General features: G+C 64.0%; 95 protein-coding genes and 3 pseudogenes (1 of these 98 running past the window's edge). 57 read left to right on the top strand and 41 right to left on the bottom strand.

The window, feature by feature from the left end; translation table 11 throughout:
• Positions 1–708 precede the first annotated feature (708 nt).
• From recF to AC5P5V_RS05905, 13 genes and pseudogenes are all read left to right on the top strand, one after another.
• The gene (gene recF / locus AC5P5V_RS05965; RefSeq protein ID WP_134968173.1) at positions 709–1,803 is read left to right on the top strand and encodes a DNA replication/repair protein RecF; all 1,095 of its coding nucleotides are present in this window, start codon (positions 709–711) and stop codon (positions 1,801–1,803) included.
• 112 nt (positions 1,804–1,915) lie between these two features.
• A complete protein-coding gene (gyrB, locus tag AC5P5V_RS05960) occupies positions 1,916–4,375 on the top strand; it encodes a DNA topoisomerase (ATP-hydrolyzing) subunit B (RefSeq protein WP_061480434.1) in 2,460 nt (819 codons plus the stop codon).
• Positions 4,376–4,442: 67 nt separating this feature from the next.
• Positions 4,443–5,291 carry a CPBP family intramembrane glutamic endopeptidase gene (locus AC5P5V_RS05955; RefSeq protein ID WP_134968172.1) on the top strand — a complete coding sequence of 283 codons (849 nt, stop codon included), beginning with the start codon at positions 4,443–4,445 and terminating at the stop codon, positions 5,289–5,291.
• A gap of 71 nt (positions 5,292–5,362) precedes the next feature.
• Positions 5,363–6,169 (top strand): M48 family metallopeptidase, encoded by an 807-nt coding sequence (locus tag AC5P5V_RS05950; RefSeq protein ID WP_061480435.1) that lies wholly within the window; start codon positions 5,363–5,365, stop codon positions 6,167–6,169.
• A gap of 132 nt (positions 6,170–6,301) precedes the next feature.
• Positions 6,302–7,495, top strand: a complete 1,194-nt coding sequence (locus tag AC5P5V_RS05945) for a tetratricopeptide repeat protein (RefSeq protein WP_061480436.1) — start codon at positions 6,302–6,304, stop codon at positions 7,493–7,495.
• 143 nt (positions 7,496–7,638) lie between these two features.
• Positions 7,639–8,307, top strand: coding sequence for an energy transducer TonB (locus tag AC5P5V_RS05940; RefSeq protein ID WP_005421199.1), 669 nt, complete (start codon positions 7,639–7,641; stop codon positions 8,305–8,307).
• A gap of 94 nt (positions 8,308–8,401) precedes the next feature.
• Positions 8,402–9,163: a TonB-system energizer ExbB gene (exbB, locus tag AC5P5V_RS05935; protein ID WP_005411738.1), complete on the top strand. Its 762-nt coding sequence runs from the start codon at positions 8,402–8,404 to the stop codon at positions 9,161–9,163.
• Between the two features lie 61 nt (positions 9,164–9,224).
• Positions 9,225–9,650: an ExbD/TolR family protein gene (locus tag AC5P5V_RS05930; protein ID WP_005421196.1), complete on the top strand. Its 426-nt coding sequence runs from the start codon at positions 9,225–9,227 to the stop codon at positions 9,648–9,650.
• A gap of 3 nt (positions 9,651–9,653) precedes the next feature.
• Positions 9,654–10,067 carry an ExbD/TolR family protein gene (locus AC5P5V_RS05925; protein ID WP_005411740.1) on the top strand — a complete coding sequence of 138 codons (414 nt, stop codon included), beginning with the start codon at positions 9,654–9,656 and terminating at the stop codon, positions 10,065–10,067.
• Positions 10,068–10,222: 155 nt separating this feature from the next.
• On the top strand, positions 10,223–11,683 hold the full coding sequence (cls, locus tag AC5P5V_RS05920; protein WP_049413411.1) for a cardiolipin synthase: 1,461 nt from the start codon (positions 10,223–10,225) through the stop codon (positions 11,681–11,683).
• Between the two features lie 40 nt (positions 11,684–11,723).
• Complete coding sequence (locus AC5P5V_RS05915) at positions 11,724–11,993, top strand: hypothetical protein (protein WP_061480714.1); 270 nt, start codon at positions 11,724–11,726, stop codon at positions 11,991–11,993.
• A 9-nt stretch (positions 11,994–12,002) separates the two neighbouring features.
• Entirely contained in the window at positions 12,003–12,746 is a 744-nt protein-coding gene (locus AC5P5V_RS05910) for a pyridoxine 5'-phosphate synthase (RefSeq protein WP_134968144.1), read from the top strand.
• A 145-nt stretch (positions 12,747–12,891) separates the two neighbouring features.
• Positions 12,892–13,128: pseudogene (locus AC5P5V_RS05905) on the top strand (radical SAM protein); the annotation flags it as partial.
• Between the two features lie 159 nt (positions 13,129–13,287).
• Here the strand turns inward: AC5P5V_RS05905 and AC5P5V_RS05900 are convergent.
• Entirely contained in the window at positions 13,288–13,512 is a 225-nt protein-coding gene (locus AC5P5V_RS05900) for a helix-turn-helix domain-containing protein (protein WP_012478633.1), read from the bottom strand.
• 80 nt (positions 13,513–13,592) lie between these two features.
• Here AC5P5V_RS05900 and AC5P5V_RS05895 point away from each other — a divergent pair, with 80 nt between their 5' ends.
• From AC5P5V_RS05895 to AC5P5V_RS05865, 7 genes are all read left to right on the top strand, one after another.
• Complete coding sequence (locus AC5P5V_RS05895; protein ID WP_012478634.1) at positions 13,593–13,928, top strand: hypothetical protein; 336 nt, start codon at positions 13,593–13,595, stop codon at positions 13,926–13,928.
• A gap of 150 nt (positions 13,929–14,078) precedes the next feature.
• Entirely contained in the window at positions 14,079–15,170 is a 1,092-nt protein-coding gene (locus AC5P5V_RS05890; RefSeq protein WP_021204599.1) for a PA0069 family radical SAM protein, read from the top strand.
• A 413-nt stretch (positions 15,171–15,583) separates the two neighbouring features.
• Entirely contained in the window at positions 15,584–16,258 is a 675-nt protein-coding gene (locus AC5P5V_RS05885; RefSeq protein ID WP_229298499.1) for a hypothetical protein, read from the top strand.
• Between the two features lie 118 nt (positions 16,259–16,376).
• Positions 16,377–16,850, top strand: coding sequence for an NIF family HAD-type phosphatase (locus AC5P5V_RS05880; RefSeq protein WP_021204601.1), 474 nt, complete (start codon positions 16,377–16,379; stop codon positions 16,848–16,850).
• 619 nt (positions 16,851–17,469) lie between these two features.
• The gene (locus AC5P5V_RS05875) at positions 17,470–18,771 is read left to right on the top strand and encodes a tyrosine-type recombinase/integrase (RefSeq protein WP_495215827.1); all 1,302 of its coding nucleotides are present in this window, start codon (positions 17,470–17,472) and stop codon (positions 18,769–18,771) included.
• A 90-nt stretch (positions 18,772–18,861) separates the two neighbouring features.
• Positions 18,862–20,703: a hypothetical protein gene (locus AC5P5V_RS05870; protein ID WP_021204602.1), complete on the top strand. Its 1,842-nt coding sequence runs from the start codon at positions 18,862–18,864 to the stop codon at positions 20,701–20,703.
• A gap of 38 nt (positions 20,704–20,741) precedes the next feature.
• Positions 20,742–22,814: a hypothetical protein gene (locus AC5P5V_RS05865; RefSeq protein ID WP_005414981.1), complete on the top strand. Its 2,073-nt coding sequence runs from the start codon at positions 20,742–20,744 to the stop codon at positions 22,812–22,814.
• Here AC5P5V_RS05865 and AC5P5V_RS05860 read toward each other — a convergent pair.
• From AC5P5V_RS05860 to AC5P5V_RS05810, 11 genes are all read right to left on the bottom strand, one after another.
• Entirely contained in the window at positions 22,777–23,202 is a 426-nt protein-coding gene (locus AC5P5V_RS05860) for a hypothetical protein (protein ID WP_125892599.1), read from the bottom strand. The two genes, AC5P5V_RS05865 and AC5P5V_RS05860, sit on opposite strands and share 38 nt — an antisense overlap.
• A 244-nt stretch (positions 23,203–23,446) precedes the next feature.
• Positions 23,447–24,868, bottom strand: coding sequence for a UvrD-helicase domain-containing protein (locus AC5P5V_RS05855; RefSeq protein ID WP_012478642.1), 1,422 nt, complete (start codon positions 24,866–24,868; stop codon positions 23,447–23,449).
• Positions 24,858–26,585 carry an ATP-dependent nuclease gene (locus AC5P5V_RS05850; protein WP_005414983.1) on the bottom strand — a complete coding sequence of 576 codons (1,728 nt, stop codon included), beginning with the start codon at positions 26,583–26,585 and terminating at the stop codon, positions 24,858–24,860. The genes AC5P5V_RS05855 and AC5P5V_RS05850 overlap by 11 nt, the downstream gene beginning before the upstream one ends.
• 686 nt (positions 26,586–27,271) lie before the next feature.
• Positions 27,272–28,606, bottom strand: a complete 1,335-nt coding sequence (locus AC5P5V_RS05845; protein ID WP_005414984.1) for an MFS transporter — start codon at positions 28,604–28,606, stop codon at positions 27,272–27,274.
• A gap of 165 nt (positions 28,607–28,771) precedes the next feature.
• The gene (locus tag AC5P5V_RS05840) at positions 28,772–29,011 is read right to left on the bottom strand and encodes a hypothetical protein (protein ID WP_005414985.1); all 240 of its coding nucleotides are present in this window, start codon (positions 29,009–29,011) and stop codon (positions 28,772–28,774) included.
• Between the two features lie 39 nt (positions 29,012–29,050).
• Positions 29,051–29,689 carry a hypothetical protein gene (locus AC5P5V_RS05835; RefSeq protein ID WP_012478643.1) on the bottom strand — a complete coding sequence of 213 codons (639 nt, stop codon included), beginning with the start codon at positions 29,687–29,689 and terminating at the stop codon, positions 29,051–29,053.
• Positions 29,690–29,708: 19 nt separating this feature from the next.
• The gene (locus tag AC5P5V_RS05830) at positions 29,709–30,440 is read right to left on the bottom strand and encodes a HupE/UreJ family protein (RefSeq protein WP_012478644.1); all 732 of its coding nucleotides are present in this window, start codon (positions 30,438–30,440) and stop codon (positions 29,709–29,711) included.
• Entirely contained in the window at positions 30,437–33,574 is a 3,138-nt protein-coding gene (locus AC5P5V_RS05825) for an efflux RND transporter permease subunit (protein WP_012478645.1), read from the bottom strand. The genes AC5P5V_RS05830 and AC5P5V_RS05825 overlap by 4 nt, the downstream gene beginning before the upstream one ends.
• 9 nt (positions 33,575–33,583) lie before the next feature.
• The gene (locus AC5P5V_RS05820; RefSeq protein WP_005411786.1) at positions 33,584–34,819 is read right to left on the bottom strand and encodes an efflux RND transporter periplasmic adaptor subunit; all 1,236 of its coding nucleotides are present in this window, start codon (positions 34,817–34,819) and stop codon (positions 33,584–33,586) included.
• Positions 34,816–36,066 carry a TolC family protein gene (locus tag AC5P5V_RS05815; protein ID WP_012478646.1) on the bottom strand — a complete coding sequence of 417 codons (1,251 nt, stop codon included), beginning with the start codon at positions 36,064–36,066 and terminating at the stop codon, positions 34,816–34,818. Before AC5P5V_RS05815 ends, AC5P5V_RS05820 begins: the two co-directional genes overlap by 4 nt.
• Positions 36,067–36,156: 90 nt before the next feature.
• Positions 36,157–36,525 (bottom strand): hypothetical protein, encoded by a 369-nt coding sequence (locus AC5P5V_RS05810; RefSeq protein WP_012478647.1) that lies wholly within the window; start codon positions 36,523–36,525, stop codon positions 36,157–36,159.
• Positions 36,526–36,946: 421 nt separating this feature from the next.
• Between AC5P5V_RS05810 and AC5P5V_RS05805 the strand changes: the two genes are divergently transcribed.
• A complete protein-coding gene (locus AC5P5V_RS05805) occupies positions 36,947–37,534 on the top strand; it encodes a cyclin-dependent kinase inhibitor 3 family protein (protein WP_012478648.1) in 588 nt (195 codons plus the stop codon).
• A gap of 120 nt (positions 37,535–37,654) precedes the next feature.
• Positions 37,655–38,509: pseudogene (locus AC5P5V_RS05800) on the top strand (PA0069 family radical SAM protein); the annotation flags it as partial.
• A gap of 55 nt (positions 38,510–38,564) precedes the next feature.
• Here AC5P5V_RS05800 and AC5P5V_RS05795 read toward each other — a convergent pair.
• The 3 genes from AC5P5V_RS05795 to AC5P5V_RS05785 all read right to left on the bottom strand — a co-directional run bounded on the left by AC5P5V_RS05795 (position 38,565) and on the right by AC5P5V_RS05785 (position 41,857).
• Complete coding sequence (locus AC5P5V_RS05795) at positions 38,565–39,272, bottom strand: 2OG-Fe(II) oxygenase (protein WP_032957940.1); 708 nt, start codon at positions 39,270–39,272, stop codon at positions 38,565–38,567.
• A 108-nt stretch (positions 39,273–39,380) separates the two neighbouring features.
• Entirely contained in the window at positions 39,381–40,397 is a 1,017-nt protein-coding gene (locus AC5P5V_RS05790; protein ID WP_134968146.1) for a class 1 fructose-bisphosphatase, read from the bottom strand.
• Between the two features lie 257 nt (positions 40,398–40,654).
• Positions 40,655–41,857: an amino acid aminotransferase gene (locus tag AC5P5V_RS05785; protein WP_134968147.1), complete on the bottom strand. Its 1,203-nt coding sequence runs from the start codon at positions 41,855–41,857 to the stop codon at positions 40,655–40,657.
• Between the two features lie 171 nt (positions 41,858–42,028).
• Here AC5P5V_RS05785 and AC5P5V_RS05780 point away from each other — a divergent pair, with 171 nt between their 5' ends.
• Positions 42,029–44,122, top strand: a complete 2,094-nt coding sequence (locus AC5P5V_RS05780) for a TonB-dependent receptor family protein (RefSeq protein ID WP_231352423.1) — start codon at positions 42,029–42,031, stop codon at positions 44,120–44,122.
• Between the two features lie 80 nt (positions 44,123–44,202).
• On the opposite strand, the gene AC5P5V_RS05775 is transcribed toward AC5P5V_RS05780, so the two are convergent.
• The gene (locus AC5P5V_RS05775; protein ID WP_053496719.1) at positions 44,203–44,547 is read right to left on the bottom strand and encodes a hypothetical protein; all 345 of its coding nucleotides are present in this window, start codon (positions 44,545–44,547) and stop codon (positions 44,203–44,205) included.
• 146 nt (positions 44,548–44,693) lie between these two features.
• On the opposite strand from AC5P5V_RS05775, the gene AC5P5V_RS05770 reads away from it, so the two are divergent.
• The 3 genes from AC5P5V_RS05770 to ligD all read left to right on the top strand — a co-directional run bounded on the left by AC5P5V_RS05770 (position 44,694) and on the right by ligD (position 48,666).
• On the top strand, positions 44,694–45,092 hold the full coding sequence (locus tag AC5P5V_RS05770) for a hypothetical protein (RefSeq protein ID WP_049413394.1): 399 nt from the start codon (positions 44,694–44,696) through the stop codon (positions 45,090–45,092).
• Between the two features lie 163 nt (positions 45,093–45,255).
• Complete coding sequence (ku, locus tag AC5P5V_RS05765) at positions 45,256–46,176, top strand: non-homologous end joining protein Ku (protein ID WP_154349999.1); 921 nt, start codon at positions 45,256–45,258, stop codon at positions 46,174–46,176.
• 3 nt (positions 46,177–46,179) lie between these two features.
• Positions 46,180–48,666: a DNA ligase D gene (gene ligD / locus AC5P5V_RS05760; protein ID WP_134968988.1), complete on the top strand. Its 2,487-nt coding sequence runs from the start codon at positions 46,180–46,182 to the stop codon at positions 48,664–48,666.
• Between the two features lie 75 nt (positions 48,667–48,741).
• Here ligD and AC5P5V_RS05755 read toward each other — a convergent pair whose 3' ends face one another.
• The 4 genes from AC5P5V_RS05755 to AC5P5V_RS05740 form a co-directional block, all read right to left on the bottom strand.
• On the bottom strand, positions 48,742–49,134 hold the full coding sequence (locus AC5P5V_RS05755) for a hypothetical protein (protein WP_134968989.1): 393 nt from the start codon (positions 49,132–49,134) through the stop codon (positions 48,742–48,744).
• Positions 49,135–49,261: 127 nt separating this feature from the next.
• Positions 49,262–50,290: an alcohol dehydrogenase AdhP gene (gene adhP / locus AC5P5V_RS05750; RefSeq protein ID WP_061480462.1), complete on the bottom strand. Its 1,029-nt coding sequence runs from the start codon at positions 50,288–50,290 to the stop codon at positions 49,262–49,264.
• 96 nt (positions 50,291–50,386) lie between these two features.
• Positions 50,387–51,025 (bottom strand): bifunctional 4-hydroxy-2-oxoglutarate aldolase/2-dehydro-3-deoxy-phosphogluconate aldolase, encoded by a 639-nt coding sequence (gene eda, locus AC5P5V_RS05745; protein ID WP_065186797.1) that lies wholly within the window; start codon positions 51,023–51,025, stop codon positions 50,387–50,389.
• A gap of 111 nt (positions 51,026–51,136) precedes the next feature.
• Positions 51,137–51,727, bottom strand: coding sequence for a cysteine dioxygenase family protein (locus tag AC5P5V_RS05740; RefSeq protein ID WP_061480460.1), 591 nt, complete (start codon positions 51,725–51,727; stop codon positions 51,137–51,139).
• A 239-nt stretch (positions 51,728–51,966) separates the two neighbouring features.
• On the opposite strand from AC5P5V_RS05740, the gene AC5P5V_RS05735 reads away from it, so the two are divergent.
• A complete protein-coding gene (locus AC5P5V_RS05735; RefSeq protein ID WP_061480459.1) occupies positions 51,967–53,022 on the top strand; it encodes a LacI family DNA-binding transcriptional regulator in 1,056 nt (351 codons plus the stop codon).
• Positions 53,023–53,127: 105 nt separating this feature from the next.
• On the opposite strand, the gene phhA is transcribed toward AC5P5V_RS05735, so the two are convergent.
• Positions 53,128–54,021 (bottom strand): phenylalanine 4-monooxygenase, encoded by an 894-nt coding sequence (phhA, locus tag AC5P5V_RS05730; RefSeq protein ID WP_053496712.1) that lies wholly within the window; start codon positions 54,019–54,021, stop codon positions 53,128–53,130.
• 125 nt (positions 54,022–54,146) lie between these two features.
• Here phhA and AC5P5V_RS05725 point away from each other — a divergent pair, with 125 nt between their 5' ends.
• Positions 54,147–54,632 carry an Lrp/AsnC family transcriptional regulator gene (locus AC5P5V_RS05725; RefSeq protein ID WP_005411782.1) on the top strand — a complete coding sequence of 162 codons (486 nt, stop codon included), beginning with the start codon at positions 54,147–54,149 and terminating at the stop codon, positions 54,630–54,632.
• Positions 54,633–54,671: 39 nt separating this feature from the next.
• On the opposite strand, the gene AC5P5V_RS05720 is transcribed toward AC5P5V_RS05725, so the two are convergent.
• Positions 54,672–55,664, bottom strand: coding sequence for a patatin-like phospholipase family protein (locus tag AC5P5V_RS05720; RefSeq protein WP_061480471.1), 993 nt, complete (start codon positions 55,662–55,664; stop codon positions 54,672–54,674).
• Between the two features lie 235 nt (positions 55,665–55,899).
• A complete protein-coding gene (locus AC5P5V_RS05715) occupies positions 55,900–56,916 on the bottom strand; it encodes a TIGR00266 family protein (RefSeq protein ID WP_061480458.1) in 1,017 nt (338 codons plus the stop codon).
• A gap of 160 nt (positions 56,917–57,076) precedes the next feature.
• Between AC5P5V_RS05715 and AC5P5V_RS05710 the strand changes: the two genes are divergently transcribed.
• Positions 57,077–59,347 carry a TonB-dependent receptor gene (locus tag AC5P5V_RS05710; RefSeq protein WP_061480457.1) on the top strand — a complete coding sequence of 757 codons (2,271 nt, stop codon included), beginning with the start codon at positions 57,077–57,079 and terminating at the stop codon, positions 59,345–59,347.
• Between the two features lie 131 nt (positions 59,348–59,478).
• On the opposite strand, the gene AC5P5V_RS05705 is transcribed toward AC5P5V_RS05710, so the two are convergent.
• Positions 59,479–60,318: an acid phosphatase gene (locus AC5P5V_RS05705; protein ID WP_134969335.1), complete on the bottom strand. Its 840-nt coding sequence runs from the start codon at positions 60,316–60,318 to the stop codon at positions 59,479–59,481.
• A gap of 263 nt (positions 60,319–60,581) precedes the next feature.
• Between AC5P5V_RS05705 and AC5P5V_RS05700 the strand changes: the two genes are divergently transcribed.
• Both AC5P5V_RS05700 and AC5P5V_RS05695 read left to right on the top strand, forming a co-directional pair.
• On the top strand, positions 60,582–61,460 hold the full coding sequence (locus tag AC5P5V_RS05700) for a hypothetical protein (protein WP_134969334.1): 879 nt from the start codon (positions 60,582–60,584) through the stop codon (positions 61,458–61,460).
• 11 nt (positions 61,461–61,471) lie between these two features.
• On the top strand, positions 61,472–62,674 hold the full coding sequence (locus AC5P5V_RS05695) for a DUF4785 domain-containing protein (RefSeq protein WP_061480470.1): 1,203 nt from the start codon (positions 61,472–61,474) through the stop codon (positions 62,672–62,674).
• Positions 62,675–62,804: 130 nt separating this feature from the next.
• On the opposite strand, the gene AC5P5V_RS05690 is transcribed toward AC5P5V_RS05695, so the two are convergent.
• The gene (locus tag AC5P5V_RS05690; RefSeq protein ID WP_053496707.1) at positions 62,805–63,626 is read right to left on the bottom strand and encodes an ABC transporter ATP-binding protein; all 822 of its coding nucleotides are present in this window, start codon (positions 63,624–63,626) and stop codon (positions 62,805–62,807) included.
• Positions 63,627–63,777: 151 nt separating this feature from the next.
• Here AC5P5V_RS05690 and AC5P5V_RS05685 point away from each other — a divergent pair, with 151 nt between their 5' ends.
• The 4 genes from AC5P5V_RS05685 to AC5P5V_RS05670 all read left to right on the top strand — a co-directional run bounded on the left by AC5P5V_RS05685 (position 63,778) and on the right by AC5P5V_RS05670 (position 67,850).
• Positions 63,778–64,980, top strand: coding sequence for a DesA family fatty acid desaturase (locus AC5P5V_RS05685; protein WP_061480455.1), 1,203 nt, complete (start codon positions 63,778–63,780; stop codon positions 64,978–64,980).
• Entirely contained in the window at positions 64,977–65,309 is a 333-nt protein-coding gene (locus AC5P5V_RS05680; RefSeq protein ID WP_005421108.1) for an EF-hand domain-containing protein, read from the top strand. Before AC5P5V_RS05685 ends, AC5P5V_RS05680 begins: the two co-directional genes overlap by 4 nt.
• A 19-nt stretch (positions 65,310–65,328) precedes the next feature.
• Entirely contained in the window at positions 65,329–66,141 is an 813-nt protein-coding gene (gene mutM, locus AC5P5V_RS05675) for a bifunctional DNA-formamidopyrimidine glycosylase/DNA-(apurinic or apyrimidinic site) lyase (RefSeq protein ID WP_061480453.1), read from the top strand.
• Positions 66,142–66,245: 104 nt separating this feature from the next.
• Positions 66,246–67,850: an OpgD/OpgG family glucan biosynthesis protein gene (locus AC5P5V_RS05670; protein ID WP_134969404.1), complete on the top strand. Its 1,605-nt coding sequence runs from the start codon at positions 66,246–66,248 to the stop codon at positions 67,848–67,850.
• Between the two features lie 523 nt (positions 67,851–68,373).
• Here the strand turns inward: AC5P5V_RS05670 and AC5P5V_RS05665 are convergent.
• Both AC5P5V_RS05665 and AC5P5V_RS05660 read right to left on the bottom strand, forming a co-directional pair.
• Positions 68,374–68,994 carry a thymidine kinase gene (locus tag AC5P5V_RS05665; protein ID WP_008264720.1) on the bottom strand — a complete coding sequence of 207 codons (621 nt, stop codon included), beginning with the start codon at positions 68,992–68,994 and terminating at the stop codon, positions 68,374–68,376.
• A gap of 124 nt (positions 68,995–69,118) precedes the next feature.
• Entirely contained in the window at positions 69,119–69,790 is a 672-nt protein-coding gene (locus AC5P5V_RS05660; protein WP_061479934.1) for an SEL1-like repeat protein, read from the bottom strand.
• A gap of 99 nt (positions 69,791–69,889) precedes the next feature.
• Here AC5P5V_RS05660 and rep point away from each other — a divergent pair, with 99 nt between their 5' ends.
• The 4 genes from rep to AC5P5V_RS05640 all read left to right on the top strand — a co-directional run bounded on the left by rep (position 69,890) and on the right by AC5P5V_RS05640 (position 73,837).
• Complete coding sequence (gene rep, locus AC5P5V_RS05655; protein ID WP_134967867.1) at positions 69,890–71,866, top strand: DNA helicase Rep; 1,977 nt, start codon at positions 69,890–69,892, stop codon at positions 71,864–71,866.
• Between the two features lie 107 nt (positions 71,867–71,973).
• Positions 71,974–72,714 carry a DUF3592 domain-containing protein gene (locus tag AC5P5V_RS05650; RefSeq protein ID WP_181357849.1) on the top strand — a complete coding sequence of 247 codons (741 nt, stop codon included), beginning with the start codon at positions 71,974–71,976 and terminating at the stop codon, positions 72,712–72,714.
• Between the two features lie 45 nt (positions 72,715–72,759).
• Positions 72,760–73,221 (top strand): DUF3592 domain-containing protein, encoded by a 462-nt coding sequence (locus AC5P5V_RS05645; protein WP_181357850.1) that lies wholly within the window; start codon positions 72,760–72,762, stop codon positions 73,219–73,221.
• A gap of 91 nt (positions 73,222–73,312) precedes the next feature.
• Positions 73,313–73,837, top strand: coding sequence for a GNAT family N-acetyltransferase (locus AC5P5V_RS05640; RefSeq protein WP_134967870.1), 525 nt, complete (start codon positions 73,313–73,315; stop codon positions 73,835–73,837).
• Between the two features lie 78 nt (positions 73,838–73,915).
• Here AC5P5V_RS05640 and AC5P5V_RS05635 read toward each other — a convergent pair whose 3' ends face one another.
• Entirely contained in the window at positions 73,916–74,569 is a 654-nt protein-coding gene (locus AC5P5V_RS05635; protein WP_061479929.1) for a YceH family protein, read from the bottom strand.
• A 101-nt stretch (positions 74,570–74,670) separates the two neighbouring features.
• On the opposite strand from AC5P5V_RS05635, the gene AC5P5V_RS05630 reads away from it, so the two are divergent.
• The 5 genes from AC5P5V_RS05630 to plsB all read left to right on the top strand — a co-directional run bounded on the left by AC5P5V_RS05630 (position 74,671) and on the right by plsB (position 81,262).
• Complete coding sequence (locus AC5P5V_RS05630) at positions 74,671–75,594, top strand: 5'-nucleotidase, lipoprotein e(P4) family (RefSeq protein ID WP_134967871.1); 924 nt, start codon at positions 74,671–74,673, stop codon at positions 75,592–75,594.
• Positions 75,591–76,316: an orotidine-5'-phosphate decarboxylase gene (gene pyrF, locus AC5P5V_RS05625; RefSeq protein ID WP_134967872.1), complete on the top strand. Its 726-nt coding sequence runs from the start codon at positions 75,591–75,593 to the stop codon at positions 76,314–76,316. The genes AC5P5V_RS05630 and pyrF overlap by 4 nt, the downstream gene beginning before the upstream one ends.
• Before the next feature lie 218 nt (positions 76,317–76,534).
• A complete protein-coding gene (locus tag AC5P5V_RS05620) occupies positions 76,535–77,356 on the top strand; it encodes a S1 family peptidase (RefSeq protein WP_061479926.1) in 822 nt (273 codons plus the stop codon).
• Between the two features lie 316 nt (positions 77,357–77,672).
• A complete protein-coding gene (locus tag AC5P5V_RS05615) occupies positions 77,673–78,626 on the top strand; it encodes a hypothetical protein (RefSeq protein WP_061479925.1) in 954 nt (317 codons plus the stop codon).
• On the top strand, positions 78,626–81,262 hold the full coding sequence (gene plsB / locus AC5P5V_RS05610; RefSeq protein ID WP_061479924.1) for a glycerol-3-phosphate 1-O-acyltransferase PlsB: 2,637 nt from the start codon (positions 78,626–78,628) through the stop codon (positions 81,260–81,262). Before AC5P5V_RS05615 ends, plsB begins: the two co-directional genes overlap by 1 nt.
• 88 nt (positions 81,263–81,350) lie before the next feature.
• Here the strand turns inward: plsB and AC5P5V_RS05605 are convergent, their stop codons facing one another.
• Positions 81,351–81,554: a YdcH family protein gene (locus AC5P5V_RS05605; protein WP_005421068.1), complete on the bottom strand. Its 204-nt coding sequence runs from the start codon at positions 81,552–81,554 to the stop codon at positions 81,351–81,353.
• 91 nt (positions 81,555–81,645) lie between these two features.
• Between AC5P5V_RS05605 and ttcA the strand changes: the two genes are divergently transcribed.
• Genes ttcA through AC5P5V_RS05590 form a run of 3 tightly spaced genes read left to right on the top strand, consistent with a single transcriptional unit; the run spans position 81,646 to position 84,347 of the window.
• Positions 81,646–82,566: a tRNA 2-thiocytidine(32) synthetase TtcA gene (gene ttcA / locus AC5P5V_RS05600; RefSeq protein WP_172412120.1), complete on the top strand. Its 921-nt coding sequence runs from the start codon at positions 81,646–81,648 to the stop codon at positions 82,564–82,566.
• A 36-nt stretch (positions 82,567–82,602) separates the two neighbouring features.
• A complete protein-coding gene (locus AC5P5V_RS05595) occupies positions 82,603–83,508 on the top strand; it encodes a recombination-associated protein RdgC (RefSeq protein WP_005421064.1) in 906 nt (301 codons plus the stop codon).
• Between the two features lie 59 nt (positions 83,509–83,567).
• On the top strand, positions 83,568–84,347 hold the full coding sequence (locus AC5P5V_RS05590) for a M48 family metallopeptidase (RefSeq protein WP_061479922.1): 780 nt from the start codon (positions 83,568–83,570) through the stop codon (positions 84,345–84,347).
• A 163-nt stretch (positions 84,348–84,510) separates the two neighbouring features.
• Here the strand turns inward: AC5P5V_RS05590 and AC5P5V_RS05585 are convergent, their stop codons facing one another.
• Positions 84,511–85,377 carry a methylglyoxal synthase gene (locus AC5P5V_RS05585; RefSeq protein WP_061479921.1) on the bottom strand — a complete coding sequence of 289 codons (867 nt, stop codon included), beginning with the start codon at positions 85,375–85,377 and terminating at the stop codon, positions 84,511–84,513.
• A gap of 167 nt (positions 85,378–85,544) precedes the next feature.
• Here AC5P5V_RS05585 and AC5P5V_RS05580 point away from each other — a divergent pair, with 167 nt between their 5' ends.
• Entirely contained in the window at positions 85,545–87,953 is a 2,409-nt protein-coding gene (locus tag AC5P5V_RS05580) for a response regulator (protein ID WP_134967899.1), read from the top strand.
• Here AC5P5V_RS05580 and AC5P5V_RS05575 read toward each other — a convergent pair.
• The 3 genes from AC5P5V_RS05575 to AC5P5V_RS05565 all read right to left on the bottom strand — a co-directional run bounded on the left by AC5P5V_RS05575 (position 87,939) and on the right by AC5P5V_RS05565 (position 94,488).
• Positions 87,939–89,384 (bottom strand): FAD-dependent oxidoreductase, encoded by a 1,446-nt coding sequence (locus AC5P5V_RS05575; RefSeq protein WP_061479919.1) that lies wholly within the window; start codon positions 89,382–89,384, stop codon positions 87,939–87,941. The two genes, AC5P5V_RS05580 and AC5P5V_RS05575, sit on opposite strands and share 15 nt — an antisense overlap.
• Positions 89,385–89,469: 85 nt before the next feature.
• Entirely contained in the window at positions 89,470–93,924 is a 4,455-nt protein-coding gene (gene gltB, locus AC5P5V_RS05570; RefSeq protein WP_495215826.1) for a glutamate synthase large subunit, read from the bottom strand.
• Between the two features lie 174 nt (positions 93,925–94,098).
• Positions 94,099–94,488 carry an I78 family peptidase inhibitor gene (locus AC5P5V_RS05565; RefSeq protein ID WP_032954733.1) on the bottom strand — a complete coding sequence of 130 codons (390 nt, stop codon included), beginning with the start codon at positions 94,486–94,488 and terminating at the stop codon, positions 94,099–94,101.
• A 111-nt stretch (positions 94,489–94,599) separates the two neighbouring features.
• Between AC5P5V_RS05565 and AC5P5V_RS05560 the strand changes: the two genes are divergently transcribed.
• Positions 94,600–95,658 (top strand): DNA topoisomerase IB, encoded by a 1,059-nt coding sequence (locus tag AC5P5V_RS05560; RefSeq protein ID WP_180868573.1) that lies wholly within the window; start codon positions 94,600–94,602, stop codon positions 95,656–95,658.
• Here the strand turns inward: AC5P5V_RS05560 and AC5P5V_RS05555 are convergent.
• Positions 95,646–95,954 (bottom strand): hypothetical protein, encoded by a 309-nt coding sequence (locus AC5P5V_RS05555; protein ID WP_134967874.1) that lies wholly within the window; start codon positions 95,952–95,954, stop codon positions 95,646–95,648. The genes AC5P5V_RS05560 and AC5P5V_RS05555 overlap by 13 nt on opposite strands.
• A 196-nt stretch (positions 95,955–96,150) precedes the next feature.
• On the opposite strand from AC5P5V_RS05555, the gene AC5P5V_RS05550 reads away from it, so the two are divergent.
• Positions 96,151–97,257, top strand: coding sequence for an SDR family oxidoreductase (locus tag AC5P5V_RS05550; RefSeq protein ID WP_134967875.1), 1,107 nt, complete (start codon positions 96,151–96,153; stop codon positions 97,255–97,257).
• Between the two features lie 33 nt (positions 97,258–97,290).
• Here the strand turns inward: AC5P5V_RS05550 and AC5P5V_RS05545 are convergent, their stop codons facing one another.
• The gene (locus AC5P5V_RS05545; RefSeq protein ID WP_495215825.1) at positions 97,291–98,358 is read right to left on the bottom strand and encodes a serine hydrolase domain-containing protein; all 1,068 of its coding nucleotides are present in this window, start codon (positions 98,356–98,358) and stop codon (positions 97,291–97,293) included.
• Positions 98,359–99,236: 878 nt separating this feature from the next.
• On the opposite strand from AC5P5V_RS05545, the pseudogene AC5P5V_RS05540 reads away from it, so the two are divergent.
• Positions 99,237–99,443: pseudogene (locus tag AC5P5V_RS05540) on the top strand (RidA family protein); the annotation flags it as partial.
• 800 nt (positions 99,444–100,243) lie between these two features.
• Here the strand turns inward: AC5P5V_RS05540 and AC5P5V_RS05535 are convergent.
• The 5 genes from AC5P5V_RS05535 to AC5P5V_RS05515 all read right to left on the bottom strand — a co-directional run bounded on the left by AC5P5V_RS05535 (position 100,244) and on the right by AC5P5V_RS05515 (position 106,864).
• A complete protein-coding gene (locus tag AC5P5V_RS05535; protein ID WP_134967877.1) occupies positions 100,244–101,353 on the bottom strand; it encodes a TniQ family protein in 1,110 nt (369 codons plus the stop codon).
• Complete coding sequence (locus AC5P5V_RS05530; protein WP_134967878.1) at positions 101,350–102,375, bottom strand: ATP-binding protein; 1,026 nt, start codon at positions 102,373–102,375, stop codon at positions 101,350–101,352. The genes AC5P5V_RS05535 and AC5P5V_RS05530 overlap by 4 nt, the downstream gene beginning before the upstream one ends.
• Before the next feature lie 71 nt (positions 102,376–102,446).
• Positions 102,447–105,119, bottom strand: a complete 2,673-nt coding sequence (locus tag AC5P5V_RS05525) for a hypothetical protein (protein WP_495215824.1) — start codon at positions 105,117–105,119, stop codon at positions 102,447–102,449.
• A 775-nt stretch (positions 105,120–105,894) separates the two neighbouring features.
• Entirely contained in the window at positions 105,895–106,305 is a 411-nt protein-coding gene (locus AC5P5V_RS05520) for a helix-turn-helix transcriptional regulator (RefSeq protein ID WP_231352426.1), read from the bottom strand.
• 88 nt (positions 106,306–106,393) lie between these two features.
• A complete protein-coding gene (locus AC5P5V_RS05515) occupies positions 106,394–106,864 on the bottom strand; it encodes an NIF family HAD-type phosphatase (RefSeq protein ID WP_134967880.1) in 471 nt (156 codons plus the stop codon).
• 284 nt (positions 106,865–107,148) lie between these two features.
• Here AC5P5V_RS05515 and AC5P5V_RS05510 point away from each other — a divergent pair, with 284 nt between their 5' ends.
• Together AC5P5V_RS05510 and AC5P5V_RS05505 are read left to right on the top strand one after the other, a co-directional pair.
• The gene (locus tag AC5P5V_RS05510; protein WP_134967881.1) at positions 107,149–107,541 is read left to right on the top strand and encodes an antitoxin Xre/MbcA/ParS toxin-binding domain-containing protein; all 393 of its coding nucleotides are present in this window, start codon (positions 107,149–107,151) and stop codon (positions 107,539–107,541) included.
• Positions 107,542–108,930: 1,389 nt separating this feature from the next.
• Positions 108,931–112,758: a hypothetical protein gene (locus AC5P5V_RS05505; protein ID WP_134967882.1), complete on the top strand. Its 3,828-nt coding sequence runs from the start codon at positions 108,931–108,933 to the stop codon at positions 112,756–112,758.
• A 295-nt stretch (positions 112,759–113,053) separates the two neighbouring features.
• On the opposite strand, the gene AC5P5V_RS05500 is transcribed toward AC5P5V_RS05505, so the two are convergent.
• Positions 113,054–113,347, bottom strand: coding sequence for an ArsR/SmtB family transcription factor (locus AC5P5V_RS05500; RefSeq protein ID WP_021202108.1), 294 nt, complete (start codon positions 113,345–113,347; stop codon positions 113,054–113,056).
• Between the two features lie 243 nt (positions 113,348–113,590).
• On the opposite strand from AC5P5V_RS05500, the gene AC5P5V_RS05495 reads away from it, so the two are divergent.
• The 4 genes in view from AC5P5V_RS05495 to AC5P5V_RS05480 are tightly spaced (each overlapping or abutting the next) and all read left to right on the top strand, a layout consistent with a single transcriptional unit that may run on beyond the window.
• The gene (locus tag AC5P5V_RS05495) at positions 113,591–114,460 is read left to right on the top strand and encodes an MBL fold metallo-hydrolase (RefSeq protein ID WP_231352771.1); all 870 of its coding nucleotides are present in this window, start codon (positions 113,591–113,593) and stop codon (positions 114,458–114,460) included.
• Positions 114,457–114,897, top strand: a complete 441-nt coding sequence (locus AC5P5V_RS05490; RefSeq protein WP_005420838.1) for a YeeE/YedE family protein — start codon at positions 114,457–114,459, stop codon at positions 114,895–114,897. Before AC5P5V_RS05495 ends, AC5P5V_RS05490 begins: the two co-directional genes overlap by 4 nt.
• Positions 114,894–115,325 carry a DUF6691 family protein gene (locus AC5P5V_RS05485; RefSeq protein ID WP_005420840.1) on the top strand — a complete coding sequence of 144 codons (432 nt, stop codon included), beginning with the start codon at positions 114,894–114,896 and terminating at the stop codon, positions 115,323–115,325. The genes AC5P5V_RS05490 and AC5P5V_RS05485 overlap by 4 nt, the downstream gene beginning before the upstream one ends.
• Positions 115,322–115,343, top strand: partial view of a protein tyrosine phosphatase family protein gene (locus tag AC5P5V_RS05480; protein ID WP_005420843.1) — the beginning only. It continues 416 nt past the right edge of the window; only the first 22 of its 438 coding nucleotides appear in the window; the start codon lies at positions 115,322–115,324; its stop codon lies beyond the right edge, outside the window. Before AC5P5V_RS05485 ends, AC5P5V_RS05480 begins: the two co-directional genes overlap by 4 nt.

The raw sequence follows: 115,343 nt of genomic DNA, 5'->3' as shown, positions 1-115,343 counted from the left end.
AGCGCATCCACGCTGCGGCGACGGTGCTCGCTGTTTCTGAAATCCTCTCTGTCCACAGGACTCATTCGGGGCAGATCGAGCCAAGCCTAGCTTCTAAATCTGGGTATAAATCTAAAGCATGGTGGTGATGGTAGAGCCAGATTTCGTGGAGAAATGTGTTATCTACATGATTTAAAAGGAATTTATGTGGGTGAAACCCCCTGTATAGAGGCGCCTCAGGCTGGGGGGGAACCTGTGGATAGTTTCCAGACCCAAGCAAAATGGCTTTTTTATCCACAGATTGCCCATACCTTGTGTATAAGTCATACAGTCCCGCTGTGGACAGCGTGAAACGAATGGGCCGGATTCTTTGAAATCTGTGGAACCTCCCATGGCATCGGATCGCAGATTTGGAGGAACCCGGGCCCCCGCCCGCTCACCTGGCCGGGCAAGCGTTCAGCAAACACCTGCGGCAGTGGTCCTGAAATCCTTGAAATCTGGCGGGCCACGCCCCGCAACCCTGTGCAGAATTAAAGGAATTTCAGCTGCGTCCGGAGCTGGAAACGGGCATGCCGGTGAACCGGCGCCACGTGGAACCCGCGATCAGTTGGTGTGCGGGAGCTTCTGCTACGCATCGATGCGGGTGCAGCGCGTCCGGCTTGACCGATGCAGTAAGCTGATGGATTCCCTGCCCCTCTACCGCCTCGAGCGGATGGTCGTTCGCGCCCCATGCTTATCCGCCGCCTCGCCTTGCACCAACTGCGTCGCTTCAGTGCGGTGGATCTCTTGCCCCAGCCGGGGCTGAACCTGCTCACTGGCGACAATGGTGCCGGCAAGACCAGCGTGCTGGAGGCCCTGCATCTGATGGCCTATGGCCGCAGCTTCCGCGGCCGGGTCCGCGATGGACTGGTACGCCAGGGCCAGGAGGCGCTGGAGATCTTCGTGGAATGGGACGAGCAACGTGCCGACCACGCGCCGCATCGCCGAAAGGCCGGCCTGCGCCACAGTGGCCAGGACTGGAAGGGACGATTGGACGGTGAAGATGTGGCTCAGCTCGGCAACCTCTGCGCAGCGCTGGCGGTGGTGACGTTCGAGCCCGGCAGCCATGCGCTGGTCAGCGGCGGTGGCGAGCCCCGCCGTCGCTTCCTGGATTGGGGCTTGTTCCACGTGGAACCTGATTTCCTGTCCTTGTGGCGCCGCTATTCAAGGGCGCTGAAGCAGCGCAATGCCCTGCTCAAGCAGGGCGGCCCGTCGCGGATGCTGGACACCTGGGATCACGAGTTGGCTGAGGCCGGAGAGCCCCTTACCAGCCGGCGTCAGCACTACCTTGAGCGGCTGCAGCAGCGTGCCGTGGCGCTGGCTGCCAGTTTGGCGCCGCAACTCGGCATCCAGGCACTGCAACTCAGTCCGGGCTGGCGTCGGCATGAGCTTCCCCTGGCAGATGCTCTGCTTCTGGCCCGGGATCGTGACCGCCAGGCCGGCTACACCTCGGTTGGGCCGCACCGGGCGGACTGGAGTGTGGATTTCCATAGCATTCCTGGTCGCGATGCACTGTCACGCGGTCAGGCCAAGCTCACCGCATTGGCGTGCCTGATAGCGCAGGCTGAGGACTATGCAGAACAGCGCGGCGAATGGCCGGTGATCGCACTGGACGATCTGGCCTCCGAACTGGATCGTACCCACCAGGCGCGGGTATTGGAGCGCCTGCTCACCGGCCCGGCGCAGATCTTCGTCACCGCTACTGAACCTCCGGCGGCCCTGCAGGGCCTGACCCAGATCGCCCGGTTCCACGTGGAACATGCACAGATCGTGGCTGTGCCATAGTGGGCACATCAGGGCCACTCGACCCCGGCTGGTATAATTCGGGTTGGAATCCTTTCATTCTCGGCACATCGCCCCAAGCGGTGTCCGACCTGCGGAGCCTACGGCAAGCGCAATGAGCGACGAACAGAACACCCCGGCAAACAACGGCAATTACGACGCCAACAGCATTACCGCCCTGGAAGGCCTGGAGGCTGTCCGCAAGCGACCCGGCATGTACATCGGTGACGTGCATGACGGCACCGGTCTGCACCACATGGTGTTCGAGGTTGTCGACAACTCGATCGACGAAGCGCTGGCCGGCCACGCCGACCATGTCGCGGTGACGATCCACGCTGACGGTTCGGTCTCGGTGTCCGACAACGGTCGCGGCATCCCGACCGGCAAGCACGAGCAGATGAGCGCCAAGCTCGGTCGCGAAGTGTCCGCCGCCGAAGTCGTCATGACCGTCCTGCACGCAGGCGGCAAGTTCGACGACAACAGCTACAAGGTTTCCGGCGGCCTGCACGGCGTCGGCGTCAGCGTGGTCAACGCGCTGTCGCAGAAGCTGCTGGTGGACGTGTTCCAGAACGGCTCCCACTACCAGCAGGAATTCAGCAACGGCGCGGCCGTGACCCCGCTCGCCAAGCTGGAAGCCACCACCAAGCGTGGCACCACCGTGCGCTTCTGGCCGTCCACCGTCGCCTTCCACGACAACGTGGAATTCCACTACGACATCCTGGCCCGCCGTCTGCGCGAGTTGTCGTTCCTGAACTCCGGCGTCAAGATCGTCCTTGCCGACGAGCGCGGCGACGGCCGTCGCGATGACTTCCACTACGAAGGCGGCATCCGCAGCTTCGTGGAGCATCTGGCCCAGCTGAAGACCCCGCTGCACCCGAATGTCATCTCCGTCACCGGCGAGCACAACGGCATCGTCGTGGAGGTGGCGCTGCAGTGGACCGACTCCTACCAGGAGACGATGTACTGCTTCACCAACAACATCCCGCAGAAGGACGGCGGTACTCACCTCGCCGGTTTCCGCGGTGCGTTGACCCGCGTGCTCAACAACTACATCGAGCAGAACGGCATCGCCAAGCAGGCCAAGATCAACCTGACCGGCGACGACATGCGCGAAGGCATGATCGCGGTGCTGTCGGTGAAGGTGCCGGACCCGAGCTTCTCCAGCCAGACCAAGGAGAAGCTGGTCAGCTCCGACGTGCGTCCGGCGGTGGAAAACGCCTTCGGTGCGCGCCTGGAAGAGTTCCTGCAGGAAAACCCGAACGAAGCCAAGGCGATCGCCGGCAAGATCGTCGATGCCGCGCGTGCGCGTGAAGCTGCGCGCAAGGCCCGCGACCTGACCCGCCGCAAGGGCGCGCTGGACATCGCCGGCCTGCCGGGCAAGCTGGCCGACTGCCAGGAAAAGGACCCGGCGCTGTCCGAACTGTTCATCGTCGAGGGTGACTCGGCAGGTGGCTCGGCCAAGCAGGGCCGCAACCGCAAGAACCAGGCGGTGCTGCCGCTGCGCGGCAAGATTCTCAACGTGGAACGCGCGCGCTTCGACCGCATGCTGTCCTCCGACCAGGTCGGTACGCTGATCACCGCACTGGGTACCGGCATCGGCCGCGACGAGTACAACCCGGACAAGCTGCGCTACCACAAGATCATCATCATGACCGACGCCGACGTCGACGGCGCCCACATCCGCACCCTGCTGCTGACGTTCTTCTACCGTCAGATGCCGGAGCTGATCGAGCGCGGTTACGTCTACATCGGCCTGCCGCCGCTGTACAAGATCAAGCAGGGCAAGCAGGAGCTGTACTTAAAGGATGACCCGGCGCTGGACAGCTACCTGGCCAGCAGCGCAGTGGAAAACGCTTCACTGGTGCCGGCCACCGGCGAGCCCGGCATCGAAGGCCTGGCGCTGGAGAAGCTGCTGCTGGCCTACGCCGCCGCGCTCGATTCCATCGAACGCAACGCGCACCGTTATGACCGCAACCTGCTCGAAGCGCTGGTCGATTTCGTGCCGATGGACATGGACAGCCTGCGCAATGCCGGCGAAGGCGAAGGCTTGGATGCGCTGGCCAAGCGCCTCAACCAGGGCAGCCTGGGCAGCCCGCGTTTCAGCCTGGAACTGCAGGAAGCCAACGACGAGCGCCCGGCCGCCGTGCTGGTGACCCGTCGCCACATGGGCGAGGAGCACATCCAGGTGCTGCCGATGTCGGCGTTCGAGAGTGGCGAACTGCGTGCGATCCACCAGGCCTCCAAGCTGCTGCACGGCCTGGTGCGCGAAGGTGCAACGATTTCCCGCGGCGCCAAGTCGATCGAAGTCGACAGCTTCGCGAAGGCGCAGAACTGGCTGCTCGAGGAGGCCAAGCGCGGCCGCCAGATCCAGCGATTCAAGGGTCTGGGTGAAATGAATCCGGAGCAGTTGTGGGATACCACGGTGAACCCGGAAACCCGTCGCCTGCTGCAGGTGCGCATCGAGGATGCGGTCGCTGCCGACCAGATCTTCAGCACCCTGATGGGCGATGTCGTCGAGCCGCGTCGCGACTTCATCGAAGACAATGCGCTGAAGGTCGCCAACCTGGATATCTGACACAATCGGGACCTGGCCGGTGCGCGGGGAGCTGCACCGGCCTTCGTCCCTTGAACACAGGTACCTGATGTCCGCATCCACCCCGGTCTCCGCCGCCCCGCCCCCGGTTCCGCCGGTGTCTGCCCCACCGCGCGCCGTGGCACCGTTGGCAGGCTTCTTCATCGACCTGGGCATCGCCGCCGTTACCCTGGTCGGCCTGAGCATGGTCACCGGCCTGTTCTGGGGCTTCTACCGTGCAATCGTGGTCAGCCGCGCCAACGCCGAGGCCAATGGCGGTGGACTGACACCTGACGCCGTCGGCGCGGCAGTGGGCCAGCCCGGTGCCCTGGCGCAGATCCTGATGGCCCTGATCGCCACCGGTGGCGCCGCGCTGCTGCTGTACTTCTGGCGACGCCCGGCAAACGCCGGCGAACGCATGGCGTCGCGACAGGCGTTGCTGCGGCCGTCCACCTGGGGCTGGACCCTGCTGGTGGCCACGCTGATCGTGCTCGGCAGCAACGGCATCGCCTTCCTTTCCAAGCAGTTCGGCATCGAGCCGGTGCCCACCAACGTGGAACTGATGCAGAGCGCAATCGCTCGCTTCCCGCTGTTCCTGGTGCTGTTTGCGGTCGTCCTCGCCCCCGCCTACGAAGAGCTGCTGTTCCGCCGCGTCCTGTTCGGGCGCCTGTGGCAGGCCGGCCGCCCCTGGCTGGGCCTGATCCTCAGCAGCCTGGCGTTCGCCCTGGTCCACGAAGTGCCCGGTGTCAGCAAGAACTCGGTGCTGGGCATGGCGCAGCTGTGGCTGGTGTACGGTGGCATGGGCGCCGCCTTCTGCTGGCTGTACCGCCGCACCGGCACCCTGTGGGCGGCGATTGCCGCGCATGCGCTGAACAACGCGGTCGCGCTCGCCGCAATGGTGTTCCTGGGGTCAACGTAACGCCGTGCCCGCTTGACGAAAGATTAAGCAGGTACGCTACACACTGCGCACATGAACACGGGGGCGGACCCATGAAACAACTGCTGCTGGCTCTAGTCATCACCACCGTGGTCAGTGCCTGTGCGACCACCACCTCGCCAACCGGACGACGGCAGATGGTGGGCGGCGTGTCGCAGGCGCAGCTTGACCAGCTCGGTGCGCAGGCGTTTGCCGAGACCAAGCAGAAAGAGAAGATCAGCACCGATGGCCGCCAGAACGGCTACGTGCAGTGCGTGGTCAATGCCCTGGTCGCGCAGTTGCCGCCTCAATACCGTGGCGTACGGTGGGAGACGGCGGTGTTCGTCGACAAGGAGCCCAACGCCTTCGCCCTGCCCGGCGGCAAGGTCGGCGTGAACACTGGCATCTTCACCGTTGCCAGGAACCAGGATCAGCTGGCTGCCGTAATCGGCCATGAAATCGGCCACGTCATCGCCCGCCACCACGAGGAGCGCATCACCCGGCAGATGGGCGCGCAGACCGGGCTGGCCGTGCTGGGCGCGCTGGCCGGTGCCGCCTATGGCGATGGTGCCGCCAGTACGGTCAACCAGTTGGGCGGCATGGGCGCGCAGGCGGCCTTCCTGTTGCCCGGCTCGCGGACCCAGGAAAGCGAGGCCGACGTGATCGGCCAGCGACTGATGGCCCAGGCCGGATTCAACCCGGCCCAGGCCGTGGATCTGTGGCAGAACATGATGGCCGCCAGCGGCGGTCGAAGCCCGCAATGGCTGTCCACCCACCCCGATCCGGCCAACCGGATCCAGGAGCTGCGACGTGACGCACCGGGCCTGGCGCCGGTCTATCAGCAGGCGCAGGCGGCCGGGCTGCGGCCAAAGTGCGGATGAGTGCGCAGTTCTATGCTGTATTGCAGCACATAAAACGATTTCTCACGCCATCTGTTTCTGATACGTTTGGCGGCTCAGATTTTTCTGACAGTCCGACTTTGCCGCTATCCGGCGGTTCGATCGAGGTGAACGATGATTTTCCGTAACCACAAAGCTGTGCTTTCCGTCCTCGTCGCGACCGCCCTGACCGGCGCCGTGGTCACCGATGCCTTCGCGCAGTCCTCGCGTTCCTCCGACCGTGGCAGCCGCGGCGGCAGCAGCAAGCAGGCCAAGGCCGAACCGCTGTACCCGAATGCGACCCGCCAGGAGCCGACCGTCAAGGCCTCGGCCAAGATGGGCAGCAAGCTGCAGAAAATGATCGACAGCTACAACAAGGAAAAGTTCCCGGAGACGCGTACGCAGGCTGACGCGATCCTGGCTGACAGCGCCTCCAACGAGTACGACAAGTCGCTGGCCGCGCAGCTGGCCTCGCAGGCCGCCTACCAGACCGACGACACCCCGGCCGCCATCGCCTACCTGAAGCAGGTCATCCAGTTCAACGGCCTGGACAACAACGGCCACTTCCAGTCGATGCTGATGCTGGGCCAGCTGCAGCTGCAGGAAGACCAGACTGCCGAAGGCCTGGCCACCCTGGACAAGTACTTCGCCGAGAGCAAGTCGACCAAGCCGGAAGAGCTGATTGCCAAGGGCCAGGCGCTGTACCAGCTGGAGCGCTACCAGGAAGCGATCCCGGTGCTGAAGCAGGCCATCGCGGGCGCTGCCGAGCCGAAGGACAACTGGAACCAGCTGCTGATGGCGGCCCTTTCCGAAGCCGGCCAGACCGGTGAGGCCGTGCAGGCCGCAGAAGCGCTGGCGGCCAAGAACCCGTCGGACAAGAAGGCCCAGCTGAATCTGGCCAACATGTACATGCAGGCTGACCAGATGCCGAAGGCCGCCGCGGTGATGGACAAGCTGCGCAGCAGCGGCCAGCTCACCGAAGAGCGCGAGTACAAGCAGCTGTACTCGATCTATGCCAACACCGAGAACAAGGAAAAGGACGTCATCGCGGTCATCAACGAAGGGTTGCAGAAGGGCATCCTGAAGCCGGATTACCAGGTCTACCTGGCGCTGGCCCAGTCCTACTACTACTCCGACCAGGTGCCGCAGGCGATCGATGCGTGGCAGAAGGCCGCCCCGCTCTCCAAGGACGGTGAGACCTACCTGAACCTGGCACGCGTCCTGCATGCCGAAGGTCGCGTCCCCGAGGCCAAGCAGGCCGCCCAGCAGGCGCTGGCGAAGGGCGTGAAGAACCAGGCTGATGCCAAAAAAATCATCAACCTGAAGTAAGTAGGAATAACGCCTGAATGCCTGCTCAGTTGATGCGCAGGCGCTCAGGATTGGTATAAGCTTGGAGGTTCCTGCGGTGTCATGCACCGCTGATCAGGGATCCCGCCCCCGGGATTCCGGCCCCACTATTGAGCTCTTGGCGCATGACGGAACAACTAGTCGTTCACCGGTACGAACAACCCGATGACAAGGGGCTGAGCTGGCCTCGCATCGTCGGCATCGCGTTTGTAATTGCCCTGCATCTGGCCGCCTTCATGATGCTCCTGATTCCCGCCGTGGCTCCCAAGGCCGTCGCGGAGAAGGAGCGCAACGTCATGGTGACCATCGTCGACGCGCCGCCGCCGCCCCCACCGCCGCCGCCGCCGCCGCCGCCGCAGGATACTCCGCCACCGCCGGTGAAGAATCTGTCGCCGCCGAAGCCGTCGCCCGTACCGCCGCCGCCGCAGGCGCCGGTTGTCGACGTGCCGGAGCCGCGCCCGAACGATATCGTCACCCCGCCGTCGCCTCCGGCGCCGCCGGCACCGCCGACCTCGATCGAGGCCAGCGTGGACATCTCGTCGAAGGCCATGAATCCGCCGCGCTACCCGCCGGCAGCCTTCCGCGCAGGTATCCAGGGCGAAGTGATCCTGATCATTGATGTCGATGCCAGCGGCAACGTCACCAATGTCACGGTGGAAAAGTCCAGCCGTAACCGCGACCTGGACCGTGCTGCGATGGAAGCGGCTCGCAAGTGGCGCTTCAACGCCGCTGAAGCAGGCGGTAAGAAGACGGCAGGTCGCGTTCGCGTCCCGGTCAACTTTGCGCTGAACTGATGCGCCCGGGTGGCCGCCTGGCCACCCCCGCTCCCGGTTCGATTGTTTAGCTTAGCTACACCCTTTATCACCACACACAACAAAGGTAAGCGTCATGCTGCAGGAAATTTTCATCGCCGCTGCTGCCGGGGGCAATCCGTCCAACGCCCTGTCGCAGATGGGCTTCGAGCACCTGATCCACGAAATGACCACCAAGCCGGGTGATTTCGCGGTTTCCTGGGTCGTGCTGCTGACCCTGATCGCCATGTCGGCCATGTCCTGGTACTGGACCGTCATCAACATCTTCCGTGCCACCCGCCTGAAGAGCGCCGCTGATCGCGTCGTCAGCCTGTTCTGGGACACCCCGAACGCTCAGGACGCCATCCGTGCGATGGAAGAGCAGCCGGCTTCGGAGCCGTTCTCGAAGATCGCCCTGGACGCTGCCCAGGCAGCTGCCCACCACCAGCGCGCTGAAGGCGGTGCTACCGGCGGCGTCGGTGAGAACCTGAGCCGTTCGGAGTTCGTCGACCGCGCTCTGCGTCAGGCCGTCACCCGCGAAAGCAACAAGCTGCAGTCGGGCATGACCCTGCTGGCCACCGTCGGCGCGACCGCTCCGTTCGTCGGTCTGCTGGGTACCGTGTGGGGCATCTACGGCGCGCTGATCAAGATCGGTGCCACCGGCTCCGCTTCGATCGACGCCGTTGCCGGCCCGGTGGGTGAAGCGCTGATCATGACCGCGATCGGTCTGTTCGTCGCAATCCCGGCCGTGTTCGCCTTCAACTTCTTCAGCAAGATCAACAGCGCGACCATCAGCAAGTTCGATACCTTCGCGCACGACCTGCACGACTTCTTCGCCACCGGTTCGCGCGTCCGCTGATTGCGGCGCGCGTCACCCAGCGACGAAGTAAGTAGTCACCAAGATCTAGACGGAGCCCGTTATGGCTTTCAGTAGTGGTAACAGCGGCGGCCCCATGGCCGACATCAACGTTACGCCCCTCGTGGACGTGATGCTGGTGCTGCTGATCATCTTCATCATCACGGCGCCCCTGATGTCCCACAAGGTCAAGGTGGATCTGCCGGAAGCCAACCTGATCCAGAAGCCGGAAGATGCTGAAAAGCGTCCCAACCCGATCACGCTGGCAGTCAAGGAAGACGGCTCGATCTACTGGAACGACGAAGAAATCAACAAGCAGACTCTCGAGTCCCGCTTGGCGACCGCCGCACAGCAGACCCCGCAGCCGCCGCTGAACCTGCGTGGTGACCGCACCACCAAGATGCGCGTCATCAACGACCTGACCAAGGTCGCGCAGGAACAGGGCATGCTGGACGTCGGCTTCGTTGCGACCAAAGAAAAGGGGCAATAAGCCATGGCATTCAGTAGTGGTGGTGGCAAGGGCCCCATGGCAGACATCAACGTCACGCCCCTCGTGGACGTGATGCTGGTTCTGCTGATCATCTTCATCGTGACCGCGCCGATCATGACGTACCCGATCGCCGTGGACCTGCCGCAGCGCGTGCTCAACCCACCGCCGCAGCTGGTCGAACCGCCGCCGCCGATCGAACTGAAGATCGACGCCAGCAACCAGGTCTCGTGGAACAACAGCCCGATCAATACCAGCGAGCTGCAGCAGCGGATGGAGCAGGAGGTCCAGCGTGACCCGACCAACCAGCCGGAACTGCGCATCGACGCCAGCCCGGATTCCGAGTACGACGTGATGGCCAAGGTTCTGGCCGCCGCGAAGAACGCTCAGATGAAGAAGATCGGTTTTGTGCAGCAGTAAACGCGACACCGCAACACAACAGTCATGACGCGACTGCAGACGCCCCTGGAGACAGGGGCGTTTTTTTTTGTGGGATGCAGTCGGGGTCAGAACCTTATTTGGCAGGAAAAGGGATCTGACCCCATCAGGGAGCACGCGCCCGCTATGATCGGCGCATGCTTGCCCTCTTCGATTCCCTGCGCCATTGGCTCGACGGTATCGCCCACCTCGGCACGATCCTGGCGGTGGCCTACCTGCTGTACCTGTTCGCGCTGGCGGGCTGGATCATGCTGCAGAAGCGCGAGCCGGTGGCCACGCTGAGCTGGATCCTTTCGCTGGCACTGCTCCCCTATCTCGGGCTCTTCATCTACTACCTGCTGGGCCCGCAGAAGGTGAAACGGCAACGGCTGCGTCGTGGCCGTGCACGCTCGGGCATGGAGCACTACAGCGATGTCTGCCCGCCCGATTCGGACTGCACCGAACTGGCCAAGGTGGCCCAGGCCACGACCGGACTGGCCCCAAGCAGTGCCACCGAAGTGACCTGGCTGGTGGACGGTGCGGCGACCTACGCGGCCTTGCTGGAAGCCGTTGCACAGGCGCACGATCACATCCATCTGGAGTACTACATCTTCAATCCGGATCACGCAGGCACCGCCCTGCGCGATGCCCTGGTCGAGCGCGCACGTGCCGGTGTGCAGGTGCGCCTGCTGCTGGATGCGGTGGGCTCATCCGCCCTGCCCCGCCGTTTCCTGCAGCCCCTGCTCGAGGCCGGCGGTGAAGCGATCTGGTTCCACCCACGGCAGCTGCTGAAACCGTTCAAGCGCCCGTGGCTGAACCTGCGCACGCACCGCAAGCTGGTGATTGTCGATGGCCGCCTGGCCTTCACTGGCGGGATCAACATCACCGACGAGGAAGACGAAAGCCGCAGGCCCGACGCCTATCGCGACCTGCACATGCGCATCCGCGGTCATGTGGTGCGCAGTCTGCAGCTGGTGTTCGCCGAGGACTGGCTCTACGCCAGTGGCCAGGAACCCTCGCGGATGGATATCGCCCGCTTGTGGCCGGCCGATATGCCGCTGCGCGGGGATGGCGCGATCAACGCGCAGGTACTGGTGTCCGGCCCGGATTCGGGCTGGGAGACGATCCACCGGCTGCACGTCGCCGCCATCCAGGAAGCGCACGAGCGGGTGTGGCTGGTGACGCCCTATTTCGTGCCGGGTGAAGCGGCGCGGATGGCGCTGACTTCGGCCGCGCTGGGCGGCCTGGACGTGCGCCTGCTGGTACCGAAAATGAGCGATTCGTGGTTCGTCACCCAGGCCGCGCGCTCGTACTTCGACGAGCTGTTGCATGCCGGCGTGAAGATCTACGAGTACGGCCCGCGCATGCTGCACACCAAGGCGTTCATCGCCGACGACGACGTCTGCATTGTCGGCAGTGCCAACTTCGACCACCGCAGCTTCCGCCTGAACTTCGAGCTGTCGATGATGATCAGCGACCGGGACCGCGTGGCGGCCCTGGCCGAGCTGCTGCAGGGTGAATTCGATCGCGCCACGCGGGTGCATGACCAGGCCGGGCGCTCGCTGTGGCTGCACCGCCTGCCCGAGGCCTTCGCCCGGCTGGCCTCGCCGCTGCTCTGACGCAGCGCTACACTGCGGCGATCATCCGGGGAGCCCGACTATGTACTGGTTGTACCTGCTGCTGGCGCTGGGCTGCTTTGCCTTCGCGCTGAAGACCCCAAGCGCGGGGTTGATGACCCTGTGCCTGCTGGCTGCGCTCGCCTTCCTGCTGGCCTGGGTACGCGGTCGTTACGTGGCCCGTTTCGGCGACCTGCAGCGCGACCCGGCCACCCTGATCGATGCCGAGGAACTGCGCCGCCTGCGCGAGCAGGCCCAGGCGCGCCGCAACGATGACGCCAACGGCAGCGATCCGTCCCCTCATTCCAAGTAGTTCCGTTCCATGACCCAGCTCAGCGTCAACGTCAACAAGATCGCCGTCCTGCGCAATTCGCGCGGCGGTGCCGAACCGGACGTGGTGCGCGCCGCCCAGGCCTGCCTGGATGCCGGCGCGCATGGCATCACCGTGCATCCGCGGCCGGACCGCCGCCACATCACCGCCGAGGACGTGCTGGCCCTGTCCACGTTGACCCGCGCGCGTGGCGTGGAATTCAACATCGAGGGCAATCCATTTGCGCCGCCGCGCGAGGGGTACCCGGGGCTGCTGCCGCTGTGCGAACAGACCCGTCCGGCGCAGGCCACCCTGGTGCCCGACGGCGATGGCCAGATCACCTCCGACCACGGTTTCGACTTCGAGCGCGACGCCGAGCGCTTGCGCCCGTTGATTGCCCAACTGAAGGCGATGGGCTGCCGGGTCAGCCTGTTCGTCGATGCGGGCAACCCGTCGCTGGAGCAGGCCGCCGAGGTCGGGGCCGACCGCATCGAGCTGTACACCGGCCCCTACGCAGAGGCGCATGCGGCGGGCGACGCTGCGGCAGTGCTCGAACTGTTCGCCACTGCGGCGCGGCGGGCGCAGGCAGTGGGGCTGGGAGTGAATGCCGGCCATGACCTGTCACAGGACAACCTCCGCGACTTCCTGGCCCAGGTGCCGGACGTGCTGGAGGTGTCGATTGGCCATGCGCTGATCGGCGAGGCACTGTATGACGGGCTGGATGCTACCGTGCGCGGGTACCTGACGCTGCTTTGACCGATGGATGCAGCCGAGCATGGGCTCGGCTCTACAAGGTACCCGTATCCACTGTAGAGCCGAGCCCACGCTCGGCTCAGACTTGCCCTGAACCCTTCAGACGGCCGTCGCAGCCATTGAGACAGCCCCGGCGTACGCTGCCGCAATGGGTATTGCGATCAAGGGCCGAGGTTCCACGTCCCACCTTGCTGGGCGCTTCGAAAGCACCGTCAGCGAGGCGGTGGACGACGGCTGGGCGGTCGATGAGAGCGAGGAGTTCCTCGCGCCGCGCCTGCGCACCGAGGTGCGCGCGGAGACCGCGCGCAGCATCATCACCCGCAACACTTCGCCAGACGTCGGCTTCAGCCAGTCGGTGAATCCGTACCGCGGTTGTGAGCATGGTATCAATACCCCCTGATTGTTCACTAGATAAATCCATATAGATCAACAGGTTAGAGAATAATCAGTAAACACATTGCTATCGGCACAATCCCCCGCGCAGTGCCGGCCAAACACGCCCATCCTGGAGAGGTTGGCCAACCTTCGTGGTCTGCAAAGAGTGTTAGAGCCCTGCGGCGCGCAGCAGGGCCGACATCGAGGTACCCATGCCTTTAGCAACTCGCTCCAAGGTAGCGAGAGTGAGGTTCTTTTCGCCACGCTCGATCTTGCTGTAGTAGGCGCGGTGCATCTGGATGTGGTCAGCAAAGGCTTCTTGGCTGACACCCAGATCAATGCGATGCGCGCGGATCACATCTGCAAGTTTCGCTTGGTTCGTATGCTCGACCATACGAAGCAGCTTGTGGTTCCAGTACTTTAAAGACTACGCCTCTAAAGGTAGTCTACTTATAAGTACTAATTGCATCTCCCATGAACTTTTACCTCGTATGTCCGGAACTGGAGTTCACTCTTGAGCTTCCCTTTTCTCCCATGGGCAGGGAGCAGGTCGCTATGCAGATGCGTCGAATGCAAGAAGAGGAAGGGCAAGCAAGAGGCTTTGAGTACCGCCTGGCAGAAGAGCTCTCAAAGCTCATCCCCCAGCTAACGGATTGGGACATCAAGCCGCCCACGGGTGCACAGATGGCATATGCGACTTCGCTCTGCGCACAGTTGGGCATTCCACTGCCTGCAGCAACACGTCGATCGCGGGCATTGATGCAGATCTTCTTGGCGGAAGCCAAAGCGCTCCATGGCCAACGCAGCTGATAAAGGCCTTGCCAGCCGAAGCTGTGGATAAGCCTGGGCAGAACCTACTCGCCAAACGACCGTATGGCCTACAGCTAGCTGAATTTCACGGTGTTGCGGCGCCTGTGGTTAGCAATAATACTAACGGCCCGACCTTCCCAAGTTGTCGCCATGGAACAGGATGCTCGAAAGGCCCAAGTTCCCCTCAAAGGCAGAGGGGCCGCATCGCGTGTCCCAAGCCGTTTCGATACCACTGCAACAGTGGGAGTCGACGACGGCTGGGAGTCGGTCTACCAGGAGATGGAAGACGCGCCACCGCTGAGAACTCAGGTGCAGGAAGAGCGAGCGCGCACAGTGATCAGCCACAACTCATCCCCTGACGTTGGCTTTAGCGCGTCGGTCAACCCGTACCGCGGCTGCGAGCATGGCTGTGTTTACTGTTTTGCTCGCCCTTCTCACTCCTACTTGAGCCTTTCACCAGGCTTAGACTTCGAGACGCGCCTGTTTGCAAAGACAAATGCCCCGGAGCGCCTCAGAGCAGAAATTAGCAAGTCGAACTACAAGTGCACCCCGATTGCGTTGGGGATAAACACAGACGGCTATCAGCCGATTGAAAGGAATTACCAAATTACACGCCAATGCCTTGAGGTGCTTGCTGATGCCAAGCATCCGGTGAGCTTCGTCACCAAGAGTGCCTTGATCACCAGGGACGTCGAACTGCTGGCGTCGATGGCCAAGGATCGGTTGGTTACGGTCTACTTCTCGGTCACCACGCTCGACAGGAAGCTATCTGCAAAACTGGAACCACGAGCTGCTGCTCCCCACGCAAGGCTGCGAGCAATGAATCAGCTGCACGAGGCAGGAGTACCGGTAGGGGTTTTGATCGCGCCGGTCATTCCCATGATCACCGACCATGACCTAGAAGCCATCCTTGAGGCTGCTCACGAACACGGCGCTCGGGCAGCAGGCTACGTGCTTCTCAGGCTACCCAACGAGATTAAGGACATTTGGAGAGAATGGCTCGAGCTGCACTATCCGGACCGCGCTGCGCACGTGCTTAGCTTGATGCGACAGATGCATGGTGGAAAGGAGTATGACGCCAGCTTTGGCACCAGGATGTCCGGAACTGGCCCTGTAGCGGACTTGATCCGGAAGCGCTTTGAAAAGAAGCATCGTGAACTCGGTTTCACTAGGCTGCCAGCGCTGGCCACTCATCTTTTTCAACCTCCCCAAGACAAGTCGCCACAGGGGCAACTTTTCTAGCCGAACGGAAAACGAGGCTAGCATCAGTACAAAGCTATGGATGCAGTCCGAGCGGCGCCTACAGGGACAGAGCGTCCTAGGTTTCTGAGTACTGATACCATCTCCCCGAAAAGGAAATAGCATCTCCTCCGCAGCAAGCTTAGACGGCTTTCCAAACATATTTGGTTATCCCGCTTCCTCATGAAAAGGACCAGCGTATGCCCAAGCAAGTGAGAGGTTTATCAGTCTACCGAAGCACGATTGAGCGGCTGCCACAGTTTCGCATTCTTAGCGGCCCACTCACAGAACACCAAGCGGCGATGCTGGGATTCGACGACCTTCCGCTCGCAGGCGCTTCCATTGTGCCAAGCGCCGAAGGACCCGCGACGTTATTCAATGCCCGAGGCAAAGAGATCATCCGAAAGGACCTTCCGATGGTCACCAAGTCTCGATCAATCAATACCTCGTGGAAGGACTGGCACGGACACACTCACCACGGTACTCAGACAAGATCCTATGAGACCTATCCCAGGGAATACGTTGCACCACCTGGTGAATTCCTCACTGCTGTAGATACAGACAGTGGTATCGCAATGGCTACTAGGATCATTGACCGGACGGAGCCAGAAGAGAGCATTGCAAACCTCCTCAACATCTACCTGGAATGCTTCCAACACTTCGAAATCGTTGACCCGGACCTCGCGGTGCCGGTCAGGGTCGAGAAGATCAACTGGCGCATTCTCCCTCCGGGGAAGTTCCCGTTCGATAGAGCGATGCAGGTATTGGATAGTTATCTGAAGCAGTTGACCGACAGCGACCGCGCAGTCGCTAAGCAGCGCATCCGGACCATCACTCGTCACGAGCCCGACTTCATGGCAGTCGGATTAGGCGGTTTCAGTGAGTACATCGTTTTTGGGTTCACGGGAAGGAATCGATACGTGTTCGAGAGTCCCGAGTCAGGCAATGCCACTTACATCTTCAGGAACGAGTGGGAGGCGGTGTCTCAGCTCACCAAACGCCAGATCCTTCAAGAGCAGCTGCAGGAGACCAGGATCATCCACACCTCGCGTTGGGCCGTAGAGGTCTCAGAAGCAATCCAACGGAAGTGAAGTGGTTGGGCAAAGTTTCAGAGGGGCGTAGCCCGAACCGGTACCCTGTGACCCACGCCATGGATAGCTACCTACCGATGCGTTTACTCAGGCTTAGAAGCTTAGACAGGAACTCCCAATGAAGCCAACCATCCTGGCACTGGACCTCGAAGGCACGCTCATCTCCAACGCAGTCAGTCAGATTCCTCGCCCTGGGCTTCACCGGTTCCTAGAGGATGTCCGATCGCAGTTCGAGGAACTTGTACTGTTCACTACGGTTCCCGAGGCACTTGCAAGAAGAATTGCCGGACTCCTGGCTAGGGAAGGCAGTGTTCCGGCATGGTTTGTCGAGCTTCGATACATCCACTGGTCTGGAAGGACAAAGGATCTTTCCTATGTCTCCCCCCACGTGGGTGAAGCCCTTCTCTTGGATGACCATGGCCCCTATGTGCATGATGGGCAGGAGAGACTGTGGGTCGAGATCCCGCTGTTCGGCTCCCCGTACTCGTCAGACGATGACGGGTTGCAGATCGCAGCTGAACGCCTGACCGATCGCATCATTGAACTGCAGAGTGCATCCGACCTTGGCCACATGATCGCCGATCATGGCTGAGCAGCGCGTTGTCTCGATGGCTCGTTGAAAGAGCGCGTATGCAGCGGCCGTCCTCTCGCACATTCGGCACAGTTAGGGATCAGCACGCGGGCAGCACTCGAGAAACTCTTTGATAGCGTCGCTCCGGAGAACCCGGAGACGGCCAACCAAAGGTTGCCAGCAATCAAAAGTGGTGCAGTGGCGTTGCGGCAACCTTACCTTTGCCGGCAGCAATTGAATCGGTAGCTCCAGGCGTACCCACTGCCCAGCCAACACGCTTCCCTAAAGAACGCGCAGTAGCAACCGCGGCGTCTCCCGATTGATGATGTCAACTCACTGCCAGCCTTGGGTAGCCATTGACCGCGCGCTACCGATTGCCGCGCCAAGCGGACACCAACATTGGTACTGAAGGAGCAAATCTAGCCTGCGCGACGAACGAACCCACCTCTCTGTTGCGCACTTCCCCCGTACCAGCGAGCAGGTCTTCCTTCACACCGAGCGTACCAGTAGGGTCACGATCACGCGTAAATATATGAATCAATGGAAGTAAAAAGTAGGCATGATTCTCATTTCAGTTGTTAACGTACCGTAAGGCTCACAGCAAAAAAAACTTTCCGTATACCTGATAGCTTTCGGCGCCATGGTCTATGACGTCGAAATATGCACCGCACGTGCAATCGCTTCGGAAGCGACAGGAATCAAGTGTGCGCAAGGCGTACCCTTACCCGAAGGCTTCTGCTTTTTGGTCAGCAGGTCTGATGGAACGATCGTTCAGCCCGCTTTTGAATTCTTTGCAGATGCCCATCTAACGATCGGTCCAAAGCCAAAGCTTGCCTGCAGCAAGAACACAACCGCAGCTATCGCGGCTGACCTCACCGACTTCCATCACTTTCTTGACGCAAGAAAAAAGCTCGTTTCCGACGTAGATGAGGATCTCCTCAGATCCTATGCGGACACCTTGACTGACCTGGACTCTGCGGTGACCTTGGATAAGCTCGCCGCCGCGACTATTCATCGAAGATGGTCGACCGTGACCAAGCTAATCGCATTCTGCGTGAAACGGGGATACCTGAGGAAGGCACCAGCGCTGCTGAGCAAGCAGACGAAGCGAGGAACTGTTCAAGTTCTCGACGTTGGCGTCGACCTTCCCGGGCTGAACGACGCTGACGAACTCATCACTGCGCTCCATCCCGAGACCGTCGTCGGTATTCTTGACGAACTAGGTCCAAACCCTGTGCTCGAGCGAAACGGTCTGGTTGAACTGGCATACGCAACCACGGCGCAGCGATTGATGGCTGAGCTTTGCTATCAAGCAGGACTGAGGCGGGCGGAAGTGTGCGATCTCAAAGCGAAAACCATCCTTCAGGCCCGTACGGAAGGGCGCGATCCTCTCACTGCAGTCGCCATCCCCGTGCTCGGGAAAGGTAACAAGAAGCGCAATGTTCCCGTTCCAGTCTGGCTACTCAACGCGTTGAAGCGCTATGCCAAAGGTGTTCGGCAGCGCCTCGTTGACCTCCGACTGGGATACCACAAGCTCGAGGATCACGGCGTCCTATTCGTCCTCGACGCAAACAACCGCAAGCATGCGGGCAATCCGATAACCCCGCAGATCTTCGACCGGCATTTCGCCCAGGCCAAGGACAGGCTGCTCAAACGGCTCTCCAAAGAGCGTGACCTGGCTCGCTACGAATCCACGCAGCGCGAGCGAATAACCATTCACGCCCTTCGACACACCTTCGCCTTGTACACGGACATGGAGAAGCGCGCAAACGGTGACATGGATGCGATCAAGTATGTTCAGTCGGTACTGGGACACAGTCTCAGGGATACGACTGAGTCCATCTACCTGCGAAGCGCGAACGCATTCGAGAGCGAAACCAGGGAATCGATCAGACTGCACCTTGAAGGTCAACCCTTTATGCGAATCGGCGTCGAGGCCTGACGAGTTGGAGCTCACACGGCTCCACGGCCAGCATACGCACTACTCCTCGCATGTGACCGACTCACCTTATCAAATCAGATTGAACACGGATTGGAGCGTTACGTGGCAGGAAGAAGATCCGCCCAGCTGCGGCACGCCGTAGTAGTTGAGGAAAAGGTAGGCAACACAAAGAAATGGGATGTCCGCGAGAGCGCTGGTCGCCTAGAAGTCGCGTTCAGGCGCGCCGGAGACCTGCGCGACAACATCGTTAATCTCAGCCGGTGGAAGGGCATAGGTGCAGCGGCACCGCTCTTCGCCGAGGCGTTCTGCCGAGCTAACAAGAACAGCAGGGAGACGACTAGATCCTCTTCAGCTAACAACATCGTGAGTGGCCTGGTGCAGTACCTAACCGTAAAAGGGGTAAAGATAAGCGGCCCAGACGACACTCCAATGGATCTCGGCGAGTCCTTTCTAACGTATCTGAAAGGTAGGGATACCACGCACCCGACAGTTCTCTCGGTGGAGACCCAGCGCCACTATTACGGGACCTTCAAGAAGGTCGTTCTTGCGCTGCACGAGATGGATCCACGGTGGAAGGTGATCCGTATTCCGCCAAAGCCGTTCGCAGGACTGCCACGGAAGAGCAAGCCGAAAGAGCTGGACCGTGCGGCTTGGGCCAACGTCATGAAGGCGGCGGTCGAAGAATGCATATCGACAATGGACGAAGTGTGGCCGCTTCTAGATAGGGTTCACAGTGCCCTCGCTCAGAAGAAAAAGGGCGACGCTGTATCGCTAAGCGATCCGGCAGAGGCAATTGCTCAAATATTGGCAAACTTTGACGGTCATCTTCCTCGCCAAGGCGCGGTTCACAAGCTCCCAGGCGTAGGAAAGATCAGCGAAAGCGAGTACTTCCGTCTGAGGAGACTAGCGCACCCGATCGGCGGCGATCTGATCCCATTCTTTCTCGTACTAGCCATGCACTCGGGCTTCAACGAGCAGCCACTTAGAACACTCACCCTGAATGGCATATCGGAGCACTACCCGCTTGGACAAAAGCGAACGGTGATCAAGTCCTCCAAGCGCAGGGCTGGAAGTTCCGCTCAGGGCGCGACACAGCGAGCAGCCTTCCCCGCTAGCGATCACCCGCTAGCGCCTGAAAGATTGATCAGTTTCGTTATTGCTTGGACCAAACGAATCAGAGACTACGCTGCTGGTGAGCTTGCCAATGACTTCTTCCTCCACGCAGTTTCCGAAGGCGGGCGGCACAAGCGCCGAGGAATGCACATCGACTCCTACTCAGCCAGAACCGACGACGTGACCACGCGGGTGACCGGTTACATCACGTTGTTCTGCAAACGAAGGGGGCTTAAGTACTCTGGCTCTCAAGCAAACAGGCTTGCGTTCTCCGAAGCGGTTGATGGGCTGACCGACGGCGACGCCTTCGAGCTCCGAGCAATGCTAGGCCATCGGCTACTGTCAACTGGTCAAGACAGTTACCAGACAACCACGATGCAGCATCGGCAAAAGGAACAGCTGGCAGGAGCCATGACCGCACAGGAGCGCTGGGTGACTTCAAATGGAAAGATCGACACACGCTCCGCCCGAAGTGATCGTGAGCAAACGGCAGCCACGCAGGGCTTCTGCTGTGCAGATCCATTCCAAAGTCCTCAACCAGGGCAGCGCCATGGAAAGCTCTGCACCAGCTATGGTTCCTGTCCTGCATGCCCGCTCGCCGCAGCTGATCCAAACGAAGCCTACGCGCTCGCGCGCTTTCTTCAACTGCAGGAGCTATACGAAGAAGCCAGGGCAGAGCTCGGCAGCGAGATCTGGAGGCGAAAGTTCGAGAATGCCTATCTCGCTCTCCGCGATTCATGGATCCCAGCAGTGAGCACAACTGCGAATCGACAATCAGCGATGATGATCATGCTGACGCCCCTGCCTGGACTTGAATAGTCCGGCTGTACCGCCACTAGCGAATCAATTCTAGAGATATGGCTATGCCCGCAGCAAGAAAGGTCGAAACAGCGCAGGCAGCGACCCTGCATCCTTCCTTCCAAGTTGACTATGACAGTGATGTCTGGACCTTTGCCCAGACCACGGTCGGCCAACAGAAGGAGTTTGTCACAGTTGACTGGGCAATCCCTGTGGCACGCGGAGAGTTGCTCACGGACTACAAGCACAGAGGACTGCTCTCTGAGCTGAAGTGCTACCTCAAGACCGCCATCATTGAGGACACCGTACGTATGACGGTTGGGTCTATCCCTGGCACTTACATGGGCATGAGGGAGCTGGTGAAGTTCATGGGAGAGCGGGAGATCCACTCCCTCTTCGATATCACCACGGCGATGAGCTGGGACTACGTCGAAGGTCTCGAAGAGCAGTACATGACGGCCCGAAGTGATGCCGGTCGAGACAGGGCGTGGACGCATGCGACCGCCTACAAACTCATCCATCCACTTACACAGATCTACGAAATCGCGGACAGCTTGCGCGCCAGAGGCGGACAAGCACCGTGCGAAGCGCCGTTTGACGGAAGAAAGACCTACGACGTCGTGACAGAGCCGCTCGGGCTTGCTCGAACGGGTGGATTGATGCCTGTCCCGGACGAGATCTCGGTACCGATTCTTTCCTACGCATGTGAATGGATTGAGTACGGCTCGGAGGATGTGATCAGACTTCAGGCTGAGGTCATCCCGATGCTGATCGACGCAAGAAGTGCTACGGGACCGAGACGAATCGCCTGCTTTCGTCAGATCAAACGGCACATCGAGGAGTTCCAGATGAGCCCGATCCCAGGGACACTGACACCCTGGCATGAGCCATTGGCCACCATAGATCGGATTGATGACGCTGGTGACGAGCGCGAGATTAGCGGAACTCAGGGCCTGAGACGCCTAATACTAATGACTCAAAGCGCATGCAGTGTCTTGCTGCAGGGATGCACCGGGATTCGAGCTCATGAGCTGATTGGCCTCTCCCTGGACCACGATCCGACGCTACAGCACGGTGTGGTCAAGTCAGTGACGTCGCTAGACGGACTAATGGAGGTGTTCTCCATCTGTGGCATTTCCGCCAAAAGGGAAGCGACTCGCCATGAGTGGACTGCCGGACTGCGCCCGTTGGGCACGAATCACCTGCCGATCGTGCTGAAATCCGTCGAGGTGCTGGTGCGGCTAATGGAGCCTTGGCGAGCACTATCGGGCACTAAGTCACTGATGCTCAGCTTCTCCCACGCCAAGTCCCTTCCATCGGGTCCCGATGGAATCGGCCGAATGACAGCATCCAGAAATTCTCTGCTGCAACGTGAGTTTGCCGTCGAAGCCCTCACGAAGAAGCGTGGCATCGAAACGACGCAAGCTGTTTACGAGGTGAGGTACCTACGCCCGCAGCGATGGAGGATCACCTTTGCGCACTATGTGTTCCGATCCAAGCCGGAACTAATGCCAGCGCTACGGACGCACTTCCGTCACATGAGCGAGCAGATCACGGATCAAGGGTACATTGGAAACGATGCGGCTCTGCTCGAGAACTTGGAAGGAGAGAGAGTCATGGAGACCTCTCGGTTCCTAGTTCAAATCACCCTCGGCAGGCCGATCGGAGGTGGACCGGCGCAGCGTCTTCTCATGCAGCATGCCGAATCAATGACCGAGGCACTGTCCAAGATGGACGGAGAGACGCCGATCGATAAGGCCGTGGCATACGTGAAACTCACCGACCTGCGGATATGGACAGGGACCTACGCAAGTTGCCTGATTGATATGTTGCCTGACCGTTCCAGCTGCAACCCACAAGCAAGCCTCCTCACTGTCCGCGCCTCGCCGAACTTCGGCCTACGGTCGCCCGGCCTGTGCGCGGGGTGCAAGTGCTGCATCATCCTGCCAGAGCATAAGGACTTTTGGGAGGATCGCCTCCTGAAAAATCAGGCCATTGTCCAGATGGAGCGGACCAACTCTAGGGATCAGTATTCCAAGATTGCTATGAGCCGTGTTGTTCAGAGTCGAGCAGTGCTGAGGATGATATCCAACGCTACCGGGGACGCTTCCGATCGTTCCGGCGAAAGTTGACGACATTTGCTCCATCGTCTCTCTTGGTACTCTGCTTCTGAAGCCGGGACACTGCGAGTTGGAGAGATGCGTTGTGGATGTTGGTCTTGTAAAGCAGAGCCTTCAACCTTGCGTTCTCAGCCTTAACCCTGGCGAGCTCTTCAGCTACTGAGCCTCGCCTCTCCTCCTCAGCCAGCTCCTGAATTTTAAGCCAGACGTGCCCAAGTCGAGCGTGCCTTGATCCAAAGCTCCCTCTATTTACTCCTGCCTCTGCCGCGACCGCGGTAGGCGTGATGATCCGATGACCTGCGGCCATCTTTGCCTTCAGCAGTTCATTGGTCGGGCGTCGCTTCACCAGGCGGTCAAGAGCGGCCAATGCCTTATCCTCTACTGAGTTGGGTCTGCTCATTCTGCTGTCCGCTGACGCATCATTGGTAAGCAGATAGCCTACGCCACCTTCGCCGCCCAATCATCTAGGTGGGACAAGGAGAACCTTGAAATCAATCCTGATGCAGTCGCTGCCCGGCGAGACCCACGTTCTTCAGACCCAGATGTTCAGCAACGACTTTGGGACAAGGTCCATTGTGACCATTGCAATGATGAAGCGCCGCAAAGCTTCGTGCCTGATAGGGCGCAGAATGGTTAGGTTGAGGCTATGGGGTCGGGGTCAGCGTTGGGGTACTGGAGCAGATCACCAGCCCTTTCGCACCACGCGTGAGGGCTACATAGAGGTTCTGCACGCTCATGCTCTCCGGATAGAGGACCACGGCAATGTCTGCCTCGAGACCTTTCAGAAGGAGAGTGCTGCCGACTGCTCTGCGCGCAATGGGGCGGCTGAGGTGACGATTTCGCTCGCGGGCATGAAGTGCGGCTCCTAATAGATCTTGCTCTCCGTTGATAACGCTTCGCATGGCTGATCGACAGCAGTGCAGAATCTCGGGCCGATAGACCCGAGTGCCTGTCTGTTCGGCCAAAGCGTCCACCAGCCGCAAGGCGCGCGTCATGGTCCGCTCGGACTCAAAGGCGACTGCCTCAGCTTCTACAGGAGTTGGAGGTGTCCTGGCTCTCCCTCTACGAATGGTACCGACACGCGTCACTAGATTCGCCGTGCCGACGCCCGTCATCATGAGAGCGGAGAAGGTGGCCAAGTCTTGCAGCGCACTAGGAGCCTGAAGATTGAATTGCCTGGCGAAGTTGACGAGGTCTCGCATGTCCACGGCTTCTACCGCCATTGCCCCAGGCGTTTGGCTGGTGAGTTGGTGGCGGCCTTGAACATTCATGGACTCGCCAATTACCAGAACCGTTCCTTGGCTACCAGGCGCATTGGTCCGTGCCGCAGTCAATCTTTGCTGCACTTCACTACCGGCAACCAGCTGGATCCAACGAACGGATGACGGAGCCGTAGTTAGATCAATGGGTAAGCCGGCCGTAAGAGCATGCCTTTGGGATAGCAGCCACTGGCCCAGCTCTTCATTACCTGCAATTTGCCAGCGCCAAGGGGTTCGAAGGCTACCCGCTGCTGGGAAGGACGATTGAACGTCTTGTTCCCAGTGAACCAGCCGATTTCCGCCAAATCCGAAGATGGCCTGCAGAGGGTCACCGAGGACGCACGTGGGCAAAAGCGCAGCGAGGGTGGACACGATGGAGTGCTGAACGGTGCTGCAATCCTGATACTCGTCAACCAAAAGCCGGGCGTAAGTGGCTGCGATGGGTGCAGCGATATGCCCCGAGTCCAAGAGTTGCCGGAATGATTCACGGATCGCGGGGTAGTCGCTACCCGCGTTGTTGAGCTCCAAGAGTTGGGGATGATGGCCACTGCGCGCCGGGAACTTGGCGATGAGACGCATAGCGAATCCATCAATCGTCGACAGCCGATAGGCAGAGCTGGGCACCCCCGCGCGTTTCAAGCGTGTCCTCAACGCGGTGACGCCAGCATTTGTGTGAGTCAGAACAAGGATCGGTCTGTTCCCAGAGTGGGATGCCAGCGCCTCGGCAATCAGCTGGGTTTTGCCGCATCCTGCTGGGGCGGTGATCGATCCGCGTTGGATAGCTAGCAGATCGATTTCAGGCAGCACGGGTAAAGGCCCAGAGTTGGTCTACTACTGCCTTGAAGCTAGCGTCCGCGTTTGCGTAGCCCCGAGAGACGATATCCAGGACGATTGACTGGTAAGTCGTAAGCGACTTGAACCAGCTATTCTTTTTGATACGGGAGACTTCGCCAAGCAGTACGCGAATATCAGGCGGATAGGGTGAATTCGGCCTCAGCGCTTCGATGGACGCCAAAGTTGTTAGACCGTTCGATTTGGCAACCAGCTGTTGGTTCATAAGATCTTCGCCAACACGCTCTTTAGCCTTCAGGAGCAGGGCATCAATCGATGTGTCAGGAAGGCAGAGGAACAGCTCGTCCTCCAACGTCATTCCTGCCCGCCAAGTCACGAGGCTGCCGCCTGATTGAAGATATGCTTCTGCAACACCTGGAGCGGCAGGTTTGTCAGCGTCTATGAAGACGAGGACTCGGTAACCCAGATCCATAAGCGCAGTCGCTCGGGCAAAAGCGTTGTCCGGAGTGCCTCCGCCTGCATTGACGTATGCACCACCTAAAGCCAAGAAAGAGGATTCTTTGCTGGCTACCCCCCATAGATCGAGGCCACGCACAAACCCTACCTCGCTTGCTCCCTCGCACACAATCACAGACTTCGCCAGAAAGGCCTCCGGGTCAGTGCGCAGCGTGCTTTGAATCTCGTCGGTCGAGCCAGCGGAAATGACGACATGGCCAGCCGGTCGTGGCCGAACTACAAGCAGCTGCTCACCTGAAAGCTCACGAAGTGCCACAGGGGAGTGTGTTGTGAGAAACGCTTGGAGAGGCGGCGGCGTCTCCTTGGCTCCCAAGGAATCCAGCAGCCGCATGAGCCGATGGGGCTCTAACCCATATTCCACCTCATCCACCAAGGCAATCGGCGCTGACTCCGCCGCGGCCCGTTGAAGTCCCGTCACCAAGAGTCGAGAAGAACCCGTACCAAGGGACCGAAGGGGGATGCCTGCCTCGCTGTGAAGCGCGATGGCGCCTTCGCCGATGGAGACGGAGTGCGAGTCGAGTAAGGCCTGCGGCATCGATCCGACGTCAACTCCAAGGCTCTGGGCAGTTGTCCGGACGATTCCGAGTGTCTGACTCAGGTGGGGCGATGCTTGAGCGCCAAAGTTGGCGCGCGCCTGACGCGCTGCTAGAGCGAGCTGGGCTCCCAATTCTGCGCGCTCGTCTGTTAGCCGGTTGAGCACCGACCCGCGGCTCCAAGATAAGTTGGAGCTTGTAAAGCTGCCGATGCGTGCCGGAGCTAACACGATGCGTTCTTTCCAAGGCAGGCTTCGTTCCAAGCCTTGTTGAAGCGACCTATCGGAGATCAGCGTCCAGCTGGGCTCAAGGTCCGCCCCGACTTGAAGCAGCAGCGTAAGCACTGTCTCCAACCCCGCGGCGGGTTCGTCTTCTAGGGTGTCAAATACCGAATCGAATCCTCGCAAGAAGTCGCCATAGACATCAATGTCCATCAGCGATGCCGGCAGTTCCCCGAATGTCACGGCAATACGAATGGGCTCTGAGACATCGAGGTCAAAAAAGTCCATGTCGCCGAAGGAAATGCTTCGTCGAGCACCCAAGCACAGGTCGATGGCATCGAGGATGGTGGACTTGCCACTATCGCCAGGACCGATCAAACAGTTGATGCCCGGGGCGGGCGACCAGTCGAGCGCCTTGATGGATCGAAAGTTCCGAATGGCCAAATGGCGAATTCGAGGCATGGGGCGTCCTGTAAGAGGCTTGGTCAACGGTCCGTGTAGGACGCAGACTGACACCAACTCCTACTACGCCCCTGAGGCAATCCTAGCCCTAAAGCGTTCTGCCAGTCATTGGCTCATTGGTGGAACTTGGCGCCACGCCGAGCTGCTTCGCGAACTTCCCTAACCTGTAACGCGGCAACACTGAGAGAGCGGTTCCAGGTCGCTTCTTCCGTGGTCACCTGCCCGCTTGCAGGCGACGGAGGTCCGTTCATCGCCAACAGCGGACTTCCCTGAGCGAAGGAAATTGGTTCGCGAAGCTGAATAGGCTTGAGCTGGTGTCCGCCCGGCGCGCGGCGGTGCTAGGATTCGGCCATGGACATCGGTCGGACAACCTTAACCGTCGGCGTCGCCATAGTCGCGGTTTCTTGCGGCGGGTCCCAGGGGCGCTGGACTGCCTTTGTCTATCCGCCCGGCGCGTCCACTCAGGAAGTCCGTCACGCTGTTTATGGCGATTACGACACCTTCGAGCATTGCCAGGCGGCTGCAATAGCCGCCCTGAGAAATAGCCCTCCACTGCCAGGGGCGCAGGAAGTGGGATCTTACGAATGTGGGCGCGCGTGTCGATATGACGTCGACATGGACTTGTACGTCTGCGACCAAACTCGCAAGTAGGTAGCTCCGTGCTCGCCGCCCGCCTGGCGCCTTGGTCAGCCTGGCCAGCGTGTGTGAAGTTGATCGATGACAAACCGGTGACGGTGCGTGCCATCCACGTCTCGGTGTGCCAAGAGGTGCGGGTCGTCCTCAGCAAGATGTTCGTGCTTATGCGCTATCTCCTCTGGATCGTGCGCCGGCCATCTGCGCCACGCGGCGACCAAACCGAGTGTGGCCAGAATCCCCAAGGCGGCCAAGGCAACATGCAAGCCGTAGCGCGCACCAACCCACCCGGCGAGTGGATAGGCGATCAACCAGCAAACATGCGATAGGGAAAATTGGGCAGCGAAGAGGAATGGTAGATCGGCGGACTCAGCCGAACGCCGCAGCAGCCGCCCGCCGGGGGTAACCAAGCCGGCATACGCCATGCCCAGCAGCGTCCAGGCCGGAATGACCGCCGTCCACCCGGGATGTCCCTTCAGGGCAAACCAGACGCCAAGGAAGGTAACCAGGACAACTGACATGAACAGTCCTGCAGCCAACATTACTGTCCGGTCCGAAATGCGGTCGAGAACCTTCGGAAGAAGAAGTGCGACCAGCATGGACCCGCCTCCGAAGGCCGCCAGCGCCCATGCAACCTGCTCCTCCGCCCCGCCCAGAACGGTGCGGACCATAACCACCGTATTGACGAACACCATCGCGCCGCCGGCTGCGGCGCAGAGGTTCAACGCGAGCAGGCCCTGCAATCGCGGTGTGCGGAGGTAGATTCGCATTCCACGGATGGCTCGGGCATAGGGACCGTCCTTGGAAGAGACCGCAGCGAGGGCCGGGAAGGTGGTGGACGCGACGAGCAGCGCCGAGAGGATGAAACCTACCGAGGTACCAGCGAACAGCCCGTGGAAGCTAATGATCGTCAGCAGTGCGGCAGCAAGCGCCGGGCTCAGCAGGCTTTCAAGGTCATATGCCAATCGGGAAAGTGAGAGCGCACGGGTGTAATCACGCTCTTCTTGAAGAATTTCGGGGATGGTGGATTGAAACAGCGGCGTGAAACATGCCGATGCCGACTGCAGCACAGCGATGAGGACATACACCTGCCAGATCTCGGTGACGAAGGGCAGGCAGACCGCCACAACCGCACGAACCAGATCGAGTGCGATCAGCACCCGCTTGCGCAGCCGTGCAGGGACCAACGCTCCTGAAACGGGCGCCAAGGTCACGTACACGACCATCTTGATCGCCAGCGCGGTGCCCAACACCGCTCCGGCCTGGCTGCCAGCGAGGTCGTAGGCCAGGAGGGCAAGGGCGACAGTCGCCAAGCCGGTTCCGACCAGGGCGACTATCTGGGCACCAAACAGGCGCCGAAACGCCGGGTGACTCAGTACTTCGAGCATGGGATTGTCCTGGTAGCAACGTTCTGACGGCACCAACCCGTGTGCGCCCTTTTGCCCGGATTCAGGGCAGAGGCGGCAGACAGGCGGAGTGTACGCCCACCACTGTTCGGGTCGAGGTGACGACCCCGCCGGAATGGCAGGGTCGTTGGCTAAATCCGAGTGGATTTACTTCTTCTTCGGAGCTGCCTGTGCGTCGCAACGTTCCTTCAGCGCCTTGGTCTGGGCATCCTTGAGGTCCACCTTGTACTTCGAACGGTCGGCAAGCTGTTCGCAAGTCGTCGGCTTGGCCTTGGGAGCAGCCGGGGGAGCCGGATCGGCATGGAGGGCAGGATCATGAGCGGATGCCGTGGTGAAAAGGGACATGCTGAAAAGCAGGCCGGCAATTACTGCGCTATGAGTTTTCATGTTGTTTCTCCTCGGGTTGGGTCGGCGAAGTGCCGGGTGTTACGGCTGATAGATGTCGGCTTGGTAGCCCACAAGTTCGATGCTCACGGTCACCGGCGTGTCGCTTCGGTTCTGCCAGTACCACCCATGAGTTCCTTCAAATGGCGCGACGAAGGTGCCGTGCGCCTCCCGCTGCGCAGCTTCGACGGCGTAGCTGGTCCATGCACCCTTCACGTCGGGCCGCTCACCATGCATATCGACTGCTACATCACCGGTCGCCTTCCAGCTGAACAGAATTCCCGCGCCAGCAGCCATGTGGGATTTGACCTCTTTGCCTTTCCCCGGCTCCAGCGTGATCGTCATCGCGTCCTGGCGAAGCTCACCGTTGGTGAGCGATACCGCGGCTGGATCAAGCGATTGCCCCTTGTTCGCCCCGAACGCAGCCGCAGCCTTTTCCGCCAAGGTGGTCGCTGCGTCCGATGCTGTCGAGGACGTCGGCGTAGCCGGGTCTGCGGCGGTGCTTCCGCCGTCTGCCAGGGCAGTCAGGCCCAGCGCTCGGCCGATCCCGGTGGGATCAATGCCGTACTCCGCCGGCAGAACGGCCGTAACGAGAAGCGCGCCGGCAATGGCGGCAGCGACAAGGGTCGACTTCAGCAGGCGGCCAGTCGTGGGAAGTGGTTGATTGATAGTGATTGACATGATGGGTCTCGGTCAGAAATCAGGAAGCGAAGTAGCCGGTGAGCTGCATGCCGATGAGCACGAAGCCGGCCGTCATCAAGATGGTGTTCACGCCGTAGGCCTGGCGGTTGAAGGAAGGCAGCCGACGCCAGAAGCCCATCACGATCAAGATGCCGGCAAGCGCCAGAAGTTGGCCGAGCTCAACGCCCACGTTGAACGCAAGCATGTTGGGGACCAGCCCGTCCGGCGATAGCGAGAAGTCCTGAAGCTTCGTGGCCAGGCCGAAGCCGTGGAAGAAGCCGAAGACAAGGACTGCAATCTTGGTGTTGGGTTGCACGCCGAACCACCGCTTGAACGCGCCCATGTTGTCCAAGGCCTTGTAGACCACCGAGAGACCGATGATCGCGTCGACCAGATAGGCGTCGACATGAAAGCCGCCGAGCACGCCGAGCAGCAGCGTCGTGCTGTGGCCAATGGCGAACAAGGTGACGTAGATGCTCACGTCCCGCATGCGGTATAGGAAGAAGATCACCCCGAACAGAAATAGAAGGTGGTCGTATCCAGTCACCATGTGCTTGGCGCCAAGGTAGGTAAACGCGATCAGTTGCCTACCGGTGCTTTCTTCAAGGAAGGCCTGGTCTCCCTCGCTTACACCGTGCGCGAACGCCGCAAACGGCAGGAGGACTGCGGCAAGCATCGAAAGCCAAGCAAAGAGCTTGTTGGAAGAAGTCAAAGACAAGTTCCTTGTGCAGAAAGGGGACGGGTGGTTCATGAGGAGCGACTTTCCAGAACAGAATCTTCGCGGTGAACCAATCGATACAGCGCCGGCAGCACGAGAAGTGTCAGCAGCGTTGAAGAGATGATTCCGCCGATAACAACAGTGGCGAGCGGACGCTGAACTTCCGCGCCAGCACCGACGTTCAGGGCCATAGGAAGGAAGCCCAGACTCGCCACCAAGGCCGTCATCAGGACTGGCCGGAGGCGGGTAAGAGCACCTTCGGTGACAGCCTTGTGCAGGGGGACGCCTTCTTCCCGCAGGTTCTTGATGAAGCTGATCATTACCAGGCCATTGAGCACGGCAACGCCCGAAAGAGCGATGAAGCCCACACCTGCGGAGATGGACATGGGAATGTCGCGCAGCCACAGCGCCACCACGCCCCCGGTCAGTGCAAGCGGCACGCCACTGAATACGATCGCAGCGTCCTTCCCTGAGCCGAATGCCATGAACAACAATCCGAAGATCATCACCAGAACCACTGGCACGACGACGGACAGCCGCTTGCTTGCCGAGATCAACTGCTCAAACGTGCCGCCGTACTCGATCCAGTACCCTTCCGGCAGCTGGACCTCCTGTCCGACCTTGGTGCGCAACTCCTCGACAAAGGACCCTAAGTCGCGCCCGCGCACATTGCTTGTGATCACCACCCTGCGTTTACCATTCTCACGGCTGATCTGGTTCGGACCAGGCGCGATCTCGACCTTGGCCAACTGGCCCAGCGGCACGAAGCTGCGCTCTTGGCCTGTGCTCACCCCGGGCGCGACGGCCACAGGTAGTGACGCCAGTGTCCGGACGTCCTGGCGAAGGTTCTCCGACAGACGAACCACGATATCGAAGCGCCGATCGCCTTCGAACACCTGGCCGACCGATTCACCTCCCAGCGCCACCGAGATGGTCTTCTGCACGTCGTCAATGGCTACGCCGTATCGTGCAAGTGCATCCAGGTCCGGCGTGATCGTCATCAATGGCAGACCGGTGATCTGCTCAAGTTTCACGTCGGCCGCTCCCTGGATCTCACTGGCAACGTTCTCTACCTGGCTGCCGATGGTTGCCAGTTGCTCCAGGTCGTCGCCGTACAGCTTGACAGCAACCTCAGCCCGAACGCCCGCAATGAGCTCGTTCATCCGCATCTGCACCGGCTGGGTGAACTCATAGTTGTTGCCAGGAATGGCGCGAACCACTTTCTCGAGCTCGGCAACAAGCTGTGCCTTCGGCTTGCGCGGATCAGGCCATTGGTCCCGATCTTTGAGCATGATGAAGGTGTCGGCTACGGAGGGGGGCATGGGATCGGTGGCCACCTCGGCAGTGCCGATCTTTGCGACGACTTCATCTACCTCGGGGAACTGTTTGATCGCCGCTTCCAGCTGACGTTGCATGCCGATCGCCTGGGTCAAGCTGGTCCCTGGAATTCGAAGCGCATGCAAGGCGATATCGCCCTCATCCAGGTTCGGAATGAACTCGGTGCCGAGGCGACTTGCAAGCAGGCCCGCCAGGACGGTGAGCACCGCAGCAGAGGCCACCACTACCTTGCGTGCATTGACGGCACGCTCAAGCATCGGGCCATACACGTTGGTGACTCGGCGCATGGCTTTGGTTTCCTTCTCCGAAACCTTTCCCGTTACGAACTGAGCCACAGCGGCAGGTACGAATGTCAAGGACAGTGCCATGGCACCGGTAAGCGCGATGACCACGGTAAGCGCCATCGGGTGGAACATCTTCCCTTCCACGCCGGAGAGGGCAAAGATCGGGATGTAGACCGCCGCGATGATGAAAAGGCCGAACAGGCTTGGCTTGATCACCTCTGCACTGGCACTTGCCGCCAAGGAAAATCGTTCTTCCCGAGTCAACAAACGGCCCTGAAGGTGTTGCCGCTCGCCAAAGCGACGCAGGCAGTTCTCTACGATGATGACTGCCCCATCGACGATCAAGCCAAAATCCAGTGCGCCCAGGCTCATCAGATTCGCAGAGACGCGATTCTGGACCATGCCTGTGATCGTCAGCAGCATCGTCAATGGAATGACCGCCGCAGTGATCAGTGCCGCACGAAGATTGCCCAAAAGCAGGAAGAGCACCGCGATGACGAGCAAGGCGCCTTCGAGGAGGTTCTTCTTCACCGTCTCGATGGTCCGATCCACCAGTTCGGTTCTGTCATACACAGGATGCGCCCGAACGCCGTCAGGCAGCGTAGCGTCGATGTCCTTGAGCTTGGCCGCGGTTCGCTGAGCCACGTCCCGGCTGTTTTCGCCGATGAGCATGAACGCCGTACCAAGGACCACTTCGTTGCCATCCTTGGTTGCCGCGCCTGTACGAAGTTCGGTGCCTTCTACAACTTCTGCCAGATCGCCAACACGCAATGGCATGCCATCACGGTTAGCCACTACGATCTTGCGCAAACCCGCCATGTCGGCCACTTGGCCCGGCACGCGTACCAAGTACTGCTCACCGCTTTTCTCGATGTAGCCGGCACCCACGTTAGTGTTGCTGCGGGCCACGGCTTCGAGCACATCCTGCAGCGTCAGTCCGTATGCTTGGAGCTTCTTCGGGTCCGGCGTGATGTGAAACTGGCGAACATAGCCTCCGACGGTGTTGACCTCGGTTACGCCTTTCAAGTGGCGCATCTGCGGTCGGATCACCCAGTCCTGCAGCGTACGAAGCGCCATTGGTGTCCACGTCTCTTCAGCACCGGACTCCGCTTCCACGGTGTACATGAAGATCTCACCCAGGCCCGTCGCTACCGGTCCAAGGCTTGGCTTTAGTCCCACGGGCAATTGGGATCCCGCTTGCTGAAGTCTCTCTGCGACCTGCTGACGGGCGAAGTAGATATCTGTGCCATCTTCAAACACGACCGTGACCTGAGACAGGCCGTAGCGTGAGATGGAACGGGTGTATTCCAGCTTTGCCAACCCGGCCAACGCTGTTTCGACCGGGAAGGTGACCCGTTGCTCGGCCTCCAGCGGTGAGTAGCCCGGAGCTTCGGTGTTGATCTGCACCTGGACATTGGTAATGTCAGGAACGGCGTCGATGGGAAGCTTGCTGTAGTTCCAGATCCCAAGGCCTGAGAGGGCCAGGACCAGAAGGAGCACAAGCCATCTGTGCGCGATAGACGCGCGAATGATTCGCTCTAGCATGGTGCGTCCTTAGTGGTCGTGGCTTGCGCCGGACTTTTCGATGTCGGCACGAATCAGGTAGCTCTGCTCGGAAACGTACCGGGTTCCCGGCTTAAGCCCTTTCAGTACCTCCACGCGATCGCCATCGCGCCTACCCAGTTCAAGCATCCGCACCTCATAGCTGTTGCCCACTTGGGCGAATACCACGGTGAAGTCCCGAAAACGCTGCAGGCCCGATTCCTTTACTGTTAATGGAACCTCCGTTTCCGCGATGACGACTTCGGCGGATACGGCCATTCCTGGTCGCCACCTGCCCTCGCTGTTGGTAAGGGCCACACGTGCCACCACGGTCTGGCCAGCGCTGGCCAACGGAAGGATGCCCTGCAGCTTTCCCGTTGCTTCCAAACCGCCTGTTGCCGAGCGAATGGTCACCATCTGGCCTGGCGACAGTCGCTCGGCATCGCTTCCCAGCGCACGCAGGTCCACCCAGACCTCCGAAAGGTCGGCAATTTCAAACAGCGTGTTGTCGGCAGCGACATCGCCTACCGACGTGCTGCGCGCGAGTACGACTCCACTGAAAGGTGCCGTGACGGAGTAGGTCCGCATGCTGTCATTGCCCTCGACTGTGGCCAACGTCTGACCAGCCGAGACGCGTTGTCCCATCTCGACCGCCACACTGCGGACCACGCCAGGGAAGCGTGCCTTGACCGCAGCAAATCGGCCGGTGTCGACCGCGACGTTGCCCATGAGGGAAACGGTGTCCCGGATGGTCCCCGGTTCGGCGGACTCGACCACGACACCTGCGTCGGCAGCGGCTTTCGGATCTATCGTGGTGCGCCCTTCATAGGAGGCGTAAGACCAGGCGTAGTTCTTTCCACCCACCACCGCATCGGCTTTGACATCAAAGGAATGCGGCTCGACCACCTCCCCGCTGCCGACCAGGTAGTCCTTCTCTGGAATAAAGCTGAAGTTGTTGACTTCGCCGTCCAGACGCTTGAGTTGTATCGTCGCTTTGACTTCTCCAGGTGCCAGCGGTTTGTCGTTGCGATAGGCATACAGCCGGAAATGAGGCGGGGTATTGGTTTCGTAAACAGTTACTTCAAGGGCGAAGTCGCCGTCGCGAAGCATGCGACCGCGATGCGGCCCTCGCTCATAGTCGCCTGCGGTCGCAGCAGTGTCCTCTGGCTTTGCTCGTTGCGACGATTCGTTGCCACCGCACGCAGCCAGGGCAATTGGAAGCAGGATCAGGAATACGTATCGGTTCATGGGCGAATGTCCAAGGCAGAAGCGGTGAGGCGGTCGGCCTCGACCAGGAGACGGAGATAGCGCGCGGCGGCTTCGACTTCCCGTTCGCGAAGATCGAAGAGCCTTTGCTGAGCCTGGCTGAGTACCAGGAAGGAGAAGCGTCCTTCCTCAAAGCCCCTGCGGCTCTGATCAAAGGCCTGCTGGGCCTTTGGCAACTGACGCTGGCGCACTGACTCCACTTCCGATTGCGCTTGCTTGAGCTGTTGGTAGATGCCAAACAGCTCCTGACGCATTTCCAGCATCTGCGCCTGGCGCCGGTATTTGAGAGAGGTGAGTTCGTAGTCCGCTTCAGCCACGGAGAAGTCCGATCGCCGACGGCTCCCCAACGGGACGGAGACGGACATCACCAGGCCGCTGTCCTTGGTGGCTTCCAGTCGGCGGATGCCGAGGCCAACGCTGACATCCGGCTTGGCGCTAGCGCGGGCGATCTCCCTCCTTGCATCTATAACTCCGGCTTGAGCGTCCAAGGCGCGCTGTTGTGGTGTCGTGGCGAGGCGCCGGCTCAGATCATCAAAATCATCCAGAGGGGGAAGGACCGCGGTATCCCCTGCAACCGAGCCGAAATCCGGACTTGGCGCCCCCCACGTGGCAGCCAGCGACATTCGCGCGCTTTCCAGAGCCTGCAATGCCTGCTCCCGCTTCAGCTCGGCATCGAGCAGGGCGATCTCGGCGGATCTCAGGTCCGAGTCGGGATTGCGGGCGGCCGCGACCCAACGGGCCACTTCACGGCGCATGGCGCTGGCCATTTTGATGCGCTCTTCGGCGTGCTCGACATGCTCCTGGGCGGCCAGCACGTCGACGAAACGCCCTGCGGCCAAAGTTGCGATAGCGATACGGGTGACGTCCGCTTCGCTTCGGGCAGCGTCCACCTCGGCGCCGCCGAGCGCTTGGCGCGCAGCCCGCTTCCCACCCAGTTCTAGAACCTTGGAGATGCGGAAGGTGGATTCGGCGGCGTCTAGGCCGCTCAGGCCGCCTGAGCCAGCCACGTTTTCAAGCTCGCCGCCCAGCACGAGCGGCGTAGGCAATGCCTCCCGGCCCGCCCGGCTTCTGACAGCTTCCAGTCGAGCGGTGTCTGCCTGGACGCTGGGATGGGTGCCGAGGGCGCGGGCGACCACATCCTCCAAGCGCAGCACTTCAGCGGCATGGCCAGGCACGGCCACACCGTAGGCGCCGGCTATGGCGAGCGCCCACAAACTACGTAATTTCACGGAAAATCTCCGACGATGGTCATGACGACGCGCTGCCGGCCAACATTGGGTGGACAGCGCGCTCAGGCCGCTACAGCGCGGCAGGTGTCGTCAGACGATCGGAGGTCTGAATGGCGAGCCGCGATGACCAGAGGGCTCATCGACGGAGTGCAGGCCGGGCAGTAAAGATGCCGGCGGAACAGTTGCTAGGTTCAGATTCGAAGACACCAGCATGCCGGCAAAGCTCACATCGGCCTGGTGAAGGACGCTGTGCACGCCCGATGCATGCTTCGGATCTACGTTGTCGCCAGTTCCAGGACCGTGTGAGTGCCCGTGCTCTGCCGTTGCAGCGATGTCGTGCTCGGCAGTATGGAGCTCGCCCTGTTGGATCACGATCGGCCGAACAACGACGCTCAACAGCATCAGCACGAAAAGGCTGAACCGGATGAGTCGACGGTGGCGGGCCGAGAAGGCGGACATGAAAGGAAGAATAGAGGCAGTCAAGCTGAGTTGTCGAGAGCCCTGAGTTGGAGCCCCCCCTGATCCAGTTATGGCTTGGCGCTCGAGGGAGGGCGTCGCTTAAGCCCACTCCGATCAGATCGCATTGCCTCAGGTATCGCCGCGCCTGCTGCCGCTTCTGGCCGATAGCGGCCGCCCAGTAAGGATGGTGCCGGCCAGAGGCTGGAACTGGGCCTCACTGCTCTCTGGAACCGCGTCCTCCAGGCTCGTTCCAACGTCGAATGGGGCCTGGCCCCTCTCTCAGGCGTTGGGCGATTCTGCGCTGCTTATGGGATTCAGTAAGACCATATCCGTACCACTAGGCTCACCGTTGGACTTTCAGGTTAAAAGGGCGCAGCGTTCGCTTCTCGCCCAACAGGGCCATTGATTTCGGAGAGCGCAGGTGAGCAGAACAAGTAATTCTCATCCACTGCAGATTGCGACGCTGCCTATCGGCGTGAATGGCGGTGCGATCGGCGTTACCTTTGCACCGGGAAAATATCAGGACGTCGCAATGACGGGGTCTTGGGCCCGAGACTTGGATATCGATCTGGCGTCGATAGTCGCGTGGGGAGCACAGCATCTGATCACGTTGATTGAGCCGTGGGAGTTCGAAGAGCTACGAATTACCTCCTTGGCAGAGCGTGCCAAAGCGCATGGCTTGATGTGGCACGGCCTACCGATTAAGGATGGTGCGGCTCCTGATGCACGGCTGCTTCTGCCATGGCAATCCACAGGACCCCAGTTCGCAGCCGAGCTCTTGTCCGGAAGCAGGATCGTGGTGCACTGCAAAGGAGGCCTAGGGCGAGCGGGGACCGTGGCGTCGATGCTTCTCATTGACACGGGCTGCGCTCCAGACGGCATCGATGCGATCGCTAAGGTGCGCTCGGTGCGCCCTGGTGCAGTGGAGACTGCGGAGCAGGAAGAATTCATCCTGAATTGGCCTGCTCGCAGAGCCTCAAGTCTGGGGGTAGTCGCAATGCCCGGCTAACCTACCCTTTACCGCCTTGGGCTGGAATACAAGAGGACGGAACTCCGCAGGTAGTCTGTAGGGAAGCCGCCGTAGGGGACGCAGTGCTGAACACTTTTCCTCGAACACATATAGTGTTGGTGTTCCTACTGCTTCGCGCGCCCTTCGCATGCCTATCTGAACCTGTCGCCTGGCCTGGACTTCGAGACCAAGCTGTTCGCCAAGATCAATGCGCCTCAGCTGCTGCGCAAGGAACTGTCGAAACCCGGTTACGTGCCGCAGCCGATCGCGCTGGGCATCAACACCGATGCGTACCAGCCGATCGAGCGCAAGTTCAAACTGACCCGCCAGCTGATCGAAGTGATGCTGGAAACCAGGCATCCGTTCTCGCTGATCACCAAGAACGCACTGGTCGAGCGCGACATTGATCTGCTCGCGCCGCTGGCGGCGGAGAACCTGGTCAGTGTGCATTTCTCGGTGACCTCGCTGGACCCGCATCTTTCCGCGAAGCTGGAACCGCGCGCATCAGCACCTCATGCACGGTTGCGCGCGATGAAGCGTCTGCATGACGCGGGTATCCCGGTGGGCGTGATGGTGGCGCCGGTGATTCCGTGGATCAACGACAGCGAACTTGAAGCGGTGCTGGAGGCTGCGCACGATGCCGGCGCCAGTACCGCGGGCTACGTGCTGCTGCGCCTGCCGCTGGAAGTGGCGCCGCTGTTCCGCGACTGGCTCGATACCCATCATCCCGATCGCGCCGCGCACGTGATGAGTACCATCCAGCAGCTGCGTGGTGGCAAGGACTACGACAGCCAGTTCGGCACCCGCATGCGCGGCCAGGGTGTGTAGCCCGATCTGCTGAACAACCGCTTCAAGCTGGCGCGCAAGCGGTTGGGATTCAATGCGCAGAACAGCCATTGGCCGAAGCTGGATTGCAGCCGGTTCCAGAAGCCGCTGCCGCCGAAGAAGGATTCGCCGCAGGGGTCGTTGTTCTGAGGCCATCAGTCGAGCATGGCTCGACTCTACATCAAGGCCGACGAGCAGCTCGGGATCACCCGCCAAACAACTTCTGCGCACTCTGGAACAGGATCCAGCTGGTGGCGATGAACTTGTCGCCACCCTGTGGCCGATTGCCGCGATGGGTGTGGGTGAACGCCGTCGGCGCAATCAGCAGGCTACCGGTGCGTGGCGCGATCTTCCGCCCCTGGAACAGGAACTCGGTTTCGCCTTCGTCGAAGTCGTCATTGAGGTACAGCGTCCACAGCACGTGCCGGTGCAGGGTCTCGGCCTGCGCATCCTTCGGGTACAGCTCGCAGTGCCAGTACGGGTAGCCACCCTCGCCCGCGGCATACCACTGCAGGTTGATCGCGCCCGGACGCAGGCAGGTGCGGGCCAGGTCGGCCAGCTGCTGTTGCGGCATGTCGGGGAAGTCCTCGGCAGACAGGCGTCGCGGTTGGCCATTGCTGTCCTGGATCTGCAACATCAGCGGGGCAATCAACGCCTGTGGATAACGGCGTAGATAAGTCAGCAGGCCGTTGAACACCGCAATCTGCAGCTGCTGATCAACATCCTGCCAGCCGTCCAGGCCACTGATGCGCAGATCCTTGCTGTGCTTGAGTTCCGGGAACACGCCACTGCCCACCGCACCGGGCAGCAGGCCACGCGTGGCACGCATGCGCTCGACGATGGCCGCGCAGACCTCACTGGGGACGGCGTTGTGGATGACCTCGATGAAATCGACCGGGCCCTGCTCGTGCATGCGTGCATTCCTTCGGCGGCAACGGCTTGATGGTGCCGTTTGCCGCCCGCGGTGTCACCCTGCGGTCATGTCATCGAACTGCCATGACCGCCGTCAGGCGTTGAGCCGTCAGCCCTTCGCTTCGTCGTGCGCGTGGTGGTAACGCACCGCTTCGGCCACTTCCTCGCGCGAACCCAGGAACACCGGCACGCGCTGGTGCAGCTGGTCGGGCTGGATGTCGAGGATGCGCTCGCGGCCGGTCCAGGCGGCGCCGCCGGCCTGTTCGACCAGCAGGCCCATCGGGTTGGCTTCGTACATCAGGCGCAGCTTGCCGGCCTTGGACGGATCCTTCTTGTCCCACGGGTAGATGAAGATGCCGCCGCGGGTCAGGATGCGATGCACGTCGGCCACCATGCTGGCGATCCAGCGCATGTTGAAGTTCTTGCCGCGCGCGCCTTCCTTGCCGGCCAGCAGATCACTGACGTAGGCCTGCATCGGCGCCTCCCAGTGACGCTGGTTGGACATGTTGATGGCGAATTCCTGGGTGGTCGCCGGAATCTGCATGTTCTCGGTGGTCAGCACGAACTCGCCCTTCTCGCGGTCCAGAGTGAAGGCGTGCGTGCCGTGGCCGACGGTCAGCACCAGCTGGGTGCTGGGCCCGTAGATGCAGTAGCCAGCGGCGATCTGCTTGCTGCCCGGCTGCAGGAAGGCGTCATCGCCCGGCAGCTCGACGTTGGTCGGGCAGCGCAGCACCGAGAAGATGGTGCCGACGGAGACGTTGACGTCGATGTTGGAGCTGCCATCGAGGGGATCGAACAGCAGCAGGAAATCACCGCGCGGATAGATGTCCGGCACCGGCTGGCTGTGGTCCATTTCCTCCGAGGCGCAGGCGGCAAGGTGGCCGCCCCAGGCATTGGCTTCGAGCAGGATCTCGTTGCTGATGACGTCCAGCTTCTTCTGCGCTTCGCCCTGCACGTTGCCGGTACCGGCGTCGCCGAGCACGCCACCGAGGGCGCCCTTGCTGACGGCGATGGAGATGCTGGTGCAGGCGCGGGCGACGACCGCGATCAGCTGGCGCAGGTCGGCATTGATGCGGCCGGCGTGCTGTTCCTGGATCAGGAAGCGGGTCAACGAAGTACGGGACATGGTCGGGCAGGTCTCGGCAGCGGGAAAACGCCTATTGTCGCCCGTCTGGCGGGGGCGTGCGTGAGCGCGGGAAGGCGTAACCGTTTCCAGATGCGTTGCGCTGGTGGCGCCTTCCTTCTGTAGAGCCGAGCCCGCGCTCGGCTGCTCTTCGTCCTTCATGCCGCACAAGCCGAGCGTAGCCCGGCTCCACAGAGACCTGGGCGCAAAAAAACAAAGGCGCCTTTCGGCGCCTTTGTTCAAACCACTGCAGCCTTGCTTCAGCCCTTGGCGACGGTGGCCACGGCCTTGGCGACGTATTCCAGGTTGTTCTGGTTCAGCGCGGCCACGCAGATGCGGCCGGTGCCGACGGCGTAGATGCCGAACTCGTCGCGCAGACGTTCGACCTGCTCACGGCTCAGGCCCGAGTAGGAGAACATGCCGGCCTGTTCGTTGATGAAGCCGAACTGCGGCGCACCGGCAGCGGCCAGCTTCTCGACCAGGCCCTGGCGCAGGGCGTGGATGCGCTCGCGCATCTCGGTCAGCTCCTGCTCCCACATCGCGCGCAGTTCCGGATTGGTCAGCACGCCGGCCACCAGCGCAGCACCGTGGGTGGACGGGCTGGAGTAGATGGTGCGGATCACGCGCTTGACCTGCGACTGCACGGCCTTGGCGTCAGCAGCGGTCGGCGCCACCATCGACAGCGCACCCACGCGCTCGCCATACAGCGAGAACGACTTGGAGTACGAGTTGGCGACGATGAAGCTGTCGATGCCGGCTTCGGCGATGATGCGCACGGCGGCGCCATCCTGCTCGATGCCCTTGTCGAAGCCCTGGTAGGCCATGTCGATGAAGGGGAACAGCTGCTTGTCCTTCAGCAGCTGCGCGACCTGCTTCCACTGGCTGACCGTGAGGTCGGCACCGGTGGGGTTGTGGCAGCAGGCGTGCAGCAGCACCACGGTGCCGGCTTCCAGCTTGCCCAGGTCGGCCAGCAGGCCGTCGAAGTTGACGCCGTGGGTGGTCGGGTCGAAGTAGGTGTAATCCACCACCTCGAAGCCGGCCGCGCTGAACACGGCGCGGTGGTTTTCCCAGCTGGGGTTGCTCAGCGCAACGGTGGCGTGCGGCAGCAGCTTCTTCAGCACGTCGGCGCCGACGCGCAGCGCACCGCTGCCACCGACGGTCTGTGCGGTGGTGACGCGGCCGGCGGCCAGCAGCGGCGAGTCCTTGCCGAACACCAGCTCTCGCGTGGCCTGCGTGTATGCCGGCAGGCCATCGATCGGCAGGTAGCCGCGCGGTTTGGCGTCAGCGGCAAGCTGCTGCTCGATCTGCTTGACGGCGCGCAGCAGCGGGATGCGGCCGCTCTCGTCGTAGTAGATGCCCACACCCAGGTTGACCTTGGTCGGGCGGCTGTCGGCGTTGTACGCCTCGGTCAGGCCCAGGATCGGGTCGCCTGGGACCAGTTCCACGTTTGCAAAGAAGGACACGGCGGTACTCGTTCGGTAGACGGAAAGGGGGAGGAAGTGCGCTACGCGGTCTGCGGCCTTGCAGCCGGAAACAGCCCATCGTAACAAAGCCTGCCGGGGCTGGCCGCCGCCATCGTCATCCGTGGCCCCGTACCATGGCGTGCGTTGCCGCCTGATCCATCAACCTGAATCATGAATCCCGCCGCACGCCGCCATTGCCTGCCGCTCGCTGCCCTGCTGTTGTCGCCTTGGGCGGCGCTGGCCGAGTCCGCGCCGACCGCCCTGCCCAGCGTGCAGGTGCAGGCCGCACGCGTGCCCGGCATCGACCCGTTCGCGCTGCCGGCCAGCCAGGACACGGTCTGGATCGACGCCGCCCGTCCCGGCGCCGGCGCACAGCTGTCCGAGGCGCTGGCCGGGGTCCCGGGCCTGGTCGCCCGCGACCGCCAGAACTTCGCGCAGGACACCCAGCTGTCGATCCGTGGCTTTGGTGCGCGCTCGACCTTCGGTGTGCGTGGGGTGCGGGTGTTGATCGACGGGGTGCCGGCCACCATGCCCGATGGCCAGGGCCAGCTGTCACACGCCAGCCTGTTGGGCGCCGAACGCGTCGAGGTGCTGCGCGGGCCGTTCTCGGCGCTGTACGGCAACTCCTCCGGTGGCGTGCTGCAGGTCTGGAGCGCGCAGGGCCAGGCCGGCGACCCGTGGCGGTTGCGGCTCAACGCTGGCGCCGACAACACGCTCAGCGTCGGCGCGCAACTGAAGGGTGCCGGCCGTGTTCTGGATTACAACATCGCCGCCAATCACTTCCGCACCGATGGCTGGCGCGACCACAGCCGTGCCCGCCGCGAATCGCTCACTGCGCGTATCGGTGGCGATCTCGGCGGGGGGCGGCTGGAGCTGCTGCTCAATGCCTTCGATGCCCCCGATGCGCAGGACCCGCTGGGCCTGAGCCGTGCCCAGGTGACGGCCGATCCGCGCCAGGCCACCGCCGTGGCGCACCAGTACAACACCCGTAAATCGGTGCGCCAGCAGCAGGCCGGCCTGCGCTGGACCCGTGAAACCAGGGCGCAGCGTTGGCAGCTGATGGGCTATGCCGGCCAGCGCGCGGTACGCCAGTACCTGCCGATCCCGCCGGCAGCTCAGACCAACAGCCCGTTGCATGCCGGCGGGGTGATCGACCTGGAGGGCGGCTATGGCGGGCTGGACGCGCGCTGGGGCTGGCACGGCGACCTCGCCGGCCGGCCGCTGGATCTGGTGGCCGGGCTCAGCGCCGACCGCCAGCGCCAGCATCGCACCGGCTACGAGAACTTCATCGGCAGCGCTCTCGGCGTGCGTGGGCGGCTGCGCAGAGACCAGATCGACACCGTGCAGAACGTCGATCAGTTCGCCCAGGCGTGGTGGCAGTGGAGTCCACGCTGGTCATTGCTGGCTGGCGTGCGTCGCAGCGCCGTGCGCTTCGAATCCGACGATCGCTACATCACCGCCCGCAACCCGGACGACAGCGGCCACCGCCGCTACCAGGCCACCACGCCGGTGGCCGGGATCAGCTTCGCGGCCAGCCCGCAGTGGCGGCTGCACGCGGCGGTGGGCCGTGGCTTCGAGACGCCCACCTTCAACGAGCTGGGGTATCGCGCCGACGGGCAGGCGGGACTGGCGCTGGATCTGGCGGCGGCGCGCAGCCGCAGCCTGGAGGTGGGCAGCAAATGGCATGCACAGGATGGAACCCAGCTCGATATCAGCCTGTTCCGCGCAGATACCGACGATGAGTTGGCAGTTGCCAGCAACATCGGCGGACGCAGCACCTATCGCAACATCGGCCGCACCCGCCGCCAGGGTGTGGAACTGCGCTACCGGCAGCCGTTGGCAGAACAGTTGGAACTGCAGGTGGCCTGGACCTGGCTGCAGGCGCAGGTGCGTGCGCCGTACCAGACCTCGAACACCTGGGTCTCCGCCGGCAGCCGCCTGCCCGGGGTACCGCGCCAGCAGGCGTTTGCCCGGCTGCAGTGGACGCCGGCCGACTGGCAGTGGGCGCTGGAGGCCGCCGCCAGCAGCGACACCGTGGTCAACGACGTGGCCACCGAGCGGGCGCCGGGCTACGCGTTGCTGAACCTGGAAGGTGGCCGTCGCTGGACACTGCCAGGTGGCGAGCTGCGCGCCTTCGCCCGGCTGGAGAACGTGCTGGACCAGGCCTACATCGGCTCGGTGATCGTCAATGACGGCAACGGGCGCTTCTACGAACCGGGGCCCAGCCGCCGGGCCAGCGTGGGCCTGCAATGGTCCTGGCGTTGAGTGGGTAGTGCCGGCCGCTGGCCGGCATCGCTCCGTGCAGGGCAGCCCAGACGTTGCCGGCCAGCGGCCGGCACTACCCGTCAGTCGGGGGCCTTGGCCGGTACGAACGGCGAGGTCGGGTCGCTGGCCGGGAAGGTCTCCTCCAGCGCCTCGTCCTGGTTGTCGCTGGCGCGCTGCTTGCGTTCGCGACGCTTGAGCGGGCTTTCCTGGCCGCCGCGATGGCGGTCGCCGCCATCCTTGCGGTCCTGGGCGGCCTGTTCAGCCTCGTGCTTCACCGGCAGATGGTCGCCACCGTGCTCGGCGTCGTAGAAAGGTGCACCGGTGCCGCGGTAGTCGGCATTGTCGGCATCGCGCTTGCCGCGCTGTTCACCGGGAATGGGCGGGTGGTTTTCCCGCAACGGGTCTCGGGAATTCTCTCGGCTCATGGTCTGGCTACCTGCGCTCGGGGCTCCCACTACACCGCGCCACAGGTAAAGCCGCCGCGAACCCGGCGTCATGAACATCTTGCTCACCCCCCGGTAACAGCACCGCGCGTATTCCTGCCCACCCGCCCCCGCTGCAGGAGCCGGCCATGCCCCGTCTTGAACGACCCGCACCGTCCGTGTTCAACGCCCTGCTCGATCCGCTCGGCCAGCGCACCGCACAACGCCGCACGCGCCGCCATGAAGATCCGCAGGCGGTGGCGCAGGACTACCTGCAGTACATGCTCAGCGACTACGAAGAGCGTCGCGGGCAGAACCACCGCAACTGGCGCGATCTATGCCCGGTCTACGCCTTCGCATTGACCACCCACGCTGCCGACTGGCCGCGCGGTGACGCCGCGGATACGTGCGAGGAGCTGGCCGAACACTGGGAGCAGATGCGCGGGCAGTCGCGGTTGAGCTGGTCGCAGGCACGGCCGGTGGTGGAAGACGCCTGGCGCGCGCTGGATCATATTCCGGCGGTGGCGGTGAGGCCGTTGCTGCAGTAGTGCCGGCCGCTGGCCGGCAACCTCAGGAAACTTCAGGCTGCGAGCTCTGCCGGCCAGCGGCCGGCACTACCGTTCTCCGTAGAACCCACGTGCACGGTATCGACACGGGTGGTTTACACCGCCCATCCGAAGCTGGATGCCCTGCCCCGCCAAAGGTACGCCCATGGCCCGCCCGATCTGGACCGGCACGCTGTCGTTTGGCCTGCTCAACGTGCCGGTGTCGCTGATGTCAGGCGAACGCAAGGTCGATCTGCAGTTCCGCATGCTCGACTCCCGCGACCGCAAGCCGATCCGCTTCGAGCGGGTCAACGCCGATACCGGCGAGGAAGTGCCATGGAAGGACATCGTCAAAGCCTACGAGTACGACAAGGGCAGCTATGTCGTGCTGGAGGAAGGCGATATCCGGTCTGCGGCACCGGAAAGCCACGAAGCGGTGGAGGTGGAATCGTTCGTGGATGCCGCGCAGATCGACCCGCGCTACTACGAGAAACCCTACCTGCTGGTGCCCGGCAAGAAGGCCGAAAAGGGCTACGTGCTGCTGCGCGAGACATTGCGCAGCACCGGCAAGGTGGGCATCGCCCGGGTGGTGGTGCGTACCCGCGAATACCTGTGCGCGGTGATGCCGCATGCGGACGCGCTGGTGCTGATGATCCTGCGCTATCCGCAGGAACTGGTGGATCCCGAAGATTACAAGCTGCCCACCGGAAAGCTCGCCGATTACCGCATCAGCAGCAGGGAAACGGCGATGGCCGAGCAGTTGATCGAGTCGATGTCCGGTGATTGGGATCCGTCGCAGTATCACGACGAATTCCGCGAGCGCCTGCAGCAGGTGCTGAACAAGCGCATCAAGTCCAAGGGCGGTACCACCCGGGTGGAGGATGAGCCTGTACCGCGCGAGGATGCCACCACCAACGTGGTCGATTTCATGGCGCTGCTGCAGAAGAGCCTGGACGCGAACAAGCGTACGCCGGCGAAGAAGATGGCAACGCGGAAAGCAGCCACCAAGCCGACGGTAAAGAAGGCCGCAAAGAAGGCAACGAAGAAGGCCGCGAAGAAAACCGCTGCACGTCGCAAGGCAGGTTGAGCCATGTCGTTGCACCAGTACCGGCGAAAGCGCCGACTTGGCGGTGGCTTCGGGCAGACACCGGAACCTGACGACACGCCCGCACACGGCAATCCGAAGCGGCGGCCGATCTTTGTCATACAGCTGCACCATGCCACTTCGCGGCACTATGACTTCCGCCTTGAGATGGACGGTGTGCTGAAAAGCTGGGCGGTGCCGAAGGGTCCTTCGCTTCGCGTTGGTGACAAGCGGCTGGCCGTGGAAGTGGAAGACCATCCGCTGTCCTACGCCGGTTTCGAAGGCGATATTCCCGAAGGCCACTACGGCGCTGGCCACGTGGAGGTCTTCGATCACGGCACATGGGCCTGCGAAGGCGATCCACTGCAGGCACTGGCAGCGGGAAAGATCGACTTCGTGCTGCATGGGCAACGCCTGGCCGGCGGCTGGAAGCTGGTGCGCACAGCGATGAAGGGACGCCAGGTGCAGTGGCTGTTGATCAAACGCGACGACGAGGAAGCGCGCGATGCCGAAGCAGATGATCTGCTCCAATCCCCCATGCCGAAACGCACATCCGCAGTGAGCAAGCGCACGATGGGCAAGTCAACGCGCGCCGCACCGGCTGCACGATCGGCGACCCGCAAGGCCGATGCGCGTTGGCATGCGCGAGCACTGAACCTGGACGGCGCGCGTGACACGCCCTACCCGCGTGCCTTCAAGCCACAGCTGACCGATCATCGCGACAGTGCACCGGACGGCGAGCGCTGGTTGCATGAGATCAAGTGGGATGGCTATCGCCTGCTGGCCGATCTGCACGAAGGCAAGGTGACGCTGCGCTCCCGCAACGGCCTGGATTGGACCGGTGATTTCCCCGAGGTGGTACAGGCCGTGCAGGCACTGCCGGTGCGGGATGCGCGCCTGGACGGCGAGCTGGTGGTGCTGGACAAGCAGGGGCGCAGCGACTTCGCCGCGCTGCAGCGCGTGATCGACGGGAGTTCGAAGCAACCGTTGCGCTACATCGTGTTCGATCTGCCGGGTGTGGCCGGCGTGGACATCAGTCGTTCACCGCTGCTGGAGCGCAAGGCGCTGCTGAAGGATCTCATCGGACCCACGCCCGGAACCCTGGCCTTCAGCGAGCACGTGATCGACCATGGCCCGCAGGTATTCGATGCCAGCGGCAAGGCGGGATTCGAAGGCATCGTCAGCAAGCAGGTGGATGCGCCCTACGTGAACACCCGTGCACGCAGCTGGGTGAAGGTGAAGCATGAAGACACCGACGAGTTCGCGATTGTCGGCTACACGGCACCGAAGGGCTCCCGGGTAGGGTTCGGCTCGCTGCTTCTCGCCACGCCGGACAACGGCGGATTGCGCTATGTGGGGCGGGTCGGCACCGGCTTCGACGACGAGCGCCTGCGCGCGCTGCACAAGGCGCTGCAGCCGTTGGCGGTGAAGACGCCTGTGCTGCAGCTGCCGGCGCATGTGCCGTTCCGCGCCGCCAGCGTTCGCTGGGTGAAGCCGGTGACGGTGGCGGAGGTGGCCTTCCGTGGCTGGGGCAAGGAAGGCCTGCTGCGCCAGGCCAGTTTCAAGCGGCTGCGCATCGACAAGCAGAAGGAGGACCTGGGAGTGGCCATATCGAGTGCTGAAGCCGGCGGCGAGGTCCAGATCACCCATCCGGAGCGGGTGGTGTTCCCAAGGCAGAAGTTCAGCAAGGGCGACGTGGCGGACTACTACCAGCGCATGGCGCGCTGGATCCTGCCCGAAATTGCCGGGCGGCCCTTGTCGCTGCTGCGCTGCCCGGATGGCGTGGGCAAGGACTGCTTCTTCCAGAAGCACCATGGCCCCGGCCTGGGGGATGCCGTGCACGCGGTGCCCCTGCAGCAGAAGAGCGGCCGCGAGGACTACGTCTACATCGACGATGTGCAGGGCCTGCTGCAACTGGTGCAGATGAACACTCTGGAGCTGCATCCGTGGGGCGCGACCGTGGCCGATCCCGAGCACCCGGATCGCTTGGTGTTCGATCTCGATCCCGGTGAAGGGGTCGGCTGGACGGAGGTGAAAGCCGCTGCGCGTGATGTCCGTGACCGCCTGCAGCAGGTGGGCCTGAAGAGCTTCGTACGCCTGTCCGGTGGCAAGGGCGTGCACGTGGTGGTGCCGCTGCAGCCCAAGGCAGGCTGGGACGAGGCGAAGGCGTTCTGCGAGGCATTCGCGCAGGCAATGGCGCTGGAGCAGCCTGATCGCTATGTGGCGACGATGAGCAAGGCCAAGCGCGGCGGGGTGATCTTCATCGACTGGCTGCGCAACACACGGGGCGCTACCAGCGTGTGCTCGTGGTCGCTGCGTGCACGCGACAGCGCTGGCGTGGCAGTGCCGCTGCGCTGGGAAGAGCTTGCACGCGTCAGTGCGGCCGACGCTTTTCCGATGGCCAAGGCACTGGCGCGCGCGAAGCGGCTGAAGGGTGACCCATGGCAGGGCATCGCGCGGTTGAAGCAGACGCTGCCGCGCATGGACCTGTAGAGCCGAGCCCATGCTCGGCTTGCATGCACATCGACACAGGCAGCCGAGCATGGGCTCGGCTCTACAGGGGCGGCATCACCTTGGATCGCGCGAGGGACGACGGCCGAACCACCAGCCGGCCAGCAGTTGCAACGGCAGTGACGCCAGCAGTGAAATGACGAACCAGAACGGGAAATCCGCACCCGCCGTCCACATGGCGTAGCCACAGCCCAGTGCGACCAGCGACCAGATCGAGAAGCCGTGCGATCGCGGCCAGCAGGGCGCGTAATAGGTGGCAAAGGAAACCCCGGCGATGCCACCGAGCACGCTGAAGGTGAGATCCCAGCCCAGTTGCACGCTGTTGTTGTCCGGCGACAGGCCCAGCAACGGTGGCAGCCAGCTGGCGACGCTGCTGACCAGCGCAAGCGACAGCACGCCGCCGATCAGGGCAACGAGGGACAGGAACAGGGTCTTGAGCAGGCCGGGCATGCGCGCATTGTACGGCGGCCACAGAGTGCCCGCGTTGCCGGCCAGCGGCCGGCACTACCGATGAATCGGCATGGCCGCCGCGTCCGTGGGAGAGGGGGACGGAGCGACGGCGGCCATGCACAGGGGGTCAGGCGGCGAAGTCGAGCACCACGCGGCCTTCGATGGTGCCCGCATGCATGCGCGCGAACACGTCGTTGATGTTTTCCAGGCGGTCGGTGCTGACCGTGGCCGCGACCTTGCCCTCGGCGGCGAACTGCAGCGATTCCTGCAGGTCCAGGCGGGTACCGACGATCGAGCCGCGCACGGTGATGCCGTTGAGCACCATGCCGAAGATGTCCAGCGGGAAGTTGCCGGGCGGCAGGCCATTGAGCGAGACAGTGCCGCCACGGCGGACCATGCCCAGTGCCTGCTCGAACGCCTTCGGCGACACTGCGGTGACCAGTGCACCGTGGGCGCCGCCGATTTCCTTCCTGAGGAACGCGGCCGGGTCGGTGGTGCGCGCGTTGACGGTGACCTGCGCGCCCAGCTGGCGGGCCAGTGCCAGCTTGGTGTCGTCCACGTCCACCGCGGCCACGTTCAGGCCCATCGCGCGGGCGTACTGCACGGCCATGTGGCCCAGGCCACCGATGCCGGAAATCGCCACCCAGTCACCGGGCTTGGTGTCGGTGACCTTCAGGCCCTTGTAGACGGTCACGCCGGCGCACAGCACCGGCGCGATCTCGACGAAGCCCACGTCCTTCGGAAGCAGGCCGACATAGTTGGCATCGGCCAGTGCGTACTCGGCGAAGCCGCCGTTGACCGAGTAGCCGGTATTGCGCTGCGTCTCGCACAGCGTTTCCCAGCCACCCAGGCAGTGTTCGCAATGACCACACGCCGAGTACAACCAGGGGATGCCGACCCTGTCGCCTTCCTTGACGTGCCCTACCCCGCCTCCCACGGCCACGACGTGCCCCACGCCCTCGTGGCCGGGGATGAACGGCGGGTTCGGTTTCACCGGCCAGTCGCCCTCGGCGGCGTGCAGGTCGGTGTGGCAGACGCCACAAGCCTCGATCTTGACCAGTACCTCGCCCGCCCCCGGGCGCGGTACCGAGACTTCCTCGATCACCAGTGGCTTGCCGAACTCACGCACGACAGCGGCCTTCATGGTGGAATTCATGTTCGGATCTCCGTAGTGCGCTTGCCCACAGAATGACGCCGGCGCGAGGCCGGCGCTTTGATCACGATCAAACCTTTGAAGATCCGCGAAGCAGGTTCAGCTGGCCAGCACCGAGGCCTCGCGGGCCAGGCGCTCGATGGCGTCCCAGTCGCGGGTCTGCAGCAGCGCCGGGGTGGTCAGCCACGAACCGCCCACGCACAGCACGTTGGGCAGGTGCAGGAACTGCGGCGCGGTCTGCGCGCTGATGCCGCCGGTCGGGCAGAAGCGCACATCGGCGAACGGGCCGTGCCAGGCGGCCAGCAGCGCGGCGCCGCCGGCCTGCACGGCCGGGAAGAACTTGAAGGTGTCCGCGCCGTGCTCAAGGCCCTGGATCAGGTCCGAAGCGGTGGCAGCACCGGGCAGATACGGCAGGTCGGCATCACGCGCGGCCGCATACAGTGCCGGCGTGGCACCGGGGGAAACGGCAAAACGCGCACCGGCCTGCTTCGCCGCCTGCATCTGCGCGGCGTTGAGTACGGTGCCGGCACCGATCACCGCGTCCGGCACGGCCTCGACCATGGCCTTGATCGCATCCAGCGCCTGCGGCGTGCGCAGGGTCACCTCGATCACCGGCAGCCCGCCACGGAACAGCGCCTGGGCCACTTCGACCGCTTCATTCACATCTTCGGGGGTGTACACCGGGATCACCGGTGCCAGCTTCAACAGCGCGCGCAGGCGCGGATCAGCGCTGGACATCGTCTTGCTCCTTGCCCGCCAGGGCATCGCGGATGCTGCCGGTGCCGGCAGCGCAGCGGCGCATGATGCCATGCGGACCGCGACGGTGCCCTGCTCCGCACTGCGCCGGATTCAGGCCGGGTCGGCCTGCAGCGCCTGGATGCGGCGCTGGTACCAGTCGCCACCGAGCGGATCGAACACCGCCGAGCGCTCCATCTGCGCCTCGTACACGTGTACCGAGATCGCCAGTGCCTCATCGCTGGCATTGCGCAGGGTGTGGTACTCATGCGGGGGGATCAGGCTGCCTGCACTGCCGCAGCCCCCGCGCAGCGCGGCGTGGCGGCGGAAGCGCCAGCGCTCGCCGGCGCACTCCAGCAGCTCGTAGCGGGTGATCTCCAGCTCGCCCAACCACACGCCCTCCACACACCACATGGCATCGTGGTCGTGCAGCGGCGTGCCCTGCCCTGGGCCCCAGCTCATGGCAATCACGCTGTAGCCGTGTTCGCGGCTGTGGTACAGCGGACGTCGCGCGTAATGATCGCTGACCGGCCGATGCACGCATTCGGGCAACTCGATGCGGCTGTCGGTTATGGCTTCCTGCAGCGCCAGCTGCAGGTCGGTCGTGATGCGCTCGGGATCACCGGAGCTCATCGCCGCGTCGACTGCGGCGATCAACCGGTCGCGGCCGCGGAATGGCGGAAACGGAGAAGTCTGCAGGTCCATGCCTCGAATGTAGCGGAGCATGGTTAAGGGAATGTTGGCGTTCGCGCGCGTCGCGTCCACATTCAAGGTGAATACGCGCGGAAGAACGATTCAGATGCAGACGCAGTAGAGCGATCACAATGGAACCTTGCGCAGCAGAACCTGTCGAACACGACACGATTCAGATCCGCTGCGACATTCCGCAACTTCGCGCCCGACGGGCGCAAGGCTAGAATTCTCCGACTTACCTGGTTCTATACATGTCAGTGCGAACTATTAGCGATGCCGCGTTGCCGGCATCGAAGGGCAAGGCTGCCACGATCAACGACATCGCACGACTGTCGGGAGTTTCCAAGAAAACGGTTTCAAGAATCATCAACAACTCGCCGCTGGTGCGCAAGGACACCCGCGACAAGGTCGAGGCGTTGATGCGCGAGGTCGGTTACGTGCCCGATCCTCTCGCGCGCGGGCTGGCATTCCGCCGCTCCTTCCTGATCGGCCTGGTGTATGACGACCCGGGTGCCCAATGCATTGTCGACCTGCAGCACGGCGCGCTGGACGCGCTGCGCGGCACCGGCTATGAGCTGGTGGTGCACCCCTGCGACAGCCAGGATCCGGAATGCCCGCAGGGCGTGCGCCGTTTCGTGCAGCAGCAGAAGCTGCACGGCGTGATCCTGGGGCCGCGTGCGTCCGAATCGGCTGCGCTGGCGCAGACCCTCGATGACATCGACTGTCGCTACGTGCGCATCAACGCGCATGCCTCGGAGGATGAGAACCATGCCGTGGTCACCCATGACCGCGATGGCGCTGCCGCTGCGGCGGGCTACCTGCTTTCGCTTGGCCACCGCGACATTGCGGTGATCACCGGACCGGGTGACCGGCGTGCTGCGCGCGAACGGACGCATGGTTTCCTTGATCGGCTGGCGCAGGTCGGCCTGACCCTGCCCGGCGAGCGCGTGCTGGAAGCGGGCGACACCTTCGAGTCCGGCGTGCATGCCGCCGAACGGCTGCTGATGGGCGAGCAACGCCCCAGTGCGATTTTCGCCGGCAACGACGAAATCGCCGCAGGCGTGTACCAGGTGGCATTGCGTGCAGGCATCGCGGTGCCGCAGCAGCTGTCGATCGTCAGCTACGACGACAGCCCGTTGGCATCGCGGCTGTGGCCGCCGCTGACGTCGGTGCGGCGCCACGTCTCCGATATCGGCCGCACCGCCGCCGCCATGCTGGTCCAGGCCGACGTGCCCGACGCGCCGACCGCCGCCAGCGTGCATCCGCAGTTGATGGTGCGCGGGTCCTGCCGGGCCGTGGACGCCTGAGTGCCCTGCCCTCGCCTGCGCCGCTGCAGTGGCGCAGGCAGGCAACAACGAAAACGGCGCACCCATGTGCGCCGTTTTCAGTGCAAAGCCGTGCGCGTTGTGTGCTTACACGTCGCCGCCGTCGGCCCAGCCTTCGCCGGTGCCCTTCTGGAACACGCGGTCGTCGCCCTGCACTTCACCGGCCGGCAGATGCGCCTGGTTGGCCAGTGCCGCGTAGATCGGGGTGAAGTCCGGCGAGGTCGCCTGCATGAGCTGTTCGAAGCTGTCGATGACGAAGTAGGTCTTCTGGAAGGTGTCGATGCGGTACTTCGTGCGCATGATCCGCTGCAGGTCGAAGCCGATGCGGTTGGGCGCGGCCGATTCCAGCGAGTACAGCGACTCGCCCTTCGACGACACGATGCCGGCACCGTAGATGCGCAGGCCCTCGGGCGTGTCGATCAGGCCGAACTCCACGGTGTACCAGTACAGGCGGGTCAGGTTCTGCAGCGCATCCGGACCGATCGCATGCGCTTTGACGCCGCCGCGGCCGTACGCCTCCATGTAGTCGGCGAACACCGGGTTCATCAGCAGCGGCACGTGGCCGAACAGATCGTGGAACAGGTCCGGTTCGGCGATGTAGTCGATCTGGTCCGGGCGGCGGATCCACCAGGTCACCGGAAAACGGCGGTTGGCCAGATGGTCGAAGAAATCCAGTTCCGGCAACAGGCCTTCAACCCCGACCAGGGTCCAGCCGGTGGCGGCGCCGAGCACTTCGTTGAGCTGGTCGAAGCGCGGAATCATGTGTGCGCTCATGCCCATTTCGTCCTGCGCATCCAGGAACTCCTGGCAGGCACGGCCGACCAGCAGCTCGCGCTGGCGCTGGTACAGCGTGCTCCAGGTTGCGTGGTCGTCGGCGCTGTAGGTGTCCCATGGCTGCTCGACGAGCGCGGTGGTATACACCGGCACGTAGCCCTTGTCGGTCTGCTGGTGTTCGACGCGGCGGGGCTGGGCGAGGTCCATGCGGCACTCCTGGATGGGATACCCACGATGCTAGGGCAGGGGACGCGCAACAGGGTTGCAAAAGTTGCGCCGATTGGCCTTGTTGGCGCAATATCCTTGCGTACTCACCATGTTGCGGGGCAACAATGGCCGGAGAAGTCCAGTTCGATCGCACGGATATACGCCTGCTGGCCGAAATCCAGCGGGATGGGCGCGCCACCAACGCCGAACTGGCGGCGCGGGTGAATCTCTCGCCTTCGGCCTGCCTGCGGCGGTTGCAGCGGCTGGAAAGCGAGGGCGTGATCGTCGGCTATGGCGCGCGGCTGGAGCCACGGCAGCTGCGGCTGGGCCTGCAGGCCTTCGTGCGCGTGCAGCTGGAAAAGCACGACCAGGCCGCCATCGGCCACTTCGTGGACAGCGTGCAGGCGTGGGACGAGGTGGTGGCCTGCCACGCGCTGACGGGCGACATGGACTACCTGCTGCACGTGTACGTGCGCGACCTGGAGCACTTCTCGCGCTTCCTGCTGGACCGGCTGCTCAATGCCGGTGGCGTGGCCGATGCCAATTCCAGCTTCGTGCTGCGCACGGTGAAGGGCTTCCAGGCGTTGCCGCTGTCGCAGCTGGAGTCCTGAGCGACCACCGGGCGGGCCCGGTGGCCTGGCTTCAATGGATCAGCACTTGTCCTTGCGGCCGATCAGCTTGCCAAGGCGCGAGGCTTCCTCGCACTTCGGCGCGGCCACCGGTGCCGGTGCGGCAGCTGCGGCGCGCGCGCGCTGCAGCTGCTGGATCTTCGCGCGGATCTGCGGCATCGCTGCCATCGCGGCCTTTTCGCCTTCCAGGATCGCGGTGCCACGCTGGCTGAAATCGGCGGCACCGATGTCCAGTACCTTCGGGCGGATGACGATGTCGGCGCGCGCCAGTTCCTGCTCGCCCAGGCGCTGGCCCATGATCGAGATGGACTGGTTGACGATGCCCAGCATGTCGGTCGGCGCTTTGCCGCTGGCCTTGCTGGAGATGTCGACGGCGATCACGAAGTCGGCGCCGAGCTGGCGGGCAGCGTCCACCGGTACCGGGCTGACCACGCCACCGTCGATGTAGTTGCGGCCGCCGATCTTCACCGGCTCGAACACACCGGGGATGCTGCTCGACGCGCGCACGGCCTGGCCGACATTGCCGCGCACGAAGATTGCGCGCTCGCCGGTTTCCAGCTGGGTGGCGACGGCGGCGAACGGCTTTTTCAGGCGCTCGGCAGGACGGTTGGCAACCTGTTCGTTGACGTAGTCCTGCAGCTTCTGGCCCTGCACCAGGCCACCGGAGAACAGGCGCACATCGCGGATGCTGGCTTCATCAAGCGCCACGGCCCTGCTCTGCATCTGGAAGGCATCCATGCCGCTGGCATACAGGGCGCCGACCACGCTGCCGGCGCTGGTGCCGGCGACCACGGCCGGCTCGAAGCCGTTGGCCTCCAGCATCTTGATCACGCCGATATGGGCAAAGCCTTTGGCCGCGCCGCCGCCCAGGGCGATGCCGATCTTCACCGGCTTGGCCTGCGGGACCACGGTCGGCGCAGGCGGTGGCGTGGGGCGGACCGGGTCGCCACCGCAGCCGGCCAGCAGGCCGATCAGGGCGACAGACAGCAGCATGCGGGGGCGGAACAGGCTCATCGGCAGTGCGCGCACGGCGCCGGATTCAGGAAAGGGCGCCAGCATACCGAAGCCGTGGCGGGGCGGGCAGGGTGGGAAATATCGCCCATTCATAAAGGTAGTGCCGGCCGCTGGCCGGCAACCATAGGGAAACCTGGCAACGGTCCATGGGGCTGCCGGCCAGCGGCCGGCACTACCGGGATGCGTGCCAAGGTCCATGAGGTTGCCGGCCAGCGGCCGGCACGACCGGAGGCGGTCAGAAGCGGTTATCGCCATCCAGCATCCGGCCCAGGCCGCCCAGCACCGAGCCTTCGCCGCGGTTCTGGCCGCCGCCCTGCGGTGCGGCCATCCACATGCGGCCGGCCAGGCGTGAGAACGGCAGCGACTGCAGCCAGACCTTGCCGGGGCCGGTCAACGTGGCCAGGAACACGCCTTCGCCGCCGAACAGCATGCTCTTGATGCCGGCCACCCGACGCACGTCCATGTCCACCGTCGGGTGGTAGGCCACCACGCAGCCGGTATCCACGTCCAGGCGTTCGCCGGCGGCCAGCTCGCGCTCCACCACGCAGCCGCCGGCGTGGATGAACACCCAGCCGTCGCCCTCCAGTTTCTGCATGATGAAACCCTCGCCCCCGAACAGGCCGGTCATGATCTTGCGCTGGAACTGCACGCCGATCTGCACGCCGCGCGCGCCGGCCAGGAAACTGTCCTTCTGGCAGATCAGGCGGCCGCCGTGCTGGTCCAGTTTCATCGCCAGCACCGTGCCGGGGTAGGGCGCAGCGAAGGCGACCTTGCCCTTGCCATGGCCGCTCTGGGTGTAGACGGTGGCGAACAGGCTTTCGCCGGTCAGTACGCGCTTGCCGGCAGCCATCACCTTGCCCATGAAGCCGCCGCCCTGGTCGCCATTGGCGGCGCCGAACACGGTATCCATCTGCACCGTGGCGTCCTTGAACATCAACGCGCCGGCCTCGGCAATGGCGCTCTCGCCGGGATCAAGCTCGATTTCCACGAACTGCATTTCATGGCCGACGATGCGGAACTCGATGTCGTCGGCGCGGCCGCTGGCGGCGGCGGGGACCGGGGGCGGGGTGTGGGGCATGCCCGGGGCCGCGGATTGCAGTTCGGGCACTTCGGCAATCGAGGTCCATCCGCTCATGCCCTGGCACCAGGCCAGCGCGCGCGGGTTGGCCTGCGCGTAGCGGCGCGCGGCCGGGTCATCGAGCGGTCCGATTCGGTCGGCCTGGGCCGAGGCATGGAAGTACCACTGGGTCATTGCGGCGGCTCCGCGGCGCTGGAAAACCCCGAGTCTAGCGAGCGCCCCGGGGGGCAGGGCGACGGGGCCATGAACGGCCGGCATTTGCGGGGCAGGTGCTGTATTGCAACAATTATCTGGTAGCGCCGTTTTACCACCCCTCCAAACACAGCCTACCGCCATGTCCCCGACCCGCACTTCCCGTGGCCGCCCTCTGGTCGCGCGCCCTCTCGTTGCCGCTCTTTCCGCCCTGCTGCCGTTGGCAGCCGCCGCCCAGGAAACCCCTGCCGCCAAGGATCCGGTTGCCCTCGACACCCTGCAGGTCACCGCGCAGCGCCGTGTCGAGAACGCCAAGGACGTACCGGTCGCAGTCAGCGCGATCCAGGGCGAGAAGCTGGATGTACTCGGTTCGGCCGGCGATGACATCCGCTTCCTGGCCGCACGCGTGCCCAGCCTCAACATCGAGTCGTCCTACGGCCGTGCCTTCCCGCGCTTCTACATCCGCGGCCTGGGCAACACCGATTTCGATCTCAATGCCTCGCAGCCGGTGTCGCTGGTATACGACGACGTCGTGCAGGAAAGCCCGCTGCTGAAGGGCTTCCCGCTGTTCGACCTGGCCAACGTGGAAGTGCTGCGTGGCCCGCAGGGCACCCTGTTCGGCCGCAACACGCCGGCCGGCGTGGTCAAGTTCGACTCGGCGCGTCCGTCGCAGGATGCCGATGGCTACCTCCGCGTCGGCTATGGCAGCTACAACAGCTGGAACGTGCAGGGCGCCTACGGCGGCCCGCTGACCGACCGCTGGTCGGCACGCGTCTCGGCGATCTACCAGCGCCGCGACGACTGGGTCGACAACACCCGTGTCGGTGCTCCCAACAGTGGCTTCGAAGGCTACGACGAAGCCGCCGGCCGCGTGCAGTTCCTGTACGAAGGCGATGACTTCGAAGCGCTGTTCAACCTGCACAAGCGCAAGCTCAACGGCACCGCCCGCCTGTTCCGCGCCAACATCATCCAGAAGGGTGGCAATTCGCTGGTCGAGAACTTCGACCGCGACAAGGTGGCCAACGACGGCGTCAACTTCTCCGACCTGGAGACCTGGGGGGGCAGCGCGCGCCTGCAGTGGAACCTCGGCTCGGTGACCCTGCACTCGATCACCGGCTACGAGACCGCCGAATCGCTCAACCGCGGTGACATCGACGGTGGCTACGGTGCGGCCTTCCTCGGGGCCGGCAACTACGGCCCGGGCCTGATTCCGTTCTCCTCGGAGTCGGCTGATGGCCTGCCGCACCATCGCCAGTGGACGCAGGAAGTGCGCGTCGAGTCCAACGAGTGGGGCCGCTTCGACTGGCAGGCCGGCGTCTTCTACTTCGATGAAGACGTGACCATCAACAACTTCAACTACGACTCGCTGGCCCCGGGTAATCCGCAGACCGGCCATGTGGTGCAGAACCAGCGCAACAAGGCCTGGGCGGTGTTCGCTTCGGGTGACTTCGACGTCACCGACCGCTTCAAGCTGCGTGCCGGCGTGCGCTACACCCAGGACAAGAAGGACTTCAGCGCCAGCGTGCTGCAGGCGGTTCCGTTCGGCACCCCGGTCAGTGGCCCGTACCTGGCCAACACCGACGTCAACGACGTCAGCTGGGACCTGAGCGGCGTCTACAAGCTGACCGACGACATCAACGCCTACGCCCGCGTGGCCAAGGGTTTCCGCGCGCCGTCGATCCAGGGCCGCCTGGCCTTTGCGCCGGGTCTGTCGCAGGCCGATTCGGAGAAGGTCATCTCGTACGAGGCCGGCATCAAGGCCGATCTGTTCGAGCGCCGCGCGCGCCTGGGCCTGAGCGTGTTCCGCTACGACGTCGATGGCCAGCAGCTGATCGCCGTGGGCGGTTCCAACAACACCGCCACCCTGCTCAACGCCGACAAGACCATCGGCCAGGGCGTCGAGCTGGACCTGGAGGCCTACCTGGCCGACAACGTCCTGCTGACCTTTGGCAGCAGCTACAACGACACCGAGATCAAGGACAAGAACCTGGCGGTGGCGATCTGTGGCGGCGGCTGCACCATCACCGACCCGACCACGGTGATCAACGGCCAGACCTACGCGCTGGTGAACGGCAACCCGCTGCCGCAGGCGCCGAAGTGGATCCACAACGCGACCCTGCGCGTGGGCTTCCCGCTCAGCGATGGCAGCGAGCTGTACGCCTACACCGACTGGGCCTACCGCAGTGCGGTGAACTTCTTCATCTACGAGTCGCCGGAATTCCGCGGCCGTAGTTCGCTGGAAGGCGGCCTGCGCCTGGGCTACAACTGGGGTTATGGCCAGTACGACGTGGCGGTGTTCGGCCGCAACCTGACCAACCAGACCCGCGTGGTCGGTGCGATCGACTTCAACAACCTGACCGGCTTCCTCAACGAGCCGCGCACATGGGGCGTGGAGTTCACCGCGAAGTTCTGATGCGGTGGCTGCGGTAGTGCAATGAAGAAGGGCCGGCGCAATGCCGGCCCTTCTGTTTCCTGCTTTCTGTAGAGTCGAGCCATGCTCGACTGCCATGAGCCGAGCATGGCTCGGCTCTACAGAGGCATGGCTTACAGCGCGCTCTGCGGGCGCACCTTCAGCACCGCATTCTCGGTGGCGCAGTCGCGGCTGGAGTGCCGACCGGCCTTGCGCGCCGCCTCGATCTCCTTGCGTGCGGCCAGCAGGTCCTTGTTGAACGCCGCGTTGTCGTGCAGGCGGGCCACGGCGGCGGCGCCCATGAAGCGGCCTTCGAGGATGTCGCTCTGCCAGTGCACGTTGCACACCAGGCGGCTCTCGCCGTAGTTGCGGCCGCGGGCCTGGATGGCATCGGCGCGGTCCGGCGCGATCTCCGACAGGATCAGTGCCCAGGCCCAACCGATCGAAGTGTGGCCGGACGGGTAGGAACCATTCCTGCGCAGGCCGTCCTCGTCCTTCGGCGAGCAGGTCGGCTCACCGTTGACCATGAACGGGCGCGGGCGCTGGTAGTGGTTCTTGGCCGCCTTGGTGGCGGCGCTGGCGTCGATCCGGCTGCGCTCCAGCAGTCGATACAGCGCCGGAGTCTTCACCGCATCGACGTCGATGTCGGCGGCGCAGGAGAAGTGGTTTGCACCTTCGGGGAAGCCGAGTTCCGCATCGACGCCGGCCTGGGCGAAGCGCGGGCTGCCACGCAGCGCGCGGGCTTCACGGCTGACCTGTTCGTCCAGGGCGAGGGCGGCCGAACCGGCCACCGGCGGTGCCGGCACCAGATCGAGGCTGGCCGGAACAGCGCTCTTGTCCAGATAGCCCACGGCCTTGGTGGTGATGTTGGCTTCGACGGCGGTCGGTTTGGTGGCCGTGGCAGCACAGCCGGCCAGGGCCACGGCAACGGCGAGGCCGAGCAGCGGGCGGGCGGGGTGGGAAATCAGCGACATGGACGGGCTCCGGAGGAAAAACACCGCGTCATGATCGCAGCCCGTATGCGGCACCGCAGTGGCCATCGGTCATACGGCCAGACCCGGCATGGTCATCACAGGAGATGAAGGAAGAACGTCATCGAAGCGTGCCAGTCTGCTGAATCCGGGCGCAGCGCACGGACTTTCACGCGCCTGCACCGCGAGCATCGACACAACGGTGGTCGAGATGCCGTCCAGTTCCAGCCGGGTCGGGGGGATCCGAAGACAGAGGGAGAGAAGCGATGCGCAGCACCGCAACAGGAAGTACCGTCCTGGCCCTGCTCCTCGGGCTGGCAACCGCCCCGGCGCAGGCCGCCGATGTGGTCGGCGTGGCCTTCGTGCATGGCACCGGCGCGCAGACCAATGCCACCCAGGACTACTGGCAGCCGGCGATCATCGACACCGTGCGCCAGGGCCTGCCCAACAGCAGCAACTACGTCGTCATCAACTGTGACTTCACCCAGTACATGTGGAAACCGGAAGCGGCCGGCTGCCTGGCCAACCAGCTGACCAGCTTCATCGACAGCCGTGGCATCACCCAGCTGGTGGTGATCACCCACTCCAACGGCGGCAACGTGATGCGCTGGATCCTGTCCAATCCGACCTACGACAGCCGCTATCCGAAGATCATCCGCACGGTGCGCAAGGTCAACGCACTGGCACCGTCTTCGGCGGGCACGCCACTGGCCGATGCGGTGCTCAACGGCAATACCTTCGAAACCTCGCTGGGCTGGCTGCTGGGCTACAAGAACGACGCGGTACGCCAGCAGCAGGTGGCCAGCATGGCCACCTACAACGCGCAGAACCTGTACGGCACGGCCGGTCGCCCGGCGCTGCCCAAGCCGTTCCGCGCGGTGGTCGGCAGTGACGTGGAATCGGCGGTGTGGGACAGCAACAGCTACTGCGGTGGCTATGCCGCCAACGTCGGCCTGGAGTTCACCCAGAACTGGTTGTCGTCCTGCTCCGATGGCTTCCTGGAGTGCAGCAGCCAGAAGGCGGCCGGCACCACCTGGTTCACCGACAAAGCGCGCACCCAGGGCGCAGAACCGCTCAGCCACAACCAGAGCCGGCGCGAGTGCTTCGGCCTCGGCACCCTGCTGCGCAACGACCTGACCCAGTGAGGGAGATGACCATGACGACCCATTCCACCCTGCTGGCCAGTGCGGTGCTGGCAGTACTGTCCCTTTCCGCCGCGCAGGCCGCGCAGCCTCTGCAGGCGGCCCGCGCGGGCGACCAGGTGCCTGCCGCATTGGTGGCCGCGCCGCTGCCTGCCGATGAAAGCGAACACGCGCCGTTGTCGTTTGCCTGGGCGCTGGACCCGGCACAGCCGCTGCAGGCGGCCACGCCATATGCCTCGGTCAGCCGCAGTTACTGGCAGCAGGTCGATGGCACGCAGCTGCAGCGCGGCCTGGACCTGCCGCTGACGGCGCCGGATGCGGTGATCCAGCTGAGTCCGGCCGCAGGAGCCCGCGCGCTGCCGGCCAACACCCTGCAGGTGCGCGACCCGGCTGGCCGCAGCAGCGTGGCCCGCAGTGTCGATGCGCGCGCGCTGCAGGATGCCGGCATGCCGGTGAGTGATGGCAGCAGCATGCTGCGCACCGGCGCGACCAGTGCCGCCGGTGCGTACACCCTGCAGAGCACGCAGGCGCAGGGCCGCTATGTGGTGCAGGTGCTGGAGCCGAACAGCCCGCTGCGGCTGGAGGTGCAGGCCAACCAGGCGCAGGTGCTGGCCGGTGGCAACGTGCAGCTGCAGGCACGCCTGCTGGAAGACGGCGCCACCACCGCGCAGCTGGCATCGCGTCGTGGCGGCCTGGGGGGTGAAGCCCTGCTGGTCGCACCGGATGGCCGCAGTTGGCCGCAGCGTCTGCTGCGCACCACCGATGGCAGCCTGCGCGCGCAGGTGCGGATCCCGACCGACGTCGGCACCGTGCAGGGGCTGTGGGAGCTGCAGGTGTTCGCCCAGGCCGATGGCGTGCTGCGCGATGGCAAGGTGGCCTTCGCGGTGGCACGGCCGACCGCGCGTTTCAGCGGCCAGGCAGCACCGGACCCGTCCAGCCGCCAGGTGGCGCTGCCGCTGCAGGTGGCTGCGGCAGGCCGCTACGAGGCACGCGGCACGCTGTATGCCACGGCCCGCGATGGCCGGATGAAGCCGGTCGCGCAGGCACATGCAGCCGCGTGGTTCGATGGCCCAGGCGCCGGCCAGCTGGTGCTGCCGTTCGGCCAGGCCGCGTTGCCGGCCGGTTTTGGCGCACCGTACGAGCTGCGCGACCTGCAGCTGCAGGACCAGAGCCGGATGGCACCGATCGAGTCGCGCGCGCTGGCGTTGCGGTTCTGAGCACGACGGTGGCGGGCCGGGATATCCGGCCCGCTGCATTGCATCCTGTAGAGCCGAGCCGATGCTCGGCTGCTGCTTGTCGTGATCAGGAGCAGCCGAGCATCGGCTCGGCTCTACAACGGCATGCCGATCACCCCGCGTATGCGGTCAGCCGGCCTTCCTGCTCGCAGACGGTGATCGCGCCGCCGAACACCGCCGACAGCGGTTCGTTGCGCAGCAGCTCGGCGCGGGTGCCGTCGGCCAGCACGCGGCCATCGCGCAGCAGTACCACGCGCTCGATCTCGGGAATGATCTCTTCGATGTGGTGGGTCACCAGCACCAGGGTGATGCCCTGCTGCGCCAGCACCCGCATGGTCGCCACCAGCTGCTCGCGGGCGACCAGGTCCAGCCCGGTGGAGGGTTCATCCAGCAGCAGTGCCTGCGGCCGGTTGACCAGCGCGCGGGCGATCAGCACGCGGCGGGTCTCGCCAGCGGACAACTCGGCGTAGGCGCGGTCGCGCAGGGACAGGGCGCCGGTCATCGCCAGTGTCTCGCCCACGCGTGCGCGCATATCGGCGGTCACTTCGCGGAAGGCCGGCACCACGTAGCTGGCGAAGAAGCCGGACAGCACTGCCTGTTCCACGGTCAGGCCCGGCATGTCGGCCAGGTTGCTGCTGAGATCGCCGGTGACGATGCCCAGCTGCGATCGCAGCCGGTCCACCTGCCAGCGGTTCTGCCCCAGCACCCTTACCGCCACGGAGCCGTCGACCTGCGCCAGCGGGTACAGCTCGCGGGTGATCAGCTTGATGAAGGTCGACTTGCCGCAGCCGTTGGGGCCGAGCAGGGCGGTGTGCTGGCCCTGTGCGATGCGCAGGCTGAGCCCGTGCAGCACCTTCACCTGGCCGCGCACCACGGTGGCGCGGTCCAGTTCGATCAAGGGGGGCAGCTCCGCAACGGGCGGGGCGGCAGTCATGGTGCTGGCGCGTGGATCAAGGCTCGACAACTCAGGTCCCCAACTGTGAACGGTGCCACGGATGGCGATGCGATACATCGCCGCAGGGATGCAGTTTGCAACGCAAGCGCCCATCATGTCTGCCATCCCCGCGTCGATCCGGAGAGCTGCCATGTCTGATGCCCTGATGTCCCTGTTGACCGGTGGTGTGCTCGGCCTCGGCTGGTGGGCCATGTTGGGCGTGCTGCTGGTCTTCACCCAGATCACCATCTTCTCGGTAACCCTGTACCTGCACCGCAGCCAGGCCCATCGCGGGGTCGATTTCCATCCGGCGCTGGCGCACGTGTTCCGCTTCTGGCTGTGGCTGACCACGTCGATGATCACCCGCGAGTGGGTGGCCATCCATCGCAAGCACCACGCCAAGGTGGAGACCGAGGACGATCCGCACAGCCCGGTCACCCGCGGCATCGGCAAGGTGTTCTGGCATGGCGTGGAGCTGTACCGCGAAGCGCGCGGCATGCGCGCGGACATCGAGCAGTACGGGCGCGGCACGCCGGACGACGCGATCGAGCGCCACCTGTATACCCCGCACGCCACGCTGGGGCCGGTAGTGCTGCTGGCGATCAACGGCGTGCTGTTCGGCCTGCCCGGCGTGGCGCTGTGGGCGATCCAGATGGCGTGGATCCCGTTCTGGGCGGCGGGCGTGGTCAATGGCCTGGGCCACTGGTGGGGGTACCGCAACTACGAGTCGGCCGATACCTCCACCAATCTCACGCCGTGGGGGTTCTGGATCGGTGGCGAGGAGCTGCACAACAACCACCATGCCTTCCCCAGTTCGGCGCGCTTCGCGATGCGGCGCTGGGAGTTCGACATCGGCTGGAGTGCGATCCGCCTGCTGCAGGCGCTGCACCTGGCCAGGGTGCTGCGGGTGGCACCGGCCATGGACGTGCGCCCGAACATCGCCGTGCCCGATGCCGAAACGCTGAAGGCGCTGCTGTCGCACCGCTTCCAGGCGATGACCGATTACCAGCGCAACGTGTTCATGCCGGCCCTGCGCGAGGAGGCCGCGCAGGCCGGGGCCAAGCTGCGCCGCCTGCTGCCACGCCGGTTGCGCCGTGGCCTGGTCAACGATGGCCGCTGGCTGAAGCCGGACAGCCGCGCCCAGCTCAGCGCATGGGTGGCGCAGCGGCCGCGCATCCGCACCCTGGTCGAGTACCGCGGGCGACTGGCTGCGCTGCTGGAAGCCCGTGGCCACGACGCCGCCGAGCGCCTGCATCAGCTGCAGGCGTGGTGCCGCGAGGCCGAGGAAAGCGGTATCGCGGCGTTGCAGGCCTACGCCGCACGCTTGAAGGGCTACAGTCTGGTGGGCGCGTGAGGGCAGGGTACGGGCTTCTGCTGGCGGCGCTGCTGCCGGGTGCGGCGCTGGCCCAGGTCACCGACACCGCCAGCTATCTGCAGCGGATGGACAGCGATGGCGACGGCAGGGTCAGCGAGGCCGAGTACGTGCAGTGGATGCTGTATGCCTTCGACCGCATGGACCGCAATGGTGATGGCGTGCTGAGCGCCGACGAGCTGCCCGGCGGCAAGGGCAGGGCAATCCGCCGCGAGCAGCAGCGGCAGGTGATCGTGCAGCGCTTTCATAAGCAGGATGCCAACGGTGATGGCTTCCTGGATGCGCGCGAGCTGTCCGCGCCGCCGCGTTGAGCGGGCGTAGAATCGCACCATGCCTGAACTGCCCGAAGTCGAAACCACCCGCCGCGGCCTGGCGCCGCACCTGCAGGGCCGGCGCGTGCATGGCGTGATCCTGCGCCGCGCCGACCTGCGCTGGCCGATTCCACCGGAAGTGGCCGAGCTGCTGCCGGGGCAGCGCATCGAGGACATCCGCCGGCGCGCCAAGTACCTGCTGCTGGATACCGCCATCGGCAGCGCCGTGCTGCACCTGGGCATGTCCGGCAGCCTGCGCGTGCTGCCCGGTGATACCCCGCTGCGGGCGCACGACCACGTCGACATCAGCCTGGACAACGGCCGCCTGCTGCGCTTCAACGACCCGCGCCGCTTCGGCAGCCTGCTCTGGCAGCCGGCTGGGGAGATCCACCCGCTGCTGCAGGGGCTGGGCCCGGAGCCACTGGACGACGCGTTCGACGGCGACTACCTGTTCGACCGCAGCCGGGGCCGCAGCGCGCCGGTGAAGACCTTCCTGATGGACCAGGCGGTGGTGGTGGGCGTGGGCAACATCTACGCCGCCGAGAGCCTGTTCAAGGCCGGCATCAGTCCGCTGCGCGAGGCAGGAAAGATCTCGCGAGAACGCTACCAGCGGCTGGCCGACGCGGTGAAGGAGATCCTGGGCTACGCCATCACCCGCGGCGGCACCACCCTGCGCGATTTCATCAGCCCCGATGGTGCGCCGGGCTACTTCGAGCAGGAGCTGCTGGTGTATGGCCGCGACGGGCTGCCGTGCCCGAACTGCGGGCGCGCGCTGAAGCACGCCACCATCGGCCAGCGCGCCAGCGTCTGGTGCAGCCACTGCCAGCGCTGAGCCGGCGACCAGCGGCAGCTGAACGGGCAGGGCGCGTCTCCGCTGCCCGTTAACGTTTGTCTGCCTATCATGGCCGACCTTCCTTCTGTGCCTGACGCGCCTGCATGCAACGACGCGACTTCATCCGCAATGCCTCCCTCGCCCTGGCTGCATTCGGCCTGCCGTCCCTGCCCGCGTGCGCGGCCAGCAGGAGCGGTCAGATGGGCCTGCGCCGCCTCGGCCAACCGCAGCCGTTCGACTTCGCCACCCTGAAGGGCCAGGCGCGCGCGCTGGCACAGGCGCCCTACAAGAGCCACAAGCGGGTGTTGCCGGGCCGCCTGGAAGGCCTCGACTGGGACCAGTACCAGTCGATCGGCTACCGCCAGGACCATGCGCTGTGGGCCGACCAGCCCGGCAAGTTCCAGGCCAAGTTTTTCCACCTGGGCCTGTACTTCCATTCGCCGGTGCGCATGTTCGACGTGGTCGACGGCAAGGCGCAGGAACTGGCGTATGACGGCGCGGCGTTCAACTACGGCAAGAGCGGCATCAAGGATGGCGAGCTGCCGGCCGATCTGGGTTTCGCTGGCTTCCGCCTCAACACCCGCAAGGACACCGACCGCGACTTCGCCGCCTTCCTCGGCGCCAGCTACTTCCGCGCCGTTGGCAAGGAGGGCCAGTACGGCCAGTCGGCGCGTGGGCTGGCGATCGATACCGGCATGGGCAAGCCGGAGGAATTCCCGGACTTCATCGCCTACTACCTGGAGCAGCCGTCGGCCGATTCGGACACGATCGTGGTCTATGGCCTGCTGGATTCGCCCAGCGTGGCCGGTGCCTATCGCTTCGCGATCACCAATGGCGACGTGCTGCTGATGGACATCGACAGCGCGCTGTACCCGCGCAAGGCGATCGAGCGGTTGGGCATCGCCCCGTGCACCAGCATGTACCAGGTGGGTGAGAACGACCGTCGCATGGCATGGGACTGGCGCCCGGAGATCCACGATACCGATGGCCTGTCGCTGTGGACCGGTGCCGGCGAGTGGATCTGGCGGCCGCTGCTGAACCCGCGCAACCTGCGTTTCAACATGTTCGTGGACCGCAACCCGCGCGGCTTCGGCCTGCTGCAGCGCGACCGCAATTTCGACCATTACCAGGACGACGGCGTGTTCTACGAGAAGCGCCCGTGCCTGTGGGTGGAGCCGAAGGGCGAATGGGGCGAAGGCTCGGTGCAGCTGGTGGAGATTCCCACCGTGGACGAGACGTTCGACAACATCGTGGCGTTCTGGAACCCGAAGGAAAAGCCACAGCCGGGCCAGGAGCTGCTGGTCGGTTACCGCTTGTACTGGGGCGCCGAACCGCCGGCGCGCCCGCCGCTGGCGCACTGCGTGGCCAGCCGCACCGGCCTGGGCGGTGTGGTCGGCAAGAAGCGCGAGTACTTCAGCTGGCGCTTCGCGGTGGACTTCGAAGGTGGCGAACTGGCCAGGCTGATCGACAAGGCCGAGGTCGAAGCGGTGGTGGAAGCCAGCCGTGGCCGGGTCGAGATCGTGTCGGCGCGCCCGCTTCGCGAGATCAACGGCTACCGCGCGATGTTCGACCTGGTGCCGCCGGAAGGCAGTACCGAGCAGATCGACATCCGCCTGTTCCTGCGCAGTGGTGGCAAGACCCTCACCGAGACCTGGCTGTACCAGTACACCCCGCCGCCGGCCGGTGCGCCGGAGCGCACGCTGTACTAAGAGGGGGGGGCAGGGCTTGCAGCCCTGCACCTGCTGACGTCAACGTCAACGTCAAAAGCGGGCATTCCGTGGGATGGCGGGGTGGGTCCGGTTGAGGGGGGCGGCGTAAATACGTCCATGTAGCCTCGGTCGCGCCATCCATGGCGCTCACGCCCCCTCAACCGGACCCACCCCGCCTTCGACAGATCGCCGCGATCTGTCGGAGCACGGGGTCGGATCCCGTTGCTGCGCAACGGGCTCTGACCCCAGATGAATTTCGATAGATGAATTTCGATATCTGACAGATGTGCCGACCAACGGTCGGCACCCACCAACAGCCGCGTGAAACTGTCAGAGGTGGGGCGGTGTGGGTGGGCAGGACCGTTGGCGCCATGGATGGCGCCATCGAGCCCCCAGGGACGGGTTTACGGCGTGTCCTGCCCACCCACACCGCCCCGCCATCCCGCGGAATGCCGCTTTGGCTTTGGCCGTTGCCGTTGCGTTGAGCAGGTGCAGGGCTGCAAGCCCTGCAAAAGAACACCCCTTACAGCGGCAGGGGCGCCTGCGCCGGGTCGATCCGCCCTTCACCGCGCGTGATCTTCTTGAACTCCGCGCGGCTGACCGATACGTAGCGGTCGTTGCCACCGATCTCCACCTGCGGGCCGTCCTGCACGGCGTGGCCGTGCTCGTCCACGCGCACGGTCATCGTCGCCTTCTTGCCGCTGTGGCAGATGGTCTTGATTTCCTGCATCTCGTCGGCCCAGGCCAGCAGGTACTGGCTGCCTTCGAACAGCTCGCCGCGGAAGTCGGTACGCAGGCCGTAGCACAGCACCGGAATGCGCAGCTGGTCGACGACCTCGCTGAGCTGCCAGACCTGGGCGCGGGTCAGGAACTGCGCCTCGTCCACCAGCACGCAGCCCATCGGGCCGTTGGCTGCCAGATCCTGCTCCACCCAGCGCTGCAGGTCGGTATCGCGGTCGAAGGCCATGCCGTCAGCGCGCAGGCCGATCCGCGAGGCGACCACGCCGGCGCCGGCACGGTCGTCCAGGCGTGGAGTCAGGATCGCCACCCGCATGCCGCGCTCGCGGTAGTTGTGCGCGCTCTGCAGCAGGGTGGTGGTCTTGCCGGCGTTCATCGCCGAGTAGTAGAAGTAGAGCTTGGCCATCGGCCAATTCTAGTCGCCACCCGGCCCGCCGTCGCGGATCGGCCGTGGCCGGGCGATCACGTGCCGGCTGTCGCGTACCCCGGTGCCAGCAGCGCCGAGGCAACGATGGCCTGGCAGGCGTGGCTCATTGCCCCGATCTGGCCAGCTCCTCGTCCTGCCATTGCCGGTAGGCCACCGGGTCCCAGTAGCGCGCCAACTGGTGCTTTTCCGGTTGCAGCACACGGGCCCCCGCATCGCCACGGCCCTGGCTGCGCATGGCGCCGTTCCAGCCGGCGCGGCTGCCGGTCTGCCGCATGCTGCCGGCCCGCAGTTCACGTTCCAGCCGCGGCGTCGCGGCCGGATCGCCGAACTCGGCATACAGCGCGCGGCCCTCGCGCACCGCGCGCTCGCGCTCGTCGGCGGACAGCGCCTCCCAGAAGCGTTCGCGCTGTACCACCAGCCACTCGGTGCCGCGCTCGGCCGCCAGGTCCATCCATGCATAGCCCAGGGCGCGGTCGGCCGGACCGCCTTGCCCGTTCCAGAGCATGTCGGCCAGCGCTGCCTGTGACAGCTTGTCGCCGTAGCGCGCGGCATTGCGGAAGTCGTTGCGGGCTTCTTCGTGGCGGCCCCGTTCGCGGGCCTGCATGCCGAGCCCACGGAAGCGCAGGTCCGGATGGTAGACGAGGAACTCGTGCGACTGCAGCACGATCGCTTCATAGGCATCCGTGCGCGGCGGCGGGCCGGACCCGGCCGCAGGCACGGCCAGCAGGCCCAGCAGGGTAGCCACCAGCGGGCGGGCGATGATGTTCAAGGACATGGACCACGCTCCTGTGTTCCGGTGTCGACTCAATACCTTACGGCCAGGTGTCATGCAAGTCAGGTCGGCCCGCCGGCACCCCGCTACAATCCTGTCCCCATGCACGGTCTCAATCCCCCCCAAGCCGCCGCCGTCCTGCACATCGAAGGCCCCTTGCTGGTGCTCGCCGGCGCCGGCAGCGGCAAGACGCGGGTGATCGTGGAGAAGATCGCCCACCTGATCGGCAGTGCCCGCTATCCGGCGCGCCGCATCGCGGCGATCACCTTCACCAACAAATCGGCCAAGGAAATGCGCGAGCGCGTGGCCAAGCGCCTGCGCGAGCAGGACGCTGACGAGGTGACCATCTGCACCTTCCATGCGCTGGGCCTGAAGTTCCTGCAGATCGAACATGCCGCCGTGGGCCTGAAGCGCGGCTTCTCCATCTTCGATGCCGATGATGCCGCCGCGCAGATCAAGGACCTGATGCACGGCGCCAAGCCCGATGACATCGAGGACATGAAGAACCTGGTGTCGCGCGCGAAGAACGCCGGGCTGTCGCCCGAGCAGGCGATGGCCGCCGCACGCAGCAACCGCGAGAAGGAAGCGGCCAGCGTCTACGAGCGTTACCAGCTGCGGCTGACCGCGTTCAATGCGGTCGATTTCGATGACCTGATCCGCCTGCCAGTGCAGATCCTGGAAGAGAACCCCGAGATCGCCCTGGCCTGGCGCGAGCGCATCGGCTACCTGCTGGTGGACGAATGCCAGGACACCAACGACGCGCAATACCGCCTGCTCAAGCAGCTGGCTGGTGAGAAGGGCAATTTCACCTGCGTGGGTGACGATGACCAGTCGATCTACGCCTGGCGTGGCGCCAACCCGGAGAACCTGCAGCAGATGGGGCGTGACTACCCCACGCTGGAAATCATCAAGCTCGAGCAGAACTACCGCTGCTCCAACCGCGTGCTGCGCGCAGCCAATGCGCTGATCGCCAACAACCCGCACGAGCACCTGAAGAAGCTGTGGAGCGACCAGGCCGACGGTGAGCGCATCCGGGTCTGGGAATGCCGCAACAGCGAACACGAGGCGGAAAAGGTGGCCGCCGAGATCGCCTTCGTGGCGCAGTCGCGCAACGTGCCGTGGAGTGACTTCTGCATCCTGTTCCGCGGCAACTTCCAGTCGCGGCCGCTGGAAAAGGCGATGCAGCTGCTGCGCATCCCCTACCACCTGACCGGCGGCACGATGTTCCTGGAACGCCAGGAAGTGAAGGACACGCTGGCCTGGCTGCGGCTGCTGGTGAACCCGGACGATGACACCGCGTTCATGCGTGCGGTGCAGTCGCCCAAGCGCGACGTCGGTGCCGGCACGCTGGCCAAGCTGGCCGAGCTGGCCCAGGAAAAGGACATGCCGATGGCGCATGTGGCCGAAACCATCGGTGCCCTGCAGCAGCTCCCACCGCGCGCGGCCAACAGCCTGGCGCGGTTCACCGACATCCTGCGCGACCTGCGTGCACAGATGCGCCAGGTGACGTCCGGCGACATGATCCGCAAGGTGGCCAAGGAATCGGGGTTGCTGAGCGAGCTGCGCCAGCAGGCCAAGGAAGAGGCCAGCTACCAGCGTCGCGCCAACAACATCGAGGAACTGGCGCAGTGGTTCGAGGGCGGCCCGCGCGGTGCAACCGCCGCCGACCTGGCCGGCCAGCTGGCGCTGCTGTCGCGCAGCGACAAGGACGAGGGCGGCAACCAGGTGCGCATGATGACCCTGCACGCTTCCAAGGGCCTGGAATTCCCGTACGTGTTCATCGTCGGCTGCGAGGACGGCGTGCTGCCGCACCAGGTCAGCCTGGACGAGGGCAACCTGCAGGAAGAACGGCGCCTGCTGTACGTGGGCATCACCCGCGCCAAGATCCAGCTGTGGATGAGTTACAGCAAGCTCACGCGCAAGTTCGGCGAGCATGTGCGGCTGAAGCCGAGCCGGTTCTTCGATGAGATCCCGGCCGAGGAGATCCAGCGCGACGGTGCTGACCCGGTGGCCGATGCAGCGCGGAAGAAGGAGCGCGCGACGGCGGGGTTGGCCGCGATCGAGGCGCTGTTCGATTGAGGATCGAAAAGCCACTAAAGTGGTATTCCAATCCGTCCGATTGACGCTTCTGGCCTTGAGCCTGCATCGGGTTAAGACCTAGTGTGAGCGCACCCGAAGTGCGCGCCGTGTCCTTCATCGTGTCCAACGACATCCATCCTGTTCTCACCCGTACCTTCCTCGGGCTGGGCGTGGTCCTGCTTGTTTCAGCGCTTCTGGCCTACGTTGGGGCCAGGCGCTTCCTCGATGCGGCGGTCATTGCCGATGGCAGGATCACCCATGTGGATGCCGTCAGCGTTGATCGCGGTGGTTCGCGCACTTCAGGGGTGAAGTTCCTGTACTGGGTGGACTTCACTACCAGCAGCGGGCAAGTGATGCGGTTCTTCGCAGGTCGTACCCGCCATCGTGCCTACATGACGGGCGATCATGTAGATGTGCTGTACCTGCCGGACCGCCCGGACAAGGCCCTGGTGCGTTCGCTCTCATCACCCTGGGGCCTGAGCGTCATACTGGGATTGGGCGGCGGCCCATTCCTGCTGGCGGTGGGATTTATGCACCTGCCGCAGGCGGCGAGGGCATGGCGGCGCAGGCAGCTCCTTCGCCACGGGACACGGGTGCAAGCCAAGGTCCGGGCGATCAAGCGCGATCGCGGAGTATTTTCGGGGGGAAGGCATCCGTTCGTCATCGTCTGCGCCTGGCGCGATCCTGAAACCACTCGATGGCATGTCTTCCACAGTGCGTATCTCTGGGCCGATCCCCGTGCACAGGTGAGTGGGCGTGAACTGGATGTCCATGTCATGCCGGGCAATCCGCGCTACTACCATGTCGATACCTCCTTCATTCGATCAGCGCCGGCACCTGCACGCTGATCGATCAACCCGGCAGCACCATGCCCACCCTCCTCAGATGTTTTTTTGCTGTTTTTCTTTGCCGTGGGCCTGCTGATCCTTCTGGCCGCCGCCTGGCTGTTCGTGGACGTCCAGCGTTTCGCGCGCAAGGCCGTTTCCGTAACCGGAACGGTGGTGGCCGTCCAGGCAGAGGATGCCCGGTCGGAAATGGAGGGGATGCCCGCACATGACATCACCCTGCATCGCCCGGTGGTGAGGTTCCAGACCGCACAGGGGCAGATGATTCAGTTCACCGCGTCCTTTGCTACCGGGGCACCACTGTACGTGGTCGGCGAACAGGTACAGGTGCTGTATCCCGGCGGCATGCCTTCCAAGGCTCGTATCCAGCACCCGGGATTGCGCTGGGGCGCACCGCTGCTGTTGGCGCTGATGGGCATGGGGTTCTGCCTGATCGCCGCATGCGTCCATCGCCTGTGCGTGCGCTACTGGCCGATCCTGTTCGGCCCGCGTGACGGGGCATGTGGCTAGGCTGGGCATCGTAGTGGCCCACTTGGCCTGAGCGTGCTGCACGGCGGGCGCTGGCGTTGCAAAATCGAGGTATTCCTTCCGGAGCCCACCCATGCATCCCATCGAAAGCGAACGCCTGCGGCTGCGCCGCCTGGAACCAGACCGGGATGCTGCGCCGATGCTGGTATTGCTCAATGATCCAGGCTTCGTGCGCTTCATCGGCGACCGCAACGTGCACAGCGAGGAGCAGGCGCGGGAGTACATCGCGCTGCGGGTGCTGCACAGCTATGCGTTGAACGGGTTCGGCATGTATGCCATCGAGCGCTTGTCCGATGGCGCGTGGCTGGGCAATGCCGGGCTGGTGCGGCGTGATGGCCTGCCGGGGCCGGACATCGGCTATGCGGTGCTCTCGGAATTTGCCGGGCAAGGCTACGTCGGTGAGGCGGCGCGTGCGGTGTTCGCGCATGCACGCGGAGCGCTGGGCCTGCAGGATCTGTATGGCATTACCGATCTGGACAACGTGGTGTCCGGGAAGATCCTGCTGGGCCTGGGCATGCAGGAGCGCGGAGTGATCCAGCTGCCGGGCGTGGACAGCCCGAGCCGGCTGTATGCCACGCTGGGTGCGGCGCAGGTCTGACCCCTGATGTTGGTAGGTGCCGACCGTTGGTCGGCACGATTCAGATGCAGTGCCGACCGTTGGTCGGCACCCACCCCCTCAACCGCGCAGTTCTGCCAGCTGCGCCTGCAGCTCGGCCACGGCCGTTTCCAGCTGGGCCACGCGCTCGGCCAGGCCCGGATCGGCCGCATCGCTGCTGCCACCGCCACTGCTGGCATACTTGGCCGCCAGCGCGGCACCATCCACTTCACCGCACAGCAGGTGCATGTAGCGGTCTTCGCGCTGGCCGCTGGCGCGCGGCAGCACCACCAGCAGCGCGCGCTGCTGCAGGCGCTCGATGGCGTGGCGGGCTTCGTCGATATCCGCGAACCGGTACAGACGCTCGCTGCGCGACACCAGCTCGCCCAGGGTCTGTGGACCGCGCAGCAACAGCAGCGCCAGCAGCACGGTCTGCTGCCGGGTCAGGTCCAGCGCGGCCTGCAGGCGGTGCTCGTAGCGGTCGGCGCGCGAGGAGAAGTGCTGGCGAGCCAGGCCCAGTGCTTCCAGCTGGCGCAGCGCGTGCTGCACGCTGCCGGCGTCGACGTTCATCACCGGCTCGCGGGCGGTCTTCTGGTTGGCGGCCGACTGGGCCGCATTGACCGTCAGCGGGTAGGTGTCCGGTGTGGTTGCCTCCTTCTCCACCAGGCAGCCCAGCAGGCGGGCCTGCACGGCGTCGAGCAGGGGGACGTCGGGGGTCTGGGTGGAATCGGTCATGGCGGCCTCCGGAAGGGCAACGGGTCAACCGCCAAGCATAGCCGTCCCGGGGCCGCCTTTGCCGGTAAAATGCGCCGGTATATCTGATTGCCGGTGAATCCATGCGTCGTCCTGTTTCCCTGTCCCTGACCCTGCTCGCCACTGCGGCGCTGGGCCTGTCCGCCTGCAAGCGCGTGGACGCGCCTGCTGCCGAAGCCGCCGCGCCGGAGGCCCCGGCCGCTGCCGCCAAGGCCGATGGCGCGCGTGATGCCACCGCCAACGACAACCTCAACGCCGTGCTGTGGATGCAGCGTGCGCAGGAGTACAGGGCGATCACCGAGCAGACCTACCGGGCCGCCGCCGATCGCCTGGATGCGGCGCTGAAGGAGGCCCACTGGGACGCACTGGTGCCGGAAGAACGCGGCAACGAGGCCAAGGGCCTGAAGCCGGCCGTGGTGCTGGACGTGGACGAGACCGTGCTGGACAACTCGCCCTACCAGGCGCGCCTGGTGCGCGACGGCAAGGAATACGACGAGCTGAGCTGGGACCAGTGGGTGGCCGAAAAGAAGGCCAGGGCGATTCCGGGCGTGGTTGATTTCGCCAAGGCCGCCAACGCCAAGGGCGTGACCCTGCTGTACATCTCCAACCGTGCCGTGCACCTGAAGGACGCGACCCTGGCCAACCTGCGCGAGCAGGGCCTGCCGGTGGCCGATGACAGCGTGTTCCTGGGCTTGGGCACCGTGGTCGAGGGCTGCGAGCAGGCCGGCAGCGAGAAGAACTGCCGCCGCCGCCTGGCCGGGCAGAAGTACCGCGTGCTGATGCAGTTCGGCGACCAGCTGGGTGACTTCGTGGAAGTGACTACCAACACCAACGAAGGCCGTGACGTCCTGCTGCAGCAGTACCACGACTGGTTCGGCGAGCGCTGGTGGATGCTGCCGAACCCGACCTACGGTGGCTTCGAGCCGGCGCAGTTCAACAACGATTACAGCCAGTCGCGCCAGGCCCGCCACGACGCCAAGCGCGCCGCCCTGGACTACGCACCATGAGCCGCGTGCCACTGCCGCTGCGCGACGACGAGCGCCTGATCTTCGCGCTGGACGTGCCTGACCGCGCGCAGGCGCTGGCGTGGGTCGACCGCCTTGGCGACAGCGTGGCCTTCTACAAGATCGGCATGGAACTGCTCGCCTCCGGCGAGTACTTCCAGGTGCTCGATGAGCTGGCCCGCCGCGACAAGCGCGTGTTCGTCGACCTGAAGTTCTTCGACATTCCGGCCACCGCTGCGGCGGTGATCAAGCGCCTGTCGCAGTGGCCGGTCAGCTACGCCACCATCCATGGTTGGCACCCGGCCATGATGGAGGCGTGCGCGGCCGCCAACAGCGGCGACATGCGCCTGCTGGCAGTGACCGTGCTGACCTCGATGGGGCGCCCCGACCTCGCACAGATGGGCATCGACCGCGAACCGGTGGACGTGGTGGTCGAGCGCGCGCTGGCTGCCCAGGCCGCCGGCATCGATGGCGTGATCGCTTCGGGCCAGGAAGCCGGCCCGATCCGCGCTGCCACCGGCAGCGGATTCTCGATCGTCTGCCCTGGCATCCGCCCCGGTGGCCCGGTCGGCGATGACCAGAAGCGTACCGTTGGCGTAGCGCAGGCCTTTGCCGATGGCGCCGATGCCATCGTGGTCGGTCGCCCGATCCGCCTGGCCGCCGATCCGCAGGCCGCAGCGCGGGCGATCCAGCAGGAAATCGCGTCGGCTCTGGCTGCACGCTGAGCCCACCACCGACGCCGGTCACGCTGGCACCACGAACGCCATCCCGATCCATGCGGGATGGCGTTCGCATTTGTGGGGCTGAATCTGTCGCACGCAGCGCCAGCCACGAGAACTGTGCGCACGTTCGCGCTGCGGGCCTCTCCACTGCTCCCCAATCGATGCACCGGTACGGACCGCGACCGCACCGGTTCCAACCATCGACAGAGGAGTACAGGGAAATGTATCGCAGCACCTCTTTGTTCATCGGCCTGCTGTTGGCCGCGTCTGCCGTACCCGCCATCGCTGCGCCGCAGCTGCGCGATGCGCCGCGCATCATCGGCGGCGAAGCGGCGCCGGCCGACGAGTACCCGTTCATGGTCAGCATCCAGGGCATCTTCGACGGCGATTCGGACCACGACCGCCACTTCTGCGGGGGCACCCTCATCTCGCCCTCGTGGGTGCTGACGGCCGCGCACTGCATGCAGGGCGAAGCGCCTGGTGGCATCGCCGTTGTCGGCAAGGTCACGACCCTGTCCACCGACGCCGCGCCACGACCGTCCAACGTCAAGGCGATCCACGTCCATCCGGCATTCAACAGCGGCAATTCGCTGGAGCACGACGTCGCCCTGATCCAGCTCAGCGCACCGTTGGACGGTGCACAGCCGGTGGCACTGCAGCTGCGGCCCGACGCCAGCTATCTCAAGCCGGGCCGTGAATTCACGGTGATCGGCTGGGGAGACACCGACATCGGCGATGGCCGTGTCTATCCGACTCAGCTGCAGACCGCGCAGGTGCCGTTCGTTTCCTTCACCGAATGCCAGCAGGCCTACGGCGGTGAACTGTCACGTGGAAAGGTCATCTGCGCCGGCCGCGAGGGCATCGACAGCTGCCAGGGGGATTCCGGAGGCCCCCTGCTGCTGCGCCTGCGTGAAGGCTGGACCCAGTTCGGTGTCGTCAGCTGGGGCGAGGGCTGTGCGCTGGCCGGCTATCCGGGGATTTATGCCCGAATCGCCGAAAAACACGCCGTAGATTTCATCGAAGCGGTTTGGCAACGCGATTGATACAATAAAATCAAATACATACATGGCATTACGTGAAGTGTTGCCTTAACTTGAGCGGCAGCGTAGGATCGCCGCCATCCGGTCCTCGGGCCGGACATGTGCCACAACACTGTCCTCCGGCCCCGCGCCGGCTTGAAGAGCCTGTGATCCCCGTGATCCGGGCTCTTTTTTTATCCCGGTGGCGGCGCTGGGGTCAGATCCCTTCTGCCCGCAGCAGAGGAGATCTGACCCCCTTGGCTGGAAACCGTGACGTCCCGGCTTGCCGCTGTCACGTCGCAGGCCGCAAGATGCGGGCCGGTCCGGGGAGTCCGAGTGCATGAGCGTGGCGGTGCGAGGAAAGTCTGCGCGTGGATGGGGGCTGGCGGCCATGCTGCTGCTGGCCGTGGCGGGGTGCCGCGAGTCTGCCAACGATCCGGCCAGGCCGGCGGCCGAGCCGGTGGCTGCAGTACAGGCGATGGCGTTGCGCCTGGCCGAAGATGATCTGGTCGGCTACGCAAAGCTGTCGGTGCCGCCGGGCCAGTACCAGCGCCTGCAGCAGGCGTGGGTGGAAGGCCACAGCCAGTGGCCGCTGACCGAGCTGCCACTGGGCGACCAGCTGCTGCCGATGCTGGCCGCACTGCGCAAGCCCGATGCCAGCGCCGAACTGCAGCGCAGCTTCGATCGCCAGCTGGCTGGCCAGGCCGGCGCCGTGCGCCAGGCCGCACAGTCGATGGGCAGCTTCGGCGTGCAGTACCTGCGCCACCAGAAGGGCTACACGCCCAGCCAGCAGGCCCACTACATCGCCCTGGTCGAGACCCTGGCGGGGTGGGCGCAGGCTGCCCCGATCAGCGACCGCGCACGTGCCCGCAGCACCATCGCCGCGCTGGTCGGCGCCGCCAGCAAGGTCGGCTTCGAGGATGAAGCCGGCCTGCAGGCGGCCGGCATGGAAGGCAGCCTGCAGCAGCTGGCGCCGTTCATCCACACCCTCAAGGCGGTGCTGGGCAGCTACGGACTCGGCGTGGACGACGCGCTGCGCAGCGTGCGCGGCGAACTGCTGTCGGTGGAAGGTGACAATGCGCTGGTGCGCCTGCACTACGACCTGGCCGGTCGCGAGATGACCCTGCAGCTGCCACTGAGCCGGCGCGAGGGCCACTGGTACCTGACCCGCACCCTGGCCGACACCGACGCGCTGCTGCGCAAGGCCGATGCGGCCCGCGCGGCTGCGTCGCCAGCACCGGCCGAAGCCCCCGCCGAGGGTGGGGAAGCGGCAACACCGCCGGCTAAGCCATAATGGCGCCGATGTCGAAACAGAACCCGCTGCCGTTCCCCGGCGAAGAATCCCAGTCGACGCCCGCCGATACGGTGCCGGCGTCCCCCTCGACCGGTACTGGCCCGAACCCGGTACCGCCGCCCGCGCACGCGCGTCCGGCCGGCCGCCGTCCTCTGTGGGCCCGACTGCTCGGTCGCCTGGTCGAGCCGTGGCTGTCGCTGAAGATCGAACCGGAAGACCCGGGCCAGTACAACGATGGCCGCCCGGTCATGTACGTGCTGGAAGACTACGGCCTGTCCAACGCGCTGATCCTGGACAAGGCCTGCCGCCAGGCCGGCCTGCCGTCGCCGCTGGTGCCGCTGGCCGGTGATCCGACCGGCCGCAAGCGCGCCTATCTGGCGCTGTCGCGGCGCAGCTCCAGCAACTCGCTGATTCCCGAGCAGCGCGGCGCCAAGACCCACTCCGATTCGCTGGCCAAGGTCCTGCAGGCGCACCGCGTGCGCGATGACCTGGATGTGCACCTGGTGCCGGTGTCGATCTTCGTCGGCCGCGCGCCGGACAAGCAGAGCGGCTGGTTCGCGGTGCTGTTCTCGGAAAACTGGGCGCTGGTGGGCCGCTTCCGCCGCCTGCTGGGGTTGCTGCTGAACGGGCGCAATACCATCGTGCGCTTCGCCCCGCCGATCTCGCTGCGCAGCACCGTCGACGAAGGCTTGGAGCCGGAGCGCACGGTCCGCAAGCTGCAGCGCGTGCTGCGCACCCATTTCCGCCGCATCCGTGAATCGGTGATCGGCCCGGACCTGTCGACCCGGCGCCTGCTGGTGGACCAGGTGCTGGCCGCCGAGCCGGTCCGCGAAGCGATCGCCGCACAGGCCAAGCGCGACAACTCGAAGCCGGCCGATGCCTGGAAGAAGGCACACGCCTACGCCTGGGAAATCGCTGCGGACTATTCCAGCCCGGTGGTGCGCTCGGCCAGCTTCATGCTCAGCCACGTGTGGAACCGCATCTATGCGGGCGTGCTGGTGCACCACCTGGACAAGTTCAAGGCCGCCGCGCCGGGCCACGAAGTGGTCTACGTGCCCAGCCACCGCAGCCACATGGACTACCTGCTGCTGTCCTACCTGCTGTACGACCGTGGCATCGTGCCGCCGCACATCGTCGCCGGCATCAACCTGAACCTGCCGGTGGTCGGCACCCTGCTGCGCAAGGGCGGTGCGTTCTTCATCCGCCGTTCGATCCGTGGCAATGCGCTGTACTCTGCAGTGCTCAGTGAGTACGTCGCGCAGCTGGTGGCCGGTGGCTATTCGCTGGAGTACTTCGTCGAAGGCGGCCGCTCGCGTACCGGGCGCCTGCTGCAGCCCAAGGGCGGCATGATCTCGATGACGCTGCGTGCATTCCTGCGCCAGCCGCGCAAGCCGGTCCTGTTCCAGCCCATCTACATCGGCTACGAGAAGCTGATGGAGGGCGGCAGCTACCTGGACGAACTGTCCGGCCGGCCGAAGGAAAAGGAGTCGATCTGGTCGCTGCTGTGGGGCATCCCCAAGGTGCTCAAGCAGAACTACGGCCAGGTGGTGGTGAACTTCGGCGAGCCGATCGCGCTGAACGACGTGCTGGCCGAGAAGGCCCCGGAGTGGAAGGGCGAGGCGGTGTCCGAGGACGAGAAGCCAGCCTGGCTGTCGACCACGGTGGATACGCTGGCCGAACGCATCCAGGTGCGCATCAACGGCGCTGCCGACGTCAACCCCATCAATCTGCTGGCGCTGGCCCTGCTGTCCACGCCGAAGCACGCGATGGGCGAGGCCGACCTGATCGCGCAGATCGAGCTGTGCAAGACGCTGCTGGTCGAGATGCCGTACTCGGACCGGGTGACGGTGACCCCGCACTCGCCGGAGCGGATCATCGCCCACGCCGAGGAGATCAACGTCCTCACCCGCATCAAGCACCCGCTCGGCGATGTGCTCAGCGTCAGCGGGGACACCGCGGTGCTGCTCAGCTACTTCCGCAACAACGTGGTGCACCTGTTCACCGCCTCGTCGTGGGTGGCCTGCTGCTTCCAGAACAACCGCCGCATGAGCCGTACCGGGCTGGTCCAGCTGGGCCGCACGGTATATCCGTTCCTGCAGGCCGAGCTGTTCCTGCCGTGGAGCGAGGACGAGTTCGCGCAGCGCATTGACCGCACCATCGACGTGTTCGTGCGCGAAGGCCTGCTGCAGAACGTCAACGATGACGACGGCGGCATCCTGGCACGCAACACCGGGCAGACCGACGAGGTGTTCCGCCTGCGGGCGATCGGCCATTCGCTGCAGCAGGCGTTCGAGCGCTACTACATCGCCATCTCGGTGCTGGTGAAGAACGGCCCGGGCGTGCTCGGTGCGGCCGAGCTGGAAAGCCTGTGCCAGCAGGCCGCGCAGCGCCTGAGCCTGCTCTATGCGCCGGCCGCTCCCGAGTTCTTCGACAAGGCCCTGTTCCGCGGCTTCATCCAGAAGCTGCGCGAACTGCGCCTGGTGTGGCCGGACGAGAACAGCAAGCTGCTGTTCGATGAACGCCTGGATGCCTGGGCCAAGGACGCCAAGTTCATCCTGGGGCGCGAGCTGCGCCACACCATCGAGCGGGTCAGCCCTGAAGCAGCGCGCCCGGACGAGCCTGCGCCGCAGGATTGAAGGCAGCGCCGGCTCCTGCGGTGGGTGTGGACCTTGGTCCACACCTTCCAGCCGTGCCAACCAAGGTTGGCACCCACCAGGACGGTCTTTAGGCCGGCTCGTCGGGAATCTGCAGGCTTTCCAGCCTGGCGATGCAGTCCTTCAACTGCAGCTTGCGCCGCTTCAGGCGCTTGGCTTCCAGTTCGTCCTCGCCGTTGGCCGCCATGCGGGTGATCTGTTCATCCAGCAGGCGGTGCTCGGCGCGCAGGGCGGCGAGGTGCTCGACGATCTCGGCGGGGCTGTAGGTATCCACAGCCTCCGAGCATACACAGCGTTGATGACTGCCGGGAGAGGGGAAACCCGACCCCCGGCCGGGGCGGCTCCGAGCCGTTAGAATGGAACCCATGAGTGCCGTGATTTCCCTTCCCGATCCCCAGCCGCGCGCCGCCCGCGATCCACGCGTGGCCGAGCGCGAGCAGCACAAGCTGGCCAAGCGCCTGCGCCGCCAGGTCGGCGAGGCGATTGCCGACTTCGGCATGATCGAGGCCGGCGACAAGGTCATGGTCTGCCTGTCCGGCGGCAAGGACAGTTACACCCTGCTGGACGTGCTGCTGCAGCTGCAGAAGAAGGCGCCGGTGCCGTTCGAGCTGGTGGCGGTGAACCTGGACCAGAAGCAGCCGGGCTTCCCCGAGCACATCCTGCCGGAGTACCTGGCCGGGCTGGGCGTGCCGTACCACATCATCGAGCAGGACACCTATTCGGTGGTCAGCCGGGTCATCCCGGAGGGCAAGACGATGTGTTCGCTGTGCTCGCGCCTGCGTCGTGGCGCGCTGTACAACTACGCCGAGACCCATGGTTTCACCAAGATCGCGCTGGGCCACCACCGCGACGACATGGTGGCCACGTTCTTCATGAACCTGTTCCACCACGCCAAGCTGGCGGGCATGCCGCCGAAGCTGCGCAGCGACGACGGCAGGCACGTGGTGATCCGGCCACTGGCCTACGTGCGCGAGCGCGACATCGTCGACTACGCGCAGGCACGCCAGTTCCCGATCATTCCCTGCAACCTGTGCGGCAGCCAGGAGAACCTGCAGCGCCGCCAGGTCGGCCTGATGCTCAAGCAGTGGGAAAAGGACCATCCGGGCCGCATCGAGCAGATCGCGCGCGCCATGGGTGAAGTCCGGCCCTCGCAGCTGGCCGACACCACCCTGTTCGACTTCATGGCGCTGGGCCGTCGCGACGACACGCCGCTGCCCGACGCCCATGCCTGGCTGGCCGGCTCCCCGGCCGACGCCGACGCAGATCCCGAGACGCCCACCGTTTAAGGTCGGTCGCCCTTCCTCTTCGCCATCCGGAATTCCATGTTCTTTCGCAACCTGACGTTCTTCCGTTTCCCGACCACCACCGATTTTTCCGAAGTCGATACCCTGCTGCCGCACGCCGTGCTCAAGCCTGTCGGCGCGCTGGAAATGAATTCGCGCGGCTTCATTTCGCCGTTCGGCCGCGAGGAGAAGGAACTGCTGTCCCACCGCATCGCCGAACACCTGTGGCTGACCGTGGGTGGCGAGGACAAGATCCTGCCGGCGGCGGTGGTCAACGACCTGCTCGAGCGCAAGCTGGAGGAGATCGAGGAGAAGGAAGGGCGGCGCCCGGGTGGCCGCGAGCGCAAGCGCATGAAGGACGACCTGCTGCATGAACTGCTGCCGCGCGCCTTCGTGAAGTCTTCGCGCAACGATGCCTTCATCGACCTGCAGCACGGCTACGTGGCGGTGGATACCTCCAGCCGCAAGACCGGCGAATACTTCATGTCCGACATCCGCGGGCTGCTCGGCAGCTTCCCGGCGATGCCGCTGAACGCCGAAGTCGCGCCGCGCTCGATCCTGACCGGCTGGATCGCCGGCGAGCCGCTGCCGACCGGGCTGAGCCTGGGCGAAGAGTGCGAGATGAAGGATCCGGTCGAAGGCGGCGCGGTGGTCAAGTGCCAGCACCAGGAACTGCGCTGCGACGAGATCGACAAGCACCTGGACGCCGGCAAGCAGGTGACCAAGCTGGCGCTGATCTTCGAGGACAACCTGTCGTTCGTGATCGGCGACGACCTGATCGTGCGCAAGCTGAAGTTCCTCGACGGCGCCCTGGACCAGCTGGAGCATGCCGACGAAGACGGCCGCCGTGCCGAGTTCGATGCCCGCTTCGCCCTGCAGAGCGCCGAGATCCGCCGCCTGTTCCTGTTGCTGGAAGAAGCGTTCAAGCTCAGCAAGGCTGACTGAACAGGCAGCCCGACGGTCGCCGGTCATCCGGCGGCCCGAAGCAGCGCTATGCTGGGCGCATGAGCCGTCTGCTGCGCCGCCTGATCACTCCGACCCCGCCCGCCACCGTACAGCGCGACACCGTTCGCCTGCGCCTGGAGGATGCCGAGATCGAGGTGCTGCGCGTGCGCGATCCGCGCGCGCGGCGCATCAAGCTGAGCGTGGACGAGCGTGGCGCGCGGTTGACGTTACCCCCGCGCGCAAGCCTGGTGATGGGCGAACGCTTCCTGGAACAGCACCGCGACTGGCTGGCGCTGCAACTGCGGCAGTACCAGGGCCAGGGCCTGCCGGCACCGCTGCAGCCCGGCGAAGACGGCGTGCTGCCCCTGCGCGGCGAACTGCTGCCGCTGCGCTGGCAGGAAGGCCGCTACGCGCGGCTGGAGATCGACGCGCATGGCGCCTGCGTGCAGTGGCCGACCCGTGGTGGTGACGCCACTCTGCGCCGCCTGCTGCGCGAGTTCTATGAAGCGCAGACCCGCGCCGACGTCGGCCGCTGGCTGCCGAAGTACCTGCCCACCCTGCCGCGCGCCCCCAGCCGCCTGCGCCTGAAGGTGATGTCCTCGCAGTGGGGCTCGCTGGCCCCCGATGGCAGCATGGCCCTGGACCTGGCCCTGGTGCTCGGTCGTCCGGAAGCGTTCGAGTACGTGCTGGTGCACGAACTCTGCCACCTGATCCAGCCGAATCATTCGCCCGCGTTCTGGCATGAAGTCGAACAACGTTTCCCCGCGTGGCGCGAGCAGCGCGACTACTTCCAGCTGGAAGGGCGCCGCTTGAAAGCCATGCTCCGCCAGCTGCTGTAACTGTAGAGCCGAGCCCACGCTCGGCTGCCGCACGTGGCGCAGATATCCGGCCCTCGCGATCAACAGCAGCCGAGCATCGGCTCGGCTCTACAGAAGCGCGACCCAACCTCATGATCGTGCAGCCCCCACCCACCACGAGGGGCGCAGCCGTTGGCCGAAACCCTCACCCCGCCCGCAATGCCGCCGCGGTCGCCCACCGCGCCGCCACCCGCGGCGCGGTGATGCACACCGCCTGGTCGGTCACCGTTGTCACCGCGCGTTCCAACAGCTGGATATCGGCCTCGTGCTGGCGTGCCACATGCGGGTCCTCGAAGAAGATCGCGCGCTGGCAGCGCCCCTCCAGCACACGGTCGGCAATCTGCGCATCGCCGCCCATCGGGCCACTCTGGTAGCGCGTCACCCACGGCGTATCGCTGGGCCAGCCGCGGCTCCAGGCCAGTTCGTTCAAGCGCTGGCCGGTGGTGCCGGTCGCCACGCGCTCGCCGAACCGTGCCAGCACATCGAAGTGCTCGTCAGCGAAGGCCAGCATTGCCGGCTTCATCGCGTCGTGCGCGATCAGCGCCAGCGTCTGGTGCTGGAAGGCATGCAGATCGTCGGCACCGGCATCAGCGGCCAGCCCGGCGTGGACGCGTTCCACCTCGATCCAGTCACGCGCAGTGGCCACGGTTGAAATGAACGGCTTGCCGTGGATCACGCACTGCCGCTTGAGCGCGGTTGCCTCCGGAAACACCGAGGAAGGATCGACCGGGTCGATCAGGTAGATCGCACCGTCCAGGGTGCGCTCCGGCCCCATGCCAACCACTTCGGCCACCAGTTTCATCAGGCCACCCTCGCGGCCGTAGGGGTAGCGGTGCAGGCCGCCGTAGCCGGCCAGGAAGCCCTGCCGTTCGATCGCATCGTGGGTGCGCCCGACCGCGTGCAGCGATACCCCCAGTTCACGCAGCCCGGCCTCGCTGGCACGCAGCCAGCGGAACAGCGCGGCGCGCGCATCGTGGTGATGGAGACGGTTGGCGGCCAGGCCGATACGCATCGAGCGCTCCGTAGGGACGGGTAGAAGCGGCAGTGTATGTCGGCATTCGCCGATAGGGATGTTTTTCCAATTTTTCTCATTGTCGCGGAAGCGCGCCTCGCTAGCGTGGCTGGCAGCGGTACCGCTGCGCGGCCGTGGTTCCTGCCCGCGAAATGAGGATGTCTACCGTGAATGTCGCCGGCCGCCGCGCCGTCGCCGCTGTCATGGCATCGCTGTTGCTGCCCGGCATCGCTGCTGCGTCCGGCTGTGCGAGTCCACTGCAGGTGGCATGGCGTTCCGATCGGCCGCCGCTGTCATACAACGCGCAGGGCGACCTTGCGGGGTTGGCTGCGGATTACCTGCCGCTGCTGGGCCCGCAGGCAGTGCAGCATGCGCAGCCATTGCCCGCAGCGGTGCTCACCGATGACCCGCTGCCGGCTGGCACCCAGGTGCTGCTGGGCTGGCCGCGCGCACAGCTGCCGACCGGCTGGGTGACCAGCAGCCCCTACCTGGAAGTGCCACAGGTGATCGTGCGGCGCGAGGGTGCAGCGCCAGTGCTGGGGTTGGAGGGACTGCGTGGCCGCAGCGTGGCCAGCCCGGACCGGCTGCCGCTGGACGCATTGCTGGCCGAACAGGCCCCGGGTGCGCAGCTGCTGGCACCGGCGCCGCTGGACCACGCGCTGTCACTGCTGCGCGCCGGGCTGGTCGATGCCGTGGTGGCCAATCTCGCCGAAGTCGAAGCCGCGCTTCGCGCCGTGCCGGGTGACCCTCTGGTGATCGCAGCACCCGCGGGCTTCGGCGATGCACTGGTGTTGGCCGCCGTACCGACCTGTGCCGCGGTGGTCGCTGCCTTCGACCGGGAGCTGCAGCGGGAGGGCGATGCACGTCGGGCGTCGGTTCGCAGTGCCTGGCTGCCGGAACTGCCACGTGCGCGGCCCGCCGGTTCGGCACTGCGCTGGCTGGTGCCGGTGTCGCTGATCCTGCTCGCGCTCATACTGCTGCATGCCTTCGGCTACTGGCGCGTGCATCGCGAGAGCGTGCGTCGCCGGGTGCTGGAGCAGCGCTTGCATGAAGTCACCGCGAACCTGCCGGCGGTGGTCTACCAGGCGCGCCGTTCGGCAACCGGCCACTACAGCCTGGCGCAGATCGCCGGCGACGTGCAGGCACTGTTCGGCGTAGCCGTGGAGACTGAGCGGATCGACCATCTGCAGCTGCTGGCGGCCGTGCATGCCGGTGACCGCAGCCGGGTGATGGCGAGCATCGAAGCGGCCGCGCTCGTACGCGGTCCGATCGACGTTACCTTCCGCACCCGGTCGGCGCAGGGCTGGCGCTGGGTCCGATCACAGGGACGACCGTTGCCGTGCGATGACAGCAGCGTGGAGTGGAGCGGCTACTGGATGGACGTCAGCGAAGCCCAGGCGCGCGCAACGGCGTTGGCCGAGGCGCGCCGCGCGGCCGAGCAGGCGGCGCTGGCCAAGGGCCATTTCCTGGCGACCATGAGCCACGAGATCCGCACGCCGATGAGCACCCTGCTGGGCATGCTGGAGCGGCTGGCTGGCACGGACCTGGATGCGGGCCAGCGGCAGGTGCTGACCACCGTCGGTGACGCAGCGCAGATGCTGCGGCAGATCCTCGACGATGTGCTGCACAGCCAGCGCCTGCAGCCGGCGCCCCTGCAGCTGCGTCCGACCGATCTGGCGGCGCTGGTGCACGCGGTGCAGCAGCTGTTGATGCCCGTCGCGGCCAGCCGCGGGCTGCACCTGTGCAGCGAGATCGACCCGACGTTGCAGCCCTGGTCGCTGGCTGACGGGCTGCGCCTGCGGCAGGTCCTGTTCAACCTGGCCGGCAATGCGCTCAAGTTCACTCTGCAGGGAAGCGTGGTGTTGCAGGTCCGCGTGCTGCAGCAGCGCGACGGCGGCCAGCGACTGCGCCTGCAGGTGACCGACACGGGCGTGGGCATCAGCGTGGAGCGCCAGCAGGCGGTGTTCGCCGCCTATGAACAAGCCGAGACCTCGACCACGCGCCGCTTCGGCGGCAGTGGGCTGGGTCTGTCGATCTGCCGTGAGCTGGCGGCATCGATGGGCGGGCAGCTGCACCTGCGCAGCATGCAGGGCAAGGGCACCACGGTAGGGCTGGATCTGGATCTGGCGGCCTCTGTGGCAGCCAGGGACGCACCAGTGCCCGCGAGGGCTGCGCCGCGGGCGCTGCCGCCGGCGCGGCTGCTGGTTGTCGAAGACCATCCGACCAACCTGCAGCTGCTGGAGCAGCGCCTGTGCGAGCTGGGGCTGCAGGTCTACACCTGTAGCGACGGGCTGCAGGCATGGGAGGCCTGGCAGGCGCAACCGTTCGACCTGGTGATCACCGACTGCCATATGCCGCACATGGATGGCTTCGCGCTGGCGCGCGCGATCCGTCGCGATACCCGCGCTGCCCGTGCTCCGGTGCCGATCATTGCGTTGACCGCCAGCGTGCTGGAACGCACGCGCGAGGCCTGCCGTGAAGCGGGCATCGACCACTTCCTGGCCAAGCCAGTGGAGGCGCACGAACTGCGCGCGCTGCTGGAAGTGCTGCTGTTGCCGGACTCAGTGCGCCAGTAGGCGGACGATGCTGGCAGCGGCGTCGCGGCCTTCGGCCACCGCGGTTACCACGAGATCGGCACCACGCACCGCGTCGCCACCGGCGAACAGGCGTGGATGCGCGGTCTGGAACGGCAGGCGGTCCTTGCCGCCGGCGAGGATGCGGCCATTGGGCTGGCCTTCCACCCCCAGTTCCGCCAGCCACGCCGGCACGCTCGGCGAGAAGCCGAAGGCGATGATCACCACGTCTGCCTCCAGCAGCGACTCACTGCCTTCGATCGGCACCGCGTTCTGGCGGCCATTGGCATCGGGCTCGCCCAGCCGGGTCTCGACCACGGTCACGCCGATCACCTCGTCGTCGGCGCCGGCTTCGATCGACAGCGGCTGCCGGTTGAACAGGAAGCGCACTCCTTCCTCGCGTGCATTGGCGACTTCGCGCGCGCTGCCGGGCATGTTTGCTTCGTCGCGGCGATAGGCGCAGGTGACCTTGGCCGCGCCCAGCCGCACCGCGCTGCGCACGCAGTCCATGCCGGTATCGCCACCGCCCAGAACCACCACACGCTTGCCGTTGAGGTCGGGCAGGGCGATGGTGTCTTCCCAGCCGGCGATCGGCCGGCCCTTCGGGTCATCGCCGCCAACGATGCGGCTGTTCTGCACCAGGAACGGCAGCGCCGGCAGCACGCCCTTCAGGTCCTGGCCGACCAGGCCACCGTCGGTGTAGCGGTAGGCGCCGGTGCCGACGAACACCGCATCGTGGGTCTCCAGCAACTGCTGCACGCTGAGGTCACGGCCGATCTCCACGCCGAGGCGGAACTGCACGCCCATGCCTTCCAGTACTTCACGGCGGCGATGGATCACGTCCTTGTCCAGCTTGAAGCTGGGAATGCCGAACTGCAGCAGGCCACCGATCTGCTCGTAGCGGTCGTAGACCACGGCGGCAATGCCGGCGCGTGCCAGGCGGTCGGCACAGGCCAGCCCGGCCGGGCCGGCACCAATCACCGCCACACTGTGGCCGGTCGGCTGCACCGCGCCCAGGTCCGGGCGCCAGCCACTGGCCAGTGCGGTATCGACGATGTACTTCTCCACCGCGCCGATGGTGACCGCGCCGAATTCCTCCAGCGTGCAGCTGCCTTCGCACAGCCGATCCTGCGGGCAGACCCGGCCGCACACTTCCGGCAGCGGATTGGTGCTGTGGCACAGCGTGGCGGCCTCGTGGATGCGGTTTTCCTGCACCAGCTGCAGCCACTGCGGAATGGCATTGTGCACCGGGCACTTCCAGCTGCAGTACGGATTGCCGCAGTCCAGGCAGCGGCCCGCCTGGTACTGGGCGTCTTCCTTGCCGAACTTGCCGTACAGCTCGCCCCAGTCGCCGGACGTGCGCAGTTCCACCGGGATGCGCTGCGGCATGGTGCGGGGCAGGTCAAGGAACTGGAAGGCGTGCTTGCGGCTCATGGCGGACTCTGTGGTGTTTTCCGGATGCCGGCCAGCGGCCGGCACTACGTGATCCTGGGTTGCCGGCCAGCGGCCGGCACTACCATCAGGCGGCGCGTCGCAGGGTTTCGGTCAGCGACTCGATGCTGGCGGCCTTGGGTTTGACCAGCCAGAACTTGCCGATGTAGTCGCGGAACTCGTCCAGGATCTGCTGCGCCCAGATGCTGCCGGTCAGCTCGCGGTGGCGGCCGATCAGGCGGTGCAGGTGCTGGCGGTAGTTCTCGAAGCCTTCGGCGGAGACGCGATGGATGTCGATCAGCTCGTGGTTGTAGCGGTCGACGAAATCGCGGTCCACGTCCAGCACGTAAGCCAGGCCACCGGTGAAGCCGGCGCCGAAGTTCAGCCCGACCTTGCCCAGCACCAGCACCACGCCGTCGGTCATGTACTCGCAGCAGTGGTCACCGGCACCTTCCACCACCGCCAGCGCGCCGGAATTGCGCACCGCGAAGCGTTCGCCGGCACGACCGGCGGCGAACAACTCGCCACCGGTAGCGCCATACAGGCAGGTGTTGCCGATGATGGCGGTGCTGCGAGCCTCGAAGCGGGCGCCACGCGGCGGACGCACCACCAGCCGGCCGCCGGCCATGCCCTTGCCGACGTAGTCGTTGGCTTCGCCTTCCACTTCCAGGTGCAGGCCACCGACGTTGAACGCGCCAAAGCTCTGCCCGGCGCTGCCGCGGAAGCGCAGTTCCAGCGGCGCCTCGGCCATGCCCTGGTTGCCGTGCGCGCGTGCCACTGCACCGGCCAGGCGCGTGCCGATGCTGCGGTCGGTGTTGTGGATCAGGAAGCGGTGTTCGCCGCCGCGTTTGTGCTCGATGGCCGGGGCCAGCAGGCCATCCATCTGCGTGGCCAGGCTGTCCGGCGATTCGTACAGGCGCTGGGCGGCACAGTGGCTGCCCTCGTAGCGGCTGTCGGCCAGCAGCCGCGACAGGTCCACGCGCACGCCATCACGGGGCGCGGCCTCGATCTGCCGCAGCAGGTCGGTGCGGCCGACGATCTCTTCCAGCGAACGCGCGCCCAGGTACGACAGCCAGCCGCGCACTTCTTCGGCCAGCAGGCGGAAGAAGTTCTCCACGCGTTCGGGCTGGCCGGTGAAGTGGTTCTCGCGCAGGCGCTCGTCCTGGGTGGCCACGCCGGTGGCGCAGTTGTTGAGGTGGCAGATGCGCAGGTACTTGCAGCCCAGCACGATCATCGGCGCGGTGCCGAAGCCGAAGCTGTCCGCGCCCAGCAGCGCGGCCTTGACCACATCCAGGCCGGTCTTCAGGCCGCCATCGGTCTGCAGCAGGGTGCGCCCGCGCAGGTCGTTGGCCAGCAGCGCCTGATGCGCTTCGGCCACGCCCAGTTCCCACGGCACGCCGGCATAGCGGATCGAGCTGACCGGCGACGCACCGGTGCCGCCGTCATGGCCGGAGATGGTGATCAGGTCCGCACCGGCCTTGACCACGCCTGCGGCAATCGTGCCGACGCCGGCATGGCTGACCAGCTTCACCGACACCAGCGCGGTCGGGTTGACCTGCTTGAGGTCGTAGATCAGCTGCGCCAGGTCTTCGATCGAATAGATGTCGTGGTGCGGTGGCGGCGAGATCAGGCCGATGCCCGGACGCGCATAGCGCAGGCGTGCGATCAGCTCGTTGACCTTGTGCCCCGGAAGCTGGCCGCCCTCGCCGGGCTTGGCGCCCTGCGCGACCTTGATCTGCAGCACTTCGGCATTGACCAGGTATTCGGCGGTGACGCCGAAGCGGCCCGAGGCCACCTGCTTGATCTTGCTGCGCTTGGCGGTGCCATAGCGTGCGGGATCTTCGCCGCCTTCGCCGGAATTGCTGCGGCCGCCGAGGCGGTTCATGGCGATGGCCAGTGCCTCGTGCGCTTCCGGCGACAGGGCGCCGAGGCTGATCGCTGCGGTATCGAAGCGCGGGAACAGGGCGCTGGCCGGGGCGACCTCGTCCAGCGGCACCGGCATTGCGGCCGGCACCAGTTCCAGCAGGTCGCGCAGCGCCGATGGCGGGCGCGCGTGCACCGCATCGCAGTACTGCTGCCACGCACGCGGGTCACCGCTGCGCGCGGCGCGCTGCAGGGTCGTGACCACGTCGGGGTTGTACATGTGGTACTCGCCGCCGTGCACGTACTTCAGCAGGCCGCCCAGGTCCACGCCCTGCTGCGCATCCCAGGCCTGCGCGCACAGCTCGCGCGCGTCGGCATCCAGGCGTGCGAAGCCGGCGCCGCCGATGCGCGAGGCGGTGTCCGGGAAGCACATGTCCACAACCTCGGGTTCCAGGCCGATGATTTCGAACAGCTGCGCGCCGCGATAGCTGGCCACCGTACAGATGCCCATCTTCGAGATGATCTTCGACAGGCCCTTGTAGATGCCCTTGCGGTAGCGGCGGCCGATCTGCGACTGCTCGCCGCCCTTGCTGAGCTTGAGGATGCCACGTCGGCCCAGGTCGAACAGGGTCTGGTAGGCCAGGTACGGATACACCGCGGTGGCACCGAAGCCGAGCAGGCAGGCCATGTGGTGCGGGTCGCGCGCGGTGCCGGTTTCGACGATCAGATTGACGTCGCAGCGCAGCCCCAGCCGCGAGAGGTGGTGGTGGATGGCGCTGGTGGCCAGCAGCGCATGCACCATCGGCCGACCGGCCACCGGGTAGCGATCGGACAGCAGCAGCATCACCATGCCCTCGCGCGCGGCCTGCTCGGCCTCGGCACAGATGCGCTCGATGCCGGCACGCAGGCCCTCGTCTTCGCTGTAGGACAGGTCGAGCAGGCGGTTGGCCTGCACGTACTGGTCCATCTTCAGCAGCTGGCGCAGCTTGCGCTGGCTCAGCACCGGCGAGTTGAGGATGACGTGGTTCACCGTCTCCGGGCCGGCATGGAAGATGTTGGTCTCCTTGCCGAGCTGGGTGGACAGGGACATCGCGCAGTCTTCGCGCAGCGGATCGATCGGCGGGTTGGTGACCTGCGCGAAGGCCTGGCGGAAATAGTCGTACAGCGGACGGCTGCGCTGGCTCAGCACGGCCATCGGTGTGTCGTCGCCCATCGAGCCGGTGGCTTCCTGCTCGGTCTCGGCCAGTGGCCGCAGCACCTGTTCCACTTCCTCGCTGCTGAGCTGGTAGAGCTTGTGGTAGCTGCGCAGGGTGGCTTCGTCGAACGGCTCTTCCACCAGCGACGGGTCGATCAGTTCGGTCTGCAGGTAGGTCACGCCCTGCTGCAGCCACTGCTTATACGGCGCGCGGCCGCGGTTGATGCGGTCCACCGCATCCGAATCGAGCAGGTCGCCGCGCTTGAGGTCGATGGCCACCATTTCGCCGGGGCCGAGCTTGCCCTTGCGCACCACGCGCTCGGTCGGCACTTCCCACACGCCGGCTTCGGAGGCGACCAGGAAGTGGCGGTCGGCGGTCAGCATCCAGCGCGCCGGGCGCAGGCCGTTGCGGTCCAGCGTGCACACCGCGTAGCGGCTGTCGCAGGCGACGATGCCGGCCGGGCCGTCCCACGGCTCGCTGTTCAGGCCGTGGAACTCGTAGAAGGCCGCCAGGTCCGGATCCTTGAACTCCAGCGACTGGGTGGCCGGCGGCACCAGGATGCGCAGCGCCTGGATCAGTTCCATGCCACCGGCGACCATCAGCTCCAGCATGTTGTCCAGGCTCTGCGAGTCCGAACCATGCATGGAGATCACCGGATCGAACTCGGCGATGTCGAAGCGCGGCGTCTTCCACACCTTGCTGCGCGCCTGCGCCCAGCGACGGTTGCCTTCGATGGTGTTGATCTCGCCGTTGTGGGCGAGCATCCGGAACGGGTGCGCCAGCGGCCAGCGCGGCAGCGTGTTGGTGGAGAAGCGCTGGTGGAACACGATCGCGCTGGAGGCCAGTTCGCGGCGCTGCAGGTCGGGGAAGAAGCGGCTGAGCTTGTCCGGCAGCACCATGCCCTTGTAGCTGATCGCATCCGGGGTGAGGGTGGTGACGTAGAAGTCGGCATGGTCGCGCAGCTGCTGTTCGCTGTGGCGACGGGCCAGGAACAGCGCCAGCGCGAAGCCGGCATCATCCTGGCCGACGCCGGCATCGACGAACACCTGCTCGATGCGTGGCAGGGTGTCGCGCGCCAGCTGGCCGCAGACGCTGTCGTCGGTGGGTACCTCGCGCCAGCCGGCGACCTTGCAGCCGACCGCTTCGACCTGCGCCTGCAGCTGCGTGCGGCAGGCGTGTGCAGCCTCGGCATCGTGCGGCAGGAACACCAGGCCGGCAGCGAAGCGTGCGGCGACGGCGATGCCGGCTTCACTGGCCAGCAGTTTCAGGAACGCATCGGGGCGGCGCAGCAGCAGGCCGCAGCCATCGCCGGTCAGGCCATCGGCGGCGACGCCGCCGCGGTGGGTCATGCGCGAAAGCGCGGCGATGGCGGTATCAACCAACAGGCGCGAAGGTTGATCGTCGAGCTGGGCGACCATGCCAAATCCACAGGCATCGCGCTCGGAGCGCGGGTCGTAAAGCCCTTGGCGGTTGCGGGGGGCCATCTCTACCTCGATGCGTATAGGGTTGGCGGCGACACTCGTCCCCGCTCATTCCCTGGAGCGCATCGTGAGGCCACCGGATGCCTCGACTAGATCACAGGTTGCTGCAGCGCCGCAATACACGGTTGCAGGTGCAACAGAACGCGCCGGCAACCCCGTGCCGGCGCGCGGTCGAACTCAGCCGCAGCGCACGCCGCTGACCAGGCCCTTGTCGTCCACTTCGATGTTCAGGCGGTCGCCGAGGAACTCCATGGTGGCGACGTCATTGGGCTTCATGACGCGCAGCTGGTGGGCACCGGCATCTTCCTGCGCCTGCTTGCCCAGCGCGTCGGCGTAGGCCTGGCCGACCAGGCTCTGCACCTGGCTGGCATCGCAGGTGCCGACCGGCGGTGCCTCGGTGGCCTTGCCGGTTTCGTCGGCCGGCGCCTTGGCGGCTTCGGCCGCCTGCTGGGCATGGGCAGTGGCCGAATCCTGTTCATCCAGCGCCGGAGCCTGGCAGGCGGTCAGGGCCAGCACGGCAGGCAGCAGCAGGGCGGAGAGCGAACGGGCGCGAATCGGGAACGACATCATGACTCCGGAAGGGATTGTGAAAGCCCGAGCATAGCGGCGAACCGACCCTCACGTGTTTGTCTTCTGTTATCGACAGGTTCGCGGCATCGCGACGGCGACACTGCGGTCATGCCAACCTCCTCTACCCCCGAACGACAGGCCGCGCGCGCGGCCGGCCTGCGCTATGTCGATGACACCCAGCCAGGCATCAGCCGGCGCCGCGCCGGCAAGGGCTTCAGTTACCGCGATGCCGATGGCCACGCGGTTCGCGATGCCGCCACCCTGCAGCGCATCCGTGCGCTGGCGATTCCACCTGCGTATACCGCTGTGTGGATCTGTGCCCACGCCAATGGCCACCTGCAGGCCACCGGCCGCGACGCGCGTGGACGCAAGCAGTATCGCTACCATGCCGATTGGGCGAAGGAGCGCGATGCCGGCAAGTTCGACCGCATCATCGCCTTTGGCGAGGCGTTGCCCACGCTGCGGCGGCGGCTGTCGCGCGATCTGAAGCAGCCCGGCTTCCCGCGCGACAAGGTGCTTGCGGTGGTGGTGGCCCTGCTGGCCGACACCCTGGTGCGGGTGGGCAACGAAAGCTATGCACAGGAAAACAAATCCTACGGGCTGACAACGCTGCGCAACCGCCACCTGGACCTGCTGCGCGGCGGCCGCGTGCGAATGCGCTTCCGGGGCAAATCCGGGCAGTTGCACGAGGTGGTGGTGGGCGATCGGCGGCTGGGCACGCTGGTACGCGGCATCCAGCAGCTGCCCGGGCAGGCGCTGTTCCAGTACCGCGACGACGAAGGCGCGCTGCAGCCGGTGGATTCCGGCGCGGTGAACGACTACCTGCGCGAGGTGATGGGCGAGGACTTCACCGCGAAGGACTTCCGCACCTGGGGCGGCACGCTGGCGGCGGTACAGGCATTGGCCGCCACCGAACTGCCGGAACCGGCCAGCCAGCGCGCGCTGGCCAGGGCGCAGCGCGAAGTGGTCTGCCAAGTGGCGGCACGGCTGGGCAACACGCCGGCCGTGTGCCGCAAGGCCTACATCGACCCGTGCGTGTTTGCCGGCTGGGAGCGCGGTGAGCTGGTCTCGCTGGCCGGCCTGCGCGGCCCGCGGCAGTGGGAGCAGGCCACGCTGAAAGTGCTGCGCCGGGCGCGGCGGCTCAGTCGCAGTCGTCAGCCGCAGTAGATCGCAACGATGTTGTTGGTCCGGCCCTTCTCGATGGTCAGGCGGTCGCCGCCTTCGCTGGCCGGCGGCACCCGCGGACCGTCATGGCGCAGTACCCGTACGTGCAGGCTGTCGCTGTCCACGCGTGCGCGGGCCACGGTGGCGTCCGAGGCGGCCAGGCCCACCGCGCCGCGCACCCTTTCGCTGTGGCACTGGCCGGAAATCACGCCGTCGATCGGCTGCACCTGGGCCATCGGCGTGCTGCTGCAGGCGGCAAGGGCAAAGCAGGCGGCGGCGGTGGCGATGGCATGTTTCATGGAGGCACTCCTTGTTTGATTGCGTGCAGGGTGCGACGTCAGACGTGGTGGCGGAATGAATGCCGTGCACATCGTGGACACGGCGCGCTCACCGCCGCCAACAGCGTGGGTGGAGACACTGCAGAAGCGGCATGGGCCGCCCCCCGGTAGTGCCGGCCGCTGGCCGGCAGCCCCTTTCCCTCCCGAGGAGACCTGCATGGCCACCACCAGGAAGACCCCCGCCCGCCGTAAGGCATCGCCGAAAGTGCGTAAAGGCAGCACCCCGACCAAGGCGGTCGCCGACCCTGATCGCCCGCGCGTGGTGAAGACCGCAACCCGCAAGGCAGCCGCCAGTGATCCACGGGCGGCACGCGTCGCTGCACGGCAGCGGCGCCTGCAGGACCAGGAGAAGGCCAAGGACGCCCGCGCGGCCAAGAAGGCAACAAAGAAGACCGCGACCCAGGCCGGCGCACGCCGGCAGCCGGAGGCGATGCCGGCGCAGCAGCTGGCCAAGCCCGGGCACGAGCACGAACTGGAGCTGGCGCCCCGTTTCCTTGCGCCCGACTACGCGGGCAGCGGCAAGCTGCAGGGCATGCGTGCGATCGTCACCGGTGGCGACTCCGGCATTGGCCGTGCGGTGGCAGTGTTGTTCGCGCGCGAAGGTGCGGATGTGGCGGTACTGCACCTGGACGAGGCCGAAGACGCGGACATCACCCGCCAGCACGTGGAACGCGAAGGCGGCCGCTGCGTGGTGATCGCCGGCGATGTGCGCGATCCGCGTTTCTGCAACAAGGCCGTCAAGCAGGTGGCCAAGGCGTTCGGCGGCATCGACATCCTCGTCAACAACGCCGCGTTCCAGCTGCACTGCGAGCGGCTGGAAGACCTGGAAGACGCGCACCTGCAGGAAACCCTGCAGACCAACATCGGCGGTTACGTCCAGATGGCGCGTGCGGTACTGCCGCATCTGGGCGAAGGCGCCAGCATCATCAACACCGGCTCGGAAACGGGGATCTTCGGCAGCAAGGCGCTGATCGACTATTCCGCCACCAAGGGCGCGATCCATGCATTCACCAAGGCGCTGGCCAGCCAGCTGCTGCCGCGCGGCATCCGCGTGAACTGCGTGGCGCCGGGGCCGGTATGGACGCCGCTGAACCCCGCCGACAAGCAGGCCGAAGACGTGGCGGAGTTCGGGAAGGACAGCGACATGGGCCGGCCTGCACAGCCGGAAGAGCTGTCGCCCGCCTATGTGTTCCTGGCCTCGCCGGCCTGCGCCAGTTACATCAGCGGGGTGATCCTGCCGGTGATGGGTGGGCCACGGGGCTGAGCCGACGGTAGTGCCGGCCGCTGGCCGGCAGCCTCAGGGCACGGTCACCGCAGGCGCATAGAGATCGGCAATGCGCGGAATGAACTGCTGTGGATTGGCGCCGACCAGATTGGTCAGCACCACCACCGCGACGTCGCGGTCGGGATACACGACGAAGGCCGACCGCGCGCCGCCAATACCGGCCACCTGCAGGTCGGGGGATGCGCGCAGCACCGGCCATCCGCCGGCCCAGGGTCCGGCGCGGCCATCCGTCAGGCGCTCTGCGCACCACATCCGCCGCAGGGCCGTCTCCGGTAACAGCCGGCCTTCGGTCAGCGTGACCAGCCAGCGCGCAGTGTCGTCGGCGGTGGTGAGGATGCCGCCGCCAGCCCACAGCGAAGGCGGTATGTCGTAGAACCAATGCGACAGGCGGGACGGCGCGTCTACAGCGTCGGTGGCACGCGGGGCCAGGCTGTACATCGTCGCCGCATCCGGAATCAGGTCGTAGCTGTCGCCGAAGGTGGTGCGGGCCATGCGCGCGCTGCTGAACTGGCCGGTGGCGAGGAAACGTTCGTAGGGCATGCCGGATTGCTTCGCGATGATTCGTGCCAGCAGTACGTAGTTGGTCTGGTTGTAAGCGAAGCGCTGCCCGGGCACCGCTTCCAGCGGTCGAGCTGTCACCGCCGCCCATGCCTGTGCTTCGGAACCTCCGCCCAGCAGCCCGTTCGCATCAAGGATGTCCGGAAGGCCGGAGGTATGCGCCAGCAGCTGGTGTACGCGTACGTCTCTCCACGCTGGCGGAAGATCACCCAGATATCGCGAGGCCGGCGCGTCCAGATCCAGCTGCCCTTGCTGAGCCAGCTGCGCGGCAGCCACGCCGGTGAATGCCTTGGTGGCCGAATTGAGCGGGAAGCGGGTGTCGCGCGAGGCAAGCACACCGTTCTCCACGTTGGCCAGCCCGTAGGCTTCGGAGAGCACGATCTGCCCGTCCTTGACCACCGCAATCTGCAGCCCGGGGATGCGCTGCTCCAGCATGATCTGGCGGATCAGGCGGCGGGTCTGGTCGTTGGCCTGGTCCTGGCTGGCGGAGATGGCGGCGAAGGGCAGGGCACTGATGAGCATGAGCAGGACTCGGAGCATTGGGCGGGACATGCGCAATTCCAGCGGGGCGTTGAGGATCGGATGCAGCCGGCGCGTCAAAGGTTTAATGTGCAGTCCGCTAAAGATTGGCGCCGTTCTCCAGTAAAAATTGGCGCATCCGGTCGGCCACGCTGTTATCGATATATAAGTCATTGAAATTGCATAACTTTGGCGATATGTGGCGGCCACGGACGAGGGGAGCCAGTCCACAGGACATGGTTACGACCTATATTGGATATGCTCCTCGAGGCCACTCAGAAGAGCGCCGGAGGCCGGGTAAAGAGACTCCTGATCAGGGCTTGCCTGAAGAACCTGACTGCCGCGCAGAACACGGCTTTTCTGGAGTGGTTCACCGATGAGGCAGACGGGAGTGCTTGGTTAATCATCACTTGCAGGCCAAGCGCCTAGTGGCGGCAGCTGGCAGGCGAGCTGGCGTCTCCTCGGTGACGCGCTTGGGCCTAGATGGCTCTGCGGTGGGAAGGGCAATGCCAAGGCCGAGCTGTTTATCAAGATCGCAACGTCGGCCCCGTTGTAGCGTAGCCTTGCGCCTGGACCACGCTCATCAAGACCCGAGCATACGCGCAGTGAGCTGATGCTGCGGCACGTGCCATGGCATGTCTTCCGACAGCTGCGGCATCTAACCAGCTGCCTGCGGCGTTGGTAGAGGGAATCACTCCTGCCCGAATGAAACATGGCACGTGAGTTCATGAACCCGCCGAAGATTCACAACCCGGTCCCCTTCGGCTACAGCCGCGTTTTCGTGTTGCCCGCTACGTCGCATGAGCTGTTTTTCACCTCCGGACATTGGGCTTCTGAAACGGATGGGGTCGTGAAGGAGCCCCTTTCCCCAGCAAGTTCTACGGTCCTTTGAAAACCTCAAGTCCGCACTTGAATCCGCCGGACATGACTTCTCCGACGTATTTCAAATCAGGACCTATATCGCTGACATCGACGGTGAAAAGAGGGCCTGCCTGGCTAGGGCCGTGAAGGATGCGTGGGACGACAACCCTCCGACCCATACCCTGCTGGGAGTTTCGGGACTCGCCATGGGCTCAATTCGAAATTGAGTCTGCGCATGCAAAGCCGAAGGAATAATTCAGCCTCTGGAGCTTAGGACGGCTCCAGACTGCCGACGACACAATCTCTGATAGCCCTCGACTGCGCGCTGTCAGATCAGGCACAGGAGCGCTCAACGATATGAACGTAGTACAAGCTGCCCCGGCTGATCTTCAGTGAAGGCGTCAGCATGAGGCGGCATGATGGACCTGCAACAACTCCCCGATGACGCGACGAAGTTCGGCTAGGTTGGGGCGCTCGCTCAATCCACGCAGGCAAAGAAAGAGCGAGAGCGGATCTACGTGGCAGATCCCTTGTGCGATCGCCGCCGGCGGGATGCTCCAGAGCTCTACCTCATCGAGGTGATCTACGGTCAAGCTCGGTGGGGAGCTACAGTCGAAATAGCCATCAGCGTCCTCGGAGAAGATCGCCAACCGCCTCGTCGCTGGCGGTGTGGATCCGACGATGCAGGCAAGGGCTGTTGTTCCCGCGAGCCGCACATACTCAGGCAGGTTCGCTCGGTGCGCAGTTCTAACGATCTGACGGACTGGACTCCTCAAGAGCGGAAGCGCTACACACCAAGCAATTAGAGGCTCGTCCAGCTCCACCAAGTAGCCCTTGATACCCCAGTTGACCACTGCGATTCCGCAGCCAGAAATCTCATGGGCCACCGTACGCGCTCGACGATACTGTAGCCCCAGTTCAAATAGCCTTTGTGCCACGTTAATGCGATGTTCTCCGTTGAACATCGCACTGATTAAGACGCTCTGCGCCAGTGAACCCAAGGCTGGGAAGCTCACGTCCATCTCTCCTAATAGGACTCCAGGATTTGCGCAGCCTGCGCTCGGGTCTTCTCCAAGTATCGCTTGGAGAGCTCTGGGAATGACGCAGCGAAGTCGAGGCACCTCATGGAATACAACGACCCGATTTGGGCGAGAGTAGGTATAGCTTGACCAGCAGGAGTAGCGAGCCCTGCCTCCAGTGACCTCCGAATTGACTGAAGTAGAAGAGCTTCCACCTTAATTCGTACTCTTCCTGAAACAGACTGCTCGGCGAACATGAGCCTGCTTACGTGCTGTGCGGCTTGCTCAGGATCACGGAGCAGTGCGACAGCTGAAACTTGGTATCTACATGCTGTAGCAACAACATTTGAGAGCGTGGGTAAAGACCACGGTGCAATCCTCGGCATCATCCCGTGGCTGTGTGTAGCGTTCGCGTACTGCTGATCGTAGTCCTTCAATGCTCCATAGAATGTCTGGAGACACGCAGTGTCTATGCTCCTGAGTTCCCCAATGGAGATGGCTGCAACAATCTCCTGAAGCTCTGCTTCACCGAAGAACGGCTTGAACTCGGGACGCAGATCAGAGCTTGGTCCAATCAAAGTGGAGGCACACGTGCTGCACCTATCCAAACCGAACTTGCTATAGCCGCCGTCGCGGAGTCGAGAGTCCTGGAGCCTTCTACAAACCGGACATGCAGTGCGCAGCATCACTTTGTGTATCGGACACCTGAGTATGAATCGTGAGCACCAGATCAGACGATCGTAAGCAGGAAGCTCCTGCCTGAGGTCCTCCTGAATGCACTGCTCACACCACGCTCGTGCTGCCCTCAGAGAATTCTGGCGCAATGTTCCATCGCTGGTTGACAGTGGAAGAAGAGTAAGCCGAGTGAGATCACTGTTTCCACTGAGAAGCTCAGCAGAGGCAACACGCGCTCGCATGTCCAGTCGAGCTGGATGTTGGCCTATCTTGCTAGGCTCTCGCGCTGCCCCCTGGTGCTCGCGAATTCGCCTCATGAGCTTGTCTAGTTGAAAGCATGAAAGGCCATTAGCCGCTCCCAGGCGCGAGAAGAATGATGCGAATGACTCCACCTCCGCCGTGCCCAGGCCAATAGGTTCAATCTTCAGGAGGAATGTGCTCATCGCGCCGCCGGAAATCTGTTGGGCCTGCTCTGAAATGGCTTCAGCTTCTTCGTTCTTGGAATGCCTGGCTTTTGTGATGAAGAGGGTGCGCCCGCTTCGGCAGCAGTCACCAAGAAGATCTCACCGTGCTCAGTGGCACCCCACTCAACCTGCGCGAGTTGCGCCTTCCCTTGCTCGATGTCGTTGCGCTGTGCCTCCCACTGCAGCCGGATGGGCCGCCTTTCAACGAACATCCTTTCATCGAGTGGAAGCCCATGTGCTGCTGACCAGGCCAGGCTGTCTTTCAGCCTGCGCTCAAGCACACCGACGCATCCGTGCGATTCCGTCAACAGCTGCAGAGCGGAGTCATTGAGAAATCTGCCCAGACCATTCAGCTTCTCGCTCTTGGACATGGTCTTCAGGATTCGCCTCCATTCAAGCAGCCCGGTCTCTGGCTCGTAGGGAGCCAGGTGCAGGACGATAGTACGGACGGCAACATGCGAGCGCAGGGCAAGCGCTGGCTCAAGGAGGTCGTAACCCCCGCAGACAACCAAGTTCCGATTCGACCCGGCCAGGGATTTGAGTGACTCCAGCAGAGTCGCGGCAAACAACTTGTCCTTAGAGCGCGTTATAAGTTGTCCTTCGTCAACGATGACATAGCGGACGGCTCGTCTGAAGACCAGCTCAGACAAATGGGTATGCAGCAAATCCTCGCTGCTGGGCTTCATACTCGGATAAAAACCCGTCTTCTCCTGGCGCTCGGGGTCATACAGAACGTGACCACCGTCTGCCAGCAGGGCCAACGCCACCTGCTTTGGTGTCATCCGGGAGTCGCGGGAAGGATTAGCTTTTGCGCCGATGATCGGCAAGTGGCCTGGTTCGACGGCGGCAAACAAGTTCTCCCTAAGATGCCTGGTCAGTAGTGCCAGGAGCTGGGATTTTCCGCTGTTGGACGGCCCAACTATAAGAATGATGTCCCCCCCATTACTCACAGCTGTGAACCTCTGGAGGTAGCGCCAGAGAAACGCAAATTTCTCATGCATGATTGCCGACTCAGAGAACGAGGGCGTAAGGCTCTCAAGCTCCGACACGAATCTGGTCTTTGGGCACTCGATCACATCGCATCACCGTCGTGAACATCGATCACGTCCAGCCCATCCCAATCGTCGATGGGATGAGCCTTCCAAGGTGAGCGCCGCTTGCCGTCGGACGCAGGGTTCAACTGACTCTCGGCGCAGCTATGGGGTGAGGAGTTGGACCGAAGCTGCTCGGAGTCGCTATCTTGCTCAGGCTGGTAACTGTCGCTAACCGCTACACCAAGCCCGGAAGGCAGCGCGGCATCCGAACGGCTGCAGCCAGTGTCCGCAGCCCTTGCGCGGCGGGCCGACTCTATGGCCTCATGAAGCGGAAGAAGGCCGCCTGAATCCGACTTTGCAGTGAAGTCATGTGCGGCCTCCAGCAGAATTGACTCGAGGCTTCTCCCCCCAGAGAGCAGCCGCTCCCGGCAAATTGCCGTATGCCATCGATCATCCAGCCAGAAGTACATGACCGAGCCGCCAGATTCAGGATCAAGACGAGGATCCAGCTTCGAAACTCTGATGGAACGTCCTGCCAGCACCGGTGAGTAGTACCGACGGTCTTGCCAGCGTATCGCGCCGCGAGCCTCGGTCATCCCGCTGATTTGGCCGATGAACGGCGAAGTGCTGACGTAGAATTTGAAGTCCAATGCGCAGGGAACTCCCTGCGGTCCGTAGAGATCCTCAGACTGCTGACGCAGTTCGATCAGATTGATGCCATTCTCGTATGCGGAGCCATCATTGAACTTGTCCACGGCAATGTTGATATCCGCCAGGAGATCACGGAGCTTTCGTTTAGGAAGATTCTCCGGCTGATGGGAGGACGAGACGCCCCGACGGCTCTTGACCGACGGTACGTAACCAATGCCACCCTTGATCGCGGTCTCCTGCATGGTCCAGTGGTAACGCTCAATCTCACTGCCAGACTTTGCGCTCGCTGAGGGCCGGCGCATGACGGACACCCCCAGCTCCGCCATGGATACGGCGAACTGCTTGCTGCGGTAGTCGGAGCCCAAGTCGGAGTAGATGTAGCGGGGGAGATAGCCGTGCCGTCGAACGCACTGACGAATGAGTAGTGCCAATGTAGTTGTGCTTGCAGGCGCGAATCGAATCACTGCGGCGAGCACCTCCTTGTGCAAATGGCAGACCAAGCTACTGAGCTGGGGCAGCTTGTCGCTTTCTTGGCAGAACACTGGAAGGGCGCAGTGATCACTGTGCGCAACCTGAAACGGCAATGTGCAGATCGCCTTCTGATCATTTGGATCGCCATAGGGAGAGTCTGAACTCGCCTTACGCTTTCCTCCGACGCCATAGGCATCCTTGGTGTTATGCCGTCGACGATTCCAAAGAAGGTAGTACATGCTTAGACTGATGAGCTGGAGGCTGCGCCCTTGTTTGACGGCATCAGCTAGGTCAAGCTTGTATCGTGCGTACGATTGCTGAACGGAATCGTGATTGGTACTTGCTCGGTCTATCCTGATTCTATCAATCGCGAAATTCTCATCCGCATCCGTGTATTTGCGCTTTCTCCCGCACTTATCCCAGTTCGGATACAGTCCCGCCAGACCGCGTTCGCGGTATGCCTTCTTGATTCGCTCTATAGTGCGCCTTTTAAATGTGTTGATCTCTGAGAACTCAGAGGTGTCGGCTCCTGTCGCGATCGCAAGGCGTAGACCAACCAGTGGGAGATGCTTTGGATGACAGGTCAGCCAAGCTACATCGCTCCCTCGAGACGCTTCAGCGGACATCGCCTGTATCGCCAACCCCGCGTGGCGGGCATCGGCCTCGTTGCTACAGATCACTGTGTTCTCGGCATCCCAGAGGCTGCAGCGTTGGAGATCCACGTACACTTCGCTGTCCAATATGGCTCGAAGGACGTCCGTCCCGGTGTCAAGCTGAAGTCGGTCAACCAGTGCCGCCAAGCTTGTAGGTTGATGCTTCTCAACAGCTCTTCTTATGCGGGCATTTGTATCGGCATTTGGCCGCAAATCGGCAACAGCCTGGCTTGCGAGTATTCTCAGGTTCTCCGAGTAGATCCAAGATATGGTCTCAGAGGGCACGACGCGGTGAACAATTCCCAGGGCACGGTAGTGCTTCTCTGCTGGAAGGTAGGTGAATCGCCCGCCTTCGTATGCCCATAGATGCGGGTTGTCCTGCAGTAGGTTCCGCAGAACGCCCAATGGCTTCACCTCATATGCAACAACATTGTCCCGATGGATTGCAAGATAGTCGGGCGTGTGTTGATAGCTGCGCGTCCGGCCCCCCGATGTAGGCCATGGAGCAAGAATTGTGGTGGGCTGATCGATCAGAAAGAGCGTGGACGGATTAGCGGCCAAGCAAATTGCAAAGTCGTGCTCCGAACTCGACTCAAACTGGATCGACGCAGCGGTGGGAACGGCGCGAAACCCGCCCTGCACGTAGCTCCGAATTTCGCCGACCCTGCTCCTTTGGTGAGGGCCACCAACCTTTCGACTCGGAGGGGCCTTCAGGGCCTGGATGACATATTCCACACCGCCTTTCGGCAGACCAATTGAGCGCAGATGTGTGATGGTTTCCTGTTCGCTTTGGAAATTAGCTAGGTCAGCCGCGGTCCGTGGGCGACAACCAACCTGCCAAGACGCTTCCGCGCAGGGTAAAAGATCGCCGGCCTGGATGAACGGTGCCGAGGCATCCCCGCTCATCGACTCCAGCAGCTGTTCGAACTTCGGCAATCTGGCCATAATTTTGGCAAAAAGCCAGGCCTCCCCGCCTTGACGGGGCCCCACGAGGTGGTATCGTAGGGTCGTCTGGCGTAGAAATCAGACGTACCCTAGCGGTTCCCGAGACCCGTGCTCCGCAAGCACGGGTCTCGTTCTATGGGTCGGCCACTTAGTGCGCGTGCTCCTTATCTTTAATTTTTGTGTTCAGATCCTTGGGCCGTTTGTACTGCTCAAACAGCCATTCGGCCAAGTCACCCGAGCGAATGACCCGTGCTCGCCTACCAGGCAAGAGCAATGCCGGGATCCCCAGCTTGTCACTAGCGGCTGCGCGCCTCGCTGCGGCGTAGGTCCTAAACCCCATCACTTGCCATGCCTCCGTGACCGGAACGAACAGGCCATGTTCATTCGTAATCCGCTCAGTGAGCTCTGCCGTTGAACGGGACTGAAGTACATGGTGCTGGATGGCTCGGGGGCTCATCTTCAAGACGCTAAACCATTTCCTGCGGGACGCAAATACCTGATGCGGGAAAGCAGCGGGGGAGAATCGGGCTGGAGAGCGACATACTTTTTTGAAGCCTTGTCGTAGAAGTACTTCGCAGTCATGCGCTGTTAGGACTCAAGTGTTGCCGAAGTAGCGCACAAGAGACGAAGTGGAATCAATCGTCGTGGAAATGCGCAAACGGAAGGAGGCGATGCAACGCGGCTGCCTGGCAGTAATGGATCTAATCGACGGTGGAGAAGCAGTAGTTGCGCCTGCATTCTTTATAATCTATGACGAATTTTCCCATCAATCCGCATGCGGATCGTCGTCTGTTCGGCGCTCGAAGTGGCCGCTGACAGTGTCTCTAGCTTGCGAACGAGCACGCTTTCTGGGCGTTTTGAGGGTCAACATCGCCATCGGGCTCACCGAAGGCACAGGAACGAGTTGGATCAATTCATCTTGAAGCCCGAGGGCCTTAAGAACTGCAGCCAGCGTAAGTAGCGTCGAGCCGCGTCCTGCCTCAAGCTCAATCAATGCGCGTCGAGAGACTCCTGCCTTGTCCGCTAGTGTGGCCTGCGAAATGTTGGCGGCAAGCCTGCGATCTCGTATTCGAGAGCCCAGTAGTTCTACGAGTTCTGATGGAGAGTGGAAGGTCATATGTACCTTGTGTGCAGAAATGTGCTCACTAACAGGAGTTTTGGCGCGTTGAGTGCGCATATCTGCACATCAGTAGTAGACAAGCTAGGACAGAGGCGCCGCGCAGGAGGTTCCTGCGCTCGCTCCAAGACGACCGGGGACCTGGTGGCTACATCGGGTCCGTCGCGGCCGGCGATCTGCCATCGCGGTCTAGAGCGGCCACACGCTCGGTCAGCCTCTGGTATGCGAGCTTCAAACCGTCGTCTTCAGGAGGGTAAGGCGAGCCAAATAGCGAAACCTCAACCCAAAGATGTTCTTGACCAGACCTCACGTACGGTCCGTGGTCATCTAGCAGCAAAGCCTCCCCAATCCGCGGCGAGACGAAAGCCAGATCCTTTGTTCCACCAGACCAGCGGACGTAGGGAAGCTCCGTGAACCAGCTTGGGACACTGCCTTCGCGGACCAGAAGTTCAGCAATGTTGCGCACTCGGTCCTCCGGAACCGTCGTGAAGAACACCAGTTGATTGAACTGCGATTGCACGCGTGTGAGGAACTCGTGCAGGCCCGGTCTGGGGATCTGACTGATTGCGTTGGAGATCAGTGTTCCCTCCAGATCCAGCGCTAAGATGATTGGCTTCATACGGGGCGTCATTTCTGCAGTCGCTACAAGCCGCTACCTTGCGCCGTGGCCGGGCATCTGTCCATCGCGTGAGCCTGCTGGTACGCCGCTGGCGGGATCACCTGGTAGAGCCCGCAACGGAGTTAGCTCCGACAGCGCGGTGAGCGTGCTCTGTCCGTGGGCAAGTGGTACGTGGGGCTGGGTGCTGGGTGCTGGATCAGCTCATTCAGTCATGCTCAAAGCTCGGAGGCACGCACACTCAACTTCAGAGTAGGATTGCCAAGGCGTTCCCAAGTTCCCACACCATGAGCTCGCAATTCTCCGAGAACAATCCGCGTCTTGCGGGACCGGCTCTGAAGGCGTTTTCAGAAATCGCGCAGGCCTGGTCACTTACCACCTCGGAGCAGCTATCCATTCTTGGACTGGCTGCCGGGGGAGGCGATGTCTGCTTGGACGCTGTTGCCATGGGTGAGCGGTCAACTCAAGCGATTCAGAGAATCAGCTACGTGATTGGCATCTATCGCGCGCTACACACCATCTTTCCCAATCGGCTGCAGGCAAACGCATGGGTGCGTCAAGTAAACTCTGGCGCCCTCTTCAAGGGAGAAACCGCCTTAGCTGTCATGTGTAGCGGAGGAACCGATGGGCTCTCTTCGGTACGACAGTATCTAGAGGCTGGAGGAATGATCGACGTCTAGCGGAAGAGATAGCTGCGGTCACGCGCTGACACGGAATTGAGAGGGCAACTAGCGCTTCAGCATTGACTGAGGCGGCAGCCCGCTGGGGCGAGTTGGCGGCTTCCACATCCAAGAGGAAGTGTGACTGCAGTCGGGCGTACCTGCTAAGGGACACTTATCGCTTTGCTCGGGAGCAAAGGAAGTCGTCAAGATTGGCCTGCGCATGGTGGTACATGCCGGAACTTGGATAGATGAGATGCTGAGGGTGCTCGATCAGCGTCGTGAGGACGAAGGTTGACAGCGTATTGATCGTGAAGATATGCGACAGGCCATTCGAAGGTGTTCCAGATTGCAGAAAACTCAGCCGGAGACTGCTATGAGTACTGATGAATTGCCCAAGCGGATCTTCTACTTCACCAAGCAGCAAGATTCGTTTAAAGCCGCAGTGGAGAAGCTAGCTGCGTAAGATCGGTCATTCCTGGCTCTAAGCCGTTACTTGGCGCATCACTCTCACGGTGATGCCAACACTTTGACCGACTTCGGTGAGTAGATGTCGGTTACTGCCTGATCAAGTTCAAGGCGGTGTTTGATGAACTTGGATTCGCCGAACATCATCGTGTTATGGCAGGGCTTCCGGAGCAGGCAGCGCAGTGACCGGCGCGAACTTAGGATGGTGTCCAGAGCGTCTGGAGTACTGAGGAACGTCGCGAGGTATCCATCCCCTGTGTGTTCCCAGTGCCAGCAAATAGCCGATGAACTCGTTGTACTGATCATCGAGGCAGGGTAGCTTCGGCCTTACGCCTCGCCGTTGCACGGCGTCATTCCTTCAGTAGCTGTCGCGTAGCACGCTATAGGTGGGTCTCAAACGCGGATTGAGTGAGCGGTTACACAATTCCTGGCGCTGCTACGATCGGCGGGCGCGCGCTTCGTCTCAACGCGGGCCCGTGGCATCATTTTCGGGAATCGACGGGGATCCGGAGCGCGTTGTCTCGGTAGCAATTGCTAGTGTCAACTTCCGGCCAATAACCGACGTAGAGCGTGCCTCTATTACGAAGCGGCGTAGGAAGAGTCTCGTCTGCATCGGGCACGGCTCGGGCTCTTCTATGCTAGGAGACCCTGCCCGTCCTAACAGCCGGCATGCCCGACCAGCTTTGGTGCTGAACCGCTTGCTGATGGCGGTTGGACATTGTTACGGTCGCAATAGTTGCGATAGACAAGCGGTAGGCTATCTGAAAGACAGCTGCACTACCCGGACCAGGCCCCGGCTTGACCAAAAGGTGCGGGACCTAGAGTTGTTCAAGTTAGCAACCTACTCGAAACTTAGAAGCTTCGTCAGTCAAGCCCCTACAACCCGGGTCACACCCTCGGCATTATGGGCGAGAGGGCCCGCACCGAAAATTCGAGAGACTGATGGACTTCCTGGAATTAGCCGCTGCCGACATCACCACCCTGGACGACGGCCAGCTGCGAGAGCTGGTCGCTCGACTAGCGGAAGCGGAGCTTCGCGAGCAGGGAATTCCCCGGTCGAGCGTGCAAGCCGGCGGGGCGCAGGAAGCAGCTGACGGCGGACTGGACGTTAGCGTGGCGACAGCACTTCCTCTCGTGCGGCCAGCCTTCATCCCCCGTGCGCATACCGGGTTTCAGGTGAAGAAGCACAGCATGAGCCGCGGGAGCTGCGAACGGGAGATGCTCGAGGCGGGTGTGCTTAAGGACTCGATCAAGGCACTTGCGGATGAGAAGGGCGCTTACATCATCGTCAGCGGCAAGGACAGCTGCTCGGCGACCATGTACAAGGGGCGCCTCGCCGGCATGGAGCAGGCACTGAAGACATATGGTGCGGGCGAGGAGCTTCACTTGGACTTCTATGGAGCCGACCGGCTTGCGTTGTGGCTGAAGAGCCATCCCGGTGTTGCGCTCTGGGCGCGGGAAAAGCTTGGCAAGCCGCTAGCGGGCTGGCGCCCTTATGGTCGCTGGGCCTCGACACCGAAGGCCGATAAGGACGAGTTTCTGTCCGACGCGCATCGCTGCGTGAGCGATGGCAGCTCAAGCGAAAAGAACTTGATGACAATCATGGAGGGCATAGAACTGGCGCGGACGCGGCTGCGGTCAGGCTCTCGCGCCGTGCGAATTACAGGGCTGTCGGGCGTGGGGAAGACACGTTTTGCACAGGCCCTGTTCGAAGAGGATGTTGGGGATGACGCACTGCCTGCAACTGACGTCCTCTACGCCGATCTAGGTGAGGACCTGACACCTTCCGCATCAGCCGTGGTCACCTACCTGATCGCTAACCAGCTGGCGAGCTATGTCGTCCTCGACAACTGCCCACCACAGACGCACCGGTCTCTGCAGAAGCAGCTCAGTGCCAGCTCCTCTCCACTGCGCCTGCTTACCATCGAGTACGACATCTCTGACGATCGACCGGAGGAGACCGATGTCATTCATATCGAGCCAAGTAGCGAGGAGACAGTCACCAAGCTTCTTCTTCGGCGATACCACAAGCTCGACCGTTTCAATGCAGCGCGTATTGCCGAATTCGCCGGCGGCAACGCCAGACTGGCGCTGGCGCTTGCTGACCGGGTGGAACCGGACGAATCGCTTACAAGCTTTAATGACGAGCAGCTCTTCCTGCGGCTTTTCCAGCAGCGCAAGGGCGAGTCAGCGGATCTACTACGGGCAGCAACGGCTCTATCATTGGTTTACTCGTTCAACGTCTCACGCGAAGAGTACGGGGATGAACTCGGGGTCCTGTCGTCGATATCTGAGGTATCTCGCGCCGACCTACAGCGCGCCCAAGCTGAGCTTGTGCGCAGGCAGCTCGCCCAGAGACGAGGAAGCTGGCGCGCAGTGCTGCCGCATGCACTCGCAAACCGGCTCGCGCGCCGCGCATTGGATGACTGCGAACCTGATGACATCAACCGCGAGTTACTGCGTCCCGGAAACATCCGGCTGCTCCAGTCCTGTGCTCACCGCCTCGGATATCTTCATGACAACGAACGTGCTCGCGAGTTGGCCCTCACTTGGGTCGAGTCGAGTGCACCATTGGCCAATCTCGCGACACTCGGCGAGGACCACCTCGTGGTTCTCAACTATGTGGCTCCGATTTTCCCGGATGTCCTTCTTGACGCGATCGAGCAATCGGCCCATATTCCGGGGTTCGCGGACCGCGCCAATCCTAACGTTCAGCGTTTCGTCCGGCTCCTCGTCGATCTGGCTTATGACGACGAGGCTTTCGACCGCTCAGCGACTGTCCTGCTCTCTATAGCTCGGACTGAGCGTGGTGGAGAGAACAATGACAGCGTCGTGGGTCGGTTGCGCCAACTCCATCAGCTGCATCTATCCGGAACCATGGCTGGCCCGGCGCGGCGTCAGGCGCTTGTGCGGAGCCTGCTTGCGAGTGGTGAGCTTCGTGACCGCGAGATCGCTGGCGAGCTGCTCCGCGCAGCCTTTGAGGCTCGGTCGTGGACGTCATTCGGAGGATTTCAGTTCGGCGCACGCAACCGCGGACCAGGTTGGATGCCCAAATCCGGGCAGGAGCGACGCGACTGGTATGACGGATTCCTTTCGCTGCTCGATCCGATACTTGAATCAAACGATGACTCGCGCGAGTGGGCGAAGTCTCTGATCGCAGCGAACTTTCGACAGCTCTGGACCTGTGCTGGCTGTTTCGACGCTTTGGAAGCGCTATTATCAACGTATGCCACAGGCGGGCTGTGGCCTGCAGTTTGGTTTGCCATCGGCCAGACTCTCGAGTACGACGGCGCGAGTCTTCATCCGGCGGTGCTTCGGCGCCTGGAGGGGCTGCGGTCTCTGGCAGCGCCCTCCGATCTCGAGTCTGAGATCAACGCCTACGCATTCGTAGACGAATGGGCGCATCCGCACCGTAGAGGCGCCGACTATCAGGCAGAAAGGGTCGAACTGCGGGACCGCGTCTTCGCTTTAGGGCGGGCGCTCGCATCCAACCCGGGCCTGTTTGAGCGGCTAGCGTCGCAGGTTTGGGCGACTTACGCGAGACCGGTGGCTTGGCTAGGTCATGGCTACGCCGAAGCCCACGGCGATCTAGAAGCCCTAGTTGAGAAGTTGATCCGGTCGTTCAAGGCACATGCCCCAGACCGCGCTAGCATCCAGTTCATCGAAGGCTGTTTGTCGGCGATCGCGGAGCGGGATTCGGCCCTGCTGCCCCGTCTCCAGGAGAAGTTGCTGACGGAAGATAAGCTCAGGCCTTACAGCGTTTGGCTACTTCTATCCACGCGGATTACGCCGTGGGTGAGTGCGCGGCTGCTCGACGTTGCCCGACGTGGCAGCGTGCCCGCAACTTATTTTGAGGCGGTTGGCAATGGCGGACGTCATGAATCGATGTCTGACGTGGAGCTTTCAGCGCTTACGAATGCGGTCTGCCAACTACCGGGGGGATACCACTCGTCGTTTGACATGCTCATCATGCGGTTACACGCGAGGGCCGACCGGAAATATGTCCCGGGGCCTGAGATCTTCTCTGCCATTCGATTCGCACTGGGTCACCTGTTGCGTGATCGGTCCGACGACGCGAACCGGCCTGCCCACCACGGTATAGGCAGGCTGATCGTAGAAGCGCTTGCTCCTGGGGCGCCCGAAGACGAGGTGGCCCGGCTTGTCGGTGAACTCTGTGACGGGGTCAAGAAATATCGGCTCTCGCGGGAAAACTACTCCGAGGTGCTGTCGTCATTCATCGAGGCGCGTCCGGAGATGCTGCTAGATGCATTACTCAAGATAGAACGTGATGATCCCGAGTCCGACGCGGTGGACTGGCTGTTCCGGCAGCGATCCGGTGAGTCCTCGCCGTCGCTGAATCTCGCACGCATCGATCAGCTCCTGACGTGGTGCGGGGATGATGCTCGACGGCAGGAGTTGGTTGCGCGCAACATCCGCGTCTACGAGGCAAAGGACGGATCGGGGGTGGTCGACGATTCGACATCCTCGGTTCGACTAAGTGAACACTTCAAGCGGCTTCTCGACAGTGCGTCTGACAAATCGAGCCTGATCGAGTTCGCTTTCGGCCAAGCCGTGCCGAACAGTTGGATGAACTCACGCGTTCCGATTATCGAGGCCCGTCAGCAGGCGCTTTGCGAGCTGATTACGCATGAATCGCCTGAGGTCAGGACCCTGGTGGTGGAGAAGGTCGCGGACCTCGACCTTCTAATCGAGCGGGAGCGCAGGTGGGATGAGTCCGAGCATCACGCGATGGAGCAGCGCTTCGAATAGTAGTCGGCGACTCGCGTGCATAAATGGGAATTCAATCGGACGGTGTGGGGCCCGCTCGGCAGCGAAGTTCTCAATGTTCCGGTAATTGGACAGCAGAGCCGCTGGCCTACCCGCCGGCCCAACGTCCGCTTTCGGCCATAAGCAGACATCCACCCCATCCCTGATAAACATCCCTAGGCCGCAGCAGACCTCGAGCCTGCTGCGGTCAATTGGTTTTGGGGCAGACTACGCCGATGGCCTAAATTCCCCTAGGTCAGTGAGTCTAGCCCGTCCCTTCTAGACGCCTTAGGCCACTTCAAGTTGATGTATCGTCCGCACAGAAGATCCCATGCATCGCGCCCAGCAGTGCTGCAACGCGCGGGTCTGCCATGCGGTAGACGATCGACCGCGATTCCCGTCGGGTCGCTACAAGCTTTCGTTGGCGGAGTTCGGCCAGTTGCTGAGAGAGCGCCGGCTGTCGGATGCCGGTGGCGTCCTCCAGTCCGCTCACCGTCATTTCACCTTGGGCGAGCTGGCACAGCAGCAACAGGCGGGAGGGAGTGGCCATGAAGCGCAGCAACTCGGCCACTTCGGGCACGCGCTCCTTCATCGTGGCTAGGTCTGACGGGCTGAATGGGGGGCTGGTCACGGGTAAGGGCAACTTGGCCGGGTGATGTGATGCAAACACCATGGGGAAGGCGCCCAGTCTAGCATGCTTCTATAGTTGCACACCTTATGTAACTATGTAAGGATTAAGCAACCAATCCCCCCGGAGCCAGTCGTGAACCAATCCGTAGCGGTAGACGCCCCCTTGGAGCAGGCTGTCCGCGTCGTCAACGATGCCCGTGCCGGCCTGCTCCCCTCGCCTCATGTAAAGACCTTCTTCGATCCTGCCACTTTCACTGCCAGTCACGTCGTACGCGATCCATCTTCTTCAGCGTGCGCCATCATCGACAGCGTCCTTGACTTCGACATGGCCGCAGCCCGCACCTCCACTGCCTCCGCATCGGCGTTGGTGGACTACGTGCGGGCCGAGCGCCTACAGGTGCAATGGTTGCTGGAAACCCACGCGCATGCCGACCACCTGTCCGCGGCTCCATGGCTGCAGGAGCAGGTGGGAGGCGCGCTGGCTATTGGCGAACACATCACCGCAGTCCAGGAAACCTTCGGCAAGGTCTTCAACGCCGGCACTGCATTCAAGCGGGATGGCAGCCAGTTCGATCGCCTGTTCGCCGACGGTGCCTCCTTCCGCATCGGTAATCTGCACGCGATGTCGCTGCACGTGCCAGGCCATACCCCCGCTTGTCTGGCGTACGTGATCGGCGACGCCGTATTTCCTGGAGACACGCTGTTCATGCCGGACTACGGCACCGCCCGATGCGACTTTCCAGGTGGCTCGGCGCGCCAGTTGTATCGCTCGATCCAGCGCCTGCTGTCCCTGCCCGACGCCGCCCGCGTATTCCTGTGCCATGACTACAAAGCCACCGGCCGGGACCATTTCGCATGGGAAACAACCATCGGTGCCGAAAGGACAACAAACATGCATGTGCACGAGGGCGTGAGTGAAGCCATGTTCGTGGAACTGCGGGAGGCTCGTGATGCCACGCTTCCGATGCCACGGCTGATCCTGCCGTCAGTGCAGGTCAACATGTGCGCCGGCCATCTGCCCGAACCCGAAGAAAACGGCGTGCGCTACCTCAAGCTGCCGATGGACCTGCTATGACGCTCTCTCATCTGGCCTGGTATTGGCCGCTCGCTGGCGGTGCCATGATCGGAACAGCGGCCGGAGCCTATCTACTCCTTCTCGGGCGCGTTGCTGGCATCTCGGGTCTGCTTGCCAGGACACTGGGCATGCCGGGTGACGGCGGACGCAGCAGTGCTGCCCTGTTCCTGGCGGGACTTGCCCTGGCGTCAGGCTTGGCAATGGTGGCCAGGCCCATACCCCTGCCGGCGCTCTCCGCAAACGGAGCAGTGGTATTGGTGATTGCCGGACTGCTGGTGGGTTACGGAACTCGCCTTGGCGCTGGCTGTACCAGTGGGCACGGTGTCTGCGGACTAGGCCGGGCATCGCCGCGTTCGGTGGTGGCGACCTGCGTGTTCATGCTCGTGGGCATGGCCACGGCAACCCTGGTACAGATTGCGACCGGAGGCCCGGCATGATCCGTCTTGCCGCGTTCCTGTGCGGCGCACTCTTCGGATTGGGCCTGGTCGTATCCGATATGGCCAACCCAGCCCGCGTGCTTGCTTTCCTGGATGTGAGCGACGCCTGGGACCCCTCCCTGGCGCTGGTCATGCTGGGCGCACTGATTCCTTCCGGCGCAGCCTACCTGTGGATACGCGCCCGAGGAACACCACTGCTTGCCGCATCGCTGCACATTCCCACCCTTCGCATCATCGATCGGCGCCTGGTCATCGGTGCGGCGATATTCGGCCTGGGTTGGGGACTGGCCGGAGTGTGTCCCGGCCCGGCCATCGCGTTGCTGGGAACCGGCCAGCCCTTCGCGATCATCTTTGCCACGGCAATGATCGCTGGCGTGCTCCTGCATGGCCTCATTCATCGCCCCACCGCAACTACGGGACAACCATGAACCTCAAGCCACTCTCTG

This window comes from Stenotrophomonas sp. YJH_SMC_130 (genome assembly GCF_059369035.1).
The sequence above is the reverse complement of the archived record's forward strand: the minus strand, read 5'-3'. Positions and strand labels throughout refer to the sequence as shown.

Excerpts from the sequence above, each read along its gene's own strand:
- AC5P5V_RS05695 (WP_061480470.1), top strand. The coding sequence starts at position 61,472 with ATGACGACCCATTCCACCCTGCTGGCCAGTGCGGTGCTGGCAGTACTG.
- AC5P5V_RS05880 (WP_021204601.1), top strand. The coding sequence starts at position 16,377 with ATGAAGCCAACCATCCTGGCACTGGACCTCGAAGGCACGCTCATCTCC.
- ttcA (WP_172412120.1), top strand. The coding sequence starts at position 81,646 with ATGAGTGCCGTGATTTCCCTTCCCGATCCCCAGCCGCGCGCCGCCCGC.
- AC5P5V_RS05530 (WP_134967878.1), bottom strand. The coding sequence starts at position 102,375 with ATGCATGAGAAATTTGCGTTTCTCTGGCGCTACCTCCAGAGGTTCACA.
- AC5P5V_RS05505 (WP_134967882.1), top strand. The coding sequence starts at position 108,931 with ATGGACTTCCTGGAATTAGCCGCTGCCGACATCACCACCCTGGACGAC.
- AC5P5V_RS05705 (WP_134969335.1), bottom strand. The coding sequence starts at position 60,318 with ATGTCGCTGATTTCCCACCCCGCCCGCCCGCTGCTCGGCCTCGCCGTT.
- AC5P5V_RS05890 (WP_021204599.1), top strand. The coding sequence starts at position 14,079 with ATGGAACAGGATGCTCGAAAGGCCCAAGTTCCCCTCAAAGGCAGAGGG.
- AC5P5V_RS05940 (WP_005421199.1), top strand. The coding sequence starts at position 7,639 with ATGACGGAACAACTAGTCGTTCACCGGTACGAACAACCCGATGACAAG.
- AC5P5V_RS05775 (WP_053496719.1), bottom strand. The coding sequence starts at position 44,547 with ATGAGCCGAGAGAATTCCCGAGACCCGTTGCGGGAAAACCACCCGCCC.
- AC5P5V_RS05840 (WP_005414985.1), bottom strand. The coding sequence starts at position 29,011 with ATGAAAACTCATAGCGCAGTAATTGCCGGCCTGCTTTTCAGCATGTCC.
- AC5P5V_RS05850 (WP_005414983.1), bottom strand. The coding sequence starts at position 26,585 with ATGCCTCGAATTCGCCATTTGGCCATTCGGAACTTTCGATCCATCAAG.
- exbB (WP_005411738.1), top strand. The coding sequence starts at position 8,402 with ATGCTGCAGGAAATTTTCATCGCCGCTGCTGCCGGGGGCAATCCGTCC.
- AC5P5V_RS05895 (WP_012478634.1), top strand. The coding sequence starts at position 13,593 with ATGAACTTTTACCTCGTATGTCCGGAACTGGAGTTCACTCTTGAGCTT.
- AC5P5V_RS05825 (WP_012478645.1), bottom strand. The coding sequence starts at position 33,574 with ATGCTAGAGCGAATCATTCGCGCGTCTATCGCGCACAGATGGCTTGTG.
- gyrB (WP_061480434.1), top strand. The coding sequence starts at position 1,916 with ATGAGCGACGAACAGAACACCCCGGCAAACAACGGCAATTACGACGCC.
- AC5P5V_RS05685 (WP_061480455.1), top strand. The coding sequence starts at position 63,778 with ATGTCTGATGCCCTGATGTCCCTGTTGACCGGTGGTGTGCTCGGCCTC.
- AC5P5V_RS05865 (WP_005414981.1), top strand. The coding sequence starts at position 20,742 with ATGGCTATGCCCGCAGCAAGAAAGGTCGAAACAGCGCAGGCAGCGACC.
- AC5P5V_RS05660 (WP_061479934.1), bottom strand. The coding sequence starts at position 69,790 with ATGTCCTTGAACATCATCGCCCGCCCGCTGGTGGCTACCCTGCTGGGC.
- adhP (WP_061480462.1), bottom strand. The coding sequence starts at position 50,290 with ATGAATTCCACCATGAAGGCCGCTGTCGTGCGTGAGTTCGGCAAGCCA.
- AC5P5V_RS05735 (WP_061480459.1), top strand. The coding sequence starts at position 51,967 with ATGTCAGTGCGAACTATTAGCGATGCCGCGTTGCCGGCATCGAAGGGC.
- AC5P5V_RS05780 (WP_231352423.1), top strand. The coding sequence starts at position 42,029 with ATGAATCCCGCCGCACGCCGCCATTGCCTGCCGCTCGCTGCCCTGCTG.
- AC5P5V_RS05690 (WP_053496707.1), bottom strand. The coding sequence starts at position 63,626 with ATGACTGCCGCCCCGCCCGTTGCGGAGCTGCCCCCCTTGATCGAACTG.
- AC5P5V_RS05595 (WP_005421064.1), top strand. The coding sequence starts at position 82,603 with ATGTTCTTTCGCAACCTGACGTTCTTCCGTTTCCCGACCACCACCGAT.
- AC5P5V_RS05950 (WP_061480435.1), top strand. The coding sequence starts at position 5,363 with ATGAAACAACTGCTGCTGGCTCTAGTCATCACCACCGTGGTCAGTGCC.
- AC5P5V_RS05700 (WP_134969334.1), top strand. The coding sequence starts at position 60,582 with ATGCGCAGCACCGCAACAGGAAGTACCGTCCTGGCCCTGCTCCTCGGG.
- mutM (WP_061480453.1), top strand. The coding sequence starts at position 65,329 with ATGCCTGAACTGCCCGAAGTCGAAACCACCCGCCGCGGCCTGGCGCCG.
- ligD (WP_134968988.1), top strand. The coding sequence starts at position 46,180 with ATGTCGTTGCACCAGTACCGGCGAAAGCGCCGACTTGGCGGTGGCTTC.
- recF (WP_134968173.1), top strand. The coding sequence starts at position 709 with ATGCTTATCCGCCGCCTCGCCTTGCACCAACTGCGTCGCTTCAGTGCG.
- AC5P5V_RS05830 (WP_012478644.1), bottom strand. The coding sequence starts at position 30,440 with ATGAACCACCCGTCCCCTTTCTGCACAAGGAACTTGTCTTTGACTTCT.
- AC5P5V_RS05510 (WP_134967881.1), top strand. The coding sequence starts at position 107,149 with ATGAGCTCGCAATTCTCCGAGAACAATCCGCGTCTTGCGGGACCGGCT.
- AC5P5V_RS05640 (WP_134967870.1), top strand. The coding sequence starts at position 73,313 with ATGCATCCCATCGAAAGCGAACGCCTGCGGCTGCGCCGCCTGGAACCA.
- AC5P5V_RS05630 (WP_134967871.1), top strand. The coding sequence starts at position 74,671 with ATGCGTCGTCCTGTTTCCCTGTCCCTGACCCTGCTCGCCACTGCGGCG.
- AC5P5V_RS05490 (WP_005420838.1), top strand. The coding sequence starts at position 114,457 with ATGACGCTCTCTCATCTGGCCTGGTATTGGCCGCTCGCTGGCGGTGCC.
- AC5P5V_RS05520 (WP_231352426.1), bottom strand. The coding sequence starts at position 106,305 with ATGCGCACTCAACGCGCCAAAACTCCTGTTAGTGAGCACATTTCTGCA.
- AC5P5V_RS05790 (WP_134968146.1), bottom strand. The coding sequence starts at position 40,397 with ATGTCCCGTACTTCGTTGACCCGCTTCCTGATCCAGGAACAGCACGCC.
- AC5P5V_RS05860 (WP_125892599.1), bottom strand. The coding sequence starts at position 23,202 with ATGAGCAGACCCAACTCAGTAGAGGATAAGGCATTGGCCGCTCTTGAC.
- AC5P5V_RS05575 (WP_061479919.1), bottom strand. The coding sequence starts at position 89,384 with ATGAGCCGCAAGCACGCCTTCCAGTTCCTTGACCTGCCCCGCACCATG.
- AC5P5V_RS05515 (WP_134967880.1), bottom strand. The coding sequence starts at position 106,864 with ATGAAGCCAATCATCTTAGCGCTGGATCTGGAGGGAACACTGATCTCC.
- AC5P5V_RS05755 (WP_134968989.1), bottom strand. The coding sequence starts at position 49,134 with ATGCCCGGCCTGCTCAAGACCCTGTTCCTGTCCCTCGTTGCCCTGATC.
- AC5P5V_RS05555 (WP_134967874.1), bottom strand. The coding sequence starts at position 95,954 with ATGAAACATGCCATCGCCACCGCCGCCGCCTGCTTTGCCCTTGCCGCC.
- AC5P5V_RS05915 (WP_061480714.1), top strand. The coding sequence starts at position 11,724 with ATGTACTGGTTGTACCTGCTGCTGGCGCTGGGCTGCTTTGCCTTCGCG.
- AC5P5V_RS05710 (WP_061480457.1), top strand. The coding sequence starts at position 57,077 with ATGTCCCCGACCCGCACTTCCCGTGGCCGCCCTCTGGTCGCGCGCCCT.
- AC5P5V_RS05770 (WP_049413394.1), top strand. The coding sequence starts at position 44,694 with ATGCCCCGTCTTGAACGACCCGCACCGTCCGTGTTCAACGCCCTGCTC.
- AC5P5V_RS05910 (WP_134968144.1), top strand. The coding sequence starts at position 12,003 with ATGACCCAGCTCAGCGTCAACGTCAACAAGATCGCCGTCCTGCGCAAT.
- eda (WP_065186797.1), bottom strand. The coding sequence starts at position 51,025 with ATGTCCAGCGCTGATCCGCGCCTGCGCGCGCTGTTGAAGCTGGCACCG.
- pyrF (WP_134967872.1), top strand. The coding sequence starts at position 75,591 with ATGAGCCGCGTGCCACTGCCGCTGCGCGACGACGAGCGCCTGATCTTC.
- AC5P5V_RS05550 (WP_134967875.1), top strand. The coding sequence starts at position 96,151 with ATGGCCACCACCAGGAAGACCCCCGCCCGCCGTAAGGCATCGCCGAAA.
- AC5P5V_RS05615 (WP_061479925.1), top strand. The coding sequence starts at position 77,673 with ATGAGCGTGGCGGTGCGAGGAAAGTCTGCGCGTGGATGGGGGCTGGCG.
- AC5P5V_RS05925 (WP_005411740.1), top strand. The coding sequence starts at position 9,654 with ATGGCATTCAGTAGTGGTGGTGGCAAGGGCCCCATGGCAGACATCAAC.
- gltB (WP_495215826.1), bottom strand. The coding sequence starts at position 93,924 with ATGGCCCCCCGCAACCGCCAAGGGCTTTACGACCCGCGCTCCGAGCGC.
- AC5P5V_RS05720 (WP_061480471.1), bottom strand. The coding sequence starts at position 55,664 with ATGAGCCTGTTCCGCCCCCGCATGCTGCTGTCTGTCGCCCTGATCGGC.
- AC5P5V_RS05875 (WP_495215827.1), top strand. The coding sequence starts at position 17,470 with ATGGTCTATGACGTCGAAATATGCACCGCACGTGCAATCGCTTCGGAA.
- AC5P5V_RS05585 (WP_061479921.1), bottom strand. The coding sequence starts at position 85,377 with ATGCGTATCGGCCTGGCCGCCAACCGTCTCCATCACCACGATGCGCGC.
- AC5P5V_RS05810 (WP_012478647.1), bottom strand. The coding sequence starts at position 36,525 with ATGTCCGCCTTCTCGGCCCGCCACCGTCGACTCATCCGGTTCAGCCTT.
- plsB (WP_061479924.1), top strand. The coding sequence starts at position 78,626 with ATGGCGCCGATGTCGAAACAGAACCCGCTGCCGTTCCCCGGCGAAGAA.
- AC5P5V_RS05740 (WP_061480460.1), bottom strand. The coding sequence starts at position 51,727 with ATGGACCTGCAGACTTCTCCGTTTCCGCCATTCCGCGGCCGCGACCGG.
- AC5P5V_RS05820 (WP_005411786.1), bottom strand. The coding sequence starts at position 34,819 with ATGAACCGATACGTATTCCTGATCCTGCTTCCAATTGCCCTGGCTGCG.
- AC5P5V_RS05485 (WP_005420840.1), top strand. The coding sequence starts at position 114,894 with ATGATCCGTCTTGCCGCGTTCCTGTGCGGCGCACTCTTCGGATTGGGC.
- AC5P5V_RS05565 (WP_032954733.1), bottom strand. The coding sequence starts at position 94,488 with ATGTCGTTCCCGATTCGCGCCCGTTCGCTCTCCGCCCTGCTGCTGCCT.
- AC5P5V_RS05560 (WP_180868573.1), top strand. The coding sequence starts at position 94,600 with ATGCCAACCTCCTCTACCCCCGAACGACAGGCCGCGCGCGCGGCCGGC.
- AC5P5V_RS05835 (WP_012478643.1), bottom strand. The coding sequence starts at position 29,689 with ATGTCAATCACTATCAATCAACCACTTCCCACGACTGGCCGCCTGCTG.
- AC5P5V_RS05945 (WP_061480436.1), top strand. The coding sequence starts at position 6,302 with ATGATTTTCCGTAACCACAAAGCTGTGCTTTCCGTCCTCGTCGCGACC.
- AC5P5V_RS05500 (WP_021202108.1), bottom strand. The coding sequence starts at position 113,347 with ATGAAGGAGCGCGTGCCCGAAGTGGCCGAGTTGCTGCGCTTCATGGCC.
- AC5P5V_RS05930 (WP_005421196.1), top strand. The coding sequence starts at position 9,225 with ATGGCTTTCAGTAGTGGTAACAGCGGCGGCCCCATGGCCGACATCAAC.
- AC5P5V_RS05845 (WP_005414984.1), bottom strand. The coding sequence starts at position 28,606 with ATGCTCGAAGTACTGAGTCACCCGGCGTTTCGGCGCCTGTTTGGTGCC.
- AC5P5V_RS05795 (WP_032957940.1), bottom strand. The coding sequence starts at position 39,272 with ATGCACGAGCAGGGCCCGGTCGATTTCATCGAGGTCATCCACAACGCC.
- AC5P5V_RS05635 (WP_061479929.1), bottom strand. The coding sequence starts at position 74,569 with ATGACCGATTCCACCCAGACCCCCGACGTCCCCCTGCTCGACGCCGTG.
- AC5P5V_RS05535 (WP_134967877.1), bottom strand. The coding sequence starts at position 101,353 with ATGAGCACATTCCTCCTGAAGATTGAACCTATTGGCCTGGGCACGGCG.
- ku (WP_154349999.1), top strand. The coding sequence starts at position 45,256 with ATGGCCCGCCCGATCTGGACCGGCACGCTGTCGTTTGGCCTGCTCAAC.
- cls (WP_049413411.1), top strand. The coding sequence starts at position 10,223 with ATGCTTGCCCTCTTCGATTCCCTGCGCCATTGGCTCGACGGTATCGCC.
- phhA (WP_053496712.1), bottom strand. The coding sequence starts at position 54,021 with ATGGACCTCGCCCAGCCCCGCCGCGTCGAACACCAGCAGACCGACAAG.
- AC5P5V_RS05545 (WP_495215825.1), bottom strand. The coding sequence starts at position 98,358 with ATGCTCATCAGTGCCCTGCCCTTCGCCGCCATCTCCGCCAGCCAGGAC.
- rep (WP_134967867.1), top strand. The coding sequence starts at position 69,890 with ATGCACGGTCTCAATCCCCCCCAAGCCGCCGCCGTCCTGCACATCGAA.
- AC5P5V_RS05620 (WP_061479926.1), top strand. The coding sequence starts at position 76,535 with ATGTATCGCAGCACCTCTTTGTTCATCGGCCTGCTGTTGGCCGCGTCT.
- AC5P5V_RS05900 (WP_012478633.1), bottom strand. The coding sequence starts at position 13,512 with ATGGTCGAGCATACGAACCAAGCGAAACTTGCAGATGTGATCCGCGCG.
- AC5P5V_RS05665 (WP_008264720.1), bottom strand. The coding sequence starts at position 68,994 with ATGGCCAAGCTCTACTTCTACTACTCGGCGATGAACGCCGGCAAGACC.
- AC5P5V_RS05715 (WP_061480458.1), bottom strand. The coding sequence starts at position 56,916 with ATGACCCAGTGGTACTTCCATGCCTCGGCCCAGGCCGACCGAATCGGA.
- AC5P5V_RS05955 (WP_134968172.1), top strand. The coding sequence starts at position 4,443 with ATGTCCGCATCCACCCCGGTCTCCGCCGCCCCGCCCCCGGTTCCGCCG.
- AC5P5V_RS05885 (WP_229298499.1), top strand. The coding sequence starts at position 15,584 with ATGGTCACCAAGTCTCGATCAATCAATACCTCGTGGAAGGACTGGCAC.
- AC5P5V_RS05670 (WP_134969404.1), top strand. The coding sequence starts at position 66,246 with ATGCAACGACGCGACTTCATCCGCAATGCCTCCCTCGCCCTGGCTGCA.
- AC5P5V_RS05590 (WP_061479922.1), top strand. The coding sequence starts at position 83,568 with ATGAGCCGTCTGCTGCGCCGCCTGATCACTCCGACCCCGCCCGCCACC.
- AC5P5V_RS05725 (WP_005411782.1), top strand. The coding sequence starts at position 54,147 with ATGGCCGGAGAAGTCCAGTTCGATCGCACGGATATACGCCTGCTGGCC.